General features: G+C 56.8%; 108 protein-coding genes and 4 pseudogenes (2 of these 112 only partly in view). 69 read left to right on the top strand and 43 right to left on the bottom strand.

Annotated elements, in window-relative coordinates; all coding sequences use genetic code 11:
• The 6 genes from hemC to MME58_RS26705 all read left to right on the top strand — a co-directional run.
• A protein-coding gene (hemC, locus tag MME58_RS26730) for a hydroxymethylbilane synthase (RefSeq protein ID WP_054988206.1) crosses the window boundary here: on the top strand, positions 1–577 show its 3' portion. The gene continues 365 nt to the left of window position 1, outside the view; the window shows 577 of its 942 coding nt (coding positions 366–942); its start codon lies beyond the left edge, outside the window; the stop codon is at positions 575–577.
• Positions 574–1347, top strand: a complete 774-nt coding sequence (locus tag MME58_RS26725) for a uroporphyrinogen-III synthase (protein ID WP_055006058.1) — start codon at positions 574–576, stop codon at positions 1345–1347. Before hemC ends, MME58_RS26725 begins: the two co-directional genes overlap by 4 nt.
• 53 nt (positions 1348–1400) lie before the next feature.
• A complete protein-coding gene (locus MME58_RS26720; protein WP_241409113.1) occupies positions 1401–2522 on the top strand; it encodes a uroporphyrinogen-III C-methyltransferase in 1122 nt (373 codons plus the stop codon).
• Positions 2519–3763, top strand: a complete 1245-nt coding sequence (locus tag MME58_RS26715) for a heme biosynthesis protein HemY (RefSeq protein WP_054988208.1) — start codon at positions 2519–2521, stop codon at positions 3761–3763. Before MME58_RS26720 ends, MME58_RS26715 begins: the two co-directional genes overlap by 4 nt.
• Before the next feature lie 215 nt (positions 3764–3978).
• Positions 3979–4506 (top strand): disulfide bond formation protein B, encoded by a 528-nt coding sequence (locus tag MME58_RS26710; RefSeq protein ID WP_054988209.1) that lies wholly within the window; start codon positions 3979–3981, stop codon positions 4504–4506.
• A gap of 173 nt (positions 4507–4679) precedes the next feature.
• Positions 4680–5153: an Rsd/AlgQ family anti-sigma factor gene (locus tag MME58_RS26705; protein ID WP_054988210.1), complete on the top strand. Its 474-nt coding sequence runs from the start codon at positions 4680–4682 to the stop codon at positions 5151–5153.
• 79 nt (positions 5154–5232) lie between these two features.
• Here the strand turns inward: MME58_RS26705 and MME58_RS26700 are convergent, their stop codons facing one another.
• On the bottom strand, positions 5233–5910 hold the full coding sequence (locus MME58_RS26700; RefSeq protein WP_054988211.1) for an FKBP-type peptidyl-prolyl cis-trans isomerase: 678 nt from the start codon (positions 5908–5910) through the stop codon (positions 5233–5235).
• A 216-nt stretch (positions 5911–6126) separates the two neighbouring features.
• Here MME58_RS26700 and MME58_RS26695 point away from each other — a divergent pair, with 216 nt between their 5' ends.
• Positions 6127–7122 (top strand): AlgP family protein, encoded by a 996-nt coding sequence (locus MME58_RS26695; protein WP_055006059.1) that lies wholly within the window; start codon positions 6127–6129, stop codon positions 7120–7122.
• Here MME58_RS26695 and MME58_RS26690 read toward each other — a convergent pair.
• Positions 7119–7595 carry a TIGR02444 family protein gene (locus tag MME58_RS26690; RefSeq protein WP_055006065.1) on the bottom strand — a complete coding sequence of 159 codons (477 nt, stop codon included), beginning with the start codon at positions 7593–7595 and terminating at the stop codon, positions 7119–7121. The two genes, MME58_RS26695 and MME58_RS26690, sit on opposite strands and share 4 nt — an antisense overlap.
• 46 nt (positions 7596–7641) lie before the next feature.
• Between MME58_RS26690 and MME58_RS26685 the strand changes: the two genes are divergently transcribed.
• The 6 genes from MME58_RS26685 (at position 7642) to MME58_RS26660 (ending at position 13729) form a co-directional block, all read left to right on the top strand.
• Positions 7642–9552: an ATP-binding cassette domain-containing protein gene (locus MME58_RS26685; RefSeq protein ID WP_055006060.1), complete on the top strand. Its 1911-nt coding sequence runs from the start codon at positions 7642–7644 to the stop codon at positions 9550–9552.
• Positions 9553–9568: 16 nt separating this feature from the next.
• Positions 9569–10162, top strand: coding sequence for a mechanosensitive ion channel family protein (locus MME58_RS26680; protein ID WP_055006061.1), 594 nt, complete (start codon positions 9569–9571; stop codon positions 10160–10162).
• Between the two features lie 67 nt (positions 10163–10229).
• On the top strand, positions 10230–10862 hold the full coding sequence (locus MME58_RS26675) for a LysE family transporter (protein WP_054988215.1): 633 nt from the start codon (positions 10230–10232) through the stop codon (positions 10860–10862).
• 159 nt (positions 10863–11021) lie between these two features.
• Complete coding sequence (locus MME58_RS26670) at positions 11022–12920, top strand: cytochrome c/FTR1 family iron permease (RefSeq protein WP_054988216.1); 1899 nt, start codon at positions 11022–11024, stop codon at positions 12918–12920.
• 214 nt (positions 12921–13134) lie between these two features.
• Positions 13135–13362, top strand: a complete 228-nt coding sequence (locus MME58_RS26665) for a hypothetical protein (RefSeq protein ID WP_054988217.1) — start codon at positions 13135–13137, stop codon at positions 13360–13362.
• A 94-nt stretch (positions 13363–13456) separates the two neighbouring features.
• Complete coding sequence (locus tag MME58_RS26660; RefSeq protein ID WP_233591008.1) at positions 13457–13729, top strand: hypothetical protein; 273 nt, start codon at positions 13457–13459, stop codon at positions 13727–13729.
• 68 nt (positions 13730–13797) lie between these two features.
• Here the strand turns inward: MME58_RS26660 and MME58_RS26655 are convergent, their stop codons facing one another.
• Both MME58_RS26655 and prlC read right to left on the bottom strand, forming a co-directional pair.
• Positions 13798–14085, bottom strand: a complete 288-nt coding sequence (locus MME58_RS26655; RefSeq protein ID WP_054988218.1) for a YheV family putative zinc ribbon protein — start codon at positions 14083–14085, stop codon at positions 13798–13800.
• On the bottom strand, positions 14082–16169 hold the full coding sequence (gene prlC / locus MME58_RS26650) for an oligopeptidase A (RefSeq protein WP_162491456.1): 2088 nt from the start codon (positions 16167–16169) through the stop codon (positions 14082–14084). Before prlC ends, MME58_RS26655 begins: the two co-directional genes overlap by 4 nt.
• Before the next feature lie 82 nt (positions 16170–16251).
• On the opposite strand from prlC, the gene MME58_RS26645 reads away from it, so the two are divergent.
• On the top strand, positions 16252–16791 hold the full coding sequence (locus MME58_RS26645) for a gamma carbonic anhydrase family protein (protein WP_371913006.1): 540 nt from the start codon (positions 16252–16254) through the stop codon (positions 16789–16791).
• Between the two features lie 144 nt (positions 16792–16935).
• On the opposite strand, the gene MME58_RS26640 is transcribed toward MME58_RS26645, so the two are convergent.
• On the bottom strand, positions 16936–17991 hold the full coding sequence (locus MME58_RS26640; protein ID WP_054988221.1) for an aminopeptidase: 1056 nt from the start codon (positions 17989–17991) through the stop codon (positions 16936–16938).
• 281 nt (positions 17992–18272) lie between these two features.
• Positions 18273–19751, bottom strand: coding sequence for a hypothetical protein (locus MME58_RS26635; RefSeq protein ID WP_054988222.1), 1479 nt, complete (start codon positions 19749–19751; stop codon positions 18273–18275).
• A gap of 398 nt (positions 19752–20149) precedes the next feature.
• On the opposite strand from MME58_RS26635, the gene MME58_RS26630 reads away from it, so the two are divergent.
• Complete coding sequence (locus MME58_RS26630) at positions 20150–20578, top strand: PA0061/PA0062 family lipoprotein (protein ID WP_082427423.1); 429 nt, start codon at positions 20150–20152, stop codon at positions 20576–20578.
• Here the strand turns inward: MME58_RS26630 and MME58_RS26625 are convergent, their stop codons facing one another.
• Together MME58_RS26625 and MME58_RS26620 are read right to left on the bottom strand one after the other, a co-directional pair.
• Complete coding sequence (locus MME58_RS26625; RefSeq protein WP_054988223.1) at positions 20579–20812, bottom strand: DUF1161 domain-containing protein; 234 nt, start codon at positions 20810–20812, stop codon at positions 20579–20581. It lies immediately after the preceding gene.
• Positions 20813–20929: 117 nt separating this feature from the next.
• Positions 20930–21361: an OsmC family protein gene (locus tag MME58_RS26620; RefSeq protein WP_003421563.1), complete on the bottom strand. Its 432-nt coding sequence runs from the start codon at positions 21359–21361 to the stop codon at positions 20930–20932.
• Between the two features lie 211 nt (positions 21362–21572).
• On the opposite strand from MME58_RS26620, the gene MME58_RS26615 reads away from it, so the two are divergent.
• The gene (locus MME58_RS26615) at positions 21573–22574 is read left to right on the top strand and encodes an LLM class flavin-dependent oxidoreductase (RefSeq protein WP_055006063.1); all 1002 of its coding nucleotides are present in this window, start codon (positions 21573–21575) and stop codon (positions 22572–22574) included.
• A 138-nt stretch (positions 22575–22712) separates the two neighbouring features.
• On the opposite strand, the gene MME58_RS26610 is transcribed toward MME58_RS26615, so the two are convergent.
• Entirely contained in the window at positions 22713–22937 is a 225-nt protein-coding gene (locus MME58_RS26610; RefSeq protein ID WP_054988225.1) for a DUF1161 domain-containing protein, read from the bottom strand.
• Between the two features lie 151 nt (positions 22938–23088).
• The gene (locus MME58_RS26605; RefSeq protein ID WP_002551350.1) at positions 23089–23304 is read right to left on the bottom strand and encodes a dodecin; all 216 of its coding nucleotides are present in this window, start codon (positions 23302–23304) and stop codon (positions 23089–23091) included.
• Positions 23305–23470: 166 nt separating this feature from the next.
• On the opposite strand from MME58_RS26605, the gene MME58_RS26600 reads away from it, so the two are divergent.
• The gene (locus MME58_RS26600) at positions 23471–23797 is read left to right on the top strand and encodes an ElaB/YgaM/YqjD family protein (protein ID WP_003318456.1); all 327 of its coding nucleotides are present in this window, start codon (positions 23471–23473) and stop codon (positions 23795–23797) included.
• On the opposite strand, the gene MME58_RS26595 is transcribed toward MME58_RS26600, so the two are convergent.
• A complete protein-coding gene (locus MME58_RS26595; protein WP_054988226.1) occupies positions 23798–24754 on the bottom strand; it encodes a LysR family transcriptional regulator in 957 nt (318 codons plus the stop codon).
• Positions 24755–24833: 79 nt separating this feature from the next.
• On the opposite strand from MME58_RS26595, the gene trpB reads away from it, so the two are divergent.
• The 3 genes from trpB to MME58_RS26580 all read left to right on the top strand — a co-directional run bounded on the left by trpB (position 24834) and on the right by MME58_RS26580 (position 27501).
• On the top strand, positions 24834–26063 hold the full coding sequence (gene trpB, locus MME58_RS26590) for a tryptophan synthase subunit beta (RefSeq protein WP_055006064.1): 1230 nt from the start codon (positions 24834–24836) through the stop codon (positions 26061–26063).
• Positions 26060–26872 (top strand): tryptophan synthase subunit alpha, encoded by an 813-nt coding sequence (gene trpA / locus MME58_RS26585; protein ID WP_122239378.1) that lies wholly within the window; start codon positions 26060–26062, stop codon positions 26870–26872. Before trpB ends, trpA begins: the two co-directional genes overlap by 4 nt.
• Positions 26873–26997: 125 nt before the next feature.
• On the top strand, positions 26998–27501 hold the full coding sequence (locus tag MME58_RS26580; protein ID WP_054988229.1) for an anti-virulence regulator CigR family protein: 504 nt from the start codon (positions 26998–27000) through the stop codon (positions 27499–27501).
• Between the two features lie 284 nt (positions 27502–27785).
• On the opposite strand, the gene MME58_RS26575 is transcribed toward MME58_RS26580, so the two are convergent.
• From MME58_RS26575 to MME58_RS26550, 6 genes and pseudogenes are all read right to left on the bottom strand, one after another.
• Positions 27786–28610 (bottom strand): alpha/beta fold hydrolase, encoded by an 825-nt coding sequence (locus tag MME58_RS26575; RefSeq protein ID WP_054985566.1) that lies wholly within the window; start codon positions 28608–28610, stop codon positions 27786–27788.
• 215 nt (positions 28611–28825) lie between these two features.
• Positions 28826–29158, bottom strand: coding sequence for a DOPA 4,5-dioxygenase family protein (locus MME58_RS26570; RefSeq protein WP_055006608.1), 333 nt, complete (start codon positions 29156–29158; stop codon positions 28826–28828).
• Positions 29159–29284: 126 nt separating this feature from the next.
• Positions 29285–29712: pseudogene (locus tag MME58_RS26565) on the bottom strand (hypothetical protein).
• Between the two features lie 82 nt (positions 29713–29794).
• A pseudogene (locus MME58_RS26560) lies at positions 29795–30387 on the bottom strand (immunity protein Imm33 domain-containing protein).
• A gap of 140 nt (positions 30388–30527) precedes the next feature.
• A pseudogene (locus MME58_RS26555) lies at positions 30528–30832 on the bottom strand (hypothetical protein).
• Between the two features lie 186 nt (positions 30833–31018).
• Positions 31019–31969, bottom strand: coding sequence for a choline sulfate utilization transcriptional regulator (locus tag MME58_RS26550; RefSeq protein ID WP_055006606.1), 951 nt, complete (start codon positions 31967–31969; stop codon positions 31019–31021).
• A 114-nt stretch (positions 31970–32083) separates the two neighbouring features.
• Between MME58_RS26550 and betC the strand changes: the two genes are divergently transcribed.
• The 3 genes from betC (at position 32084) to MME58_RS26535 (ending at position 36298) form a co-directional block, all read left to right on the top strand.
• Entirely contained in the window at positions 32084–33589 is a 1506-nt protein-coding gene (gene betC / locus MME58_RS26545) for a choline-sulfatase (protein WP_055006605.1), read from the top strand.
• Between the two features lie 37 nt (positions 33590–33626).
• Positions 33627–34553 carry a choline ABC transporter substrate-binding protein gene (locus MME58_RS26540; RefSeq protein WP_055006604.1) on the top strand — a complete coding sequence of 309 codons (927 nt, stop codon included), beginning with the start codon at positions 33627–33629 and terminating at the stop codon, positions 34551–34553.
• 176 nt (positions 34554–34729) lie between these two features.
• Positions 34730–36298: a SulP family inorganic anion transporter gene (locus MME58_RS26535; RefSeq protein ID WP_055006603.1), complete on the top strand. Its 1569-nt coding sequence runs from the start codon at positions 34730–34732 to the stop codon at positions 36296–36298.
• A gap of 214 nt (positions 36299–36512) precedes the next feature.
• On the opposite strand, the gene aroE is transcribed toward MME58_RS26535, so the two are convergent.
• Together aroE and hemF are read right to left on the bottom strand one after the other, a co-directional pair.
• Positions 36513–37337, bottom strand: a complete 825-nt coding sequence (aroE, locus tag MME58_RS26530) for a shikimate dehydrogenase (RefSeq protein WP_055006602.1) — start codon at positions 37335–37337, stop codon at positions 36513–36515.
• The gene (hemF, locus tag MME58_RS26525; RefSeq protein WP_054985572.1) at positions 37337–38251 is read right to left on the bottom strand and encodes an oxygen-dependent coproporphyrinogen oxidase; all 915 of its coding nucleotides are present in this window, start codon (positions 38249–38251) and stop codon (positions 37337–37339) included. Before hemF ends, aroE begins: the two co-directional genes overlap by 1 nt.
• 171 nt (positions 38252–38422) lie before the next feature.
• Between hemF and MME58_RS26520 the strand changes: the two genes are divergently transcribed.
• A complete protein-coding gene (locus MME58_RS26520; RefSeq protein ID WP_054985573.1) occupies positions 38423–39400 on the top strand; it encodes a quinone oxidoreductase family protein in 978 nt (325 codons plus the stop codon).
• A 13-nt stretch (positions 39401–39413) separates the two neighbouring features.
• Here MME58_RS26520 and tsaC read toward each other — a convergent pair whose 3' ends face one another.
• From tsaC to MME58_RS26505, 3 genes are all read right to left on the bottom strand, one after another.
• Positions 39414–39971 (bottom strand): L-threonylcarbamoyladenylate synthase type 1 TsaC, encoded by a 558-nt coding sequence (gene tsaC / locus MME58_RS26515; protein WP_003340101.1) that lies wholly within the window; start codon positions 39969–39971, stop codon positions 39414–39416.
• Positions 39972–40009: 38 nt separating this feature from the next.
• Positions 40010–41128, bottom strand: a complete 1119-nt coding sequence (dprA, locus tag MME58_RS26510) for a DNA-processing protein DprA (RefSeq protein ID WP_054985574.1) — start codon at positions 41126–41128, stop codon at positions 40010–40012.
• Between the two features lie 123 nt (positions 41129–41251).
• Positions 41252–42277, bottom strand: coding sequence for a LysM peptidoglycan-binding domain-containing protein (locus MME58_RS26505; protein ID WP_055006601.1), 1026 nt, complete (start codon positions 42275–42277; stop codon positions 41252–41254).
• Between the two features lie 125 nt (positions 42278–42402).
• Between MME58_RS26505 and def the strand changes: the two genes are divergently transcribed.
• The 5 genes from def (at position 42403) to MME58_RS26480 (ending at position 49126) form a co-directional block, all read left to right on the top strand.
• The gene (gene def, locus MME58_RS26500) at positions 42403–42909 is read left to right on the top strand and encodes a peptide deformylase (protein WP_054985576.1); all 507 of its coding nucleotides are present in this window, start codon (positions 42403–42405) and stop codon (positions 42907–42909) included.
• A gap of 53 nt (positions 42910–42962) precedes the next feature.
• Positions 42963–43907: a methionyl-tRNA formyltransferase gene (gene fmt / locus MME58_RS26495; protein WP_054985577.1), complete on the top strand. Its 945-nt coding sequence runs from the start codon at positions 42963–42965 to the stop codon at positions 43905–43907.
• Positions 43904–45229 (top strand): 16S rRNA (cytosine(967)-C(5))-methyltransferase RsmB, encoded by a 1326-nt coding sequence (gene rsmB / locus MME58_RS26490; RefSeq protein ID WP_054985578.1) that lies wholly within the window; start codon positions 43904–43906, stop codon positions 45227–45229. The genes fmt and rsmB overlap by 4 nt, the downstream gene beginning before the upstream one ends.
• A 4-nt stretch (positions 45230–45233) precedes the next feature.
• Entirely contained in the window at positions 45234–46607 is a 1374-nt protein-coding gene (trkA, locus tag MME58_RS26485; RefSeq protein ID WP_054985579.1) for a Trk system potassium transporter TrkA, read from the top strand.
• Positions 46608–46762: 155 nt separating this feature from the next.
• Entirely contained in the window at positions 46763–49126 is a 2364-nt protein-coding gene (locus MME58_RS26480; RefSeq protein ID WP_055006600.1) for an FdhF/YdeP family oxidoreductase, read from the top strand.
• A 337-nt stretch (positions 49127–49463) separates the two neighbouring features.
• On the opposite strand, the gene MME58_RS26475 is transcribed toward MME58_RS26480, so the two are convergent.
• A complete protein-coding gene (locus MME58_RS26475) occupies positions 49464–50351 on the bottom strand; it encodes a lysophospholipid acyltransferase (RefSeq protein ID WP_054985581.1) in 888 nt (295 codons plus the stop codon).
• 38 nt (positions 50352–50389) lie between these two features.
• Complete coding sequence (locus MME58_RS26470; protein ID WP_055006599.1) at positions 50390–50941, bottom strand: DNA-3-methyladenine glycosylase I; 552 nt, start codon at positions 50939–50941, stop codon at positions 50390–50392.
• Positions 50942–51021: 80 nt separating this feature from the next.
• Here MME58_RS26470 and glyQ point away from each other — a divergent pair, with 80 nt between their 5' ends.
• The 4 genes from glyQ to MME58_RS26450 are packed head-to-tail and all read left to right on the top strand — an operon-like array spanning position 51022 to position 55414.
• Positions 51022–51969: a glycine--tRNA ligase subunit alpha gene (gene glyQ / locus MME58_RS26465; protein WP_002551326.1), complete on the top strand. Its 948-nt coding sequence runs from the start codon at positions 51022–51024 to the stop codon at positions 51967–51969.
• The gene (glyS, locus tag MME58_RS26460; RefSeq protein ID WP_055006598.1) at positions 51966–54020 is read left to right on the top strand and encodes a glycine--tRNA ligase subunit beta; all 2055 of its coding nucleotides are present in this window, start codon (positions 51966–51968) and stop codon (positions 54018–54020) included. The genes glyQ and glyS overlap by 4 nt, the downstream gene beginning before the upstream one ends.
• A 14-nt stretch (positions 54021–54034) precedes the next feature.
• Positions 54035–54586, top strand: a complete 552-nt coding sequence (gmhB, locus tag MME58_RS26455) for a D-glycero-beta-D-manno-heptose 1,7-bisphosphate 7-phosphatase (RefSeq protein ID WP_054985584.1) — start codon at positions 54035–54037, stop codon at positions 54584–54586.
• 57 nt (positions 54587–54643) lie between these two features.
• On the top strand, positions 54644–55414 hold the full coding sequence (locus MME58_RS26450) for a lysophospholipid acyltransferase family protein (protein ID WP_054985585.1): 771 nt from the start codon (positions 54644–54646) through the stop codon (positions 55412–55414).
• A 156-nt stretch (positions 55415–55570) separates the two neighbouring features.
• On the opposite strand, the gene MME58_RS26445 is transcribed toward MME58_RS26450, so the two are convergent.
• Positions 55571–56530: an AraC-like ligand-binding domain-containing protein gene (locus MME58_RS26445; protein ID WP_055006607.1), complete on the bottom strand. Its 960-nt coding sequence runs from the start codon at positions 56528–56530 to the stop codon at positions 55571–55573.
• A gap of 168 nt (positions 56531–56698) precedes the next feature.
• Between MME58_RS26445 and MME58_RS26440 the strand changes: the two genes are divergently transcribed.
• The 3 genes from MME58_RS26440 to MME58_RS26430 are packed head-to-tail and all read left to right on the top strand — an operon-like array spanning position 56699 to position 59662.
• Complete coding sequence (locus MME58_RS26440) at positions 56699–57709, top strand: nitrilase (RefSeq protein WP_055006597.1); 1011 nt, start codon at positions 56699–56701, stop codon at positions 57707–57709.
• Between the two features lie 2 nt (positions 57710–57711).
• Positions 57712–58746, top strand: coding sequence for a phenylacetaldoxime dehydratase family protein (locus tag MME58_RS26435; protein WP_055006596.1), 1035 nt, complete (start codon positions 57712–57714; stop codon positions 58744–58746).
• 28 nt (positions 58747–58774) lie between these two features.
• Entirely contained in the window at positions 58775–59662 is an 888-nt protein-coding gene (locus tag MME58_RS26430; protein ID WP_055006595.1) for a transporter, read from the top strand.
• A gap of 52 nt (positions 59663–59714) precedes the next feature.
• On the opposite strand, the gene gyrB is transcribed toward MME58_RS26430, so the two are convergent.
• The 4 genes from gyrB to dnaA are packed head-to-tail and all read right to left on the bottom strand — an operon-like array spanning position 59715 to position 65943.
• Positions 59715–62132 (bottom strand): DNA topoisomerase (ATP-hydrolyzing) subunit B, encoded by a 2418-nt coding sequence (gene gyrB / locus MME58_RS26425; protein ID WP_054985589.1) that lies wholly within the window; start codon positions 62130–62132, stop codon positions 59715–59717.
• Positions 62133–62136: 4 nt separating this feature from the next.
• Positions 62137–63240 carry a DNA replication/repair protein RecF gene (recF, locus tag MME58_RS26420; protein WP_054985590.1) on the bottom strand — a complete coding sequence of 368 codons (1104 nt, stop codon included), beginning with the start codon at positions 63238–63240 and terminating at the stop codon, positions 62137–62139.
• A gap of 22 nt (positions 63241–63262) precedes the next feature.
• Complete coding sequence (gene dnaN / locus MME58_RS26415) at positions 63263–64366, bottom strand: DNA polymerase III subunit beta (protein WP_054985591.1); 1104 nt, start codon at positions 64364–64366, stop codon at positions 63263–63265.
• A gap of 38 nt (positions 64367–64404) precedes the next feature.
• Positions 64405–65943 carry a chromosomal replication initiator protein DnaA gene (gene dnaA, locus MME58_RS26410; protein WP_054985592.1) on the bottom strand — a complete coding sequence of 513 codons (1539 nt, stop codon included), beginning with the start codon at positions 65941–65943 and terminating at the stop codon, positions 64405–64407.
• Positions 65944–66527: 584 nt separating this feature from the next.
• On the opposite strand from dnaA, the gene rpmH reads away from it, so the two are divergent.
• The 25 genes from rpmH (at position 66528) to MME58_RS26285 (ending at position 93256) form a co-directional block, all read left to right on the top strand.
• Positions 66528–66662: a 50S ribosomal protein L34 gene (gene rpmH, locus MME58_RS26405; RefSeq protein WP_002551315.1), complete on the top strand. Its 135-nt coding sequence runs from the start codon at positions 66528–66530 to the stop codon at positions 66660–66662.
• Between the two features lie 16 nt (positions 66663–66678).
• Positions 66679–67080: a ribonuclease P protein component gene (gene rnpA / locus MME58_RS26400; RefSeq protein ID WP_054985593.1), complete on the top strand. Its 402-nt coding sequence runs from the start codon at positions 66679–66681 to the stop codon at positions 67078–67080.
• Positions 67073–67318 (top strand): membrane protein insertion efficiency factor YidD, encoded by a 246-nt coding sequence (gene yidD / locus MME58_RS26395; protein WP_002551313.1) that lies wholly within the window; start codon positions 67073–67075, stop codon positions 67316–67318. The genes rnpA and yidD overlap by 8 nt, the downstream gene beginning before the upstream one ends.
• Before the next feature lie 2 nt (positions 67319–67320).
• The gene (gene yidC, locus MME58_RS26390) at positions 67321–69006 is read left to right on the top strand and encodes a membrane protein insertase YidC (protein WP_054985594.1); all 1686 of its coding nucleotides are present in this window, start codon (positions 67321–67323) and stop codon (positions 69004–69006) included.
• A 78-nt stretch (positions 69007–69084) separates the two neighbouring features.
• Positions 69085–70455 carry a tRNA uridine-5-carboxymethylaminomethyl(34) synthesis GTPase MnmE gene (gene mnmE / locus MME58_RS26385; RefSeq protein ID WP_055006594.1) on the top strand — a complete coding sequence of 457 codons (1371 nt, stop codon included), beginning with the start codon at positions 69085–69087 and terminating at the stop codon, positions 70453–70455.
• A 575-nt stretch (positions 70456–71030) separates the two neighbouring features.
• Complete coding sequence (mnmG, locus tag MME58_RS26380) at positions 71031–72923, top strand: tRNA uridine-5-carboxymethylaminomethyl(34) synthesis enzyme MnmG (RefSeq protein ID WP_054985604.1); 1893 nt, start codon at positions 71031–71033, stop codon at positions 72921–72923.
• Positions 72920–73564 (top strand): 16S rRNA (guanine(527)-N(7))-methyltransferase RsmG, encoded by a 645-nt coding sequence (gene rsmG / locus MME58_RS26375; protein WP_055006593.1) that lies wholly within the window; start codon positions 72920–72922, stop codon positions 73562–73564. Before mnmG ends, rsmG begins: the two co-directional genes overlap by 4 nt.
• A gap of 18 nt (positions 73565–73582) precedes the next feature.
• Entirely contained in the window at positions 73583–74374 is a 792-nt protein-coding gene (locus MME58_RS26370; protein WP_054985597.1) for a ParA family protein, read from the top strand.
• A 9-nt stretch (positions 74375–74383) separates the two neighbouring features.
• Positions 74384–75256, top strand: a complete 873-nt coding sequence (locus tag MME58_RS26365) for a ParB/RepB/Spo0J family partition protein (RefSeq protein ID WP_054985598.1) — start codon at positions 74384–74386, stop codon at positions 75254–75256.
• Positions 75257–75402: 146 nt separating this feature from the next.
• On the top strand, positions 75403–75810 hold the full coding sequence (locus MME58_RS26360; protein ID WP_002555989.1) for a F0F1 ATP synthase subunit I: 408 nt from the start codon (positions 75403–75405) through the stop codon (positions 75808–75810).
• Between the two features lie 16 nt (positions 75811–75826).
• Positions 75827–76696, top strand: coding sequence for a F0F1 ATP synthase subunit A (gene atpB, locus MME58_RS26355; protein WP_002555988.1), 870 nt, complete (start codon positions 75827–75829; stop codon positions 76694–76696).
• A 138-nt stretch (positions 76697–76834) separates the two neighbouring features.
• Positions 76835–77092, top strand: coding sequence for a F0F1 ATP synthase subunit C (gene atpE / locus MME58_RS26350; protein ID WP_002555987.1), 258 nt, complete (start codon positions 76835–76837; stop codon positions 77090–77092).
• 57 nt (positions 77093–77149) lie between these two features.
• The gene (locus MME58_RS26345; protein ID WP_003401414.1) at positions 77150–77620 is read left to right on the top strand and encodes a F0F1 ATP synthase subunit B; all 471 of its coding nucleotides are present in this window, start codon (positions 77150–77152) and stop codon (positions 77618–77620) included.
• A gap of 12 nt (positions 77621–77632) precedes the next feature.
• Positions 77633–78169 carry a F0F1 ATP synthase subunit delta gene (locus MME58_RS26340; protein WP_003315956.1) on the top strand — a complete coding sequence of 179 codons (537 nt, stop codon included), beginning with the start codon at positions 77633–77635 and terminating at the stop codon, positions 78167–78169.
• Positions 78170–78190: 21 nt separating this feature from the next.
• Positions 78191–79735, top strand: coding sequence for a F0F1 ATP synthase subunit alpha (gene atpA / locus MME58_RS26335; protein ID WP_002555984.1), 1545 nt, complete (start codon positions 78191–78193; stop codon positions 79733–79735).
• Positions 79736–79785: 50 nt separating this feature from the next.
• Positions 79786–80646: a F0F1 ATP synthase subunit gamma gene (atpG, locus tag MME58_RS26330; protein WP_003367855.1), complete on the top strand. Its 861-nt coding sequence runs from the start codon at positions 79786–79788 to the stop codon at positions 80644–80646.
• 27 nt (positions 80647–80673) lie between these two features.
• Positions 80674–82053, top strand: coding sequence for a F0F1 ATP synthase subunit beta (gene atpD, locus MME58_RS26325; RefSeq protein ID WP_002555982.1), 1380 nt, complete (start codon positions 80674–80676; stop codon positions 82051–82053).
• 43 nt (positions 82054–82096) lie between these two features.
• Positions 82097–82522: a F0F1 ATP synthase subunit epsilon gene (locus MME58_RS26320; RefSeq protein WP_003413751.1), complete on the top strand. Its 426-nt coding sequence runs from the start codon at positions 82097–82099 to the stop codon at positions 82520–82522.
• Between the two features lie 123 nt (positions 82523–82645).
• A complete protein-coding gene (gene glmU / locus MME58_RS26315) occupies positions 82646–84013 on the top strand; it encodes a bifunctional UDP-N-acetylglucosamine diphosphorylase/glucosamine-1-phosphate N-acetyltransferase GlmU (RefSeq protein ID WP_054985599.1) in 1368 nt (455 codons plus the stop codon).
• 368 nt (positions 84014–84381) lie between these two features.
• On the top strand, positions 84382–85149 hold the full coding sequence (locus tag MME58_RS26310) for a DeoR/GlpR family DNA-binding transcription regulator (RefSeq protein WP_055004851.1): 768 nt from the start codon (positions 84382–84384) through the stop codon (positions 85147–85149).
• A 9-nt stretch (positions 85150–85158) separates the two neighbouring features.
• Positions 85159–86994 carry a glutamine--fructose-6-phosphate transaminase (isomerizing) gene (glmS, locus tag MME58_RS26305; RefSeq protein ID WP_054985601.1) on the top strand — a complete coding sequence of 612 codons (1836 nt, stop codon included), beginning with the start codon at positions 85159–85161 and terminating at the stop codon, positions 86992–86994.
• Between the two features lie 264 nt (positions 86995–87258).
• Positions 87259–88158, top strand: a complete 900-nt coding sequence (locus MME58_RS26300) for a heteromeric transposase endonuclease subunit TnsA (RefSeq protein WP_055004852.1) — start codon at positions 87259–87261, stop codon at positions 88156–88158.
• On the top strand, positions 88151–90322 hold the full coding sequence (locus MME58_RS26295; RefSeq protein ID WP_055004853.1) for a Mu transposase C-terminal domain-containing protein: 2172 nt from the start codon (positions 88151–88153) through the stop codon (positions 90320–90322). Before MME58_RS26300 ends, MME58_RS26295 begins: the two co-directional genes overlap by 8 nt.
• The gene (locus MME58_RS26290; protein WP_055004854.1) at positions 90315–91760 is read left to right on the top strand and encodes an ATP-binding protein; all 1446 of its coding nucleotides are present in this window, start codon (positions 90315–90317) and stop codon (positions 91758–91760) included. The genes MME58_RS26295 and MME58_RS26290 overlap by 8 nt, the downstream gene beginning before the upstream one ends.
• Positions 91761–91783: 23 nt before the next feature.
• Positions 91784–93256, top strand: a complete 1473-nt coding sequence (locus MME58_RS26285; RefSeq protein ID WP_055004855.1) for a TniQ family protein — start codon at positions 91784–91786, stop codon at positions 93254–93256.
• A 51-nt stretch (positions 93257–93307) separates the two neighbouring features.
• On the opposite strand, the gene MME58_RS26280 is transcribed toward MME58_RS26285, so the two are convergent.
• A complete protein-coding gene (locus MME58_RS26280) occupies positions 93308–94141 on the bottom strand; it encodes a TniQ family protein (RefSeq protein WP_082427026.1) in 834 nt (277 codons plus the stop codon).
• A 239-nt stretch (positions 94142–94380) separates the two neighbouring features.
• Between MME58_RS26280 and MME58_RS26275 the strand changes: the two genes are divergently transcribed.
• From MME58_RS26275 to tnpB, 3 genes are all read left to right on the top strand, one after another.
• On the top strand, positions 94381–94584 hold the full coding sequence (locus tag MME58_RS26275) for a hypothetical protein (protein WP_147479863.1): 204 nt from the start codon (positions 94381–94383) through the stop codon (positions 94582–94584).
• A gap of 803 nt (positions 94585–95387) precedes the next feature.
• Entirely contained in the window at positions 95388–95720 is a 333-nt protein-coding gene (tnpA, locus tag MME58_RS26270) for an IS66-like element accessory protein TnpA (protein ID WP_233590980.1), read from the top strand.
• Positions 95642–95962, top strand: a complete 321-nt coding sequence (tnpB, locus tag MME58_RS26265) for an IS66 family insertion sequence element accessory protein TnpB (RefSeq protein ID WP_233590979.1) — start codon at positions 95642–95644, stop codon at positions 95960–95962. The genes tnpA and tnpB overlap by 79 nt, the downstream gene beginning before the upstream one ends.
• A gap of 379 nt (positions 95963–96341) precedes the next feature.
• Here the strand turns inward: tnpB and tnpC are convergent.
• Positions 96342–96908, bottom strand: a pseudogene (tnpC, locus tag MME58_RS26260) (IS66 family transposase); the annotation flags it as partial.
• Positions 96909–97051: 143 nt separating this feature from the next.
• Between tnpC and MME58_RS26255 the strand changes: the two are divergent.
• Positions 97052–98068, top strand: coding sequence for a hypothetical protein (locus tag MME58_RS26255; protein ID WP_055004857.1), 1017 nt, complete (start codon positions 97052–97054; stop codon positions 98066–98068).
• Here the strand turns inward: MME58_RS26255 and MME58_RS26250 are convergent.
• On the bottom strand, positions 98065–98427 hold the full coding sequence (locus MME58_RS26250) for a hypothetical protein (protein WP_055004858.1): 363 nt from the start codon (positions 98425–98427) through the stop codon (positions 98065–98067). The two genes, MME58_RS26255 and MME58_RS26250, sit on opposite strands and share 4 nt — an antisense overlap.
• Positions 98428–98634: 207 nt before the next feature.
• Here MME58_RS26250 and MME58_RS26245 point away from each other — a divergent pair, with 207 nt between their 5' ends.
• Positions 98635–99735 carry a hypothetical protein gene (locus tag MME58_RS26245; RefSeq protein WP_055004859.1) on the top strand — a complete coding sequence of 367 codons (1101 nt, stop codon included), beginning with the start codon at positions 98635–98637 and terminating at the stop codon, positions 99733–99735.
• Positions 99736–100006: 271 nt separating this feature from the next.
• On the opposite strand, the gene MME58_RS26240 is transcribed toward MME58_RS26245, so the two are convergent.
• Together MME58_RS26240 and MME58_RS26235 are read right to left on the bottom strand one after the other, a co-directional pair.
• Complete coding sequence (locus MME58_RS26240) at positions 100007–100678, bottom strand: uracil-DNA glycosylase (RefSeq protein WP_055004860.1); 672 nt, start codon at positions 100676–100678, stop codon at positions 100007–100009.
• A gap of 5 nt (positions 100679–100683) precedes the next feature.
• Positions 100684–101889, bottom strand: a complete 1206-nt coding sequence (locus tag MME58_RS26235) for a nucleoside triphosphate pyrophosphohydrolase family protein (protein WP_055004861.1) — start codon at positions 101887–101889, stop codon at positions 100684–100686.
• Here MME58_RS26235 and MME58_RS26230 point away from each other — a divergent pair.
• Positions 101888–102676, top strand: a complete 789-nt coding sequence (locus MME58_RS26230) for a hypothetical protein (protein ID WP_147479858.1) — start codon at positions 101888–101890, stop codon at positions 102674–102676. The genes MME58_RS26235 and MME58_RS26230 overlap by 2 nt on opposite strands.
• Before the next feature lie 4 nt (positions 102677–102680).
• On the opposite strand, the gene MME58_RS26225 is transcribed toward MME58_RS26230, so the two are convergent.
• The 9 genes from MME58_RS26225 to MME58_RS26190 form a co-directional block, all read right to left on the bottom strand.
• Complete coding sequence (locus MME58_RS26225; protein WP_147479311.1) at positions 102681–103451, bottom strand: hypothetical protein; 771 nt, start codon at positions 103449–103451, stop codon at positions 102681–102683.
• A gap of 312 nt (positions 103452–103763) precedes the next feature.
• On the bottom strand, positions 103764–104372 hold the full coding sequence (locus MME58_RS26220; RefSeq protein WP_055004863.1) for an Nmad2 family putative nucleotide modification protein: 609 nt from the start codon (positions 104370–104372) through the stop codon (positions 103764–103766).
• Complete coding sequence (locus MME58_RS26215) at positions 104369–104821, bottom strand: hypothetical protein (RefSeq protein ID WP_055004864.1); 453 nt, start codon at positions 104819–104821, stop codon at positions 104369–104371. Before MME58_RS26215 ends, MME58_RS26220 begins: the two co-directional genes overlap by 4 nt.
• Positions 104822–105086: 265 nt before the next feature.
• Entirely contained in the window at positions 105087–105539 is a 453-nt protein-coding gene (locus MME58_RS27955; protein ID WP_082427028.1) for a ubiquitination-like system serine protease family protein, read from the bottom strand.
• Positions 105536–106717, bottom strand: a complete 1182-nt coding sequence (locus MME58_RS26210) for a ThiF family adenylyltransferase (protein WP_055004865.1) — start codon at positions 106715–106717, stop codon at positions 105536–105538. The genes MME58_RS27955 and MME58_RS26210 overlap by 4 nt, the downstream gene beginning before the upstream one ends.
• A complete protein-coding gene (locus MME58_RS26205; protein ID WP_055004866.1) occupies positions 106692–107441 on the bottom strand; it encodes a multiubiquitin domain-containing protein in 750 nt (249 codons plus the stop codon). The genes MME58_RS26210 and MME58_RS26205 overlap by 26 nt, the downstream gene beginning before the upstream one ends.
• 82 nt (positions 107442–107523) lie before the next feature.
• Complete coding sequence (locus MME58_RS26200; protein ID WP_055004867.1) at positions 107524–110910, bottom strand: UvrD-helicase domain-containing protein; 3387 nt, start codon at positions 110908–110910, stop codon at positions 107524–107526.
• Positions 110911–110912: 2 nt separating this feature from the next.
• Entirely contained in the window at positions 110913–111482 is a 570-nt protein-coding gene (locus MME58_RS26195; protein ID WP_055004868.1) for a hypothetical protein, read from the bottom strand.
• Complete coding sequence (locus MME58_RS26190) at positions 111482–112240, bottom strand: RNA polymerase sigma factor (RefSeq protein ID WP_055004869.1); 759 nt, start codon at positions 112238–112240, stop codon at positions 111482–111484. Before MME58_RS26190 ends, MME58_RS26195 begins: the two co-directional genes overlap by 1 nt.
• 371 nt (positions 112241–112611) lie before the next feature.
• Between MME58_RS26190 and MME58_RS26185 the strand changes: the two genes are divergently transcribed.
• Together MME58_RS26185 and MME58_RS26180 are read left to right on the top strand one after the other, a co-directional pair.
• Positions 112612–114342 carry a VPA1262 family N-terminal domain-containing protein gene (locus tag MME58_RS26185; protein ID WP_055004870.1) on the top strand — a complete coding sequence of 577 codons (1731 nt, stop codon included), beginning with the start codon at positions 112612–112614 and terminating at the stop codon, positions 114340–114342.
• Positions 114335–115343 carry the 5' portion of a hypothetical protein gene (locus MME58_RS26180; RefSeq protein ID WP_055004871.1) on the top strand. Its footprint extends 947 nt past the window's final position, so the window shows 1009 of its 1956 coding nt (coding positions 1–1009); it begins with the start codon at positions 114335–114337; its stop codon lies off the right edge, out of view. The genes MME58_RS26185 and MME58_RS26180 overlap by 8 nt, the downstream gene beginning before the upstream one ends.

Raw genomic sequence — 115343 nt, 5'->3', positions numbered from 1 at the left:
AAGTATCGTCGGCACCTCCAGCTTGCGTCGTCAGGCACAACTGTTGGCGCGTCGTCCCGATCTGCAGATCCGCTTCCTGCGCGGTAACGTCAATACGCGTCTGGCCAAGCTGGATGCCGGTGAGTACGACGCGATCATCCTGGCCGCTGCAGGCCTGATTCGTCTGGGCTTTGAGGACCGCATCACTTCGGCAATCAGCGTCGACGACAGCCTGCCAGCAGGCGGTCAGGGTGCTGTGGGTATCGAATGCCGTAGCGTCGATGCCGAAATTCATGCACTGCTTGCGCCTTTGCATCACGAAGACACCGCTGTGCGTGTGATTGCCGAGCGTTCGCTGAACAAGCACCTCAATGGTGGCTGCCAGGTGCCTATCGCCTGCTACGCCGTGCTGGAGGGCGACGATGTCTGGCTGCGCGGGCTGGTTGGCGATCCATCTGGAAGTCTGTTGCTGCATGCCGAAGCCCGCGCACCACAGACATCCGCCCAGGCGCTGGGTGTGCAGGTAGCCGACGCATTGCTGGCTCAGGGTGCTGCCGAGATCCTCAAAGCGGTATACGGCGAGGCCAACAACGAATGAACACCTGGCGCCTGTTGCTGACCCGCCCGGCCGAGGAGTCGGCGGCGCTGGCAAACGTGCTGGCCCAGGCCGGTATCTTCAGCAGCAGCCTGCCCTTGCTTGAAACCGAGCCTCTGCCCTTGACGCCTGCACAGCGTTCGATCATTTTCGAGCTGCTCAATTATTGTGCGGTCATCGTGGTCAGCAAACCTGCCGCGCGGCTGGCCGTCGAACTGATCGATGAAGTATGGCCGCAGCCACCCATGCAGCCCTGGTTCAGTGTGGGTTCAGCAACCGGGCAGATACTCATCGATTACGGGCTCGATGCAAGCTGGCCGGAGCAGGGCGATGACAGTGAGGCGTTGCTCGGACTCCCGCGCCTGAAACAGGCGATTGCCGTACCGGGCAGCCGCGTGCTGATCATCCGGGGTGACGAAGGACGCGAATTGCTGGCCGAGCAATTGCGCACGCTGGGGGTAGGGGTTGATTACCTGCCGCTGTATCGTCGCTACCTGCCGCTGTATGCGCCTGGAACCCTGCCGCAACGTGTGGCGGTGGAACGCTTGAACGGGCTGGTGGTCAGCAGTGGGCAGGGTTTTGAACATTTGCTTCAGCTGGCTGGCGATTCATGGTCGGACCTGGCCGGTTTGCCACTGTTTGTACCGAGCCCCCGGGTTGCCAGCATTGCGCAGGCAGCCGGAGCCCGGACTGTTATTGATTGTCGTGGCGCCAGCGCCACGGCATTGCTGGCAGCGTTGCGGGATCAACCTCAGCCTGCCGTCAAGGCGTAATGATCGACACCTGTCGTTTACGCTATTACGCCAAAATGCAAAGGATGGGATACGTGAGCGAAACAGCCTTGCCTAAAGACGAAGAATCGGTGTTGAAAACGCCTGCATCCAAGCCTGAACCTGTACGCACCGAGCGGACCGGCAGCCGCAGCAGCGGCTTGGTATTCCTGGCCTTGCTGCTCGGCATCGCCGGTATCGCCGTTGCAGGCTGGGGAGTCTGGCAACTGCGCATGCTGCAGGCCGGCCACCAGCAACAGCGCGGCCAGGTCGAAGACATCGCCGAGCAGACGCTGGTGCTGGCTCAAAATGACCAGCAGTTGAGTGCACGTCTCGCACAATTCCCGCCCGCCGACCAACTGGCAGACAGTCGACGTCTTGTGGCGCAATTGCAGGGCGATCAGCAGCGCCTCAGCCAGCGACTTGAAACCGTGCTGGGCGCGAGCCGCAAGGACTGGCGTCTGGCAGAAGCCGAGCATTTGCTGCGTCTGGCCAGCCTGCGCCTTTCGGCATTGCAGGACATCAACAGTGCTCAGGCCCTGGTCCAGGGCGCCGACGAAATTCTGCGTGAGCAGGACGATCCTGGCTCCTTCGCGGCTCGCGAGCAACTGGCCAAGAGCCTTGCCGCGTTGCGCAGCGTCGAGCAGCCAGACCGCACCGGGCTGTTTCTGCAACTGGCTGCTCTGCGTGAACAGGCTGTTCAGCTCAACAAGCTGGCACCCGAATACGAAGACAAGGGCGAGTCGCTGCTGGGGCTGACCGACGACAAGACCGAGCAAAGCCGATGGTCGCAATGGTGGGACGAGATTTCCCATTACTTCCGTATCGATTTCAACGCCGACAAGGACATCCGTCCGGTATTGGCAGGTCAAAGCCTTTCGCAGGTGCGTCTGGCCCTGAGCCTGGCGCTGGAGCAGGCCCAGTGGGCGGCACTGAACGGGGAGCCGCAGGTATACACCAAGGCAATCACCGAAGCGCAGAGCGTTCTGAAGGCCAACTTCGATCAGGACGATCCTCAGAGCAAAGTGCTTGCACAAGGGCTTGAGGCCCTGGCCAGCCAGCCGGTATCGGTCAAGACCCCTGACCTGGCGCAAAGCCTGAGCTCGGTGCAGGCATACCTTGAACGCCGTCATGCCGCCGGCCAGCCAGCCGAGGCGCAACAGGGGACCAGCCGATGAAGCGCTTTTATGTGCTGTTGTTCATCGCTATCGCCGCTGCGGCGCTGATCGGTGTCGCCGTTGCCGAGCACTCCGGTTACGTACTGATCGCCTATCAGAACTTCCGCTATGAATCGAGCCTGTGGGCGACACTGGCGCTGCTGGTCGCGGTTCTGCTGGTAATCGCCCTGCTGAGGCTGGTGGTCACGTTACTGACGACGTCAGGCCGCGTGGTCAACCCCTGGTCGCGTCGCAACCGCCGTCGCCGTGTGCAACTGGCTATCGAGCATGGCCAGATGGACCTTGCCGAGGGCCGCTGGGCCAGCGCACAACGCCATCTGCAACGGGCGGCCGAAGCCGATGCCCATCCATTGCTTTACTACCTGGGTGCCGCACGCGCAGCCAATGAGCAGGGGCGTTACGAAGACTGCGATGCGCTGCTGGAGCGGGCGCTGGAACGCCAGCCGCAGGCCGAACTGGCAATTGCTTTGAATCACGCTCAATTGCAGCAGGATCGCGGCGATACCGAAGGTGCGCTCACCACGTTGCTGGCGATGAAAGAGCGTCACCCGCACAACCCTCAGGTGCTTCGCCAGTTGCAGCGTCTTTATCAGCAACGCGGCGACTGGTCCGACGTTGTCCGCCTGATGCCGGAGCTGCGCAAGGACAAGGTGTTGCCAGCCAAGGAGCTGGCCGAACTGGAGCGTCGCGCCTGGGGTGAGAACCTGACGCTGGCGGCTTACCGTGACGGCATTGAAGGTACACCCACCGGGCTGCCTTCACTGGAGAGCGCCTGGCAGGGACTTGCTTCGGCGCAACGTCAGGAGCCGCAACTGGTGCTGGCGTATGCCGATCAATTGCGCCGCCTGGGTGCCGAAGCGCAGGCTGAAGAGGTGCTTCGCACCGCCCTGAAGCGTGAGTACAACAGCCACCTGGCGCGTCTGTATGGCCTGGTGCGCGGCAGCGATCCGTTGAAACAGCTGCAGACGGCCGAGGGCTGGCTCAAGCATCACCCGGCAGACCCAAGCCTGTTGCTGACCTTGGGGCGTATCTGCCTGCAAAGCCGATTGTGGGGTAAAGCACGGGACTACCTGGAAAGCAGCCTGCGTCTTGAACGCAATCCCGAGACCTGCGCAGAGCTGGCTCGTCTGCTGGCCCAGCTGGGCGAGACAGATCGCAGCAATAAACTGTTTCAGGAAGGTCTGGGGCTACTCGACGAGCGTTTTCTGTCACGGCCTGTACCGACGCTGACCAAGGCATGAATCTGCCGGAGAGCCCCGTGCGAGGGCTCTCCGTGCTGCCTCGGCGGCCAGCAGACGAGCTGCGAGCGAATCGTCCTACGTCGATGTGTAAAGGAACCACGCAGCGGTGTGTTTGTTTTCCTCGGTAAACAGCGAAGTATCCGTACGCCGCCACCTTGAATGCGTCACGCCCTTTCCTCTACCGTAATCGCCTCGTCCTTTGTTACGGATTTGCCATGTATCTGGCTCGCACACGCTTCCTGTTCTTTCTGGCATCGCTGGCCTGTGCATTAATCATTGGCACCGCCTTCTACCTGCAGCAAACCTTCGGCCTAGACCCCTGCGTTCTCTGTCTGGTACAGCGAGCCGGATTCATCGTCTGCGGTGTGCTGGCGCTGTGCGCTGCCTGCCATGCGCCTGGCCCGACAGGCATGCGTCGCTACAGCCTGGGTTTTCTGCTGATCGCACTGGCCGGGCTTGTCACTGCGGCCGCCCAGGTATGGCTGCAAACCGCCTCGGCCGATCAATTGATACCTTTCATTACCAGACTGGAGCACGTGCTGAGCCTGCTTTCTCTGGACATGTGCATTGACCGGCTGCGAAGCGATGCAATGTTTTGCGCCGAAATCACCTGGACGCTATTCGGCATCAGCCTGCCAGAGTGGAGCCTGCTGGCATTTACAGGTCTTGCGCTGTTACCGCTGTATCCTCTTTTCAGCGAATTCAGTCACTGGCTTGCTACCAGGGATCGGGGCGAGTATTAAACGCTTGTATGAACTTTATCTCCTGCGTACCTTGATGGCCTTGTCGAGCGGGCATAATCTGGGCCGCACGCGTCACTGGAAATGCTGTCCTGACGCATCTATTCAGGCCAGGTCCGGGTTAACTCCCGCGACCGGCCCAGGACCGCATGCCCCTGAAGGGAAGAGAGAAGACCATGCTGGAAAGTTGTCAGAATGCTCAGGAACGCTGGGGCGGAGTCAATAAGCTGATTGATCGCTGGCTTCAAAGTCGTCTCGAACTGATCGAGGCCTATGATGCGCTGGGCGATACGCCCCAGGCGCTGGCGGCTGATCGCGAAGGCCTGCAAAACTTCTGCGGAGTTCTGGTCGATTACGTTTCGGCCGGGCACTTTGAGGTGTACGAACAACTGGGTAATGAAGCCCGTGCGTTCAACGACGAGCGTGGCCTTGAGCTGGCGGACACGATCTATCCGCGTCTGGACGTGATCACCAAGTTTGCGCTGGCGTTCAATGATCGCTGCGACAAAGGCGACTGCTCGGACGCCACGGTGGTGGCCAAGGAGTTCAACCAGCTGGGGCAGTTGCTGCACGAGCGTTTCGAGCTGGAAGACTGCCTGATTGAAGTACTGCACAATTCCCACAAGGAAGAGATTGCCGCTCAGGCGTGAGCAATCCGGTGCAAAAGCTACGAACGCCAAGGGTGCTTCTGCACCCTTTCGCATGTCTGGGTTCCGGTGCTACACCCGCTTACTGAGAAACGGCTATCAGCTCGATTTCAAATACCAGCGGTGTGAACGGATCAATCAGGTCGCCAGCCCCCTCGGCACCGTAGGCTTGATCCGACGGAATCACCAGCCTCCACTTCGCACCCGTCGGCATGTTCTGCAGTGCGCTGGTCCAGCCGCTGATCACGCTGTCGAGCCGGAACCACTGTGGCTGAGTGCTCTGATCGAAGATCGTACCGTCCGGCAAACGCCCCACATAACGCACTTCAACCCTTCCGTTGGCATCAGGTTTGGGGCCCGTGCCAGGCGTCAGCTCGGTCATGAGAATGCCGTCAGCCAATACCTTCACGCCCGGCTTGGCCTTCTCGCTGTCCATGAAGGTGCGCTCCGCTTTGAGCGCTGCTTCGGTAGGCGCGTCCGTGCCTGCGGTCTCGGCCTGCGCAATCGCTGCGTCATGCTCGCGCAGGATCTGGTCAATACGCTCCTGCTTGAGCGCCAGCGGCTTGCCCTGATAGGCCTGTTTCAAACCTTCGACAAGGGCCTTGAGATCAAGGTCAGGGACTTCCTGATGCAAGCGCTCACCGAGGCTTGCGCCCAGGCTGTAGGCGAGATCGTGACCGTCATTGGCCGCAGGTGGCGCTTCGGCGGCCTGAGCCAGGGGTAGCAAGAGGAACAACGACGTTAACAGGTAGCGCGACATTAATGCTCTCCGGCCTGGGAAGGCAGCGATTATGCCAGCGCCAGCGCGTGTAGTGACGAGTCTTGCGAAGTGAATTTCACAATGCCTGCGCATCGTGTCGGACAATCATTTTTTGCACTATGCAACAGCGCCCCCTGGATGCTGTCAAGATGCCCTAGCGGCGATGCGCGCAGAAGCCTAGTATGAGCCGCAATTTCGTCACCCAGGAGGTAAGTCATGTCGGCCAAAAAGAAGCCAGTAAATACTCCGTTGCATTTGCTCCAACAATTATCGGGCAGCTTGCTTGAACATCTGGAAGACGCCTGTTCCCAAGCCTTGGCTGATGCCGAGAAACTGCTCGCCAAGCTTGAGAAACAACGCGGCAAGGCGCAGGAAAAACTGCACAACTCCCGCATCAAACTGCAGGACGCTGCCACCGCCGGGAAATCCAAGGCGCAGGCCAAGGCCAAAGCCGCCGTGTCCGAGCTGGAAGAACTGCTCGATGCCCTCAAGGATCGTCAGACCGAAACCCGCACCTACATTCTGCACCTCAAGCGCGATGCCCAAGAGAGCCTGAAGCTGGCCCAGGGTATTGGCCGTGTGAAAGAGGCGGTCGGCAAGATCCTGACCACTCGCAATGCCAAGCCAGCGGCCCCCAAAGCCGTAGCCAAGGCGCCTGGCGCTGCTACGGCAAAAACGCCGGCAAAAACCGCAGCGAAAGCACCTGTGAAAGTGGCCGCTGCCAAAGCGGTCGCCAAACCCGCAGCCAAGCCTGCAGCAACCAAGGCCCCGGTCAAAGCGGCTGCCAAGCCTGCCGCACGGGCAACTGCAGCAGCCAAGCCCGCCACTGCAAAAACAGCGGCTGCCAAACCCGCTGCTGCGGCCAAGCCTGCCGCCACCAGGCCAGCTGCCAAAGCTGCTGTCACCAAAGCACCTGCGGCCAAAACGACCGCAAGCAGCGCTGCCAAACCTGCCGCTACAAAAACACCGGTTGCCAAACCTGCGGCGAAAGCCCCGGTGAAAGCACCCGCGAAAGCACCTGCAAAGGCCCCGGCCAAAGCACCCGCCAAGGCCCCCGTGAAAGCAGCAACCAAGCCTGCAGCGAAGCCAGCTGCCGCCAAACCGGCCACACCAGCACCTGCTGCAGCCAAGCCAACGACGTCTGCACCTGCTGCGCCAACCGCGGCACCGGCAACACCTGCCAACGGCGCAACGCCAACCAGCGCTTCCTAAGTCTGGTCGACCGCAAGATCAACCGCGATGCGCAGCACCTGCAGCGCATCGCGGTTTTTTTCCGGGTCCCCGTCAGCAAGCTCGACCAGCCAGTCTTCTGCGTTTCTCGCCTCACCCGCGGGCCAGTCTCCGGCCTGTGCCTCAAGCCTTATCATCAGGCTCTGTTCGGCCTCCAGTTCCAGCGCCTTGACCTTCATTCGCAACGCCTTCAGCACCGCGTCCTCATGTGCCTCGACACGCCATTGATTGCGTAAATCCCTCAGTGGACGCACGACATCATCGTGCCAGGGTGTCGCTATTTGTCTTATTTGCGCCACCCGCTGTGCATTGCAAGCCACTTCGCGTGTACCGAGCCAGACCCCGCAAAGCACCATGCACACGTTGGCCCCGTTGGCTTGCAGCGTCAAACAAGCCTGTTCCACGCCTGGCCGGGCGTAGAAATCGAGGGTGAAACTCCAGAGCGCTGAAGGCATAGTGATCCACCTGTTCAGGACGAAGCTGGTAGACTCCGCCGCCATTATGATTCGACTTCAAAGCCTTACCTTACAGCGTGGTCCGCAACGTCTGCTAGAAGACGCCGAGCTGACCCTGCACGCCGGCCATAAAGCCGGTCTGATCGGTGCCAATGGTGCCGGTAAATCCAGCCTGTTCGCCTTGCTGCGCGGAGAGCTGACGCCCGATGCCGGTGACTGCCTGCTGCCCGCCGACTGGCGTATCGCGCACATGCGCCAGGAGGTCGACACGCTCGAACGCCTGGGCGTGGACTACGTACTCGATGGCGATGAGCGTCTGCGTGAGGTTCAGCGTCTGCTGGCCGACGCAGAAGCCGCGCAGGACGGTGCCGCTCAGGCGCGTCTGCATGCGGAGCTGGACAGCGCCGACGGTTACACCGCTGACGCGCGGGCACGCAAGCTGTTGGCCGGGCTGGGCTTCACCAACGAACAGATGGAGCGTCAAGTCGGCAGTTTCTCAGGTGGATGGCGTATGCGCCTGAACCTGGCGCAAGCGCTGATGTGCCCTTCGGACCTGCTGCTGCTCGACGAACCGACCAACCACCTGGACCTCGACGCCATTCTGTGGCTTGAAGACTGGCTCAAGGGCTACCCCGGCACATTGCTGCTGATTTCCCACGATCGGGACTTTCTGGATGCTGTGGTCGATCACATCGCCCATGTCGAGCAGCGCAAGATCACACTCTATCGCGGTGGCTACAGCGCATTCGAGCGTGCCCGCGCCGAGCGTCTGGCACAGCAGCAACAGGCCTACGAAAAGCAGCAGGCGCAACGCGCGCACATGGAAAAATACATCGCGCGGTTCAAGGCTCAAGCCACCAAGGCACGCCAGGCACAGAGCCGGATCAAGGCACTGGAGCGCATGGAAGAGCTGTCTGCCGCGCACGTCGATTCGCCGTTCAACTTTGTTTTCCGTGAGTCCGACAAGATTTCCAGCCCATTGCTGGACCTGTCCGACGCGCGTCTCGGTTACGGCGACAAGACCATCCTTGAGAAGGTCAAGCTGCAACTTACGCCAGGCGCACGCATCGGTCTGCTTGGCCCCAACGGCGCGGGCAAATCGACGCTGATCAAAAATCTGGCTGGCGAGCTTGAGCCGCAGAGTGGTCGGTTGGTCAGGGGTGAAAACCTCACCGTCGGCTATTTCGCCCAGCATCAGCTCGACTCGCTGGATGCCAAAGCCACGCCCTTGCTGCACTTGCAGCGCCTGGCACCGACTGAACGCGAACAGACGCTGCGCGACTTCCTCGGCGGTTTCGATTTCCGTGGCGCGCGCCTGGATGAGCCGGTGCTGAATTTCTCCGGTGGCGAGAAGGCCCGTCTGGCGCTGGCGCTGATTGCCTGGGAAAAACCCAACCTGTTGCTGCTCGATGAACCGACCAACCACCTGGATCTGGAGATGCGCCTGGCACTGACCATGGCCCTGCAGGAATTCGGCGGCGCGGTACTGGTGGTGTCTCACGATCGGCACTTGCTCAAAAGCACGACCGATGACTTCCTGCTGGTAGCCGATGGCCGCGTGCAGGAATTCGACGGCGATCTGGATGATTACACGCGCTGGCTGGCCGATTACCGACTGCGCAACGCGCCGGTCAGCACCACGCCCGTCAATGCCGACAAGACTGACAAGAAAGCCCAGCGTCAGCAGGCAGCAGCCTTGCGCCAGCAACTGGCCCCGCACAAGCGTGAAGCCGACAAGCTGGAGCGTGATCTGGGTGTGGTGAATGAACACCTCGCCAAGGTCGAAGAGGCGCTGGCGGATAGCACCAACTACGAGGCGGCCAACAAGGACAAGCTGCGCGATCTGCTGGCCGAGCAGGCAAAGCTGAAAGTACGTGAGTCCGAGCTGGAAGATGCCTGGATGCAGGCGCTGGAACTGCTGGAATCAATGCAGGCCGAACTGGAAGCATTGTCGTGAGTGAGGCAAAAGAGTGATGGAGATGTTGGGCCTGCCGGTATCCGCGTACTGGCTTGAACCGCTGCTGATCGGTGTACAGATTCTGCTGATCCTGCTGGCCGGTTACGTATTGCAACGCATCGTGGGTGGTTTTCTGACCGGTCTGGGCGAGCGTTACCCTTTGCCTCCGGAGCTGCTGGTACCGGTTCGCGGTGGCTTGCGCTGGCTGATCATGGGCAGCGCTTTCGTTTTCGTCCTGGGCCGGCTCGGGGTTTCGGCCACCGTGTTGTGGACGGCGCTGTCCGGTTTTGTCGCGGTCGCGGCGGTGGCGTTCTTCGCCATGTGGAGCGTGCTGTCGAACCTGCTTTGCGCCATTCTGATCTTTACCATCGGCCCGTTCCGTATCGGAGACATGGTCGAGCTGGTCGAGACGCTGGACAAGCCCGGTGTAAAGGGCCGGGTGGTCGCTATCAATCTGATGTTCACCACCCTGATCGAAACCCAGGAAGCCGGTGGAGCGCTGGTTCAGGTGCCCAATAGCCAGTTCTTTCAGAAGGCGGTACGCCGCTGGCGCGGCAGTGACCTGTTCCAGCAGATGGTGGTTGCGAAGCAGCCGGATGAGCAGGATTAAAAATAGTTAGCCTTCCAACGCGCTAACCACTAATTTATCGGGCATTCGACTCTGCTTGAGGTGCGTGATGGCGCTTGAAACGTGGCTGGGCTTTTTTGCGGCCTGCTGGATTATCAGTCTTTCACCAGGCGCAGGTGCTATTGCGTCGATGTCCTGTGGTCTGCAATACGGTTTCTGGCGTGGCTACTGGAATGCCCTCGGCTTGCAGATCGCGCTGGTGGCACAGATTGCGATTGTCGCTGCGGGTCTTGGTGCAGTGCTGGCGGCTTCCGAGATGGCGTTCACGCTGATCAAGTGGTTCGGTGTGGCGTATCTGGTCTACCTCGGCATCAAACAGTGGCGCGCGCTGCCCACCGACCTGAGTGACGAATCGGCCGTTCGCCCTGTCGGCAAACCGGCGACGCTGGTCATGCGCGGCTTTCTGGTCAATATCAGTAACCCCAAGGCGCTGATTTTCATCCTGGCAATTTTGCCGCAGTTCATTGACCCGGCCGCTCCGCTGTTTATCCAGTACGTCATCATCGCGGCGACCATGGTGGTGGTCGACCTGATCGTGATGGCGGGTTACACCGGCCTGGCATCGAAGGTCCTGCGCCTGCTGAAAACGCCTCGCCAGCAACGTCGTCTGAACCGCACGTTCGCCAGCCTGTTCGTCGGGGCAGCAGGGTTTCTCGCAACGCTGAATCGCGGCACGGCCTGAGCCACCTCGCCCCCTTCAAGTCCCGAACAGAGCCATGCCCTGTTCGGGCCTTAGTAAGGCTGAATGTAAGATTCTGTAACAAAAACGGACCTCGACTATTGAGTAGTGATCGTGCGGCGTTAACAATGCACCGCATCGCATTCCTGTCGAGATTCTGCAATGCCCGTCCGCTCTCGTTATTTTGCCTGGCTGCTGGTGCCGCTACTGGCGCTGTGCAGCTGCATCGCACTGGCCGAACCTGTCGAGGGCGCAGCCCAGGCGTTGCATCTGCTGGATTATCTGGGTGCCGACTACCCGGCCACCGTGGCGGATGGCAAGGTCGTGAATACCGTCAAGTATCAGCAGCAGATCGACAACCTCGCAGCGCTGCAAGGCCTCGTGCTTGCCCTGCCACGACGTGCAGAGCGTGCTGATCTGGAGCAGGCCGTATCGCAGCTGAAAAGCGCTGTAACGTATCGGCTGGACGGTGTGCAGGTCGCTCGTCAGGCGCGGCAGTTGAGTGCCCGGCTCGCGCTTGCCTATGAGGTCAGTCAGGCCCCGGCCATCACCCCGGACCCGGCCCGTGGCGCGCCCTTGTACGCTCAGCATTGCTCGGTCTGTCATGGCGATAGCGGGGCAGGTGACGGTCCGGCAGGTATCGGTCTGGAGCCGCCGCCTTCGAACCTGCGTGACACGGCGCGGCTGGATCGCCTGAGCCTTTACGACCTCTACAACGCAACCGGGCTGGGAATTTCCGGCACCGACATGCCCGCGTTCGCCGACCAGCTGGACGACCGCCAGCGCTGGGATATCGCGACCTACATCGCCAGTTTCAGTGCACAGCCGGTCGCCAATCCAGGCAAAACCTTCAACATCGCCGATCTGGCTCGCCAGACACCCGCCGAAGTTCAGGCGGCAGAGGGGCCGGATGCCAGCGCGACCTTCCGCGCCCAGCGTGCACGCCCGCCACAGGTGCAGCGCGGCCCGGCGCAACTGCTCGATTACACCAGCGTGACGCTCGACAAGAGTCTGGCGGCCTACAAAGCGGGTGATCGCGAGCAGGCCTATGATTTGTCGGTGGCGGCCTATCTGGAAGGTTTCGAGCTGGTCGAAAGTTCTCTGGATAACGTCGACGCCAACGTGCGCAAGGACACTGAAAAGAGCCTGATGGCTTACCGGCAGTCATTGCAGGATGGCATGCCGCTACCGCAGGTTGCGCAAAAGCTGGAGGCCGCCAAAGCCAGGCTCAAGGAGTCGGCAGGGCTGTTGGGCAGCGACGGCCTCAGCCAGTCGCTGAGCTACATTTCGGGCCTGCTGATACTGCTGCGGGAAGGGCTCGAAGCCATTCTGGTGCTGGCAGCGATTCTGGCGTTTCTGCGCAACACCGAGCAGCAGTCTGCGGTGCGCAGCGTCAACATCGGCTGGGCGCTCGCCTTGCTGGCAGGACTGGGCACTTGGGCCCTCGCTGCCTATGTGATCGATGTCAGCGGCGCGCAGCGTGAGTTGCTGGAAGGTGCCACCGCGCTGTTCGCCAGTGTAATGGTGCTCTGGCTTGGCGTGTGGATGCACGACCGTCGCCATGCCGCCGCGTGGCAGGACTATGTCAAAAGCAGCCTGGTCGGCGGCGGTGGCCGATTCGGCTTCGCGGTACTGGCTTTCTTCTCGGTGTACCGCGAGCTGTTCGAAGTCATCCTGTTCTACGAAACCCTGTGGTTGCAGGCAGGACCCGCCGGACACGATGCCGTGCTGGCGGGTGGCGCCACAGCACTGGTGCTGTTGGTCGGCCTGGCGTGGGTCATCCTGCGCGGCTCGGCGAAGCTGCCGCTGTCAATGTTCTTCGGTATCAACGCTGCGCTGCTGTGTGCGCTGTCGGTGGTGTTCGCCGGGCATGGCGTCAAGGCCCTGCAAGAAGCTGGCATCTTCGGCACCCGGCCAGTGCCGTTTTTCGAATTCGACTGGCTGGGCATTCATGCCGACCTGTACTCGCTCGGTGCACAGGCCATCGCCCTGACAGCCATTGCCGTGCTCTACGGGCGCAGCGTGCTGGCAGAGAAACGCAGGCGTCAGGCATCAGCCTGACGCTTTACACCTGCTCAAGGACAAGCGGCATCCGCCGCTTGTCCAGACTGTACTAATCAGCGCTATTTCCCCCATCGTTAGACGCTTTTCCTTCCTGTACAAAAAACCACCTGTTAGTTCTGTCAGTAGACGCCATTTTTATTCAGGCCTAGTGTAGCGAAACGCCAACTCGGCTATCGGGTACTGGCGCATTTACCTGAGAACGAGGTGGGTGATGGCTAAGTATGAGATTCGGTTGTGGGCTGAAGATATTGAGGAACATGACCATCCTGAAATAGCCATTGAATTTTATGAAAACGATGATTTGCAAGAGCATGCCTGGGTCAGGCTGCACCCTCATGGCAAGCACAAGATTCGCGGCGAACTGGGAAGGGACGAGGAAGTTCTGACCGACCTGGCACTGGCCTTCAGGAAGAAGGTGGCTGAGTTGTTGGATTGGTAAAGCCAGGTTACGTTTGTAACAAAACCTGACTTACACAGGTGCCGGAGAGGCTGGCGGTACTGGCATCTCAATCCAATAAAAGAGGATTGAGAACATGGCTAATTATGAAGTAAGACTCTCGACTGCCGAATTTGAAGGTGATGCGACGCCTGAAGTACTCGTGGAGTTCTGGGACGCTAACCTTTTAAATGAAAGAACAGGCCGCAAGGGAGATTACGCATTCACGGCGTTTGTAACGGCGACGGTTACGATACCGTCAAGAGTAAAGCAGACGTTGACGGGGGTAGAAGGAATCGACGACAAGGACGACGCTATCTTGATCGATCTAGCCAAGGCATTTGTCAAAATGAATCTCTTCATTAAATAAACGACCGCAAGATCGGCAGGCATGAGGGGCACGTTCGGTGCCCCTCGACATATGTATTCAGAAATCAATCATTCCAAATCAACCGGCTTCTTCAATTTCGGATTCGGGAAGAACTGCACACCCTGCACCTTCGGATCCGCCGGTTTGACCACTGCCTTGTTGACCCGCGTGCCCAACTCCTTCGGTATCGAAATACCTTGTTCGTTGAGCGTATCGCTGTAGCCGCAGCCCACGCACTCACGGTGCGGCACATCGTTTTCGCTCCACATCATCAGCTTGTCAGGCTCGCTGCACGCCGGGCAGACGGCCCCGGCGATAAAGCGTTTCTTGGTAATGATTACCGGTGTATCGGTCATGCTGCCGCGTCCTCACTCAAGCCACTGTGACGCAAGAGTGCGTCAATCGACGGCTCGCGTCCGCGGAAGTCGACGAACAGCACCATCGGAGCCTGTGAGCCACCGCGGGCCAGGATGGCTTCGCGGAAGGCACGGCCGGTTTCAGCGTTGAGCACACCGTCTTCCTCGAATTTCGAGAACGCATCGGCGGACAGCACTTCGGCCCACTTGTAGCTGTAATAACCGGCTGCGTAACCGCCTGCGAAGATATGCGCGAAGCTATTCGGGAAACGGTTGTAGGCGGGCGGACGCATCACCGACACTTCGTCACGAATGCCTTCCAGCACATCCAGCACGCTGCGCCCGTCACCGTGGGTGGCGTGCAATTCAAAGTCGAACAGCGAGAACTCCAACTGACGCACCATCATCAGACCGGACTGGAAGTTCTTGGCGGCGAGCATTTTCTCCAGCAGGTCCTGTGGCAGCGGCTCGCCGGTTTCGTAATGACCGGAGATCAGCGCCAGACCTTCGGGCTCCCAGCACCAGTTTTCCATGAACTGGCTCGGCAACTCGACGGCGTCCCAGGCCACGCCATTAATACCGGAAACACCGGCATGCTCGACGCGAGTCAGCAGGTGATGCAGGCCATGACCGAACTCGTGGAACAGCGTGGTGACTTCATCGTGAGTCAGCAGCGCAGGCTTGCCCGCGACTGCCGGTGTGAAGTTGCACACCAGGTTGGCCACCGGGCTTTGCAACGTGCCCTCAGCCGTACGACGACGATCACGAGCGCCGTCCATCCAGGCACCGCCACGCTTGTTGGCGCGCGCATACAGATCGAAGAAGAAACGCCCCACATGCTGGCCGTTTTCCTTGATCTCGAACAGACGAACGTCCGGATGCCATGTATCGAAACCTTTCTGCTCGGCAATCTCGATGCCGTACAGGCGCTGGACGATAGCGAACAGACCGCCCAGCACCTTATCGATGGGGAAGTAGGCGCGCAGGATTTCCTGAGAAACGCTGTAGCGCTGTTCGCGCAGCTTCTCGCCATAGAAACCGCTGTCCCAGCTTTGCAGATCCGGGCAGCCCTGTTCTGCAGCATAAGCCTTCAGTTGCTCAAGGTCCTGGGCGGCAAACGGCTTGCTGCGCTTGGCCAGGTCACGCAGGAAACTCAACACCTGATCGCTGGACTCGGCCATCTTGGTCGCCAGGCTCAGCTCGGCGAAGTTTGCATAGCCGAGCAGCTGCGCAAGCTCCTGACGCAGATCAAGGATCTGCTCCATGACCGGAGTGTTGTCGTTCTTGCCTGCGTTCGGGCCTTGATCCGACGCGCGGGTGGCGTACGCCGCATAGACTTCTTCGCGCAGTGCGCGGTCTTCGGCGTAGGTCATCACCGCGTAGTAGCTCGGGAATTCCAGCGTGATCAGGTAGCCTTCCAGATCCTTTGCCTTGGCGGCGGCGGCCATTTGCTGCTTGGCAGAATCAGTCAGACCGGCGAGGGCAGACTCATCGGCGACCAGCTTGGTCCAGGCCTGGGTGGCGTCGAGCAACTGGTTGGAAAACTGGCTGCCCAGCTCCGACAGTTTGCTTTGCACTTCGGCGTAACGCTTTTGCTGCTCTGGCGGCAGATCGATACCGGACAGGCGGAAGTCACGCAGCGATTGTTCCAGAATGGTCTTCTGGCCAACGTCGAAACCGGCGGCCTCAGGGCCGTTGGCCAGGGCTTCATAGGCCTGAAACAGCGCGCGGTTCTGGCCCATCTCGGTGGAGTAGGCGCTCAATGCCGGCAGGCAGGATTCATACGCTTCGCGCAGCTCGGAGCTGTTGCACACCGCATTGAGGTGGCTGACCGGGCTCCAGGCAGCGCCCAGGCGATCGTTCAGCTCGTCCATGGTCAGTACCAGCCCGGCCCAGGTCGGTGTCGAACCTTGTTTGGCGAGGATGTCGGCAATCGCGGCACGGTTATCCGCCAGGATCTGTTCGATAGCAGGTTTGACATGTTCGGCACGAATCGCCGAAAAGGGTGGCAGGTCGTACGATTGCAGAAGAGGGTTGTTCGCGCTCACGGTTTTGCACCTTGCCTTGAAGAAACACTCAGCCATCTTAATTACAATCGACGCCGACCGCAGCAACCAAACCCGCTCTACACGCCTATCACTGCCAAAGAAGGAGCCTATCGTGGCCATGCGCAAGTTTCAGGAGCACACCCCAGCCCTCGGCGAACGGGCCTTTGTCGATCATTCAGCGGTGGTTATCGGTGACGTGGAAATCGGTGCCGACAGCTCCGTCTGGCCACTGACGGTGGTACGCGGCGACATGCACCGCATCCGCATCGGCGCTCGCACCAGCGTGCAGGATGGCAGCGTGCTGCACATCACCCACGCCGGTCCCTTCAACCCGGACGGTTTTCCGCTGCTGATTGGCGATGAGGTGACCATCGGTCACAAAGCCATGCTGCATGGCTGCACCCTCGGCAACCGCATCCTGGTCGGCATGGGCACCACTATCATGGACGGCGCGATTGTCGAAGACGAAGTGATCATTGGCGCAGGCAGCCTGGTGCCGCCGGGCAAGGTACTGGAAAGTGGTTTCTTGTATGTCGGCCGCCCGGTCAAACAGGCGCGGGCACTGACCGAAAAGGAAATCGCCTTCTTCCCATACAGCGCCGCTAATTACGTGAAGCTCAAGGATCAGCACCTGGCTGAGGAGTTTGATAAGGGCTGAGGCTGACCATCGTTCCTATGCTCCAGCGCAGGAATGCCTTTCGTGACGCTTCGCGTCACAATTTTGCGCCGCACCACGTGCTCAAGATCGGACGCAGAGCGTCCGGAAAGGCATTACCACGCAGAGCTTAGTAACGAGAATCCATCAAGGCATTAACGCCCGCAGCGCAGTCTTGCGCGCCTCGGCAGGCATCGCGCCCAACTTTTCCACCGCCCGATAAAACGCCTGCCAGTCGCCATCCACCTGCCTGAACAAGGTCTCGAAAGCTGGCACCCATTGGTCGTAAAGACCAAAAGGCAGCAGTTTGGCGTTGTTCATCGGGCTGTTGATCCAGGCATCAAAGCGCTTGTCGCCCGCCCATTGCTCATCGCGCAATTTTCGGTAGTCACTGCGCATGCGCTCAAACTCTTCAGCCTTGCGCGCGCGCATCACTTCGGCAGACAGCGGCTGACGATACAGCGCCTTGAGTCGCTCTCGGGTATCGAGTACCAGCCGGGTAAACCGGTCACGCCGCGCAGACTGAGAAACACTCTCCGGAGGCAGCCCCCGCGCCGCACGCCACTGGCGCGTGCCTTCCTGCTCGACAAAACTGGCGTAGGACTCGTTGAACTCCGTGTCGTCCTTCACATAAAAACGCTGATGCGCCAACTCATGAAAAATCAGCGTCGCCAGACGCTCGTCGCCCCAGCCCATCATGGAGCTGAGAATCGGATCATTGAACCAGCCCAGCGTCGAATAGGCTTCCACACCACTCAGATACACATCCTTGCCAGCCTGGCGCTGCAACGCCGCCTCACCCCGCGCTCCGCCAGGGCTGTAATAACCGCGATAGGCGACACACCCGGCAATCGGAAAACAATGCGTAACCGGCTCCAGAGAGAACTCGTCGGTGGCAAACACATTCCACACCACATAAGGCCGCCCCAGATCCGCATACAGGCGGTAACTCTTGTTATCCGGCAGATGCAAATGCTCAGTGGCAAACGTCCGTGCCAACTGTGAACGGGCCAGATGCTCGCGCAACCCGGCATCCCGCTTCGGGTCAGCGACGATCTTCGCCACCGGTTCGCGAGCCTGCAGCAATTGCCACTGTCCTTGAGCCAATTGACCGTAGTAGGAAACGCTGGCGCAGCCGGCGAGCAGCGTAACGGCCATCAGTAAAATGACGCGACAAAGGCGTGGGGCGGTCAGTGTGGACATGAGCGGGAGGGCTTTGGTGATCTGGACAGGGTGATGTTATGCCGGACGGGCAGGGAGATGTGCAACTGTCGAGATTCGCCGATTAAAAAGGTAATTCGACAAGATCGAGCCTTGCGCCGATAGCAGGGCGTTGCACGCGTGGTTTATGAAGCGCTTACGACGAACGCTGGAACCGGAGGGCACAGCAGAGCGAGAGGAAAGTAAGTCAGCCCGGGCGCACGCTCACCAGGAGAGTGCGCCCGGGCTGCCAGGTTGGGGAGTGCTATCCGTGAAGGGTCGGATCAGGACGTTGTTCTGGCCAGCCACGGGAATGTGGACCGGGGTAGGTAATAAACGTGGAGACTCCAGTTGCAGCCTCGGTCATAGTTGCTTTCAACGTACAAGGACCCAGATGTTTTCCCAATCATCGCACCGTTGGACTTCCAGTCGCCGTTGGTTTCACTGTTCCAGCCGTTTTGAATGTACCAGCCGGTAATAATAGCGCCCCCTTCAGACGGGTCGAACGGGAACGAAAAGGTGTGGCTTTGGTGGCCGATTGTCCAGTCAGCGCTGTAATGCTGATTGTCCTCCTGAATTGAAACATTGGTAAGTTCGGTGGATTTGATCCCGGCCAACGTCGAATAGACACCGCTCGCTGGCTCATTCGGCGGTGAGAGCGTCAGGCTCTGATAGAAAGAGAACAACGCGAGCGAAGGTTGAAGGCTTCTGGTCAGCTCAGAGACTTGCTGACTTAACTGACTTGCCGCGTCAGGCTCGTAAAGCAAGGTGCCGATACGTGCGCTGTACTGATTCGTTAAGTATTGCTGCGTGTCCGCTACAGTATTGATGCCTTGAACGGGCGGGGTGAGGCTGTAGGGCTGGGTGGAGTAATAGCCCGGAATGGCCGACGTGAGTGACTCCAGTTCCCGCAGCTGAAACGCGATGGTCTTGACCTTGGCAAAGTTATCAGGGTTTAGCGGTAACGTATTGGGAATGCGGTTATCGATCTGTGAATAATGAATCAGCCTGGCACGACGCGGAACAGGCTGCAGGTTTTCTGTAAACCACGTCAATATAGTGGGAATGCTGTTAGCGTCAGCCCCGACAGGAGGCGCTTTTCCTGACGTCCCGTTCATGGTGACCGCCACCTTCACATGGACATCGCTTGAGCTTGCCAGCGACTCGAATTCCGCAGCCCCGGAAGCGCTTAGTATGTCTTTCTTACCGGCAACGGCTGCTTTGAAAGTCTGCAGCGCAGTAGTCGTCGTTGTGCTGCACGTATAAGTAGCCACGAAGCGCGAGCCGAATTTCGCGGTGGCAACGAAGTAATCGCCATACGTGTCCCGAAAGCCAGCCGGGTTCGAGCTTGCCAACTCACTGGCTTGAGGGGTGAAGGCTGGCGCTGGACTCAGCGAGGCATAATCCGCGTCCGTCACGTCATAGAAAGCCAATATCGTCAACGAGGTTTCAGAGAACGTGACATTGGACAAATATGACGCGGATGCCGATGCACTGGCGGCACCTACATTGTATTCGCCCTGAGCTTCCGCTTTGAAAAGTCGACTATAGTCGTCAGCGGTCGCAATCACTTCGTACTTCTGAACGGTATTTTTTGCCCTACCAGGTTCTGGTGTAATGGGGCTAACTGCTTGTACAGCAAACGCACCACTTTCGGCATTGATTCCCAAGCCGAAAGAATAGTCATTCCATGGCTGATCATTCAACGTTCCCGCCAGATTGGTAACTAGCGACTCGCTTTTTTCACCCCGTTTACTCCACATTTTTCACATCCCTAATGTTTTTTTGATTGAGACAGGTTCTGCCATCAACAAAAGCTGTCTATTCCTTGACACATGCTTTGAGGTCACAAGGCACTTAATAAAAATGTACAATCGACAATCAGGAATCAAGAAAATTTTATAGAGCCTCAATAAAATTATCCTATCAATTGACTGTAGAAATCAAAATTCGCGGCTGACTATTCAAGCGGGTTTATATAGCCGCACGCAAAGGTGCCAACGCATGAAGCCGATTCACACGCACTTTGAAATGCCCTCTTTGTGTGCGAGCTTGCTCGCGAACGCTAATTTTCAGTCGAAGTGTCTTCAGATGCCTGTCACGCTTATGGCAGGGTAAGCCTGCCGCCATACATCGACTCACACATCCCGGAACCGCCAAAATGCGCATCACAGCCCCGATTACCGCATTAGCCCTGACAGCTCTCTCCGGATGCGCCGGTCCCTTGCCTGCGGTCAACCCGGACATGGCGTGGGTCGACATGCGCACTTTCACCGGACAACTGGTCATGGCCGACAAGCTGGATGGCAAGAACACTTACGATGGACGTTATTTTCAGGTAACGCCGGGCAGCCACGAGTTGCAGGTTCGTTATGACTATGAGTACCGGTCAGGCGGGATGGGGATGATCGGTGATGAATATACCGAGATCACCTGCTACGTCAGTGTGCGTTACGACCACTTCACTGCTGGGCAACGCTATGTGCTGGAGGTACGCTCACTGGCGAACAGTGTGGATGCCTGGCTGTACGACGCACAGCGCAACGTGGTGGCCGAAGAGGAAGAAGAGGGCGGGGTGCATTGCATCTGATCAGCGATCATTACGCTGGTAGATGATTTTTTTCGTACCGTTGTCGCAGCTGCCGATAACCATGTTCGGGTCTGTGGCCTCTTCGTTGCTGACGATTTCCAGCGTATAGGATGTGACATTGTTGGCCTGGATCTTGGCTTCGATTTCATCCTTGAGCTCCTCACAGGACTTCGGTGCCGCCAGGGCGCTGGTGGCCAGCAACGTGCAGGTCACTGCCAGAATTAAACGTTTCATGCTCGACTCCTGATCAAAATCAAAACATGCGTCAATAAGCGCATGACCGATGAAGCAAGCCAGCTTTATACAGCAGAAACAGGAGCGCACAAGCGCTCCCGCAAGGCTGGCCGTGAATCAGCTCAGCAATGTAGCGTCCAGAGTGATCTTGGCGTTCAACACTTTCGAAACCGGGCAGCCTTCTTTGGCCTGCTTGGTCAGTTCGTCGAACTTCTCTTGGGTCGCGCCTGGCACTTTAGCCTTGAGGGTCAAATGCACAGCGCTGATCGCGAAACCGCCTTCTACCTGATCCAGCGACACCTCAGCCTGAGTGTCGATGCTTTCAGCAGTCAGGCCTGCACCGCCCAGAATCATGGACAATGCCATCGAGAAACAACCTGCGTGGGCTGCGCCGATCAATTCTTCAGGATTAGTGCCCTTGCCGCCTTCAAAGCGGGCTTTAAAGCCGTAAGGCGCTTCACGCAACACTCCGGTTTCCGTGGAGATGCTGCCGATACCGGTTTTCAGATCACCTTCCCAGTGGGCGGATGCTTTCTTGACGATACTCATGGTGGCTCCTTTTGGAATGAATTTGGATCAATGCTGTTACAAGGTTCTGAGGATAGTCGACTCTGGAAAGTTCAACCGTCGGAAAGACCGAGCGTTTAAGTAGGTTTTTCTGCGCACACCATTGAAAAGCCATGCTTGCGCCCGCACTGCTGTTTCATCGTGGGCAGCTCCAGCAGCCAGCCCATCACAATTCGAGGAGCTACCCCGGCCTATGAAACGTCTGGCAGATGTAAAAATTTCTACCCTTGATCTGGTGCCCGTGCGCTATGACAGAGGTCCCGCCGAATCCCTGCGCAACTCGCTCAGCCTCGCCCGGCATGTCGAGAAACTGGGCTACAAGCGCTTCTGGGTGGCTGAACATCACAACATGGACGGTATCGCCAGTTCGGCGACGTCGGTATTGCTGGCGTATCTGGCCGGGGGCACGTCGACCATTCGCGTCGGTGCAGGCGGTATCATGCTGCCCAACCATGCACCGCTGGTGGTTGCCGAGCAGTTCGGCACGCTGGCCAGTCTGTATCCCGGCCGGATCGATCTGGGCCTGGGCCGTGCGCCGGGGTCCGATCAGATGACCGCACGCGCCTTGCGTCGTGAGCGTTCCGGTAGTGCCGAGGATTTCCCGGACGATGTCACCGAGCTGATGGAATACCTGGGGCCACGCACACCTGATCAAAAAGTGATCGCTGTGCCAGGCTCGGACACTAACGTGCCTGTCTGGCTATTGGGATCGAGTCTGTTCAGCGCACAGCTGGCGGGCATGCGTGGCTTGCCGTATGCCTTCGCATCGCACTTTGCTCCGCGCTACATGCATGAGGCGATTCGCGTGTACCGCAATCACTTCCAGCCATCGGCCGTGCTCGACAAGCCGTATGTGATGCTCGGCGTCCCGCTGTCGGCGGCAGACACTGACGAGCATGCCGAATACCTGGCAACGTCTGTGTACCAGCGCATTCTGGCGCTGATGCGCGGGCACAGCCTTATGCAGCGCCCACCCGTAGAATCGATGGACGGGCTGTGGCTGCCGCACGAGCGTGAAGCAGTGGCAAGCTTTCTGGGACTGGCGATGGTGGGCGGCCCTGACAAGATCCGCGCCAAGCTGGACGTATTGCTTGAACAGACCGACGCCGATGAGTTGATCTTCACGTGCGACATGTACGAGCACGAGGATCGTCTGCGGTCTTACGAGATCCTGGCGCAGGTCGCACACGGTTAAGCGGTTTGTCGAAGCGCAAAATACCCCGCCAAAAACAGAATCGCCCCGGACTGGATGACAGTCCGGGGCGATTCTGTTCGTGAAACCTGCAAACGGGATTAACCGGGCAAACTGACCAGGGTCAGGCCCGATTGGCAATCAACCGCGCTGGTAAACGATTACCTTGGTCCCGCCTTCGCAAGTGCCGACGACTTGCTTGTCGGCCGCGCTGCCTTTCTCGACCACTTCCAGCGTGTAGGACGTTACGCCCTTCGTCTGGAGTCTGGCGTCGATTTCACTTTTCAACTCTTCACATGGCTTGCCTGCCGCGAGGGCAGTGCCTGCAACGCTGAGCAAGCCTACAGCCAACAAAAACTTCTTCATGGGTAATCCCTCTCGTCCGGCCAAATAATGAAGACGCCATCGGAACAGGCGCCCATTAAATTCCCACGCCCACACATCAACCGTGTGGCCATATCTGTGTGTATGTAGCGCAGGTTATGGCAATCGGCCAGCCAAAAGGTTCAGAGGGCCATCAGCTGTTGGTAATGCGGAAGCCGACTTTCAAGGTGACCTGGAAGTGCGCAACCTTGCCGTTTTCAATATGGCCGCGGGTTTCAGTCACTTCAAACCATTCCATAAGATCGAGGCTTTTGCTGGCTTCGGCCAGTGCGTTATTGATGGCGTCTTCGATGGTGGTGGTGGAAGAGCCTACGATTTCAACTTTTTTGTACGTGTGATGATCGGTCATGGCAGTTCTCCTGAAGGTCTGGAAAAGACGCGATATAGACCGCGCTCCCTGCTTCTGTCAGGAGAACGCGCGCAAAAGTTCAGCGCTTTGCAAAAATCCCATCGCACTTTCCAAAAAGCCCGGAGTCGGAAACAACACGCCCACTCATCATTGCAGGAGAAACACCATGGCTACTACGTCACTTCGCAAAGCCTCGTTGCAGAGTATGGAAGCTGAAATCGAGAGCCTCCTGAAGTCCCTCGAGGGCCTGAAAGCCGACGCTACCGACGAGTCGCGCAAGACATTGAAAAATCTGAAAGCCAACGCTGAAAGCGCTCTGAGCCACTCGCGCAGCCTGCTCAGCGATGTCTACGAAGACGTTAAAGAAAAAACCCGCGAAAACGCACTGGCTACCCGCGACTACGCTCAGGAACACCCTTGGACCACCGCTGGCGTTGCGGTAGGTGCCATTGGCCTGATCGCTGCGTACATGCTGTTCAAGCGCGGCAACTGATCAGACTCTGATCGGGTCCCTAGGCCGCTTCAGCTCATTTTTCAACCACTGAGCAAGCTGCCGCGCCCGTCCATCGGCCGCGCGTCTGGGCACCCAGAGCGCCAGCTGCGCCGGGGTTTCGCTGAAGCCCCATGGCGCAGCAAGGCGACCGGCTTTAAGGTCATCAATGACCAATGGCTCCGGCGCAATCGCAATGCCCAGGCCTGCTACGGCCGCCTCCAGCAAATAATACAAATGCTCGAAACCCTGCCCGTAATGCAATGATCGCGGATCAATGCCGTTTTGCTGCGCCCAGCTTGGCCAGGCTTGCGGACGAGAGGTGGTTTGCAGCAATGATTCCTCAAGCAGGGCCGCGGCCGGTGCATCGTGCAGGCGTCCGAACCCAGCGAACCGCGGACTCAATACCGGTCCGATCCGCTCGCTTGCCAGTTCGAACACCTGCATATCTGCAGGCCACGGTGGCTCGGCGAATACCAGCAATGCATCCAGGCCGGGCCGACGCGGGTCAAGATCGCCTTCGCCCGCGGACAGGTGCAGACGCAGGTCCGGCAACTCGGCATTCAGGCGACTCAAACGTGGAATAAACCAGCGCGCCAGCAGACTGCCGGAACAACCCAGCACAAACGGCGCGTCTGCGCTGCCTTTGCTCAGTTCGACACACACACCTCGCAGGCGGTCGAAGGCTTCGCTACTGACATCGCGCAATCGAATACCTGCATCTGTGAGTTTCAAGCCTCGGCCGTCCTTGCTGAACAGGCTGACGCCCAGGTGCTCTTCGAGCACTTTCAGTTGGCGACTGACAGCGCCATGTGTCACGTTCAGCTGTTCGGCGGCCTGACTGACACCGCCAAGACGAGCAGTGCTTTCGAAGGCGCGCAAGGCATTGAGGGGAGGGAGGTCGCGGCTCATGATCTGTGAGTTTTCCTGACAGGTTGCAGCGATCTTATCGGTTTTCATCCGGTCTTGCGCTGGTTAAAGTGGACCCATTGCCAATACGGCTCAACCCATTCGCCCAATACTGCAACTGGAGCACTTCATGAACCAGACCAATTTCCGCAGCGGCCCCGACGCCAATGGCCTGTTCGGCTCATTCGGCGGCCGCTACGTGGCTGAAACCCTGATGCCGCTGGTGCTAGACCTCAACCGCGAGTACGAAGCCGCCAAGGCTGACCCGGAGTTCGCCAAAGAGATGGCCTACTTCCAGCGCGACTACGTGGGCCGCCCGAACCCGCTGTACTTCGCCGAGCGTCTGACCGAGTTCTGCGGCGGCGCAAAAATCTACTTCAAGCGCGAAGAGCTCAATCACACCGGCGCGCACAAGATCAACAACTGCATCGGCCAGGTACTGCTCGCCAAGCGCATGGGCAAAAAACGTCTTATCGCGGAAACCGGCGCAGGCATGCACGGCGTTGCCACTGCAACCGTTGCAGCGCGTTTCGGCCTGCCTTGCGTGATCTACATGGGTGCTACCGATATCGAGCGCCAACAGGCCAACGTATTCCGCATGAAGTTGCTGGGCGCTGAAATCGTGCCAGTCACTTCCGGCACCGGCACTCTGAAAGATGCGATGAACGAAGCGCTGCGCGACTGGGTGACCAACGTCGAAGACACCTTCTACCTGATCGGCACCGTGGCAGGCCCGCACCCTTACCCGGCGATGGTGCGTGACTTCCAGGCCATCATCGGCAAGGAAACCAGAGAGCAGATGCAAGAGAAGGAAGGCCGCCTGCCGGACAGCCTGATTGCCTGCGTCGGTGGCGGTTCCAACGCCATGGGCCTGTTCCATCCGTTCCTGGATGACGCCAGCGTAGAGATCATCGGGGTTGAAGCGGGCGGCCACGGTGTCGATACCGACAAGCACGCGGCCAGCCTCAATGGCGGCGTGCCGGGCGTGCTGCACGGCAACCGCACGTACCTGCTGCAGGATGGCGACGGACAGATTACCGATGCGCATTCTATCTCTGCCGGTCTGGACTACCCCGGCATTGGTCCGGAACACGCATTCCTGCACGAGGTGAAGCGCGTCGAATACGTCAGCATCACCGACGACGAAGCGCTGGATGCCTTTCATCAATGCTGCCTGCTAGAAGGCATCATCCCCGCGCTGGAAACGGCTCACGCACTGGCCGAAGCCATGAAGCGGGCGACCAACCTGCGCGACGATCACCTGATGGTCGTATGCCTGTCCGGGCGTGGTGACAAAGACATGCAAACCGTCATGAACCACATGGCCGCCGCCGAAAAAACTCAGGAGAAGCTGGTATGAGCCGTCTCGAACAACGTTTCGCCCAGCTTAAAACCGACGGTCGTGCGGCGCTGGTCACCTTCATCACTGCCGGTGATCCTGGCTATGACACTTCGCTTAAAGTCCTGAAGGGCCTGCCTGCGGCGGGTGCTGACGTGATTGAGCTGGGCATGCCTTTCACCGATCCGATGGCCGACGGTGTGGCCATTCAATTGGCAACTCTGCGTGCTCTGGACGCGGGTCAGACCCTACAGAAAACCCTGCAGATGGTCAGCGAATTCCGTGTCGACGATCAGACCACGCCGATTGTGCTGATGGGTTACTACAACCCGATCCACCGTTTTGGCGTCGAAGCCTTCGTGGCGCAGGCAAAGGAAGCCGGCGTTGACGGCCTGATCATCGTTGACCTGCCTCCCGAGCACGACGCTGAACTGGCAACGCCTGCGCAGGCGTCCGGCATCGACTTCATCCGCCTGACCACGCCGACCACCGACGATGCGCGTCTGCCGCGTGTGCTGGAGCGCAGTTCCGGCTTCGTCTACTACGTGTCGGTTGCCGGTGTGACCGGTGCTGGCTCGGCAACCACCGAGCATGTCACTGAAGCCATCGCTCGCTTGCGCCGCCACACTGATCTGCCGATCAGCGTCGGTTTCGGCATTCGTACACCTGAGCAGGCAGCGGCCATTGCGCGTCTGGCAGACGGTGTTGTGGTGGGTTCGGCGTTCGTCGACAAGATCGCCACAGCCGAGTCGCCGGAGCAGGCAATCGATGGCGTGTTGACGCTGTGCGCTGCACTGGCCGAAGGCGTACGTAACGCCCGCGCCAGCTGAGGGTAAAGTTTCTGATACAGAGGAATCAAAGCGCTGGCAGCGGTTCTATGTAGCAAGACACAAGGGGTTCATGACCAGCGTCGTGAGCCCCTTTTTGCTGCATTGAGTAAAGCCGAGGAAGCACCATGAAACTGCCAAACCGTTTTATCACCGGGCTGGGTATCCTGATGATCAGCGCCAGCCCGTTGCTGCAAGCTGCACCGCCGGACCAGCGCGGTGATGGCCCGGACGACAACCGCGGCGGCCAGCAGCAGGGACCACAGAATGGCGGGCACAATGAGCGCGGGAATGACCGTGGCCCAGGGAATGACAAAGGTAACGGCCCAAGCAAACAGGCCCATCGAGACAACCGTGGCGGCAACCGTCCGCCGCAGGATTTCGGCGACGTACGCCAGACCTTCCAGCAGCACCGCGACGTGATCGGCCGAGGCCAGCCGCTGCCACCGGGCGTGCACATCGCCAAAGGCCAACCACTGCCGCGCGGCTACGGCAAACGTCTGGACAGCCGTTCACTGCAATACCTGCCCCGTTACGACGGCTACGAATGGCGCCGCCTGGGCACCGACGTCGTACTGATCGCCGTGGGTTCCGGGATTGTGTACACGATTCTGGATGGTGTGTTGAATTGATGTAGGACTCAGGTTTCGCGCCCAACATTTTGCACACGTCCGCTTTTTGATTCTGGCCGAAGGCCGTGGGAGTGACCGGGGCGGCGGTCCGCATTGTTCGCGAAAGCGCCGGTATATTCTCAAAAAATGTATCGGTTGAGCCGCCGTATTCGCGGACAAGTCCGCTCCCACGCCCTCCGGGCAGAAGCAAGTTTTCAACTATCGTGCGACGCTTCGCGTCGCATGCCGTTCTGGACGCTCCGTGTCCGATCTTGAGGGCCGCCCAGCGCGGAAAACAGCCCAGCTCAACCCTGCTTCTGGTTAACCCGCGCCAGGAACGTCATCAGCGCCCCTGACACAAAATCAGGGTTTTCCAGATTGGCGATATGACCCGCCTCGGGCACCAGCACATAAGGGCAGCCAATCAGGCCGGCCATCTCACGAGTCTCCTCAGGCGGGCGCGGGATGTCTGCATCGCCACACATCACCAGCGTGGTGTCGGCATTCAGTTGCTCGATCAACCCAAGCCGGTCATCACGACCAAAGATCATTCGCCCCAATGGCACGACGGACTGGCGCAACTGCTCGGCATTCATGCCGGCAAGCGCTGCACGAAACGACGTGTACACAGGCGACTGCGGATCAATGCCGGGACGGAAGAAGATCGGCACCACGATATCCAGCAGCGGCTCGGGAAAGTCAACAGCCTCTTCGACCTTGTCGAGCAGCGAAAAATAGTAGGCCTTCTTGGCCTCCGACTCTTTGCCCAGATAAGTGTCCATCAACACCAGCCCGGTGATGCGCTCAGGAGCCAACAGTGCGGCAATTGCGCCCCACATGCCGCCCACTGACAACCCGACGATGCTGCACTGCTCGATATTCAAATGATCCAGCAACGCCAGCGCATGCCGGGCCAGATCATCAAGATTGCGGGTGCCTTCCGGAAACCCGCTGGAATCCCCGTGCCCCCAGAGATCGGGCACGATCACCCGATACTGGCTGGCAAGGGTATCAATCTGAGCGCTCCACATGCCCTTGTCCCAGAGGTAACTGTGCCCGAGCAAAACGACCGGCCCAGTGCCTTGGTCAGAATAGTGAAGGGTCTTACCGTCAATGAGTAGATCCGGCATTTCTGATGATCCTCTTTTCTGGTCTTTCAGCATTCGAAACAAGAGGGTCTGTACAGACCTTTGCTGCCTGAGTTTCAAGCAATTGCATGACCATTTTTTTAAAATTAGCGCCTGAAAAGACCAATCGGTCATTTTTCGGCGACGCTATCTTACACCCATTTTTTGGGCGGTGATCAGCGTGGGGCAATGGAAGAAAAAGGTCGACTAGCTAGCAATCAGCCACTTAAAGCGCTCAGATTCAAGGGCCGAACCGCCCCCATCCAAATGGCATGGTCAGTATGGTCACGCAGCTCATTACCTGTCAGAGGATGCAGAAACACCACCAGCCCATCGCGATTCAACGCAAGCCATAGCGTAACGTCAGCCAACTGCTCATGCCCGAACGCCAACTGACAACTCCAGTCCGGATGCGGCCCGACCAGCTTCTGGTGAACCCGGCCCATCTGCACGGCAAATATCTCGGTCGCGGCTTCGCACAAGGCTCGGGCCTGGTCTAGGGTTTGGGCGTTGAAATAGATGTGGGCGTGGTAGCCGTGGATGTCTTGTATTGAGGTAGGGGCTCCTTTCTCGGCTGAAGGCCTGACTGATGCGAGTATGTCAGCCTTGATTATTTTTTCTCGTGTGTAGACCGATAGTAGGTCCTGCATGAGGGTTGAGAAAGTCTCATGACCGTCTCAGGTGTGAAGTCCCACAGCATTGAGCGGCTCCAAAACGACGCTCTCTGCCAATAAAATACACGCTGCACCGTAAACAGCCTCAAGCTCAAACAATACCAGTTTACCGGTGCGAACGAGGTTCAGCTTCTGCAAAAAGTTAGTGTCTTTTAAGTCGTCTGGCTGAGGATCGCGCCCTCTCATCAGGAAAAACAAACAACGTGCAGTTTCCACTTCCTGATCGTTACCGGCATCAAAAAAAATGGCGCGGTCGACAATATTCAAAACCCTCATACCATTCAGGCCAAAATCATCGACGCCCTTAGCAATTATTTGATAACGCTTTTTGCCTTCCCAAGGACTTGTCACATTTAGCCGAATTTCTTTTTCAATTGAAAATACATGAACCGAATCAATCGTCGCCTCTACCAAATATCCCATAAACTCATAACATCTCCTTTCGCCCAAAGCGGGGATTGTCAAAAAAATGCCTCCCCGCCCTTTGCTCATATTGAAAAATTATCAAAGTAGCTATATATCCGTCTGATTTTTATCTTTCCATACATCACCGCTTGCCTCATGGAACCGGTAACCAAAGGGCAAGGCTAAAAACTTCACGAGGTCAGGACGATGCTCCGCCACATGGTGTGCGTGAACCGTCTTGAGCGTTTGTGTATCGCCGTTATACCGGTCTGTAGTTATCCACCAGCCAGACATATGCTCGGGCGACGGATAGCGAACGCCCTCAACGGCGTCGCCCTCGAACACACCATCAGAAATGACTATCAGCTGATCGTGATGTGGGACGGAATGCTCGACGCCGAGTTTTGCGCATATTGCGTGCTGCTCTGACCACATTTTCAGCGTAGTCGTGATACCGAGTACATAGCCATCTGTCAAAGGGACTTGTTCAAAAAAATTAGCTCCTGACAATCATTGAGCTGCATTTTTGTTATCCAGGAGCCGTAGCCCAAGGTTTCATTTAGTGAAATTTTATGACCAGTTTCGAGATAATGAAAGACCGTCTCAACAAACTCAATTGCGTATTCTTCTAAATCCTCATCATGAGTCTGAACATTTATCTCGTGACCGTACTTTTGTAGAAGTCCATCAGTTTTCCGCATCAATCCAGATTTATTTAGGGATACATTTATCTTCACCGATTACCCCTCTAGACGCAGCGTAAATTTTTACCTCATGCACAGGTAGCAAAGCAGGACGTGTATGTACACATACAGGCTCATGCTCATTAAATCAAGCGAAGCTAGTTCCATATAACCCGAGGAAATCCTGGCCTCAAAAGCTCCATAGCCTCCGGGCCATGAAACCCATCCGGACTCATATCAACCCTAATTTTTGCCAGGCTTCCAAATATCAATTCAATCTCCTGCTCGCCTTCCAGTACGCTTATAAGTTTTTTCCTTTAAGCAAGGATATCGTCGAGCCATAAATTTCATATGAGTTATTGATATTCAAGATACAGCCGCCCGTGAAGTAAACTTGCACATAGTCATGCACAACGCACGCTTTTGTGGCACGACGTCCAATAAGCCAGTCAAGACCACTCATTCTGTGAAACTCCAGTACCGATATGTGTCCAGTCCAGGTTTTATAATCCTCATTCACATTAACACTTTGTATGCCGATGCAATAAAAAAACGAATACGCCTACTTCCGCAAACTCTGTAGGAAGTTTCCGTTAGAACTTTCGGCGCGGAAAAGGTTTGCAATTCAGCCCATGAGCACATCCCCCCTTCAAACCGCAATAGAAGGCAACGGCCTGCCCGCCAGCGAAACCCCGCTCAACGCCTGCTCGCTCGCCAGCCAGTCCATGAACTGCTGGACAATCTGCACCCGCCGTTTGCGCTGGGGCAAAACCACGTAGTAGCCGTGCCCGGAAATGGCTGCGCCGGCGATGGGGCGGCAGAGCAGGCCTTGGTCGAGGAGGTCGTCGACCAGGTGTTTCCAGCCGATGGCGATGCCTTGTCCGCCGATGGCGGCCTGGATGAGCAGGGTGTAGTTGTCGAAACGCAGTTGTCCGGGCGTAGGGGCCTGGGGGATGTCGAGGGCGCGGAATACGCCAGCCCAGTCGAACCAATTGTTGATGCTCTCGCCACGCAGGTGCAGCAGCGGAAAGTCGCGCAGCGCTTCGTTGGGCAGCGGCGTCTGGCGACCCGCGATCAGTTGCGGGCTGCACACCGGAAAGACTTCTTCGCTGAACAGCCAATGGCTTTCGCCTTGCTTGAAGCGCCCGTCGCCGAACAGTACGGCGACGTCGATATCGGCGCGTAACATGCAGTGGGTACGCTCGCTGGTGACCAGGCTGACATCCACGTCCGGGTTGACCTTGTGGAAACGGTGCAGACGCGGCATCAGCCAGTAGGCGGCGAAGGCAAAGTCGGTCGCTACCTGGAGCACTTCGTGCTGGTGCTGTTCGGTGATAGCGATCAGCCCGCTGTCAATGGACTGCAATCCAGCCTGCACATGACTGAACAATATTTCGCCGGCTTCGGTAAGCTCGATACCGCGATAGATCCGGTCAAACAGGCGGGTGGCCAGTTGTTCTTCAAGGCGCTTGATCTGCTGGCTGACGGCAGGCTGAGTAGTGCCCAGTTCGATGGCCGCTGCAGTAAAGCTGCGCAGGCGGGCCGCGACTTCAAAAGCACGCAGCAGGTCGAGGGACATATCGCCAAAAGCTTCAAACATAAGCGGTGCTTATCCTAGGCATTGCTGCGCATGGGCTTTACCATCAAACACAAGGACTTCATCCTCGTATCCAGCACTTTCGCATAACTTTTCACAATGGGATGCAGCGATTACATGAAGCGCAAAAATATTCTGTTCATCATGGCCGATCAAATGGCCGCGCCAATGTTGCCGTTCTACGCCCCGTCTCCCATCCTGATGCCCAACCTGAGCCGCCTTGCTGCCGACGGCGTGGTATTCGACTCGGCGTATTGCAACAGCCCGCTGTGCGCGCCATCGCGTTTCACACTGGTCAGCGGTCAGCTGCCAAGCAAGATCGGCGCGTATGACAATGCGGCCGACTTCCCGGCGGATATCCCGACCTACGCCCATTACCTGCGCGCGCTGGGCTACAAGACCGCGTTGGCGGGCAAGATGCATTTCTGCGGGCCGGACCAGTTGCACGGCTACGAAGAGCGCCTGACCAGTGACATCTACCCGGCCGACTATGGCTGGTCGGTCAATTGGGACGAGCCGGACGTGCGCCCGAGCTGGTATCACAACATGTCATCGGTGTTGCAAGCCGGCCCGTGCGTGCGCACCAACCAGCTGGACTTCGATGAAGAAGTGCTGTTCAAGTCCCAGCAGTACCTCTACGACCATGTGCGTCAGGACGGTGATGCGCCGTTCTGCCTGACCGTCTCCATGACTCACCCTCACGACCCGTACACCATCCCGCGGCCGTTCTGGGACCTGTACAACGACGACGAAATCCCGATGCCAACGCCGCAAGCCAATCAGGCCACGCTGGACCCGCACTCACAACGGCTGCTCAAGGTCTACGACCTGTGGGACAAGCCGATGCCAACAGACAAGATTCGTGATGCGCGCCGTGCCTATTTCGGCGCGTGCAGCTACATCGACCTGAACGTCGGCAAGCTGATGCAGACGCTGGATGAAGTCGGGCTGGCGGAAGACACCATCGTGGTGTTCTCCGGCGATCACGGCGACATGCTGGGCGAGAAGGGGCTCTGGTACAAAATGCACTGGTTCGAAATGGCCGCCCGCGTGCCGTTGGTGGTGTATTCGCCGGGCCAGTTCAAGCCAGGGCGGGTCAGTGCGTCGGTGTCGACTGCCGACTTGCTGCCGACCTTTGTCGAAATGGCTAACGGCAAACTGGACGCCGGGTTGCCACTGGACGGACGTTCGCTGATGCCGCACCTGAAACGCAAGGGCGGGCACGATGAGGTGTTCGGCGAGTACATGGCCGAAGGCACTACCAGCCCGCTGATGATGATCCGTCGCGGCGCTTACAAATTCATCTATTCGGAGCAGGACCCGTGCCTGCTCTTCGATGTGAAGAAGGACCCGAAAGAGCAGAAGGATCTGAGCCAGTCACCCGCCCATGAAAAGCTGTTCAATGACTTCCTGGCTGAAGCTCGAGCCAAGTGGGATATACCGGCGATACACCAACAGGTGGTCGCCAGCCAGCGCAGAAGGCGCTTCGTCGCCAAATCGCTGGCAACCGGCAAGCTGAAGAGTTGGGATCACCAGCCACTGGTCGACGCCAGTCAGCAGTACATGCGCAACCATATTGATCTGGACGATCTGGAGCGTAAGGCACGTTTTCCGCAACCTTGACCCTGCCCACACCAAAAAAATCAAAAGGGGTACATCAATGAAGAAGTTATCCACAGCCGTTGCGGTCGCGGTCATGACGTTCGGCAGCCTTGCGGCGCAGGCAGAGGACGCAAGTTGTAGCACCGTGAAAATGGCCGATCCGGGCTGGAGTGACATTGGGGCCACCAATGCTATCGCCAGCGTGGTGCTTGAAGGTCTGGGTTACAAGGCCAAGGTCGACACCCTGGCTGTGCCGATTGCCTATGGCGGCCTGAAGGACGCCAAGCTGGATGTTTTTCTGGGCAACTGGATGCCGGCTCAGCAGGGCTTTTACGACAAGTTCGTGGCGACCGGCGATGTGACGCAATTGGCCAGGAACCTTGAAGGCACCGAGTTCACCCTGGCGGTGCCGGATTACGTCTGGGATGCGGGTGTGCATGATTTTGCCGACCTGAATAAATTCGCTGACAAGTTCGACCAGAAGATCTACGGCATTGGCTCTGGCGCACCTGCCAATCTGTCGCTGCAGGAGATCATCAAGAAGAACGAATTCGATCTGGGCAAATGGAAGCTGGTCGAGTCGAGCGAGACCGCGATGCTCGCCGAGGTCAATCGTAATGTGAAGAAGAAGGCGTTTGTGGTCTTCCTCGGCTGGACCCCGCATCCGATGAACGTGCAGATCAAAGGTATGCACTACCTCAAGGGCGGCGAGAAATACTTTGGCGATACCGGCTCGGTCTTCACCCTGACTCGCAAGGGTTATGCGCAAGCCTGTCCGAACGTCGGCAAGCTGCTGACCAACCTGAGCTTCACCCTGGACATGGAAAACAGCATCATGGCTGAAGTGGCGAACAAGAAGGTCAGCAACAGCGCAGCGGCAAAAGCATGGATCAAAGCCAATCCGGCGGTGCTGGACAAGTGGCTGGAGGGCGTGAAGACGCTTGATGGCAAGGATGGGCTGGCGGCGGTGAAGGCCAAGTTGTAGGCGTAAGGGCTTGAGTGCGCAGCGTAGCGCAGATTTGTGACGCGGAGCGTCACCCAACGCATTCCCACGCTGGAGCGTGAGGAACGATAGGTGTCCGACTATCGTGCCCATGCTCCGCGTGGGCATGCAGTTCCGGACGCTCTGCGTCCTCTACGTTCAATTCATCTGAGGGACCGATGCGCTGGCTCAATCGCCATAAAATCCTACCGTTTCTAGCCTGGCTGCCGCAGCAGAGCCGCGCCAGTGTCGGGCGTGATGCGCTGGTGGGTTTGAGCGGTGCGATTCTGGCGTTGCCGCAATCAATCGCTTACGCGCTGATCGCCGGGCTGCCTCCCGAGTACGGCCTGTATGCGGCCATTGTTCCCGTTCTGATCGCCTGTCTGTGGGGCTCGTCCTGGCACCTCATCTGCGGGCCGACTGCGGCTATTTCCATCGTGCTGTATGCCAGTGTCAGTCCGCTCGCCGTGCCGGCCAGTCAGGACTACATCATGTTGATCCTGCTGCTGACGTTCATCGCCGGTGTATTCCAGCTCTTGCTGGGGATGATGCGCTTCGGCGCGCTGGTGAATTTCGTTTCGCACTCGGTGGTGCTCGGTTTCACACTGGGCGCTGCAATAGTCATTGCACTCGGGCAGATGCCCAATCTGCTGGGCATTGACCTGCCGAGTCAGACCACCGCCCTTAGAAGCCTGACCGCCGTGTTAGAACATCGTGGAGAGGTCGATCTACCTTCACTGACACTGGGCCTGTTGACCCTGGCGCTGGGCATCGGGCTCAAACTTCTGGTGCCTCGCTGGCCAACCTTATTGATTGCATTGGTATCGAGCAGCCTGTTGGTGTGGCTGTGGCCGGCGATGTTCGGCCATGTCAGTGTGGTCAGGGCCTTCGTTGGCCATCTACCGCCTTTCAGCCCGCTACCACTGGACCTTGAGCTGATTCTCAAGCTGCTGCCGACAGCAGTGGCGGTGGGCATGCTCGGGCTGGTCAACAGCCTGTCGATTGCCCGCTCGCTGTCGGCGCGTTCGCAGCAGATGCTCAATGCCAATCAGGAAGTGCGCGCCCAGGGGCTATCGAACATGGTCGGTTCGCTGTTTTCCGGCTATCTGTCAGCGGGGTCCTTCACCCGGGCAGCGCTGAGTTATGAGGCGGGTGCCCGCTCGCCGTTGGCCGGAGTATTTTCGGCATTATGGGTGGCGTTGTTCGCGGTCGCCGGAGCCTCGCTGATCTCGCACATTCCAATCCCGGCCATGGCCGCCTCGATCCTGCTGATCTGCTGGGGGCTGGTGGATCGTCGTGGCATCCGCGCACTGTTCCGCGTCAGCCGCGCCGAGTTCTTAGTGATGGCGCTGACCTGCCTGGCCACGCTGCTGCTGGAGCTGCAGACCGCGATTTATGCGGGCGTGCTCGCCTCGCTGTTCTTCTACCTCAAGCGCACCTCGCAACCGCGCGTGCAGCAATGGCGCGAAGGCGATGAGGATGTGCTGAGGGTCGGCGGCTCGATCTTCTTCGGTGCCAGCCACTACCTGCAAACCCGCCTGCAACGCACCGAAGGGCTGCGTGTGGTGATCGATGCGCAGCAGATCAACTTCATCGATTACTCAGGCGTGGAAATGCTTCATCAGGAAGCCAGGCGCCTGGGTCGGCAGGGGCGAATGCTGGTAATGCGAAATGCCAGACCACAAGTAATCGAGGAGTTGCACAAGCTGGAAGGGGCGGAGAAGTGCCCGATTTTGTTTGAGGATTGAGTTATAAATCATAGCCACAATGCTCAGCATTCAGCGTTATACACAAGTCCTGATAAGTCCGTAGATTTGGCTTCTGCCCGGAGGGCATGGGAGCGGACCGGGCGACGCTTCGCTTGTTCGCGAAGGCGGTATTTCAGACGATGTATTTTCGGCGACTATACCGGCCCTTTCGCGAACAAGCGAAGCGTCGCCCGGTCCGCTCCCACAAGGTCCTTCAGCCAACCGCCAGCTGTCTGCGCAACTCGGCCAGTACCGGCGCTGAATCAGGGCGTACACCACGCCACAGCAGAAAGGCTTCTGCCGCCTGCTCAACCAACATGCCCAAGCCATCAACCGACTGTGCCGCGCCATGTTCGGTGGCCCAGCGGCAGAAGGCAGTGGGCTCTTTGCTGTACATCATGTCGTAGCAAAAGGTCGCACCGCGCTGGATCAGGCTCGGGGAAATAGGCGGCAGCTCCCCGGCCAGGCTGGCGGAGGTAGCGTTGATGATCAAATCCACCGGCTCTTCAAGCCAGTCGAAGCTGCTGGCGAATACCGGGCCGAGATCAGCGAATTCCTGAGCCAGTCGTTCGGCTTTTTCGACGGTACGATTGGCAATCACCAACACAGCAGGCTGTTCTGCAAGCAACGGCTCCAGCGCGCCACGCACAGCGCCACCCGCGCCCAGCAACAGAATGCGCTGACCACGCAGGCTGCGTCCGCAATTGACTGTCAGGTCGCGCACCAGCCCGGCACCGTCGGTGTTGTCACCGAGCAGCGTACCGTCATCGAGCTTGCTCAAGGTGTTCACGGCTCCCGCACGCTGCCCGCGCTCGGTCAGGCTATAAGCGAGGCGATAGGCTTCTTCCTTGAACGGCACGGTCACGTTGGCACCACGTCCGGTCTGGAAAAACGCCTGGGCAAACGCGGTGAAATCATCCAGCGGTGCCAGCGACGTCTGGTAATCCAGCGCCTGCCCGGTTTGCTCGGCGAACAGGCGATGAATCAACGGCGACTTGCTGTGACCAATGGGGTTACCGAAAACAACGTACCGGTCCATCAGTTGTCCGCCAGCCAGTCGCGATCAGTCAGGAAGTAATCGGTCAGACGCGCCTCTTCACTGCCCGGCGCGGCTTTCCAGTCATAGCCCCAACGTACTTGCGGGGGTAACGACATCAGGATCGACTCGGTACGGCCACCCGACTGCAGGCCAAACAGCGTGCCGCGGTCGTACACCAGATTGAACTCGACGTAGCGACCACGACGGAATTCCTGAAATTCGCGCTGCTGCACGGTATAGGCCGCAGCCTTGCGCCGGCGCACGATCGGCAGGTAGGCATTGATAAACGCATCACCGATGGCGCGGATGAAGGCGAAGCTGGTGTCGAAATCCCACTGGTTCACATCGTCGAAAAACAGACCGCCGATGCCGCGTGGCTCATCGCGATGCTTGAGGTGGAAATAACTGTCGCACCACGCCTTGTAACGCGGGTAGACATCGTCGCCGAAGGGCGCACAGGCACGCTCGGCAACCCGGTGCCAGTGCACGCAGTCTTCCTCGACGCCATAGTAGGGCGTCAGGTCAAAGCCGCCACCGAACCACCAGACCGGCTCTTCACCTTCTTTCTCGGCAATGAAGAAGCGCACGTTGGCGTGGGAGGTCGGCACATGCGGGTTGTGCGGATGGATGACCAACGACACGCCCAAGGCTTCGAAACCACGTCCGGCCAGCTCGGGCCGATGGGCACTGGCCGACGGAGGCAGGTTGCTGCCGAAAACATGAGAAAAATTGACACCACCTTTCTCGATGACCGCGCCATTCTCGATCACCCGCGTACGACCACCGCCGCCCGCCGGACGCGTCCAGGCGTCTTCCACGAAGTGTGCATTGCCATCTTCCTGCTCGAGCGCAGTACAGATCCGGTCTTGCAGATCGAGCAGGTAGGCTTTTACGGCCTCGGTACGGGTACTCATGAGGATCCCTTACGGCTGACGTCAAACGGCTGAGCCCCCGCAGCAAAAGAGGCGCAGGCAAATTGGCGCGTAGCATACCATCGGCAGCGCGGGCTGGCAGTTGACGAAGGCCGGGGGAAGGAGTCCGATAGGTGCTTTCGCAGTTTGTTTTAAACATCAAGGAGAGAGCACATGGCAAAGCGTATCCAGTTCAGCGCTGTCGGAGGACCCGAGGTTCTTGAATATGTCGATTTCGAGCCAGAGGCTCCGGGGCCGCAGGCGGTGGTTGTGCGTAACAAGGCCATTGGCCTGAATTTCATCGATACCTATTACCGCAGCGGGCTGTATCCGCCGCCATCACTGCCTTCCGGGCTCGGTGCCGAAGGGGCGGGGGTGGTCGAGGCGGTGGGTGCCGAGGTGACACGCTTCAGGGTCGGTGATCGTGTTGCCTATGGCACCGGGCCGCTGGGTGCTTACAGTCAAGTGCACGTGCTGCCTGAGGCGAATCTGGTCAAGCTGCCGGACTCGGTCAGTTTCGAGCAGGCCGCTGCGCTGATGCTCAAAGGCCTGACGGTGCAGTATCTGCTGCGTCAGACCTATCAGGTGAAGCCGGGCGAAATCATTTTGTTTCATGCCGCCGCTGGCGGTGTTGGCTCGCTGGCCTGCCAATGGGTCAAAGCGCTGGGTGCCAAGCTGATCGGCACGGTGAGTTCGCCGGAGAAGGCGGCGCATGCCAAGGCGCTCGGTGCGTGGGAAACCATTGATTACAGCCATGAAGATGTCGCCAAACGTGTGCTGGAGCTCACCGACGGTAAAAAATGCCCGGTGGTCTATGACGGCGTTGGACAGGACACTTGGCTGACATCGCTCGACAGCGTGGCTCCGAGGGGTCTGGTGGTGAGCTTCGGCAATGCTTCAGGGCCGGTCTCGGGTGTGAACCTCGGCATTCTGGCGCAAAAGGGCTCGGTCTATGTCACCCGCCCGACGCTTGCCACCTACGCCAACAATGCGCACAGCCTGCAAGCCATGGCGGATGAACTGTTCGACATGCTCGCCAGCGGCAAACTCAAGGTCGACGGTATCAAGACATATCCCCTTGAGGACGCCGCCAAAGCGCAGACCGATCTGTCAGCGCGGCGCACTGTCGGCTCGACCATCCTGATTCCCTGAGCCGACGCCAGCATCAGCCAGCGCGTACGATCTGAGCTGTCGCAATGTCACGGATCACGCTGGGGTTTCGGCGGCCGCCCAGGCTTCCGCCGAGTACCCCGTCGATCTGGCCACGGAAGTATTGCTCGACGCGCAATCGCGAACGGGCAGCCGGACGGCCCGCAGGGTTGGCCGACGTGGAAATCAACGGCCCGACCAGCGCGCACAGTTCACGTACCGTAGGGTGATCGGTGACACGTAGCGCCACGGTTTCGTGAATACCGGTGATCCACTCGGGCAGCAGGTTCTGATGCGGCACAAGCCAGGTATTGGGCCCCGGCCAGGTGCTGGCCATGCGGTCGAGCCACAGTTCAGGGAAGTCTTCGAACAGAAAGTCGAACTGGCGAATGTTGTCGGCAATCAGGATCAGGCCTTTTTCCACGGGCCGTGACTTGATCGCCAGCAGACGATAGACCGCCTCTTCATCCCATGGATCGCACCCCAGCCCCCAGACGGCCTCGGTCGGGTAAGCAATCACCGCACCGGCTCGAATATCCTGAGCGGCTTGCTGCACACGCCAACTGCTGACCATTATTTGTCTCTCCGATAAATCCTGGCGGCAGTTTAACCTCAGGGCGCTCTGGCGAACCACCGTCCCGCTTCACAGCTTACGTGTCCTTCCAGTTCAAGTTCGGTCAGGCCCGCCAATACCTTGGGTAGTGGCCAGCCACTGGAAACCGAGAGCCCTTCGCTGGTATGCGGTGCAGCGTGCAGCAGCGCCAACAGTGGATGGTCGCAAGGCTCCGGCTTTGCGGGCATATCGGGTTCAGTGCCGGGCGCAACACGTTTCCAGTGCTGCAAGCCTTCAAGAATGTGATCGACGGTCTCGACCAGCGTTGCGCCGTCGCGTATCAACTGGTGGCAACCCTTGGCACCTGGATGATGAATCGAGCCCGGTATCGCATACACCTCTCGTCCATGCTCGGCGGCCAGCCGCGCGGTGATCAATGAGCCGCTGGCGACACTGGCCTCGACCACCAGCACGCCAAGTGACAGGCCGCTGATGATTCGGTTGCGCCGCGGGAAGTTGCTGGCCTGCGGCCCGGCGTCCAGCGGGAACTCGGAAATCACCGCGCCACCCTGCGCCGCCATCTGCGCAGCGAGTGCCTGGTGCTGCTGTGGATAAAGTTTTTCAAGGCCGGTGCCCAGTACGCCGATTGTAAGTCCACCGACATCCAATGCGCCCTGATGCGCCGCACCGTCGATGCCCCGTGCCAGACCGCTGGTGATCACAAAACCGGCACCTGCGAGGCTGCGTGCAAAAGCTCTGGCGGTGTCCAGCCCCGGTCGGGAGGCGCGACGGCTACCGACCATTCCCAACTGCGGGCGCTCAAGGATCGAAGGGTCGCCAGCAATGAAGATCAGCGGCGGCGGATCGGCAATCTGAGCTAGCAACGCGGGGTAGCAAGGGTCGTCCCACATCAGCAAACGTTGGGCCGGACACTCCAGCCAGGCCAATGCCGCGCTGGCGCCATCACGTACCGAAGGGTCACGACGCGCCTCCGCACAGGCAGCGGGAATGCCCAGTGCACGCCATGCGCTGGCCGGTGCGCTCAGCGCCGATGACGCGCAACCGAAGGCTTCGATCAGCCTGGAAAAGCGTTTTGGTCCTATTTCGGGCAAGCGATGCACACGCAAACGGGCTTCCAGCTCTGCTGGCGAAGAGAGAGCATTTTCGAACAACGGCATGAGATCGTCCCTGATCCATTGTGCACCTCAGACGATGCACAAACCTGTGGATAACTCTGTTGACAACAATTTGATAAGTGTCTGGTTCGTCGCACAAATCCGTATCAGAACCGAAACAGGCCGTCAGGGATTTCGAACCTTGTCCATGATGGACAAAGATCGGCTGGCTTGCAGGACCAAGGCGTAACTAAGCTTGTCGTAAGTACGGAACACCATCAGCAGGCCGGCCCGTTCGTCGGGGATTTTTACCTGTTCGCCAGTGATTCGGTCACGCACCGTTTCGCTGGTCTTGTAGATCGCCAGCACGTTACCCTCGGTCAGGCCGTCGCGTTTGCCCTTGTCGAGCGTGACCACATCCAGCACGCTGACCTGAGTGACGCCGCGTGGCACATCCAGAATCAAACCTTCTATCGGACCCTGGGGAGCGCTGGGCAGGAACGTCGAGTTGATCGCTCGCTCTTCACTGCTGAACAGGCGATCACCCAGACGCACTTCCTGTGTGGAGCGCTGCAGCATCATGGTCGAGACGTCACCTTCGGTGGCAACCACCTCGGCGCTGCCGACATCATCAGCGTTGATCCCCAGCACTTCCTTGGTCTGCGGGTCGCTGTAGGTCTTGCCCTGACGGAAGATCCCATAGACGGTGTGCGCCGGGTCCAGCGCGCCCCGTGCATAGACACGATCACCGCTGCCGCTGAGCACCCGCTCGGCATTGCCCGCGACGATATATGGTGCCTTCTCGAACTGCTCGGCAGTGTCGATGATGCGATTGCTGATCAGGAATGCGTTTATCGCACCCAGCGGAATGCTCGGTATGGCCTGCACAACCGGCGTACTGCGCACACGCGGTGACAATTTGATGGTGCCGCGCGACTCGCCGCGATTGAGCGTCACACGCGGTTGACCATCGACCCAGGTCAGCGCGAGGGTGTCACCGGGGTAGATCAGGTCGGGATCGTGGACCTGCGGATTGGCCCGCCATATCTCGCGCCATTTCCACGGTTCACGCAAAAACTTGCCGGAAATGTCCCAGAGTGTGTCCCCGGCGACAACGGTGTAGCTCTGCGGATAGCCTTCCCTGAGTTGCACTTGCGCCTGAGCAAGACCGCTGGCGGTCAATAGCAGCAGGGCGAGTAGTGATTTCCTCATGCAGTGAATCCCTTTATCATGTTGCCTCACGCGAACCCTAGAGTCCTGTCCTGGGCTGCCTGCCTTGAACTCCCGAGCCTGGCACCCGACATTGACTTTACCTTAACAGTGCAGCTCTTACGTATATGGCCATTCTAAACATCCTCGAATTTCCCGATTCGCGCCTGCGCACCATCGCCAAACCTGTGACGATAGTAGACGAAGGCATTCGCCAGTTGGTCGACGACATGTTTGAAACCATGTACGAAGCGCCAGGCATCGGGCTGGCCGCGACTCAGGTCAACGTCCACAAGCGCGTGGTCGTCATGGACCTGAGCGAAGACCGCAGCGAACCGATGGTCTTCATCAACCCTGAGATCGAAAAACTGACCGATGAAATGGATCAGTATCAGGAAGGCTGCCTGTCGGTTCCCGGTTTCTACGAAAACGTCGACCGTCCGCAAAAGGTCCGCGTCAAGGCGCTGGACCGTGACGGCAAGCCTTACGAACTGGTTGCCGAAGGTCTGCTCGCCATTTGCATCCAGCATGAGTGCGATCACCTGAACGGCAAGCTGTTCGTCGACTATCTCTCCAACCTCAAGCGCGACCGGATCAAGAAGAAGCTCGAAAAACAGCACAAGCTCAACGCCTGATCCGTTGTGACCCCAAAAGGCCTGAACAGGCCTTTTTTTATAATGAGAACTCCATGACTGAGCCACTGCGCATCGTCTTCGCCGGCACTCCGGAATTTGCCGCCGAACACCTCAAGGCCCTGCTCGACAGCCCTTATCAGATCGTCGCCGTGTACACCCAGCCTGATCGTCCGGCGGGTCGTGGACAAAAGCTGATGCCCAGCCCGGTCAAGCAACTGGCGCTGCAACATGACATACCGGTCATGCAGCCGCCCACACTGCGCGACCCTGCCGCGCAGGCTGAACTGGCAGCGCTGCAACCGGATTTGATGGTGGTAGTCGCCTACGGCCTGATCCTGCCGCAGGTGGTGCTGGATATCCCGCGCCTGGGCTGCATCAACAGCCATGCCTCGCTGCTGCCACGCTGGCGCGGTGCGGCACCGATTCAGCGTGCGGTGCAGGCGGGCGATGCCGAAAGCGGCGTGACCGTGATGCAAATGGAAGCGGGCCTGGACACCGGGCCGATGCTGCTCAAGGCGGTCACCGCGATCACCGCGCAGGATACCGGCGGCACGCTGCACGATCGGCTCGCCGAACTGGGCCCGCCTGCGGTATTGCAGGCCATTGCCGGTCTGGCGGACGGGTCGCTGGTCGGCGAGGCTCAGGACGACAGCCTGGCCAACTATGCTCACAAATTGAACAAGGATGAGGCGCGTCTCGACTGGACACGTCCGGCCGACGAGCTGGAACGCCTGGTCCGCGCCTTCAATCCATGGCCGATCTGCCACAGCACGCTGAACGAAGAAACCCTGAAGGTGCTGGCTGCCGATCTGGCCGAGGGGCAGGGCGCGCCAGGAACTGTCCTGGGTGCCAGCAAGGACGGTCTGATCGTCGCTTGCGGTCACAACGCCCTGCGCCTGACCCGACTGCAACTGCCGGGCGGCAAGCCGCTGAATTTTGCTGATCTGTTCAACAGCCGCCGCGAGAAATTCGCCCTCGGCACGGTGCTGGGTCAATGAACCCGCGTCTGGCCGCCGCCAAGGCACTGGCTGCCGTGCTCAGCGGCAAAGCATCGCTGAACAGCTCGCTGCCGACTCAACTGGACAAGGTCGAAGTACGTGATCGCGGACTGACTCAGGACCTCGCGTTCGGCACTGCGCGCTGGCAGCCACGCCTGTCGGCACTGGCAGCCAGACTGCTGCAAAAGCCTTTCAAGGCTGCTGACGCCGACGTCGAAGCCTTGTTGCTGGTCGGCCTTTACCAACTGTTCTACAGCCGCATTCCGGCCCATGCGGCCATCGGCGAAACCGTGGGCTGCGCCGACAAATTGAAAAAGCCGTGGGCCAAAGGCTTGCTCAACGCCGTGCTGCGCAATGCGCAACGTGACGGCGAGGCGCTGTTGATCGAGCTGGAACACGACCCGGTGGTACGTACGGCCCACCCGCGCTGGCTGCAGAAAGCCCTGAAAGCGGCATGGCCGGAGCAGTGGGAAGCGATCTGCGCGGCCAACAACGCACACCCGCCGATGATTTTGCGGGTCAACCGTCGCCATAACCGTCGCGATCAATACCTTGAGCGGCTGAACGCTGCGGGGCTGGAAGCGAGCGCATGCACGTTCAGCCAGGACGGTATCGTGCTGGCCGAGCCCTGCGACGTACGCTCGCTGCCAGGCTTTGCCGAAGGCTGGATCAGCGTGCAGGACGAAGCCGCGCAACTGGCCGCCGACCTGCTGGAGCTGGCCCCCGGCCAACGCATACTGGACGCCTGCTGCGCGCCAGGCGGCAAGACCTGCCATTTGCTGGAAGTACAGCCGCACTTGAGCGGCGTGGTGGCAGTTGATCTGGAAGCCAAGCGTCTGGTGCGCGTGCGCGAAAACCTCGATCGCCTGGGGCTGGACGCCGAGCTGATCGCTGCCGACGCCCGCGCAACAGCGCAGTGGTGGGACGGCCAGCCGTTCCAGCGCATCCTGCTCGACGCTCCCTGCTCGGCGACCGGCGTTATCCGTCGCCACCCGGACATCAAGCTGACCCGTCAACCGGACGACATCACCGCGCTCGCGACCCTGCAAGGCGAACTGCTCGACGCATTGTGGCCTACTCTGCAGGTAGGCGGCATGCTGGTGTACGCGACCTGTTCGACACTGCCGACTGAAAACACCGAGGTCATCGAGGCGTTTCTGGCGCGCACCTCGGGTGCCAGAGAGCTGGATATCGCCGGGCAGGCCGGACAATCACCGGCGGGTATCAAGCAGCCCCACGGTCGCCAGCTGCTGGCCCAGCAAGGCGGCCACGATGGTTTCTACTACGCCAAACTGATCAAGATCGCGGCGGCTCGGGAGTAAACGGTTGAAAATCATCATTCTGGGTGCAGGACAGGTGGGCGGGACGCTGGCCGAGCACCTGGCAGGCGAAGCCAACGACATTACGGTGGTCGACACCGACGGCGACCGGTTGCGCGACCTGGGCGACCGCCTGGACATCCGTACCGTGCAGGGCAAGGGTTCCTACCCGGCCGTACTGCGCCAGGCCGGCGCAGACGACGCCGACATGCTGGTCGCAGTGACCAGCAGCGACGAAGCCAACATGATTGCCTGCCAGGTAGCGCATACGCTGTTTCACACGCCAACCAAGATTGCGCGCATCCGCGAGGCGGCGTACCTGACGCGCGCAGGCCTGTTCGAGAAAAACGCAATCCCGGTCGACGTACTGATCAGCCCGGAGCAGGTGGTCACCCATTACATCAAGCGCCTGATCGAGTACCCCGGCGCGCTGCAGGTCATCGACTTCGCTGAAGGCAAAGCGCAACTGGTGGCGCTCAAAGCCTATTACGGCGGCGCATTGGTGGGCCAGCAGTTGCGCCAGTTGCGAGCGCACATGCCGAATGTCGACACCCGTATCGCAGCGATCTATCGGCGTGACCGGGCGATACTGCCCCATGGCGATACGGTCATCGAAGCCGATGACGAGGTGTTCTTCATCGCCGCCAAGGCTGATATTCGCGCCGTAATGGGTGAGCTGAGGCGTCTGGACGAGAACTACAAGCGCATTGTCATTGCAGGCGGCGGCAATATCGGCGAGCGTCTGGCAGAAGCCATCGAAAGCCGCTATCAGGTGAAGATCATCGAAGTGAGCCCCGCACGCTGCCGCTATCTGTCCGAGCATCTGGACAGCACGGTAGTGCTTCAGGGCAGCTCATCGGACCGCGATTTGCTGCTGGAAGAAAACATCGGCAACACCGACCTGTTCCTGGCGCTGACCAATGACGATGAAGCCAACATCATGTCGTCGCTGCTGGCCAAACGGCTGGGCGCACGCAAGGTGATGACGCTCATCAACAACCCTGCCTACGTCGATCTGGTGCAAGGCGGGGAGATTGACGTTGCGGTCAGCCCGCAGTTGGCTACCATCGGCACGCTGCTGGCTCACGTGCGCCGGGGCGACATTGTCAGCGTGCACTCGTTACGGCGCGGTGCAGCCGAGGCCATCGAAATCGTTGCTCACGGCGACTCTAAATCCAGCAAGGTCGTCGGCCGTGCCATCAGGGACATCAACCTGCCGACCGGTACGGCCATCGGTGCAGTCATCCGCGACGAACAGGTGCTTATCGCCCACGACGTCACGGTGATCGAATCCGGTGACCATGTGATCATGTTTCTTGTGGATAAAAAGTGCATCCGCGACGTGGAGCGACTGTTTCAGGTAGGCCTGAGCTTTTTCTGAACAGGTCCTGAACAAGGCACCACCCTGACTGAACCTCTTGCCGGGCCGCCCTGTCGACGACGCTCGTCGACCCGGCCGAATTCTCTCCGAGCCTGTGTATCTCACACACACACAGGCATCATGCCTCCAAGGCTTTGTGAGAGAGAACGCACCCAATGGCTGAATCGGAAAATTCCCGGGCCCCGCTGCAAGGATCACAGACCGACGGCTCACCTGCGGGTGGTTGGCCCGCACTCGGCGCAGTCAACAAACACCTGTTGCGCCAGCACGTACTGATCGAGGGCAATCGCACACTGCTGTCAATGAACAAACCGGGCGGCTTTGATTGCCCCAGTTGCTCCTGGCCGGACCCGAAGAAACCGCACGCGTTCGAATACTGCGAGAACGGTGCCAAGGCACTGGCCTGGGAGTCGACCAAAAAACGCGTAACGCCTGAGTTCTTCGCCCGCCATACGGTCAGCGAGCTGGCCACCTGGAGCGATCACGACCTTGAAGAGCAAGGCCGCATCACTCAGCCAATGCGATATGACGCCGCCAGTGACAAATACCTGCCCGTCACCTGGGATCAGGCGTTCGCCGAGATTGGTGAAGAGCTGCGCCACTTGAGCGATCCGTCGAAACTGGAGCTGTACACGTCAGGACGTACGTCGAACGAAGCGGCCTTTCTGTATCAACTGTTTGGCCGCCTGTACGGCATGACCAATTTCCCTGACTGTTCGAACATGTGCCATGAGACCACCACTGTGGCGCTGCCCGAGTCGATCGGGGTAGGCAAGGGCACTACGACGCTGGAAGATTTCGAGAAGGCCGACGCGATTTTCATCATCGGCCAGAACCCCGGCAGCAATAGCCCGCGCATGATGTCCGAGCTGCACGCCGCCGCACGGCGAGGTGCCAGCATCATCTCGTTCAATCCGTTGCGGGAAAGGGCGCTGGTACGTTTTGCGGCACCGCAAGACCCGCGTGACATGCTCAGCCTGCATGGGGTGAAGATCAGTTCTCAGTACCATCAGGTCCGGATCGGCGGTGACCTTATCGCTCTGCAGGGCATTTGCAAGGCGGTGATCGAAGCCGATGACGTGGCCCAACATGCAAACCTGCCGCGCATTCTTGATGTGGCCTTCATTGACGAACACACCCATGGCTTTGAGCAATACGCTGCTTACTGCCGACAGTTGTCCTGGGACATCATCGAGCGCCATTCGGGCCTGACGCGTCGAGCCATCGAGGATGTGGCGGCAGTCTATATGCGCTCGGAGGGAGTCATCTGCTGCTGGGGCATGGGCGTCACTCAGCACAAGCGGGGCGGCGATGCCGTGCAGCAGATCATTAATCTGCTGCTGCTACGCGGCAACATCGGCAAACCCGGGGCCGGTGCCTGCCCGGTACGCGGGCATTCCAATGTACAAGGCGACAGAACGATGGGCATCTATGAAAAAGCCGGAGAACCGTTTCTCGCCAGTATGAGCAAGGTATTCGGCTTCGAGGCGTCCAGAAAAAAAGGGCATGCCGTGGCCGATACGTGCGAGGCACTGTTGCGCGGCGAGGTGGAAGCGCTCATTTCGATGGGTGGCAATTTTTTCCGCGCCATTCCGGATACCGATGTGATTTGCCCCACCGTCAGCCGTCTGAAAATGACGGTGCTGGTCAACACCAAGCTCAACCGTAGCGCGACCGTACACGGGCAGAAAGCCTTTCTTCTGCCGTGCGTGGCGCGTTCGGAACTGGACATGCAGAACGGCGTGGCGCAAACCATTACGGTCGAGGACTCGATGTCGATGGTGCATGGCTCGACCGGCATGCTGGAACCTGCGTCGAATCATCTTATTTCCGAAATTGCCATCATCGCCGGTATGGCCAAAGCGGCGCTTGAGCCCAATCCCAAGGTGAACTGGGACGGCTATGTGGGCGATTACGCCAGAATTCGCGACAAGATCGAGGAAGTGCTGCCCGAGCAGTTTTACGACTTCAACCAGCGCATCCTGGAGCCGGGCGGTTTCCGCCTGCCCAATGCCGCCAGTGAGCGTAAATGGGATACCGAGTCCGGCAAGGCCAACTTTCTCTTTCCTGAGGGCATCTACGACGAGGACGACACGCCGCCGGGTGCCGAACACCTGCAGTTGATGACGATCCGCAGTCATGACCAGTTCAACACCACGGTGTATTCCAACGACGACCGTTATCGAGACATCTATGGTGACCGCATGGTGGTGATGCTCAACCCGCAGGACATCGAACGCCTAGGGCTGAAGGCCGGAGACTACATCGAGTTTCAGACCGCGCTCGACCCGACTACGGCGCGGCGTGCAGCGGGTTTCAAGGTCGTACCGTATGACGTGCCACAAGGATGCTGCGCAGCGTATTACCCGGAAACCAACGGCCTGCTGCCACTGGCCAACCGGGATAAACACGGCAATACCCCGGCAGCCAAGTCCATTCCAGTGAACCTGGTGCGGATGACCCCGGAGGGGGCTCAAGTAGCATTGGAGCGGCGCGGGTTGATAGCGGCGGCGAGTTAGCGCTCATCATCATTCGCGTGTCCGCCAACTGCCGCTCCCACGGCCTTCGGCCACAATCAAAAGCGGACTTGCGCAGTTCGCGGATAGGTCCGCTCCCACGGCTTTCGGCCAGAATCGAAAGCGGACTTGCGCAGTTCGTGGATAAGTCTGCTCCCACGGCCTTCGGCCAGAATCAAAAGCTGACTTGCGCAGTTCGTGGATAAGTCTGCTCCCACGGCCTTCGGCCAGAATCGAAAGCGGACTTGCGCAGTTCGTGGACAAGTCCGCTCCCACGGCTTTTGGCCAGAATCAAAAGCGGACTTGCAGATAACGCTGAGTGCTCCGCGTCTGCTCTTTCCTAGTACCAGCGCGCTTCGCCTGGCGGGCGTTTCTTGAAGCGTTTCATGGTCCACATGTACTGGCTCGGGTAGGCCCGCACATACTTTTCGACCACTTTGCTCATCGCCGCTGCCGAGGTTTCAGTGTCGGTGCTGTACATGGCTTCGGGGGCGGCTTCCAGTACCACTTTGTAGCCCGAACCATCCGGCAGGCGCATGGCGTGCAGGAAGACACCTATGGCCTTGCCTCCGGCCAGCATGTTCGGAACAAACTTGCTGGTCAACGCCTGAGTGCCGCAGAAAGGTACGAAGATGCCCGCTGATTCAGCCGGCTCCGGATCGGCCGGAATGCCTACCGACCCGCCTTTGCGGACCTCCTTGATGACACTGAGAATGCCTTCCTTGGTCGATGCCGCAACCCGGTTGCCCAACTGCACACGTTGTTTGCGCAACAGGTCATCCACGGCCTTCAATTTGGGCGGACGGTAGAAGATGATCGGCTTGCACTGGCTGCAATAGAAGTGATTGAGCACTTCCCAGTTGCCCAGGTGACTGGTGATGCCGACCACGCCCTTGCCCGACGCCAGCGCGTCCTTGAGCACGTCGAGCCCTTCGACTTCGCGCACCAGGTTGATCGATTTCTGTGCCGGCCAGATCCACGCACAGGCGCTTTCGGTCAATGTCTTGCCGATGTCCATGAGGCTGCGGCCAACGAGCTTTTCCAGCTCGGGCTCGCTCAGCTCGGGGAAACACTTGGACAGGTTGATCCGCGCCACTTCGCGCGAGCGGTTGGGCAGCTTCCACATCAGCCAGCCAATGGCGGTACCCACCCACTGCACGGCGCGCCACGGCAACAGTGCAAACAATCGCAATGCCCCGACCATTACGGCGCCTTTGAACTTATCCACAGATGACTCCCAGATTCTCGAGGCGGGTAGTGTAACCGTCAGCGGCTCAGGATCGCATACCGATCGCAATCGACGGTGTGGTCCATGACCATGCCACTGGCCTGCATATAGGCGTAACAGATGGTCGGGCCGACAAAGGTAAATCCGGCCTTTTTCAGAGCCTTGCTCATCGCTTCGGCCTCGGCGGTAATCGCCGGGACTTCGCTGCGGTCCTTGAAATGATTGATCTTCGGTATATCGCCCACAAACGACCAGAGCAATCCGACCGGATCTTCCAGCGCCAGCCAGGCCCGTGCATTGGTGCGCACAGCCTTGAGCTTGAGACGGTTGCGGATAATGGTCGGATCAAGCATCAGCGCGTCTATCTCGGCGTCGCTCAATTGCGCCAGGCGCTCGACATCGAAGCCGAACAGCACCTCGCGGTAACGCGCCCGGCGCTTGAGAATCGTTATCCACGACAGCCCGGCCTGGAACCCTTCGAGCAAAAGCAACTCGAAGAGCTTCTGCGCATCGCGCAGCGGCACTCCCCACTCCTGATCGTGATAAGCGATGTACAGGGGGTCTTCGTTGCACCAAAAGCAGCGTGTCATAGGGCTCCCAAGGAGTGGACGTGCGGCCGAATCGGGTATACTCCCGCTCTTTGAATCGCAGCCCAGCACAGGTGAAATTTGTGAGCCAGCCTACGCCAGCCGTGCGTACCTTCCAAGACTTGATCCTCGCCCTCCAGCAATACTGGGCGGAACAAGGTTGCGTGGTACTTCAGCCCTACGATATGGAAGTAGGCGCCGGCACGTTCCACACTGCCACGTTTCTGCGCGCCGTAGGCCCGGAAACCTGGAACGCCGCTTACGTACAGCCAAGCCGTCGCCCGACTGACGGCCGTTACGGCGAAAACCCGAACCGCCTGCAGCATTACTATCAGTTTCAGGTAATTCTCAAACCGAACCCGGATAACTTCCAGGAACTGTACCTGGGCTCGCTCAAGCACATCGGTCTCGATCCGCTGGTGCATGACGTGCGCTTCGTCGAAGACAACTGGGAATCGCCGACGCTGGGTGCCTGGGGTCTGGGCTGGGAGATCTGGCTCAACGGTATGGAAGTCTCGCAGTTCACCTACTTCCAGCAAGTCGGCGGTCTGGAGTGCTATCCGGTTACCGGAGAAATCACTTACGGTCTCGAGCGTCTGGCGATGTACCAGCAGGGCGTGGACTCGGTCTACGATCTGGTCTGGGCTGACGGCCCGTTCGGCAAAGTGACTTACGGCGATGTGTTCCACCAGAACGAGGTGGAGCAATCGACCTACAACTTCGAACACGCCAACGTCGACAAACTGTTCGAACTGTTCGATTTCTATGAAAGCGAAGCTGCGCGTCTGATCGAGCTGGAGCTGCCGTTGCCGGGCTATGAAATGGTCCTCAAGGCCTCGCACACGTTCAACCTGCTGGACGCCCGTCGCGCCATTTCCGTGACCGCGCGTCAGCAATATATCCTGCGCGTGCGCACGCTGGCCCGCTCGGTGGCTCAGGCTTACCTGCAGGCACGGGCTCGTCTCGGCTTCCCGATGGCACCGCCCGATCTACGCGATGAAGTGTTGGCCAAGCTGGAGGCAGCGCAATGAGTGCTCAAGATTTTCTGGTCGAGCTGGGCACCGAAGAACTGCCACCCAAGACCCTCGGTTTTCTGGCAGACGCTTTCCTCGCCGGTATTGAAAAAGGCCTGTCGGGCGCAGGTCTGACCTACAGCGCCAAACAGGTCTACGCCGCGCCACGTCGTCTGGCAGTGTTGATCACCGCACTGGCTACGCAACAGCCGGATCGCAGCGTCAATCTGGACGGCCCGCCCCGTCAGGCGGCATTCGACGCCGATGGCAATCCGACCCAGGCAGCCTTGGGCTTTGCCAAGAAGTGCGGTGTCGACCTGAGCGAAATCGATCAGAGCGGCCCGAAACTGCGCTACAGCCAGACCATTCTCGGCAAGCCGACCACGTCCCTGTTGCCGACCATCGTCGAGGACTCGCTGAACGACCTGCCAATTGCCAAGCGCATGCGCTGGGGTGCCCGCAAGGAAGAATTCGTGCGGCCGACCCAATGGCTGGTGATGCTGTTCGGTGATCAGGTGGTCGACTGCACGATTCTCGCTCAGAGCGCGGGTCGTCATTCTCGCGGTCATCGCTTCCATCACCCGGAAGACGTGCGTATTACTTCACCCGCCGGCTACCTCAGCGATCTGCGCGCGGCTTATGTACTGGCCGATTTCAATGAGCGTCGCCAGATCATCAGCAAACGCGTCGACGAGCTGGCCACCCAACAGGAAGGCACCGCCATCGTGCCGCCGGCCTTGCTGGATGAGGTGTCCTGCCTGGTCGAGTGGCCGGTTCCGCTGGTGTGCTCTTTTGAGGAGCGCTTTCTGGAAGTACCTCAGGAAGCACTGATCACTACCATGCAGGACAACCAGAAGTATTTCTGCCTGCTGGATGCCGAAGGCAAGTTGCTGCCGCGTTTCATTACCGTGGCCAACATCGAGAGCAAGGACCCGGCGCAAATCATTGCCGGTAACGAGAAAGTGGTTCGTCCTCGCCTGACCGACGCCGAATTTTTCTTCAAGCAGGACAAGAAACAGAAACTGGAAACCTTCAACGACCGTTTGAAGAACGTCGTGTTCCAGGCTCAGTTGGGTAGCGTGTTCGACAAGGCCGAGCGCGTGTCGAAACTTGCCGCCTACATCGCTCCGCGCATTGGCGGCGATGCCCAGCGCGCGGCGCGCGCCGGCTTGCTGTCCAAGTGCGACCTGTCCAGCGAGATGGTCGGCGAGTTCCCGGAAATGCAGGGCATTGCCGGTTACTACTATGCCAAGGCCGACGGCGAGCCTGAAGATGTCGCGCTGGCGCTCAACGAGCAGTACATGCCAAGAGGTGCGGGTGCCGAGCTGCCGACAACACTGACCGGCGCTGCCGTGGCCATTGCCGATAAGCTTGATACGCTGGTCGGCATCTTCGGTATCGGCATGCTGCCCACCGGCAGCAAAGACCCCTATGCACTGCGTCGTGCTGCGCTGGGCATCCTGCGTATCCTGATCGAGAAGAAGCTGGATCTGAATCTGGTCGAGACGGTGAAATTCGCCGTTACGCAGTTCGGCGCGAAGATCAAACCCGCCGGTCTGGCCGAGCAGGTACTCGACTTCATCTTCGACCGCCTGCGTGCGCGTTATGAAGACGAAGGCGTCGATGTAGCGGTGTACCTCTCGGTACGTGCCCTGCAACCTGCCTCGGCGCTGGATTTCGATCAGCGTGTTCAGGCAGTCCAGGCCTTCCGCAAACTGCCGCAAGCTGCCGCACTGGCTGCGGTGAACAAGCGCGTATCGAACCTGTTGAGCAAGGCCGAGGGCAGTATCGCCCAGACTGTCGAGCCCAAGTACTTCGACAACGCCAACGAGTTCTCCCTGTACTCGGCCATTCAGCAGGCCGACCATGCCATCCAGCCAATGGCTGCCGAGCGTCAGTACAGCGAATCGCTGGCGCGTCTGGCGATGCTGCGTGAACCGGTCGATGCGTTCTTCGAAGCAGTCATGGTCAACGCGGAAGACGCCAATGTGCGCGCTAACCGCTATGCCTTGCTGTCGCGACTACGCGGCCTGTTCCTCGGCGTTGCCGATATCTCGCTGCTGGGCTGACAGGGGAGTCGAGGGTGAAACTGCTGATACTTGATCGGGACGGAGTGATCAATCATGACTCCGACGCTTACATAAAGTCGGTGGATGAATGGGTGCCCATTCCCGGTTCGATCGAGGCTATCGCAGATCTGAGCAAGGCCGGCTGGACGGTGGCTGTCGCCACCAACCAGTCGGGCATTGCCCGAGGTTATTATGATCTGGCCACTCTGGACGCCATGCATGCGCGCTTGCGCAAGCTGGTGGCGGAGCAGGGTGGCGAGGTCGGTTTGATCGTCTATTGCCCGCATGGGCCAGACGATGACTGCCACTGCCGCAAGCCCAGACCCGGGATGCTGCAGGCCATCGCCCGTCATTACGCAGCAGACCCCAAAGGTCTCTGGTTCGTGGGCGACAGTAAAGGTGACCTGCAGGCCGCAGTGGCCGTCGATTCTCAGCCTGTACTGGTGATGACCGGCAAAGGCCGTAAAACGATGGACGGCGGAGTGCCGGCAGGCACGTTGATTTTTGACGATCTGGCGGCGGTTGCCGCAGAACTTATCCACAACAGCGCTTCACTGAACAGGTAGCTCGTCAGGTTCAGGACGCTCAAGGAGCGGGCACCTGCCCGTACGGTAAACGTAACTATGTCGATCATGCAGGCAATCAGGACCTTCTTCTTTTACCTGTTGCTGGGCACCAGCTCGTTGCTGTGGTGCACATTGAGCTTTTTCATTGCACCTTTCCTGCCGTTCAAAGCCCGCTATCGCTTCATCAACGTCTACTGGTGTCGCTGCGCCATCTGGCTGACCAAAGTGTTCCTGAACATTCACGTTGAAGTGAAGGGCGCAGAAAACGTACCGAAAACACCCTGCGTGATCATCTCCAACCACCAGAGCACCTGGGAGACCTTCTTTCTATCGGCGTATTTCGAGCCCATGAGCCAGGTTCTCAAGCGTGAGTTGCTCTACGTGCCGTTCTTTGGTTGGGCGATGGCAATGCTGCGTCCGATCGCCATTGACCGCGATAACCCGAAAGCCGCGCTCAGGGAAATTGCCAAGAAGGGCGACGAGCTGCTCAAGGATGGAGTCTGGGTGCTGATATTCCCGGAGGGCACGCGCGTGCCTTACGGCCAGGTCGGTAAATTCTCTCGTGGCGGCACTGCCTTGGCGGTAAACGCCGATCTACCGGTTCTGCCCATCGCACATAACGCTGGCAAATACTGGCCTCGAGATGGCTGGGCAAAGAAGCCCGGCACTATCCAGGTGGTAATAGGCGAACCGATGTATGCAGAGGGCACAGGTCCGCGTGCCATTGCCGCGCTGAATGACCGCGTTCAAGCCTGGAATGAAGACGCGCAGCGAGCGATGGGCTCGCCTGTTGCACCCGCAGTAAACCCCGAGAAAGTACCGGCGTGATTTTGTGGATAACCTGTGTACGGTTTTTCTGAAAGCAGTCAAAAAATCAGATTAACCCTCTAATTTATATACATATTTTTTCAGGCTATAAAAAACTGAAAAACGTGCATAAGTTTTAGTGATGTAGTTGAAACCGACCTGCATAGGTCGGTTTTTTTATGCTTGATGGATTGGCGAAACGACAGCCCGATAGGCTCGAGCAGGCATGCCGTACTGCTGGCGGAATACCCTGCTGAAATGCGCCACATCACTGAACCCCCAACGCCAGGCGATCTCGCCGATTTGCCGGTTGACGAGCAACGGTTCGCGCAGGTCAGTGGCGCAACGCTGAAGCCTGGATGCCAGCAGATACCGGCCAAACGAAGTCTCTTCATCCTGAAAAAGACTGCTGATGTAGCGCGTACTCACCCCGAATCGAGCGCTGACGCTATCCAGAGAGAGGGCTGTATCTGAAAGATTGGCCTGAATGTGGTCCTTGATGCGCAGCAGTAAACCACTGCGCCTCGAACCCTGTATCTGCCCTTTGACACGCTCGGACAACGCCATGGCTAACAGATCCAGACCTTGCTCTGTAATCCGCATTTGCTGCGTTGCGTCGACTCGATTTTCCAGAGCAGCCAGACCAGTAAAAAAGTCGAAGACCAGGCCGTTGAGCGGGTTGTCACGAGACATTGATAACGCGGTCAGATATTCCAGATTGCACAAGCGCTGTTGCAGGCTGTTACGCGGAATTTGCACTACGGTCTGCCTGAATGCACTGTCGAAGTGCAGCCGATAGGGGCGACGAGTGTCGTAAATAGCAAAATCACCGACCTTCAATACGGCGTCGCGCCCCTCCTGAGATACCTGAGCTTGCCCCTCGAGCGCCAGACTCACCAACACGAACTCATCGTCACTGCGCGCGATCCTTGTGGCATCTCGAACAACCGTTTGCTCACAGGACTGTACGTCCACCAAGGCCAGCGTTGCCACGCTATGCGAGCGCAAGCGCCCATGAAAGCTCTGCCGATCCGAGAACGCGCAGTCCAGCGGGACGAACGTATTGCACACCACTTCTTGCCAGAAATCTGCGCGCTCCCGTGGGGCAATACTGTGGGTATCGAAATAGATGCTCATCGCGTTCAACCTGCACTTTGAATGCTTCGAGCCGATCTTCATGCAAGTCTGAAACCACTCCTGCGGGTCCATCGCGACCAGTCAAAAAGCCGTTCCTTTTCGTCCTAATCCGATCGCCAATAAAGCCAATAGCCTGTGTTCAGCCAACCACCATTAAAGGTTATGACGATGAAAGCGCCACTGAAAGTTGCCTGTGTACAGGCTGCGCCCGTGTTTCTCGATCTGGACGCTACGGTAGACAAGACAATAATGCTGATCGAGCAGGCAGCGGCGGCTGGAGCCGGTCTGATCGCCTTCCCGGAAACGTGGATTCCAGGCTATCCGTGGTTTTTGTGGCTCGATGCACCCGTCTGGAACATGCCGTTGGTACATCGCTACCACCAGCAGTCTCTGGTCCTGGACAGCGCTCAGGCCCGGCGTATCAGCGACGCGGCTCGCCAGTACGGTATCTATGTAGTGCTGGGTTACAGCGAGCGCAGCAGGGCGTCACTGTACATCGGTCAGTGGATCATTAATGACCAGGGAGAGACCGTTGGGGTGCGCCGTAAGCTCAAGGCAACTCACGTGGAGCGTACCTTGTTCGGCGAGGGCGACGGCGCGTCGCTGCGTACCTTTGAAACCCCCATAGGCGTACTGGGTGCCCTATGCTGCTGGGAGCACCTGCAGCCGCTTTCCAAGTACGCCATGTATGCGCAGAACGAACAGATTCACGTGGCGGCCTGGCCCAGCTTCAGCCTTTACCGGAATGCCACAAGCGCTCTCGGGCCCGAAGTCAACACCGCCGCTTCACGGATTTATGCCGCAGAAGGGCAGTGCTTCGTCATTGCCCCTTGTGCAATCGTCTCGCCCGAGATGATCGAGATGCTTTGCGACAATGACGCCAAGCTTGGCCTGCTGCAGGCCGGTGGCGGACATGCGCGGATCTTTGGCCCGGACGGAAGCGATCTGGCGGCCTCGCTGGGCGAACATGAAGAAGGCTTGCTTTACGCAACACTTGATCCTGCCGCCTTGACCTTTGCCAAGGTCGCAGCGGACCCGGCTGGGCATTACTCACGTCCCGACGTCACACGCCTGATGTTCAACCCCAATGCCAACCCCTGCGTCGTGGATCTGCCGGGCTTGCCGGTCAGCGGCGAAGTTGTCGAGCTGTTTCAGCCAGCCGTAGCGCTGGAGGTGTGACCATGCAATCAGCGATTCCTGAGCATCTGCGCAAGCCACGCGAGCTGAACAGCAATGTGCCCGAGGGCTATCAACCGCCGTTCCCCGCATGGTCTGCGCGTTTCGATCCCTTGGCAGGGCAGGTAGTAATGGCCTGCTTCGGCGTTCAGGCCGTGCACCTGACAGGCTTGGCGGAACTGGCCCCTATAACCAATTATTTCGCCGCCAGTTCAGGTCCGCAGTATTGGGACAGTGCACGCTGCGTGGATATAGATGGCTTCCATACCTGCATTGCCATCGCTTATTGGCGCGACGTGGACACGTTTCATCAGTGGCGCAATAGCTCGGGTTTCATGCAATGGTGGCAAGACCCGGCTCGTGAAACCGGACCGCTTGGTTGGTTTCAAGAGGTTGTCTGTCCAACCGTCGAGCGTTTCGAAACACTTTTTTCTGCCCCTGACATGCCCGAAGGCGTTACGCACCTTGCCACTCACATGAGTGAGCCGATTCTGGAGCATGCTTACTGGGGCAGTTCCCGCGACCGCATTCCTCTGGGGCAGACCGACGCATTGATCGGCAGCAGACGTTCTTTCACCACGAACGTTGTGCGTCCCGGTCGTGTGCGCCTTTTGGGTCGCGACAACCTGTGCCTGATTCGCTCTGGCCAGGACTGGAGCAGTACCACCGCGCAGGAACGCGACCTGTACGTGAACGATATACAACCCGTACTGAACACCGGAATGACGTTTCTGCGTGACCAGGGCGCCGCCGTTGGCTGCCTGAGCTGTCGCTTCATGCAGGCGTTGGACAACAAGACCGGCGAGCCTTTGGAAAAGAGTTTCGGACTGGCCTGGTTCGATGATCTGGCCAACCTGGAGCGCTGGGCGAAGACCCACCCGACCCATGTGGCGATCTTCGGCGGCTTCATGCAGTACGTGCAGACCCTCAACTTTCAGGTCCAGTTGCGCCTCTACCATGAGATCGCAGTCATTCCGAGTGAAGCCCAGTATTTCGAATACCTCAACTGCCACCCTGGTAGTGGTTTGCTCAGCCGCTGATACGCACTTGTCCTTGAGGAAACAGAACATGCAACGACTCCCTTTGAGGGCCCGCTCAGCGCTGGCAGGGTCTACCTGGCTATGTTGTTCGACAGTCACCTGTGCGCTGGAGATCACCGCGGGTGATTACGAGCCGCTACCGGTGGGCATGAGTGCGTTACTTGTATATGCACAACATGCTGAAAGCTCGGACTTCTACAGCCAAGGTCATAAAGTCTCGGATGACTTCAGGCTCAAGACCGATGTCGGCCTGTTGCGCTATATCCATTCGTTTACGCCAGGCAACAACACAGTGATAGAACCGCAGTTCATTCTGCCCTACGGGCATCTGAAGGGCGGTGGTGATGCAAGCTCGCTCGGCCAGACCACCGACACCGGAGACCTGATTATTGGCGCACCTGTAAAGTGGACCCTGGACACCGCTAACAAGGATGTCTTTTCCTTGGCACCGTACGTGTATATGCCGACCGGGAGTTACGAAAATGACGACGCACTCAACCTCGGTGAAAACCGCTGGCGTCTCTTGTTACAAGCGGCTTATATCCACCACTTCAATGCCAACTGGGCAGTGGACACCGCCGCAGATGTCTCATGGTTCAGTCATAACGATGATTACGGCACCGCCAGCAGTACGCTCAAGCAAAAAGCTCGCTACGAATATCAGGCCTATCTGCGCTACAACCTTTCGCCGAAAACCCATTTTGCTGTAGGTGGCGGCCACATCGATGGCGGAGAAAACCGCGTAGCGGGGCTCAATCAAAACGATCAAATGAGCACGACGTACATACGCTTGAGTGCCACCCACATGCTTGCGCCGTCGATTCAGGTACAGGCAGTGCTCGGCAGGGATCTGGAAGTGGAAGAGGGCTTCAAGGAAAAGTTACGCTTGAACCTGCGCCTGGCAAAGCTGTTTTAAAGCACAAACAAAAACCCCGGCTTTCGCCGGGGTTGGTGTTTTCATGTGCTCATCAGAAGTCTAGGTTGGACACTGCCAGCGCATTGCTCTCGATGAAGTCACGACGTGGCTCGACCGCATCACCCATGAGGGTGTTGAAGATCTGGTCAGCGCCGATGGCGTCTTCGATGGTGACTTTCAGCATGCGACGCACGCTCGGGTCCATTGTGGTTTCCCACAGCTGATCCGGGTTCATCTCACCAAGACCCTTGTAGCGCTGGATGGTGTGGCGCTTGGTGCTTTCGGCCATCAACCAGGCAAGGGCTTCCTTGAACTCGGTGACGGGCTTTTTTCGCTCGCCACGTTGTACGTAGGCACCGTCTTCCAGAAGCGTGCTGATCTGCGCGCCCAGAGCGGTAACGGTCTTGTAGTCGTTGCTGCCGAAGAAGTCGCGGTTGAAGGTCACATAGTTCGACAGGCCATGAGAGATCAGTTCGACCTCTGGCAGCCAGACGTTACGCTCACGGTCTTCACGCAGGCTGGCCTTGTACACCAGACCCGACTTCTCACCGGTGCGCAAACGCGCATCGAACAGTGCCAACCAGGCTTGCATGCCCTCATGGTCGGAAAGCTGCTCCAGCGTGATCGGCGGCAAGTAGACGAAGTGCTCGGTCAGTTCCTGTGGGTACAGACGCGACAGACGCTTGAGCGTCTTCATGACCATGCGGAAGTCGTTGACCAGTTTTTCCAGTGCAGTACCGGAAATGCCCGGCGCCGATTCGCTGAGGTGCAGGCTGGCGTCTTCAAGGGCCGATTGGGTCATGTATTCTTCCATGGCCTCGTCGTCCTTGATGTACTGCTCTTGCTTGCCTTTCTTGACCTTGTACAACGGTGGCTGAGCGATGTAGATATAGCCACGCTCTATCAGCTCAGGCAACTGGCGGAAGAAGAAGGTCAGCAGCAGGGTGCGGATGTGTGAACCGTCAACGTCAGCATCGGTCATGATGATGATGTTGTGATAGCGCAACTTGTCGATGTTGTACTCTTCGCGGCCGATGCCACAGCCCAGCGCAGTGATCAAGGTGCCCACTTCCTGAGAAGAGATCATCTTGTCGAATCGCGCTTTTTCAACGTTCAGGATCTTGCCCTTTAGAGGCAGGATGGCCTGGGTTCTACGGTTACGCCCCTGCTTGGCTGATCCGCCAGCAGAGTCCCCTTCCACCAGGTACAGTTCGGAGAGGGCAGGGTCTTTCTCCTGGCAATCAGCCAATTTGCCTGGCAAACCAGCGATATCAAGAGCGCCCTTACGGCGAGTCATTTCACGAGCCTTGCGTGCAGCTTCACGGGCACGGGCTGCGTCGATCATCTTGCCGACGACAGCTTTGGCTTCGTTCGGATTTTCCAGGAGGAAGTCGGAGAAGTACTTGCCCATCTCCTGTTCCACCGCTGTTTTGACTTCGGACGAAACCAGCTTGTCCTTGGTCTGCGAGCTGAACTTCGGATCAGGCACCTTGACCGAAATGATCGCAGTCAGGCCTTCACGCGCATCGTCACCGGTGGTCGCGACCTTGTGCTTCTTAGCCAGACCTTCCTGCTCGATGTAGTTGTTCAGGTTACGCGTCAACGCAGAGCGGAAACCCACCAGGTGAGTGCCTCCATCACGCTGCGGAATGTTGTTGGTGAAGCACAGCAGGTTCTCGTTGAAGCTGTCGTTCCACTGCAGCGCAATCTCGACACCAATACCGTCGTCACGCTGAATATTGAAGTGGAACACCTGATTGACCGGCGTTTTGTTGGTGTTCAGGTATTCAACGAATGCGCGCAGACCGCCTTCATATTTGAATAGCTCTTCCTTACCGCTACGTTCGTCCTTGAGGACGATGCCGACACCGGAGTTCAGGAAGGACAGCTCACGAATCCGCTTGGCCAGGATGTCCCAGCTGAAGTGGATATTCTTGAAGGTTTCAGCGGAAGGCTTGAAGTGGATCTGGGTACCCGTGGTGTCACTTTCACCGACGATTTTCATCGGTTCCTGTGGAACACCGTGCACATAAGTCTGCTCCCAGATCTTGCCGCTGCGACGAACCGTCAGCAACAGAATTTCTGAAAGGGCGTTAACAACAGAGACACCTACACCATGCAAACCGCCGGATACTTTGTAGGAGTTGTCATCGAACTTACCGCCAGCGTGAAGCACGGTCATGATGACCTCGGCTGCCGATACGCCTTCTTCTTTATGCACGTCTACCGGAATGCCGCGGCCATTGTCGCGCACGGTAATAGATTCGTCTGGATGGATGATGATGCTGATGTCGTCGCAGTGGCCTGCCAATGCTTCGTCGATCGAGTTATCAACCACCTCGAACACCATGTGGTGCAGACCGCTGCCATCGTCTGTATCACCGATGTACATTCCGGGACGCTTGCGTACGGCATCGAGTCCTTTCAGCACCTTGATGCTGGACGAGTCGTACGTTTGGTTTTCGCTCATGCAATCACTCCCGATGGTCGTGGGTCTGGGTGATACGGCCTTGTTCCACGTGGAACAAAGCGACTGGCGTTTCCGTCTGCCAGCCTTCCCTCAAAAATTCTTGATCTACACAGGTGATAAACACCTGGCAGCGTAATTCTTCCAGCAAGCGGCAAAGTGCGCGTCGATGGTTGTCATCCAGTTCGGAGGGCAAATCATCCACCAGGTAAATACACTGGCCGCGACGGACCTGACTGACCAGGTGTCCCTGAGCAATACGCAGTGCGCAGACCACCAGCTTTTGCTGACCGCGGGACAATATATCTGCCGCATTATGAGCGCCTAATCTAAGGCGCAGGTCAGCTCTTTGTGGTCCGGCCTGGGTGTGTCCCATCTGCTGATCACGATGCAGGGAGGAGGAGAGCACTGTACTCAGCTCTTTTTCCTTGTCCCAGCCTCGGTAGTAGCTCAGGGTCAAACCTTCGAGCTCGACAAGTTCGCTCAAAGTCTGTTCGAAGACTGGCTTCAATGCCTTGATGTAGGCGCGACGAAACTCATCGATCTCTTCACTCGCCGAGCACAACTCACGGTCCCATGCCGCCTGTGAAGCGGCGTCAAGTGTACCATGCCGAAGCCACGAGTTTCGCTGCTTGAGGGCCTTCTGCAGGCGCTGCCAAGTGGTCATAAACCGAGGTTCCACGTGGAACACTCCCCAATCCAGAAACTGCCTGCGTATCTTCGGCGCGCCTTCAAGCAACCTGAAGCTGTCAGGGTTGATGAGCTGCAGCGGCAAAATCTCTGCCAGCTGGGCAGCGCTTCGCGCATTCTGCCCATCGATACGAATCTGAAACTCACCTTGGCGGTCGCGCGAAACGCCGAGATTGCTATGGCCACCCTGCGCAAGATCGACCTGCCCGAAGACAGTGCAGGATGGCTGCTCATACTGGATAACGGGAAGCAGGCGACTGCTGCGAAAGGAACGAGCGATCCCCAGTAGATGAATGGCCTCCAGAACACTGGTTTTGCCACTGCCGTTTGCGCCGTAGAGAATATTGATACGCGGGGAGGGGGAGAGGGTCACCGGGTGCAGATTGCGCACCCCGGTGACCGAGACGCGACTAAGAGACATCTAGATTGCGCTGGACATTGAATTACAGACGCATCGGCATGACAACGTAGGCGGAATCGTCGTTATCCGACTCTTGCACCAGGGCGCTGCTATTGGAATCGGACAGGATCAGGCGAACCTGCTCGGTCGTCATGACGCCCAGTACGTCGAGCAGATAGCTCACGTTGAAACCAATCTCCAGAGAATCACCGTTGTACTCAACGCTGATTTCCTCTTCTGCTTCTTCCTGCTCGGGGTTGTTGGCCTGAATTTTCAACTGACCATTGGCCAACTGCAGACGGATGCCACGGTACTTCTCGTTGGACAGAATCGCGGTACGACTGAATGCCTCGCGCAATGCTTGGCGATCGCCCAGCACCAGCTTGTCACCGCCTTTAGGCAGAACGCGTTCATAGTCCGGGAATTTGCCATCGACCAGTTTTGAGGTGAAGGTGAATTCGCCGGTAGTAGCACGGATATGATGCTGACCCAGAACGATGCTGACCGTACCGTCTTGCTCGGTCAGCAGACGCGCCATTTCGAGAATACCTTTGCGCGGAACGATCACCTGATGGCGATCAGCGTGTTCGATATCGGCAGACATCGAGCACATCGCCAGACGGTGACCATCAGTGGCGACCGCACGCAGGATACCGGCACTCACTTCCAGCAGCATGCCGTTAAGGTAGTAGCGAACGTCCTGCTGAGCCATGGCAAAGCTGGTGCGCTCGATCAGACGGCGCAGTTTGCTCTGTACCAGATTGAACGTCAGCGAACCTGGACCTTCTTCAACCGTAGGGAAGTCATTGGCTGGCAATGTCGACAGAGTAAAACGGCTACGACCTGCCTTGACGATCAGTTTCGAGTCATCGAGTTTTATATCGATCAGCGCGTCATTGGACAGGCTCTTGCAAATATCCATGAGCTTACGCGCGGGAACCGTGATTTCTCCGGGTTCGGCAGGCTCTTCCAACTGAACGCGGCCAACCAGTTCGACTTCAAGATCAGTACCGGTCAGCGAAAGCTGCTGACCCTCCACGACCAGAAGCACATTGGACAGAACCGGCAAGGTCTGGCGGCGTTCTACCACGCCGGCGACCAATTGCAGGGGTTTCAACAGGGCTTCGCGTTGAATAGTGAAATGCATGGTCTAGTCCCTTGCCTTAATAAGCTGCACTGGCGTTATCACGTAGTCAGAGTGCGCAGCAGGTTCTTGTAGTCCTCGCGGATATCCGCATCGGATTCCTTGAGCTCGTTGATCTTTCTGCAGGCGTGCAAGACTGTCGTATGGTCCCGGCCACCGAACACGTCTCCAATTTCCGGGAGACTGTGGTTGGTGAGTTCCTTGGAAAGTGCCATGGCCACCTGACGCGGTCGGGCAACAGAACGGGAACGACGCTTGGACAACAGATCGGAGATCTTGATCTTGTAATACTCGGCGACGGTGCGCTGAATGTTATCCACACTGACCAACTTGTCCTGCAACGCGAGCAGGTCTTTCAGCGATTCGCGAATAAGCTCGATGGTGATGTCGCGGCCCATGAAGTGCGAGTGAGCGATGACGCGCTTGAGCGCACCCTCCAGCTCACGCACGTTGGAGCGAATTCGCTGGGCAATGAAAAAAGCCGCATCATGAGGCAGATCGACCTTGGCCTGATCCGCTTTCTTCATGAGGATCGCTACGCGGGTTTCCAGCTCGGGTGGCTCGACAGCCACTGTCAGCCCCCAGCCGAAACGCGATTTGAGTCGTTCCTCCAGGCCTTCGATTTCCTTCGGATATCGATCGCTGGTCAGAATGACCTGCTGGCCACCTTCCAGAAGCGCATTGAACGTGTGGAAAAACTCTTCCTGTGAACGTTCCTTGCGAGCAAAAAACTGGATGTCATCGATCAACAAAGCGTCGACTGAACGGTAGAAGCGCTTGAACTCATTAATTGCGTTGAGCTGCAAGGCCTTGACCATGTCTGCGACGAAACGCTCCGAATGCAGATAGACAACCTTTGCGTTCGGATTCTTCTTGAGCAGATGGTTACCCACAGCATGCATCAAGTGCGTTTTACCAAGACCTACGCCGCCGTAAAGAAACAGCGGGTTGTAGCCATGCTTGGGGTTGTCGGCGACTTGCCAGGCGGCAGCACGTGCCAGCTGGTTGGATTTACCCTCGACAAAGTTCTCGAACGTGAACGTGCGGTTCAGGTAACTGGTGTGCTTGAGCGCGCCTTCGACCTGTACGGTACGTTGCTCCGCACGCGCGGGGGCCTGCTGAGAGCTGGCACCGGCCATCGGGTCGAAGCTGTCACGTGAAGGCTCGTCATGTGCTGCAACGTTCTGAACCGGTGCAGACACGGCAACCGTAGCGGGTGGCGCTGCAGATATCGCTGGAGCAGGAGCAGAAACGCTGCTGACCGAATTGGCAGACAACGCCTGGGACGCTGCAGCTGCCAGTGGCGCGTTGGGGGCGGCACGTGGTGCAGAGCTGCGCTTGCTTCCTATTAATAAGGAAAGAGCAGGGGCCATGCCCTGGCCATGCTCGCCCAGAAGCTCAAGCAAACGGCCAAGGTATTTTTCGTTGACCCAGTCGAGAACAAAACGATTGGGTGCATACACGCGCAACTCGTCGCCTTCGGCTTCGACCTGTAGCGGACGGATCCAAGTGTTGAATTGCTGGGCAGGCAGCTCATCGCGCAAAAGCTCCACGCACTGCTGCCAAAGTTCCACTGACACGGATATCCCCTGAGTTGAAAGCCGGTGAGGCAAAAACAGCCGCTATTGTAACGATCCGCAGAGGACTTATCCACATGTAGGTTGCTCACAGATAGCTATAAATCAACGATTTATGATGTGCTCACGCGACAAGCGGTCAAATCCTGAGATCTGTGGATAACCACTCTTCAGCCCATTGCATAACTCGGGCGTGAACTCTGTGCATAACTCGGCTGTGGATAAAACGGCATTCCATGCACAGCTTTTCCGACAGCGCGGCACAGGCAAGGCACGGCTTCTGGACAACCTTTTGAAACGCTGTACATTTTGATTTTAAAGGACTTCAGGATGTTATCCACAGAAAATGGCTGCCTAAGAGTTATAAGCTTTATAAAGAAGCTTTAAATACTCTCTTCTTTTTATTTCTATAACTGACAGGAGGCCGGGTGTATCGAAACGGCTACCCGACAGGAGAATGTCTATAAAAGGCGTATATGAAGAAAAGCTGGTTGGAAATTGACCTGCGGGCCTGCTTTCTCTAGAATCCCCGGTCTCTTAAAACGGGGGCCATTCCGGCCCGTAGTGGACGACCCAGGTAACACGCCATGAAACGTACTTTCCAACCCAGCACTATCAAGCGCGCCCGCACCCACGGTTTCCGTGCACGCATGGCCACCAAGAACGGCCGCGCAGTCCTTTCGCGTCGTCGTGCCAAAGGCCGTAAGCGTCTGGCAGTTTGATAAATCGGCACAGGAGGTGAGTCGAGACTTCAGTCGGGAGAAGCGTTTGCTGACCCCCCGGCATTTCAAGGCAGTCTTTGACTCCCCTACCGGCAAGGTTCCGGGGAAAAATCTCCTGCTCCTTGCGCGCAACAACGACCTTGATCATCCCCGGCTGGGGCTGGTGATAGGTAAAAAGAGCGTGAAGCTCTCCGTCGAGCGCAATCGTTTGAAACGCCTGATGCGCGAATCATTTCGCCAACACCAAGACAGTTTGGTCGGTTGGGATATCGTTATCGTCGCGCGTAAAGGTTTGGGTGACGTAGAAAACCCTGAACTGATTCAGCATTTCGGCAAGCTCTGGAAACGTCTGGCGCGTAGCCGACCCATTCCGGAAAAAAAATCCGAAACTGCAGGGGTAGACAGTCCAGATGCGTAAACTGGCACTCGTTCCGATCCAGTTTTATCGCTATGCCATTAGCCCGCTGATGGCCAGTCACTGTCGTTTCTACCCCAGCTGCTCCTGCTACGCGTATGAAGCCATCGAGAATCATGGCCTTTTGCGCGGTGGCTGGCTGTCAATTCGTCGCCTGGGTCGCTGTCACCCGTGGAATCCCGGTGGTTATGACCCGGTTCCAGCTGTCCCCACCTCCCGTTCTTCTTCGATGGCCGAGTAATCATGGATATTAAACGCACGATCCTGATCGTCGCCCTGGCAATCGTGACCTACGTCGGGGTTCTGAAATGGAACCAAGACTATGGCCAGGCTGCCATGCCGACCCAGAATGTTGCAGCCAGCACCACCGCGCCGGGTATTCCGGATACGGCCGCTGGTACTAATGGTTCTGCAAGTGCCGACGTTCCAAGCGCTACTGCCAACACTGCCGCAGCACCTCTTGAAACTCCGGCCGTAGCCAGCAAAGACCTTATCCACGTCAAGACCGATGTGCTCGATCTGGCGATCGATCCGGTGGGGGGCGACGTCGTTCAGCTTCGCCTGCCTCTGTATCCGCGTCGTCAGGATCGTCCTGATGTTCCGTTTCAGCTGTTCGACAATGGCGGCGAACGTACTTTTCTGGCGCAAAGCGGCCTGACTGGAACGAACGGTCCTGATGCACGCGCCGCCGGTCGTCCGGTTTATTCCTCCACGCAAAAGACTTATCAACTGGCTGACGGCCAGGACACGATGGTCGTGGAGCTGAAATTCTCGGAAAACGGCGTCAATTACATCAAGCGCTTCACTTTCAAGCGCGGCCTGTACGATCTGGTCATGACCTATGTTGTGGATAACCAGAGCGCGCAACCCTGGTCCGGTAATCTGTTCGCGCAACTGAAGCGTGACGCCAGCTCCGATCCTTCGTCGACCACTGCCACCGGTACAGCCACCTATCTGGGTGCAGCACTGTGGACTGCGGCCGAGCCGTACAAAAAAGTGTCGATGAAAGATATCGACAAGGGTCAGGTCAAGGAAACCGTTCAGGGCGGCTGGGTTGCATGGCTGCAACACTACTTCGTGACCGCGTGGATTCCTGATCACAATGCCACCAATGCCGTTCAGACCCGCAAAGACAGCCAGGGCAATTACATCATCGGTTTCACCAGCCCGACGCTGTCGGTTGCACCTGGTGCACAGGGCGAAACCAGCGCCACGCTGTACGCAGGTCCGAAAAGCCAGGCGGTACTCAAAGAGTTATCCCCAGGTCTGGAACTGACAGTCGACTACGGTTTCCTGTGGTTCATTGCCCAGCCTATCTTCTGGTTGCTGCAGCATATCCACGCCATTCTCGGTAACTGGGGCTGGTCGATCATCGTGCTGACCATGCTGATCAAAGGTCTGTTCTTCCCGCTGTCCGCAGCCAGCTACAAGTCGATGGCACGCATGCGCGCCGTGGCTCCGAAGCTTGCATTGCTGAAGGAGCAGCATGGCGACGACCGTCAGAAGATGTCCCAGGCCATGATGGAGCTGTACAAGAAAGAGAAGATCAACCCACTGGGTGGATGCTTGCCGATTCTTGTACAGATGCCGGTTTTCCTTTCACTGTACTGGGTACTCCTGGAAAGTGTGGAAATGCGTCAGGCACCGTGGATCCTGTGGATAACTGACCTGTCGATCAAGGACCCGTTCTTTATCCTGCCGATCATCATGGGCGCAACCATGTTCATCCAGCAGCGTCTGAACCCGACTCCGCCGGACCCGATGCAGGCCAAGGTCATGAAAATGATGCCGATCATTTTCACGTTCTTCTTCCTGTGGTTCCCTGCCGGTCTGGTTCTGTACTGGGTTGTGAACAACACCCTGTCGATTGCACAGCAGGCTTACATCACTCGCAAGATCGAAGCGGCTACCAAGAAAGCAGCTGCCTGATCTAACCTGTGAACAGGTTGTACAAGACGCCCCCTAGTGGGGCGTTTTGCTATCCGTCATTTGTCCTGGAGCCGGACCATGAACGTTCCTCGTGAAACCATCGTCGCCATCGCTACAGCCCAAGGGCGAGGCGGTGTCGGTATCGTCCGTGTATCAGGTCCTCTGGCCGGCAAGACGGCTGAAGCCATCATCGGCCACACGCCGAAGCCACGATTCGCCCAATACGGGCCTTTTGTCGACGAAGCCGGACATGTACTCGATGAGGGGATCGCGCTGTATTTTCCCGGACCCAACTCGTTCACCGGCGAGGACGTGCTGGAACTTCAGGGCCACGGCGGCCCAATCGTTCTGGATATGCTGTTGCAGCGCTGCCTGCAACTGGGCAGCCGTCTCGCTCGCCCGGGGGAATTCAGCGAGCGCGCGTTTCTCAATGACAAGCTCGATCTTGCTCAGGCTGAAGCCATTGCCGACTTGATCGAGGCGAGTTCTGCACAGGCGGCGCGCAATGCACTGCGCTCATTGCAGGGCGCTTTCTCCCGGCGTGTGGATAACTTGACCGAGAAATTGATCAGCCTGCGCATCTACGTAGAGGCTGCAATCGACTTTCCCGAAGAGGAAATCGACTTCCTTGCCGATGGCCATGTCCTGAGCATGCTCGATGACGTGCGTATGGAGTTATCCACAGTAATGCGTGAGGCAGGTCAGGGGGCGTTATTGCGCGATGGGATGACCGTCGTGATCGCCGGACGTCCGAATGCCGGCAAATCAAGCTTGTTGAACGCACTGGCAGGCAGAGAGGCAGCAATTGTCACCGAGATCGCCGGCACAACCCGTGATGTACTGCGTGAACACATCCATATAGACGGAATGCCCTTGCACGTCGTCGACACCGCTGGGCTGCGGGATACTCAAGACCAGGTGGAAATGATCGGCGTGCAGCGCGCACTCAAGGCCATCGGTGAAGCAGACCGGATTCTGCTGGTGGTGGATGCGACCGCGCCGGAGGCAGCAGACCCGTTTGCATTGTGGCCCGAATTCCTCGAGCAGCGCCCGGCCCCGTCGAAAGTCACGCTGATACGCAACAAGGCAGATCTGAGTGGAGACCCTGTCGATCTGCAAACCAGCGTTGATGGCCACGTCACCATCAGCCTGAGCGCCAGGTCGGGTGGCGAAGGGCTTGAACTGCTGCGCGAGCATCTCAAAGCCTGCATGGGCTATGAGCAAACATCGGAAAGCAGCTTCAGCGCACGTCGACGCCACCTTGAGGCGCTGCGCCATGCCAGTGACTCGCTGGAGCACGGCAGGGCTCAACTCACCCTGGCGGGCGCAGGGGAGCTGCTGGCCGAAGATCTGCGCCAGGCTCAACAGGCGCTTGGCGAAATTACCGGCGCATTCAGCTCCGATGATCTGCTTGGCAGAATCTTCTCCAGCTTCTGCATCGGCAAATAAACCTCCCGGCATGGCCCGTCCTGGGTCATGCCTTCAAGCAGCACAAGACGCCGCTTTCTGCTGCAGCGTTATCCACATACTCCGGCATGTCCTCCTTTACTTTGCCTCAACACCTGAATCTGACGAGTAGAAATACCCGAGATAGGGATTTTCCGCGCCCGATTTTTTCTGAAGAGCCGTTTTTTTGTGGATTAAGCCCTGTGAATAACCGCCCCTTAGCTCGGTGGGTAAGCAGGGTGCGAACCTGAAGATAAATCGCCCTGTGGACAAGTGGCTATCTTATCAACAGGCTCAGGAAGGTTATCCAAACCCCTCGTGCCCACATGAACACAGGCTTTTGAATCTCTGTACACATCGAATATAAAGGCCTGTAGAGATCTATCCACAGAAAGATGGCTCAGTAAGAATAAACATAAAAACAAGGCTTTATAAACTTTCTTTCCTTTTTATTTTCTTTATTCGTGAGTTTTCCACAGCTGGTTAAATTTTGTCCAACGGGTTTCATTCAGGTGGGGTAAGTCCCTATACTTGTCAGCTATCCCAATTTCTCATCGACAACAGGCACGAGGTGCGTGGTGGATTTCCCTTCCCGTTTTGAAGTGATCGTCATCGGTGGCGGTCATGCCGGTACCGAGGCCGCACTGGCGTCGGCACGCATGGGTGTCAAAACCCTGTTGCTGACCCATAACGTGGAAACACTCGGCCAGATGAGTTGCAACCCGGCCATCGGTGGTATCGGTAAAAGCCACCTGGTCAAGGAAATCGACGCCTTGGGCGGTGCCATGGCCATGGCTACCGATAAGGGCGGTATCCAGTTCCGCGTGCTGAACAGCCGCAAGGGGCCGGCCGTACGTGCAACCCGTGCGCAAGCCGATCGCGTGCTGTACAAGGCAGCTATCCGCGAGACTCTCGAAAATCAGCCCAACCTGTGGATATTTCAACAGGCCTGCGACGACCTGATCGTCGAACAGGATCAGGTCCGCGGCGTGGTGACCCAGATGGGTATGCGCATATTTGCCGATTCCGTGGTGTTGACCACAGGTACGTTCCTTGGCGGACTTATCCACATTGGTATGCAGAACTATTCAGGTGGCCGTGCAGGTGATCCTCCCTCGATCGCACTTGCTCACCGGTTACGTGAACTGCCACTGCGCGTAGGCCGATTGAAAACCGGTACCCCGCCGCGCATCGACGGGCGTTCTGTCGATTTCTCGGTGATGACCGAGCAGCCGGGCGACACGCCGATTCCGGTCATGTCGTTCCTGGGCTCCAAGGAACAACATCCGCCGCAGGTGAGCTGCTGGATTACCCACACCAATGCCCGGACTCACGAAATCATTGCCTCCAACCTTGATCGGTCGCCGATGTATTCAGGCGTGATCGAAGGCATTGGTCCGCGCTATTGCCCATCGATCGAAGACAAGATTCACCGGTTTGCCGACAAGGAAAGCCACCAGGTCTTCATCGAGCCTGAAGGACTGACTACCCACGAGCTGTACCCGAACGGGATCTCCACCTCGTTGCCATTCGATGTGCAACTGCAGATCGTCCGGTCGATTCGCGGTATGGAAAACGCACACATCGTTCGGCCTGGTTACGCCATCGAATACGACTATTTCGATCCGCGTGATTTGAAATACAGCCTGGAAACCAAAGTCATCGGCGGTTTGTTCTTTGCTGGTCAGATCAACGGTACAACCGGCTACGAAGAGGCCGGTGCCCAGGGTTTGCTGGCCGGGACCAACGCCGCACTGCGTGCACAAGGTCGAGAAAGCTGGTGCCCGCGTCGCGATGAAGCGTACATCGGTGTTCTGGTCGATGACCTGATCACGCTCGGTACGCAAGAGCCTTACCGGATGTTCACGTCCAGGGCCGAATACCGTTTGATACTGCGTGAAGACAACGCGGACCTGCGACTTACCGAAAAAGGCCGTGAACTGGGCCTGATCGACGACGCCCGCTGGGCTGCGTTCTGTACCAAACGCGAAAGCATCGCGCTGGAAGAACAACGCTTGAAAAGTACCTGGGTGCGTCCCGGTACCGAACAGGGCGATGCAATTGCCGCACACTTCGGCACGCCACTGACCCATGAATACAACCTGCTCAACCTGCTGACCCGCCCGGAAATCGACTATGCCAGCCTGATTGCCGTTACCGGTCAGGGCTGCACCGATCCACAGGTGGCCGAGCAGGTCGAGATCAAGACAAAATACGCCGGCTACATCGACCGTCAGCAAGATGAAATTGCCCGGCTTCGGGCCAGCGAAGACACGCGTTTGCCAGAAGATATCGATTACGCCGGCATTTCCGGTCTGTCCAAGGAAATCCAGAGCAAACTGGGGATAACTCGTCCGGAAACACTTGGGCAGGCGTCGCGCATACCCGGCGTCACACCCGCAGCGATTTCCCTGTTGATGATTCATTTGAAAAAACGCGGCGCGGGCCGTCAGTTGGAGCAAAGCGCTTGAGTTCTATGGTCACCCCGCAACACGCCCAAGAGTTATCCACCGGTGCCCGGGAGTTGGGAATTGACCTCACCCCGGTCCAGCACGAGCAACTGCTGGCGTATCTGGCGCTGTTGATCAAGTGGAACAAGGCCTACAACCTGACCGCGGTGCGCAATCCGGACGAAATGGTATCGAGGCACCTGCTCGACAGTCTCAGCGTAGTGCCGTTCATCGACGGGACACGCTGGATCGACGTCGGCAGCGGCGGTGGGATGCCCGGCATTCCCATGGCCATCCTGTTTCCGCAGCGCAAAGTGGCGCTGCTGGACAGCAACGGCAAGAAGACCCGCTTTCAGACCCAGGTCAAACTGGAGCTGAAACTGGATAATCTTGAAGTTATCCACAGCCGTGCAGAAAATTATCAGCCCGATGCGCCGTTCGACGGGATCATCTCCCGTGCGTTCAGCAGCCTGGAAGACTTCACGGGCTGGACCCGTCACATGGGCGACGTGAATACACGCTGGCTGGCAATGAAAGGGCTGCATCCTGACGATGAGCTGGTAGCATTGCCCTCGGATTTTCACCTCGATAGCGCACACGCCTTGACCGTTCCGGGTTGCCAAGGCCAACGCCATCTGCTGATACTGCGCCGCACGGCATGACGGGGAACACAAGCAAGAATGGCTAAGGTATTCGCGATAGCGAACCAAAAAGGTGGGGTAGGCAAGACCACCACATGTATCAACCTCGCCGCGTCACTGGTCGCAACCAAGCGCCGTGTGCTGTTGATCGACCTTGATCCCCAGGGCAATGCGACCATGGGCAGCGGTGTCGATAAACACAATCTGGAAAACTCGGTCTACGACCTGTTGATCGGTGAATGCGATCTGGGCCAGGCCATGCAGTTTTCCGAGCACGGTGGTTACCAACTGCTTCCGGCCAACCGTGATCTGACGGCGGGCGAGGTGGTTCTGCTGGAAATGCAGATGAAAGAGAGTCGTCTGCGCAATGCGCTGGCGCCTATCCGCGAGAATTACGATTACATTCTGATCGACTGCCCACCCTCTTTGTCGATGCTGACCCTGAACGCACTGGTTGCGGCAGACGGTGTAATTATCCCCATGCAGTGTGAATACTTTGCGCTCGAAGGTCTTAGCGACCTTGTGGATAACATCAAGCGCATCGGTGAATTGCTCAATCCGCAGTTGAAGATCGAAGGTCTGCTGCGCACGATGTATGATCCGCGGCTGAGCCTGATCAATGATGTTTCCGCGCAGCTCAAGGAACACTTTGGCGAGCAGCTGTACGACACCGTGATCCCGAGAAACATTCGCCTTGCCGAAGCACCGAGTTTCGGCATGCCTGTGCTGGCGTATGACAAGTCATCTCGCGGTGCACTGGCCTACCTGGCCCTGGCAAGTGAACTGGTCCGTCGTCAACGTCGCGGCGCAAAAACCGCTCAGCCAACCTAAGGAATTCCCATGGCCGTCAAGAAACGAGGTCTCGGACGTGGGTTGGACGCACTTCTGAGCAGTCCAACCGTCAGTTCGCTGGAAGAGCAGGCCGTGAAGGCCCCGCCAAGTGAGTTGCAGCATGTGCCGCTGGACCTGATCCAGCGCGGCAAGTATCAGCCGCGCCGTGATATGGACCCGCAGGCACTGGAAGAGCTGGCCCAGTCGATCAAATCGCAAGGCGTGATGCAGCCGATCGTGGTGCGTCCGATCGGTGACAACCGGTTTGAAATCATCGCCGGCGAGCGTCGCTGGCGCGCGAGCCAGCAGGCCGGTGTCGAGACGATCCCGGCGATGGTTCGTGATGTGCCGGACGAAACCGCGATTGCGATGGCGCTGATCGAAAACATCCAGCGCGAAGACCTCAATCCCATCGAAGAAGCCATGGCGCTGCAGCGCTTGCAGCAGGAGTTTCAACTGACCCAGCAGCAGGTGGCGGATGCCGTCGGCAAGTCTCGGGTCAGTGTGGCAAACCTGTTGCGCCTGATTGCCTTGCCTGAGGCCATCAAGACCATGCTGTCGCATGGCGACCTGGAAATGGGCCACGCGCGCGCGTTGCTCGGTCTCAGTGAGGACCGGCAGGTCGAAGGTGCGCGACATGTTGTCGCACGCGGGCTTACCGTGCGCCAGACTGAGGCACTGGTCAGGCAATGGCTGAGCGGCAAGCCGGAGGCTGCCGAACCGGTCAGGACTGACCCCGATATCAGTCGCCTCGAACAGCGTCTGGCTGAGCGTTTAGGCTCTGCGGTGCAGATTCGTCACGGGCAGAAGGGCAAAGGGCAATTGGTCATCCGTTACAACTCCCTTGACGAGCTGCAGGGAGTGCTTGCCCACATCCGCTGAAACAATTGCTCTGTAGCGTATAGTCGGAAATCACTACCCGACTGTTGAATAGGGGCTGAACCGCCCCTATACTCTGCGCGCATTTTGTCGGCACAAATTATGCCAAGTTATTGATTATGGCGACCGACATCAAAGGAGCAGTTGCGATGGAATCCCGCATGCCAGACCGCTTGCCGTTCTATCGCCTGGCGGTTTTTCCGCTATTGCTGGCCCAATTGATCGTGTTGCTCATGGCCGCACTGGTGCTGTGGCAGTGGCAAGGAGTCGTTGCAGGATATTCGGGACTCTGTGGAGGCCTGATAGCCTGGCTACCCAATTTATACTTTGCTCACAAGGCATTCCGGTTTTCCGGGGCCAGAGCAGCGCAAGCCATCGTGCGGTCGTTCTACGCCGGCGAGGCAGGCAAACTGATTTTCACGGCAGTGCTTTTTGCATTGACGTTTGCAGGTGTGAAGCCATTGGCGCCGCTGGCTGTATTCGGCGTGTTCATGTTGATCCAGGTGGTCAACTGGTTCGCTCCCCTGCTTACGAGAACAAGACTTTCGAGACCTTAGGGCGTTTGAGGCAACCATGGCAGAGCAAACAGCTTCGGGCTATATCCAGCACCACTTGCAGAACCTTACATTCGGGCACCTGCCCAATGGCGAATGGGGCTTTGCCCACACCGCAGCAGAAGCCAAGGAAATGGGTTTCTGGGCTTTCCACGTCGATACCCTCGGCTGGTCGGTTGCGTTGGGTCTGATTTTCGTTCTGATCTTCCGCATGGCGGCCAAGAAGGCAACTTCCGGTCAGCCCGGCGCACTGCAGAACTTCGTTGAAGTTCTGGTCGATTTCGTCGACGGCAGTGTGAAAGACAGCTTCCACGGGCGCAGTGCGGTTATCGCACCACTGGCGCTGACCATCTTCGTCTGGGTTTTCCTGATGAACGCGGTCGACCTGGTGCCGGTGGACTGGATTCCACAGCTGGCCATGCTGATTTCAGGCGACGAGCACATTCCGTTCCGTGCCGTTCCGACCACTGACCCGAATGCCACATTGGGCATGGCCCTGTCCGTGTTCGCACTGATCATTTTCTACAGCATCAAGGTCAAGGGCATCGGCGGTTTCATCGGCGAACTGACCCTTCACCCGTTCGGCAGCAAGAACCTGTTCGTGCAGGCGCTGTTGATCCCGGTCAACTTCCTGCTGGAATTCGTGACGCTGATCGCCAAGCCTATTTCCCTGGCTCTGCGTCTGTTCGGCAACATGTATGCTGGCGAGCTGGTCTTCATTCTGATCGCCGTGATGTTCGGCAGCGGTCTGTTGTGGCTCAGCGGTCTGGGTGTAGTGCTGCAGTGGGCGTGGGCTGTGTTCCACATCCTGATCATCACCCTGCAAGCGTTCATCTTCATGATGCTGACCATCGTCTACCTGTCGATGGCTCACGAAGATAACCATTGAGATTCGTCTCAGGACGCGTCTGATGACCGCTTCGCCACTGGCGAGGCGGTGCCCGCAAGGGCTGATGTAGAAACGATTTTGTTTTACCGCTTCAATTAAAAAAACCTAACCAATACGACGTAAAAGTCGGGAGGAAAGATGGAAACTGTAGTTGGTCTAACCGCTATCGCTGTTGCACTGTTGATCGGCCTGGGCGCACTGGGTACTGCAATCGGTTTCGGCCTGTTGGGCGGCAAATTCCTGGAAGGCGCTGCGCGTCAGCCGGAAATGGTTCCAATGCTGCAAGTTAAAATGTTCATCGTTGCGGGCCTGCTCGACGCCGTGACCATGATCGGTGTTGGTATCGCTCTGTTCTTCACCTTTGCGAACCCCTTCGTTGGTCAACTCGCTGGCTGATCACTCGAATTTTCGAGTTGATTGGTGTGATGGACAACGAACGAGCGAGGTGTTGGCGTGAACATTAATGCAACCCTGATTGGCCAGTCCGTTGCGTTCTTCATTTTTGTGCTGTTTTGCATGAAGTTCGTGTGGCCTCCGGTCATCGCGGCTTTGCACGAACGTCAGAAGAAGATCGCGGATGGACTGGACGCTGCTTCCCGAGCAGCTCGCGACCTGGAGCTGGCCCAAGAAAAAGCGGGTCAACAACTGCGCGAAGCTAAAGCTCAAGCAGCCGAGATCATTGAGCAAGCCAAGAAACGCGGTACTCAGATTGTCGACGAAGCCCGTGAAACGGCCCGCGTTGAAGCTGACCGTGTGAAGGCTCAGGCTCAGGCCGAGATCGAGCAGGAACTTAACGGTGTCAAAGACGCCTTGCGCGCCCAGTTGGGTAGCCTGGCAGTCAATGGTGCAGAGAAGATCCTGGGTGCCACAATCGATCAAAACGCGCACGCGGAGCTGGTTAACAAACTGGCTGCTGAAATTTAAGCGAGGGCGATCATGGCAGAACTGACCACGTTGGCCCGACCTTACGCAAAGGCGGCCTTCGAGCACGCGCAGGCCCACCAGCAGCTGGCCAATTGGTCAGCCATGCTCGGCCTGGCTGCTGCGGTGTCGCAAGACGACACCATGCAGCGCATGCTCAAGGCCCCGCGACTGACGAGCGCACAAAAGGCCACCACTTTTATTGAAGTGTGTGGCGAAAAGTTCGATGCCAAGGCACAGAATTTCATCCACGTCGTTGCTGAAAACGACCGCCTCCCGCTTCTGCCGGAGATCGCCGAACTGTTCGACCTGTACAAGGCCGAGCAGGAAAAATCGGTCGATGTGGATGTCACCAGTGCTTTCGCATTGAACCAAGAACAGCAAGACAAACTCGCCAAGGTTCTCAGTGCACGGCTCGGCCGGGAAGTGCGCCTGCATGCTGCGGAGGATGCCTCTCTGATAGGGGGTGTCGTAATCCGCGCCGGCGACCTGGTTATCGATGGCTCAGTTCGTGGCAAGATCGCGAAACTAGCCGAAGCATTGAAATCTTGAGTTTGAAGGGGCAGCAGAGCAATGCAGCAACTCAATCCTTCCGAAATAAGTGAAATCATCAAGGGTCGCATCGACAAGCTCGATGTAACCTCCCAAGCCCGTAACGAAGGCACAGTCGTCAGCGTGTCTGACGGTATCGTGCGGATTCACGGTCTGGCCGACGTAATGTACGGCGAGATGATCGAGTTTCCGGGCGGCGTCTACGGTATGGCGCTGAACCTTGAGCAAGACTCTGTGGGTGCCGTTGTACTGGGCGCCTATACGACTCTGGCTGAAGGCATGAGCGCCAAGTGCACTGGCCGCATCCTCGAGGTTCCGGTAGGTAAGGAACTGCTGGGTCGCGTTGTCGATGCACTGGGTAACCCAGTTGACGGCAAAGGTCCGCTGAACAACACCGAGACCGATGCGGTCGAGAAAGTTGCTCCAGGCGTGATCTGGCGTAAGTCGGTAGACCAGCCTGTACAGACTGGCTACAAGGCTGTCGATGCCATGATTCCTGTCGGCCGTGGCCAGCGCGAGCTGATCATCGGTGACCGTCAGATCGGTAAAACCGCTCTGGCCATCGACGCAATCATCAACCAGAAGAACAGCGGCATCTTCTGCGTATACGTAGCTATCGGTCAGAAGCAATCGACCATTGCCAACGTCGTTCGCAAGCTCGAAGAAAACGGCGCACTGGCTAACACCATCGTCGTGGCTGCAAGTGCTTCCGAATCCGCTGCGCTGCAGTTCCTTGCACCGTACTCGGGTTGCACCATGGGTGAATTCTTCCGCGACCGCGGTGAAGACGCGCTGATCGTTTATGACGATCTGTCCAAGCAAGCAGTGGCCTACCGCCAGATCTCCCTGCTGCTGCGCCGTCCACCAGGCCGTGAAGCTTACCCAGGCGATGTGTTCTATCTCCACTCCCGTCTGCTGGAGCGCGCATCGCGTGTTTCCGAAGAGTACGTAGAGAAGTTCACCAACGGCGCAGTGACCGGCAAAACCGGTTCCCTGACCGCATTGCCGATCATCGAAACCCAGGCTGGCGACGTTTCCGCGTTCGTTCCGACCAACGTGATTTCCATCACCGACGGTCAGATCTTCCTGGAATCGGCCATGTTCAACTCCGGCATCCGTCCGGCTGTGAACGCCGGTGTTTCGGTATCCCGTGTGGGTGGTGCTGCTCAGACCAAGATCATCAAGAAGCTGTCCGGTGGTATCCGTACCGCTCTGGCTCAGTACCGTGAACTGGCAGCATTTGCTCAGTTCGCTTCTGACCTGGACGAGGCGACCCGCAAGCAACTTGAGCATGGTCAGCGCGTTACCGAGCTGATGAAGCAGAAGCAATACGCACCAATGTCGATCGCTGACATGGCGCTGTCGCTGTATGCCGCTGAGCGTGGGTTCCTGACTGACGTCGAAATCGCCAAGATTGGCAGCTTTGAACAAGCGCTGATTGCTTACTTCAACCGCGATCACGCCGATTTGATGGCGAAGATCAACGTGAAGGGTGACTTCAATGACGAAATCGATTCTGGCATGAAAGCCGGCATCGAGAAGTTCAAGGCCACCCAAACCTGGTAAGCCGCAGCGGGGGCCGCAAGGCTCCCGCTTGCTAACCTGATAGGTGTTACATGGCAGGCGCAAAAGAGATTCGCAGCAAGATTGCGAGCATCAAAAGCACGCAAAAGATCACCAGCGCCATGGAAAAAGTGGCGGTCAGCAAAATGCGCAAGGCTCAAATGCGCATGGCTGCTAGCCGTCCTTACGCGGAGCGTATTCGTCAGGTGATTGGTCATCTGGCAAACGCCAACCCGGAGTACCGCCACCCGTTCATGATCGAACGCCCTGTTAAGCGCGTCGGTTATGTCGTAGTGAGCAGTGACCGTGGTCTGTGTGGTGGCTTGAATACCAACCTGTTCAAGACTCTGGTCAAGGACATGGCGGTGAACCGTGAAAACGGTGTAGAGATCGATCTGTGCGTGGTCGGCAGCAAAGGTGCGGCATTTTTCCGCAACTTCGGCGGTAACGTCGTCGCTGCGATCAGCCACCTGGGCGAAGAGCCGTCGATCAACGACTTGATCGGCAGCGTCAAGGTGATGCTGGATGCCTACCTGGATGGCCGTATTGATCGCCTGTCCGTGGTATCCAACAAGTTCATCAATACCATGACCCAGCAACCCACTGTGGAGCAATTGATTCCACTGGTGGCAACCCCGGATCAAGGGCTCAAGCACCACTGGGACTATCTCTACGAACCCGATGCCAAAGAGCTGCTAGACGGCCTTATGGTTCGCTACGTGGAATCGCAGGTGTACCAGGCGGTGGTCGAGAACAACGCAGCTGAACAAGCAGCGCGGATGATCGCGATGAAGAACGCCACAGACAACGCCGGTGATTTGATCAGCGATTTGCAGCTGATCTACAACAAGGCGCGTCAGGCAGCGATCACCCAAGAGATCTCGGAAATCGTCGGCGGCGCTGCCGCGGTTTAACGGTTCAAATATTAGAGGAACCAGCTAATGAGTAGCGGACGTATCGTTCAAATCATCGGCGCCGTGATCGACGTGGAATTCCCACGCGATAGCGTACCGAGCATCTACAACGCGCTGGAAGTTCAAAGCGCGGCAGGAACCACTCTGGAAGTTCAGCAGCAGCTGGGCGACGGCGTGGTTCGTACCATTGCGATGGGCTCCACCGAGGGTCTGAAGCGTGGTCTGGAAGTAACAGACTCTGGCGCAGCCATTTCTGTACCGGTCGGTAAAGCGACGCTGGGCCGGATCATGGACGTGCTGGGCAACCCGATCGACGAAGCCGGTCCGATTGCCACCGAAGAGCGCTGGGGCATTCACCGTCCTGCACCGTCCTTCGCTGAGCAGGCAGGCGGCAACGACCTTCTGGAAACCGGCATCAAGGTTATCGACCTGGTCTGCCCGTTTGCCAAGGGCGGTAAAGTCGGTCTGTTCGGTGGTGCCGGTGTCGGCAAGACCGTAAACATGATGGAACTGATCCGTAACATCGCCATCGAGCACAGCGGTTATTCCGTGTTCGCCGGTGTGGGTGAGCGTACTCGTGAGGGTAACGACTTCTACCACGAGATGAAGGACTCCAACGTTCTGGACAAAGTGGCACTGGTTTACGGTCAGATGAACGAGCCGCCGGGTAACCGTCTGCGCGTAGCACTGACCGGCCTGACCATGGCCGAGAAGTTCCGTGACGAAGGTAACGACGTTCTGTTGTTCGTCGACAACATCTATCGTTACACCCTGGCCGGTACTGAAGTATCCGCACTGCTGGGCCGTATGCCTTCCGCAGTAGGTTACCAGCCGACCCTGGCTGAAGAGATGGGCACTCTGCAAGAGCGCATCACTTCCACCAAGAATGGTTCGATCACCTCGATCCAGGCCGTATACGTACCCGCGGACGACTTGACTGACCCGTCGCCAGCGACCACGTTTGCCCACTTGGACGCCACCGTCGTACTGTCCCGTGACATCGCATCCCTGGGTATCTACCCGGCGGTAGATCCACTGGACTCGACATCGCGCCAGCTGGACCCGAACGTCATTGGCCAAGAACACTACGACACCGCTCGCGGTGTTCAGTATGTGTTGCAGCGCTACAAAGAGCTGAAAGACATCATCGCGATTCTGGGTATGGACGAGCTGTCGGAGACCGACAAACAGTTGGTTAACCGTGCTCGTAAGATCCAGCGCTTCCTGTCCCAGCCTTTCTTCGTGGCAGAAGTCTTCACCGGTGCTTCGGGTAAATACGTTTCCCTGAAAGACACCATTGCTGGCTTCAAAGGCATCCTCAACGGTGACTACGACCACCTGCCAGAACAAGCGTTCTACATGGTCGGCGGCATCGAAGAAGCGATCGAGAAAGCCAAGAAACTGTAATCCCGGCGCCTGGCAACGGGCGCTATTAGGTTGAGGCAAGCAAATGGCTATGACAGTCCATTGCGACATCGTCAGCGCGGAAGGGGAAATCTTCTCCGGTCTGGTCGAGATGGTGATTGCGCACGGCAACCTGGGTGATATCGGTATCGCTCCAGGCCACGCGCCGCTGATCACTGATCTGAAGCCGGGCCCGATCCGCTTGATCAAGCAGGGTGGGGAAGCCGAGGTGTTCTACATCTCCGGTGGTTTCCTTGAGGTTCAGCCGAACATGGTCAAGGTGCTTGCCGATACTGTGCAACGTGCTGCCGACCTGGATGAAGCTTCTGCTCAGGCGGCCGTACTGGCTGCCGAGAAGGCCCTGAACGAGAAGGGCGCAGATTTCGACTACGGATCTGCCACTGCTCGTCTGGCCGAGGCTGCAGCTCAGCTGCGCACCGTTCAGCAAATTCGCAAGAAGTTCGGCGGCTAACCCCGCCGGATTCGATGCGATTGAGAAAAAGGGTAGCCTCGGCTACCCTTTTTCTTTTTTCAGATTTCCTCTTTCAGGTCAGCCCGTCTTCGGCCCGGTTGCCGCTCAGTTGGTAGTCCTATCATGTCTCTCGATATCGTTATTCTCGCTGCTGGCCAAGGTACCCGGATGCGCTCGGCCCTGCCCAAGGTCCTGCACCCGGTGGCGGGCAATTCCATGCTCGGTCATGTTATCCACAGCGCACGTCAGTTATCCCCAAGTGGAATACATGTGGTGATCGGCCACGGCGCGGATGCTGTACGTGAACAGCTGGCGGCAGATGATCTGAATTTCGTGATGCAGGACAAGCAACTCGGCACAGGTCATGCCGTTGCTCAGGCGCTGCCGGCGCTGACGGCCGAGACCGTGTTGATTCTTTATGGCGATGTACCGCTGATCGAAGTGGATACGCTTGCGCGCCTGCTCAAACTCGTCACCCCGCAGCAGCTGGGTCTGTTGACCGTTACGCTGGATGACCCTACAGGCTACGGCCGTATCGTTCGCGATGAGCAGAATCGTGTCTGCGCCATTGTCGAGCACAAGGACGCCAGCGATGTGCAGAAAGCTATCACCGAAGGCAATACCGGAATTCTTGCGGTGCCCGCCAGACATCTTGCTGACTGGCTGGGGCGGCTCTCCAACAATAATGCCCAGGGCGAGTATTACCTGACTGACGTCATCGCCATGGCTGTCAATGACGGACTGGTCGTCGCAACAGAGCAACCCCACGACGCTATGGAAGTACAGGGTGCAAATGATCGCAGACAGCTCTCCGAGCTGGAGCGTCATTACCAGTTGCGTGAAGCTCGTCGTCTGATGGCAGGTGGTGTGACCCTGCGCGACCCTGCGCGATTCGATGTACGCGGCGACGTCAGCGTCGGGCGGGATGTGCTGATCGACATCAACGTCATCCTCGAAGGCAAGGTAGTGATCGAAGACGATGTGGTGATCGGTCCTAACTGCGTGATCAAGGACAGCACGTTGCGCAAGGGTGTCGTTGTCAAAGCCAACAGCCACATCGAAGGCGCAATTCTGGGCGAGGGCAGCGATGCCGGTCCGTTCGCACGTTTGCGACCAGGCAGCGTTCTGGGGGCCAAGGCGCATGTGGGTAACTTTGTGGAACTCAAGAATGCGAAGCTGGGAGAGGGTGCCAAGGTTGGCCATCTGACTTACCTGGGTGACGCCGAGGTAGGCGCACGCACGAATATCGGCGCCGGTACCATCACCTGTAACTACGATGGTGCCAACAAGCACAAGACCACGTTGGGTGCAGACGTTTTCATTGGCTCGAACAACTCTCTGGTTGCGCCTGTGGATATCCTTGACGGTGCGACGACAGCAGCCGGTTCGACCATCACGCAGAACGTGCCCGCTGAACAACTCGGCGTCGCCCGCGCTCGCCAACGCAATATCGAAGGCTGGAAGCGGCCGGTGAAAATCAGGAAAGACTGAGTTATCCACAGCCCGGAAAAATGATGTCCTGTGGGAGCGGACTCGTCCGCGAAAGCCATCCTCCGTCCTGGAATCTTTGTGAATAGCTTTCGCGGACAAGTCCGCCCCCACGAAATGCATTCCGGTCTGGTCCAACTGGCCTATGCATACCTCTGAGAACGGAGCACTGAAACGAGAGTTACAAGATTCTCGTTCCTCATGCTCCAGGGGAGTGCCTTGCATGACGCTCTGCTTCACAATTGCTGCGCACACAAAGTAGCGGCGCTGAGCCCATAAAAGCGTCCTGCCAAGCCCTCGGGCATTGACCAAACCCAAAAAATAGGTTTTTATTGCCTTCGTTATCTTTCGAAACGAAACTTAAGGCCGTCATGTCGAAGCGCAATACGCCGCAACGCCGCCATAACATTCTTGCTTTGCTCAATGAGCAGGGTGAAGTCAGTGTCGATGATTTGGCCAAGCGCTTTGAAACCTCCGAAGTTACGATTCGAAAGGATCTGGCTGCCCTTGAAACCAATGGCTTGCTGCTGCGCCGTTACGGGGGCGCAGTGCCGCTCCCTCACGAGCTTATAAGTGATAACAGTCAGCCTGTTTCCCGCTACAAACAGGCCATCGCCCGCGCGGCAGTTCGCAGAATTCGCGAGCACGCCAGAATCATTGTCGACAGCGGCAGCACCACTGCTGCGCTGATCCCGGAGCTGGGCCAGCAACCCGGTCTGGTCGTCATGACCAACTCCCTGCACGTAGCGCGAGCCCTCACTGAGCTCGAGCAAGAACCGGTCCTGTTGATGACTGGCGGAACGTGGGATCCGCACTCGGAGTCTTTTCAGGGGCAGGTCGCGGAGCAAGTACTGCGCTCCTACGACTTTGATCAGCTGTTTATCGGTGCCGACGGCATCGATCTGATTCGTGGTACCACCACTTTTAACGAGCTGCTGGGCTTGAGCCGGGTCATGGCGGAAGTCGCCCGGGAAGTCGTCGTCATGGTCGAAGCCGACAAGGTAGGTCGCAAGATACCCAATCTGGAGCTGCCCTGGAGCAGTATCCATACCCTTATTACTGATGATCGCCTGTCCAGCGAGGCCCGCGATCAGATACAAGCCCGCGGCATCAATCTGATTTGTGCCGCTGTCAGCTAGGAGAGAACCATGTGTGGAATCGTCGGCGCCGTTGCTGAACGTAATATCACGGCCATTTTGCTCGAAGGTCTCAAACGCCTTGAATACCGCGGCTATGACAGCGCAGGCGTGGCCGTTTTCACCAACGAAGGCATTCTTGAGCGCCGTCGTCGCTCCGGCAAGGTCAGTGAACTGGAACAGGCACTGGCAGGCGAGCCGCTGACGGGTCGTCTGGGTATTGCCCATACGCGTTGGGCCACTCACGGTGCGCCGTGTGAACGCAACGCTCATCCACACTTCTCGGCTAACACGCTGGCAGTTGTCCACAACGGCATCATCGAGAACCATGAAGCGCTGCGTGAACAGCTCAAAGGCCTGGGGTACGTGTTCGCATCCGAGACCGACACTGAGGTCATTGTTCACCTGCTGCACCACAAGCTCAAGGACACGCCTGATCTGGCAATTGCCCTGAAGGCTGCGGTGAAAGAGCTCCACGGTGCCTATGGTCTTGCTGTGATCAATGCCGCGCAACCGGACCGCCTGTTGGCCGCCCGTAGCGGCAGCCCGCTGGTGATCGGCATGGGGCTGGGTGAAAACTTCCTGGCCTCGGACCAACTGGCACTGCGCCAGGTCACCGACCGTTTCATGTACCTGGAAGAAGGTGATATTGCCGAGATCCGTCGCGACAGCGTGCAGATCTGGAATGTCGACGGCGTGGCGGTCGAGCGTGAAGTAGTGCAATACCACGAAGGTGCCGAAGCCGCTGACAAGGGCGAATATCGTCACTTCATGCTCAAGGAAATCCACGAGCAACCCAAGGTCGTGCAGCGCACGCTTGAAGGTCGTCTGGGGCAGCAGCAGGTGCTGGTCCATGCATTTGGACCACAGGCTGCCGAACTGTTCGGCAAAGTACGCAACGTGCAGATCGTTGCCTGCGGCACCAGTTACCACGCAGGCATGGTCGCGCGTTATTGGCTTGAAGGTCTGGCCGGCATTCCTTGTCAGGTGGAAGTGGCCAGCGAGTTCCGCTATCGCAAGGTCGTGGTTCAGCCGGACACCCTGTTCGTATCGATCTCGCAATCCGGTGAAACCGCCGACACCCTTGCAGCACTGCGCAACGCCAAAGAACTGGGCTTTCTTGCCAGCCTGGCGATCTGCAACGTCGGCATCAGCTCACTGGTACGCGAATCCGATCTGACCCTGCTGACTCAGGCCGGTCCGGAAATCGGCGTGGCATCGACAAAAGCCTTCACCACTCAACTGGTTGCCTTGCTGCTGCTGACCCTGTCGCTCGGCCAGGTCAAAGGCTCATTGGAGGAGGGTGTCGAAGCGCAATTGGTCGAAGAACTTCGTCGCCTGCCCACCCGTTTGGGCGAAGCCCTGGCAATGGACGGCACCATCGAAAAAGTCGCCGAGCTGTTCGCAGAGAAGCACCACACCCTGTTTCTGGGCCGCGGTGCGCAATTCCCGGTAGCAATGGAAGGCGCACTGAAGCTCAAAGAGATCTCCTACATCCACGCCGAAGCCTACCCGGCAGGCGAACTCAAACATGGCCCGCTGGCGCTGGTGGATGCCGACATGCCGGTAGTCACTGTCGCACCGAACAACGAACTGCTGGAAAAACTCAAATCAAACCTGCAGGAAGTACGCGCACGCGGTGGCGAGCTGATCGTCTTCGCGGATGAGCTGGCCGGCCTCAAGAACGGTGAAGGCACCCACGTCATCGCCATGCCGCACATCATCGATGCCCTTGCACCAATCCTCTATACCATTCCGTTGCAGCTGCTTTCGTATTATGTGGCGGTGTTGAAAGGGACGGATGTTGATCAGCCAAGGAACTTGGCGAAGTCGGTGACGGTGGAGTGAGTTATCCATAGGGGCGGGCTATATTGTTTCCAAAGAATAAAGCTTGTCACAAAATAATAAAGGTTGTCACAAGTCGCTAAAGTGTGTCACAAGGCTCTATCCCGGCGCTTTTGCCGGGGTAGTGGCAGGTCCAGGAATAACGGCTCATTATCTACCTCGCCACTGTCACTTCTGTCCTGGCTAAACCCGCTCATGAATTCCCCACGCCACATGCCCTGTGCCGTTCTGATCGAGTGGGTCGCCTAACAATGAGCGACTCTTGAAATGACATCTGCGCCCGTTGCACCAAGAAAACCTGCTGCCTCCAGACTGATGACTCAGCGGAAGATTGATAGGAAAATCAAATCAGGTCGTGGCTCCGGCGTAAGAGAGTCCTATGAGCCCTGGATCAAGATTTGGGATATACAGTCGAGGGGTGTGTCTCACCTTGTGCCGGGAGTGAAATTCCATCGCAGCCATCACCTGCTATCCAACGCTGAGCGTGACTATCACCTGATCCTTGAGCAGGATCCCTCTATCATCGACGTGCGCGAGCAATTTCCGCTTTTAACACAAGCTGAAACTCAAGCGATCGCTTCGAGTCTGAACTTCCGTCACCCTGTGTACCCGGGTACTCAGGTCCCTGTCGTTATGACTACAGACTTCCTTATCACTTTCATAGATTCAGAGGGCGAAGAAAGGCTGGCCGCGCGTTCTGTAAAGTATCGAAAGGAGTTTGAGGAAGCCGGTATCAGGGAGCGGAATCGGATGGCAGAAAAGCTTGAAATCGAAGCAAAGTACTGGGCTATCAGGAAGGTAGAATGGAAACTTGTTTTCCATGAAAATCTTTCGCAAATAAAAATAAAAAACTTAACTATTCTTAGAAGTTATGCACATATACATCCTTCTTTGCCTACGGATAATAATGTCAATAAACTGCTAGAATATATAGCTGAATGTGCGACTGATCAATTGCCCTTAAAAGCACTGTTAGAAAAAGCTTCAAGGTCAATTTTTATCGAATATATGGGTGTTAAGCGGCTGTTCCATCATCTTTTATGGACGGGTAGACTTAAGACGGACCTAACTACTAGGTTGATAAGCTTATCCGAGCCTTTGCGCTTCTGGGTTAGTGAGTCGTCCTTTTCCGTTGCACCAAAAATTGAGGTGCCCCGCCATGCTTAGTCTGGGCGTTAACAGTATCGTTTCTCCAGGTGAGAGCTCTGGGCTTCTGAAGAAACCAGTTAGGGTTTTAGGCATAAGGGATGATTTTGTCTTAGTTATTGAACTGGGAACGAATCCATCTAAGCCTTGGCGCGTTGACAGGTCGCTTTTAGTTGAAGAGATAAATAATGGTGCGGCGGTGCTCAATCTTGAAATGGTGCCCATGCATCTGCTTCGAAGCGATGATGAGATTGGAGAGAATGAAAAAATAAGCAGGGAAAAGAATTGGGGACTGGTACGTGGTTTAGTGGAGGGTCAGGTTCCACTCGATATTTTAACGTCTAACTTTGGAGCTCTCGTTGCTAATCATGCGCTGGTTATGGGGGTAGACCGAAAACAAATTTATCGCTTGCTATATCGGTATTGGAGCATGGGGCAGACACGTAACGCTTTTTTATGGAATACAAGTGCGTGTGGAGGTCCTGGGAAATCAAAAAACCGTACCTCCGGTATAGTTCCTGGCCGACCGCTTAAATATCGTGGCGTAGTAGTGGATGATGGTGGCGCAATTTTGCTCGAAGCGCGACACATGGGTCATATCCGTCTAGCTTATGGTCGCGTTGCCAGCGGCAGATGTGGCAGCCTAAAGAGAGCGCATGAATGGATGCTCGATAAATTTTATAGGTCGATCAAGTCCGATGGTTCGAAAGGAAACCTGATACGCGGCATCTATCCCTCCATCCACCAACTGAATCATCATGGAAAACTGTTTTTTGATGAACTCTATAGGTTGAAGACTCGTGGCGGTGCAATCCGTTACAACAAAGACCATCGTCCGCTAGTCGGGTCTGCCTCGGAGGGTTTGGTCGGTGCCGGCCATCGGTACGAAATCGACTCGACCATTGCTGATGTATATCTGGTCCATCGAGTCAATCGGCTGTGGCTTATTGGCAGGCCAGTGTTGTATGTAGTGGTCGATACGTTCACTAGGATGATTGTAGGCGTTCATGTCGGTCTTGAGGGACCCAGTTGGAATGGCGCTAGGCATGCCATCTACAACGCCTGCACTGCCAAGAAAGATTTTTGCAAACGCTACAACATTGAGATTGATGAAGGTGACTGGCCGTGCGCCCACCTGCCAGTTGAAATTGTCGCAGATCGAGCCGAGCTGCTCAGTGAAGCTGGGGAGACGATGACAAAGACTTTAGGTACGGTCCTCAAGATTTTGCCACCGTTTCGGCCGGACTGGAAAAGTATCATTGAGAGCCGGTTTCGCCTGATCAACGAAAAGCTGGATTTGAAATTTTCCCCGGGCGGCGTAGATGCTCGGAAAATGGAGCGTGGTGATCGTGACTACCAGTTGGACGCCATCTTCGATATCGATGAGTTTACTGAAATGGTCATCGTCGGTGTTCTGGCTCACAACAAGAGCCTTCGCGTCCCTCATCTGCTGAGCCGGGAGATGATCGCTGCGGAAGTAGAGCCCACTCCGATAGCTATGTGGAATTGGTCTATGGCAAACAGTCTTCTGAATTCGAAAGTCGTGTCGCCCGCGGAGCTGAAGATTGCGTTGTTGCCCTCGCAGGAGTGTCGCATCGGCCGTGGCGGTATCAGTTTTCAAGGCGTGCAGTACACGTGTGAAACGGCTATCCGTTCAGAGTGGTTGGAACGCTCTCACAATTTCAAAACCAGGTACGTCAGGGTTTTTTATGATCCAAACTCGATCGAGAATTGCTGGATCAAATCTGAGGCCGGTTTCGAGCCGTTGACCATCGTACCGCAGCACCGTGCTAAGTATGCTGGGCTTCGTATGGAGGAGGTCCTCGATATGATCAAGATTTTGAACCAGGTCTCGCCTGACGCCCGATATGAAGATGCTGCCACTGGAGCACTCCTCCAGAGTCGTCAGGAGGAAATCCTTGACCGGGCGAAAGCTAAACGGAGGGCCCAAGGCAACCCAGAATCAGACGCTGAGTTTAAGCGTGACAAACGTTCGAAGCGTGCAACAGAAACTCAGAATGAGCGTGACTTGCATACCGCTGATCTAAATCAACTCCGACTTGTAAATAACTCGCCAGACGCAGTTGAAATTTCAAATCCAGTAGTCGAGAAACCTGTTTCGGGCAGGAGCGCTGCTTTTCTGAAACTGGTGATCAACGCGGATAACGAGGCCAATCATGAGTGACTTCAGTTTTGCGCCTGCTGAGTACGTCTCGACTGGCATGCCTCAATACGATGGTAATCCCCTGATTGAGTGCCTCCCCAAGATTCTGTCGGATGTTGATGTCGTCAGACGCATCGGAAACACCCCTGCACGGCCTAATGAGACGGAAAGGGCGATGGACCCGAAACTTCGTGGTCATGGGATTAACAGGCTGAAGGACGTCATCGTACCATTTGAAATCCACCTGCGACTGGAGGATTTGTTCAGTCAGTTGATTCGGTACGGGTACACCGGACGCAATCCTTTGCATGCGTCCACCGTAAAGCACCGATTGCCTTCTTCTGCGGAAATCAAGGGGCACGGATTTATGTCCACCGCAGAAACAATGACCCTGATCGGGTTGAGCGGAATGGGCAAAACGACCGCACTCAACGCCATTGCCAAACTTTATCCACAGGTGATCAGCCACAGTAAATACAAGGAGCAGATATTCATTGAGACGCAGGTGGTGTGGCTCAAGATCGAATGTCCGCACGATGGCTCGTTACGGGGGTTTTGTGCGGCTTTCTTCTCTTCGTTGGATGCGGCATTAGGCATCGAGAAATATTCCAGCAGAGGCTCTACTGGTCGCAGCATCAGTGTCATGCTTCAAAACATCAGTCAACTGTGCAAAACCTTTTCTATTGGCGCGCTTATCATTGATGAAATGCAGCACCTTTGCTCGTCTCGAGGCGGCCAGGATCGTGAAAAGCTGCTCAATTTCTTCGTGACACTATCGAATGACGCGGGCGTGCCACTGGTCTATGTCGGCACAAATGCAATGCTTCCGCTGTTTTCAGGTGTATTACGAAATGCTCGCCGTGCGGCGGGAATGGGGCCGATCGCTTTTGACAGATTCTCCGAGGATGATCCATTTTGGGCGCACTTGGTGTCCCAACTCTGGGCTTACGACTGGACCAAAACTCCCGCCCCGTTGACGGGGCGACTGCTTTCCAAAATCTACGATCTCACCCAAGGAAACACTGACTTTTTAGCCAAACTCCTAATGCTTTCTCAGCGTCACGCAATCTGGGAGGGCATCGACTCTATCTCACCAGCGTTACTTCAGCAGGTGTACGACAATCAGATGAGGCTCCTCCATAAGCCCGTTGAGGCACTCCGGAGCGGCGACCCATTGCAGATCGCTGACTTCGAGGACATGATGCCTACAAAGGACCAGATCGCGCAGATGATGAATTACGATCTGGCGCGCCGTGCCGATAGAACTCACCTTTCTCTCATTGCCCAAGCAGCGATTGCACCCGTCGGGCATATTGAAACAGAGGCTGTGAAGTCGGTCCGCAAGCCAGTAGTTCCGGTTGCCAACGAGACACTACAGAGCGCCCATTTTTCTAAAGGCGATGATGTTGAGGCGCAACTTAAACAGCGTGGGTGGGTGGATCCGGACTCTGCCTGGTGACATGAATCGCGGGAGCCAAGTCAATGGAGCGCTTGCATTGGTTTCCTCAGCCGTTTCCCGATGAGTTGCTCTACAGCCTAGCGGTGCGCTATCACAGACTATCGGCAAACCACAGTTATCGCCGGACAAGCCAGGATTTATTTGGCGTGTATTCTCGGACTTGCGGCTCAATCCTGCCATGCTGCTTGGGGACCTTATCTCAGGAGTTAGCCCGGGCCTATTCGGTGAACGAGCTAATTAACCGTTTTACGCTTTTACCTCTCTATGAGCCTTTTTTGAGTGAAGCGAAGCGCAGTGCCGCGCGAGCCGCGATGGCTGGTAACTCCGGAACTGGTCTTAAGATGAGCTTAGGCCTCACAGCGTCAGGTTTCCTCAAGCATGCGTCCTTTCGATATTGCGAAAGCTGCGTTGCTGAAGACAGTCGCAATTGCGGCTCGGCCTACTGGCACCGTATTCACCAAGCGATGGGCGTTTGTGTTTGCCCCCTGCATGGGAAGGCACTCCGCGCAATTACATTTCCGGATGGAGCCGATTGGCGCTGCATGCTGCTCCCGGGAGAGGCAGTAGGTTCCCAGATCATGGAGACTCCTGCCGAATCTGCATTTGATATCGTAAGTCAGATGCAGTTATGGGCTCTCAATCATCCTACGGATGTGCAGAGGCTCCTAGCTGGTAACTTCCTGGGATACCGGTTGGAGACGATGGGATTTCTCAAGTCCGGCAGGATTAAGGAGCAGGCGTTACGGGCTTTCTTGACGCCGAGTATTTTACTTAGCTCTCTCGCTAATGAGTTTCAGGAGATCTGCCACTCCTGTGACTGGGTATTTACAGTCTTGCGCCCCCGCGAGAGGGTCATACAGCCTTTGAAATTTTATTTTCTTTGCTGGCTCCTTGAGACAGACCTCGAACAGCTAAGGGCTTTCGATCCTCAAGCTGATACTTGCAACGAAGAAGCACATAAAGGCAATGACCCTGGTACCACTATCGATCACGGCGAAGTCCAGGCGCGTCGGGCAGTGTTTTCAAGCAGCCTCAATATGAAATGTCATGAAAAGCCTGGCTATCAGTGGCTGTACCGCCATGATAGGGAGTGGCTAGCAGATTACGTGTCTGCACATCCCTTTATCCGATTAAGGCCGGAGTTAGTCGATTGGGACGCACGAGATCTAGCGCTAGCTCGAGATCTGCTAGTGGCGAGGGATCAGATCCTATCTACACAGAGCAGGCCTCAAAAGATCACCCGCGCGGCACTGGGCAGGAAAGTCGCCCATAGCTACGATTTTTTGAGGAGGCCAGGTAAATTTCCAATAAGCTTTTTACTGATGAAGGACATGCTGGAATCTGATCATGACTATCAAATTCGTAAAATCTACTGGGCAGTGAGGCATTATCTTCCGCCTGAGCAAAGCGCTGTGAGTGTTGTATACCGATTTGCCGGAATCAGGGTGCCTCATGTCACTGTGGAGGAAGTATTACATATACTTTCAACCGCATAATTTACTATCAATAAATTCTACGCTTTAGAGTCAATAACTTATATGTGTTAACTATTTTACTTGTCGAGAAGATGCTTCGCTCCTGAGCAATAAATTAAAATATATTTCGGCAGTCTCGCACCCAAGAAACGCGAATATAGTGTAATTGTTGTCTGAGTAAGTATGGGAAATAGGGGTTCTTACGTCTACGCCGAATTTGGTTTTTATAAGATTTTTTATGAAGTTTTCATTTTGTTTTATTTCATTTTCATATCTCAAGCGAATACTATTAATAATCACCCAATCAGTTCTATATGACATAGGCGTGGCACCATTGTACGTCAATAAGTCGGCAACAAATTTTGAATAGGCGAAGCTGAATGAGTCTGGCTCTTCGACTTGAGATTTGTATTTTTGGCTGCATATGCTCAGTTTAGAAATCTGATGGTTTTTTATTAGCGTTAAGCATGTTGTGCATCTATCCATGAGTCTTGAGCCATGCACGCTACAGACTTGTACCGACGTAGGGACATGTCTCCGGTGGACATATGCCGTGCCATAGTTTTCAAAATCCTCTAATGCACAAATAGGACAAATTTTCCTCCAAACCGCTGGGGTTACAGCAATATCTTTTCTAGTTCGCGCAAGTGCCGCAGTCAGCGGGTACAAGGTATGGTTTTTTAGAACTTCTTCAGATACGTTTCTTTCTGTAAAGAAATCAGGGAATTGAAATACGGCGTGTGCTCTAGATTCATATTTATCACCAAGTGCGTTTCCGTAGCCTTTTCTGGGCAATGGTTTTATGTGAAAGTCTTTCAACGCTACTGTTTTGAGGCCCATCATCTCGTTCCCTCTCTGTAGCACAGACGCAACATACTCCCCGGGCAAGGGCGTAAAAATTTTCATCAGTTATTCCGTAATCGGCCTTTCCTGGCAGCGCTGCAAGCGCACAAGCCGGCTATTCTACTTGATAGTTATCCGTTTGATGATTTACCTGATTTTTACTAGGCTATTGCCCGGTCAGCGGTCGCGTTTTGAGATGATGCCGCCGTGGCTAATGTTTTAGATGACGGCCTGCTCAGGCGGATCTTGAGGTATCAGCTTGGATAAGCGCGCATCAGTGAACCTGGCTTGCGAGGATGCAAATGAAGGGACGTCGTAAGGTTAAAACTGACAAATGGCATATGCGCGATCAGTTCATTCGCGAAGCCCGGGCCATACTCGCTTCAAAGCCGGACGCCGGCCAGCGTTTTCTGCGTGTCGCGGCGCAGACGGAGCTTGAGGAGCCTGTCGGACTACTTGCTGGTAGCCTTGAGGCACCGGAAGGAATTTCAACAAAAAAGCACTAGCTCGTTAACTGAGATGTAGCAGTTACCCGAGCCAAAAACCTATTCTGGTTAGCGGTCCTCAGTTCCTATCTCAAAGGGATGCGCAAGCAGCTGATTGCAGCTTATTTTACCGAGCGTCCAGTTCTGAAATAGTTGTCCTCAGGTTTCAGGTCTTCATGCTATGACGAGATACGGGGCATGTCGGAGCTACCCGATGACCACAAACTCGCTCGCGGCATCTACCTGAGTAGCGCTCTGAGTAGCGCTACCTGACTTGCTGCCTTTCATCTCTGGATTAAACGCTGGCCGCTAAACTGCTCTGCCATTACCACCAGAGTTGATTGCACGAGCGCACTATGACGGTGTGGCGCGATCCTTGGCTCGTGAACGCGAGCGTAGCGTTGCAGTGCTGATGCTTAGCTACCAGCGCAAATATCCAAATATATCCTGTTGACTATACTTTATAGTCGACAGGATATATTTGGATATGCGTAGGCGTTACGGGAACACACCTTCCGGACTCCTGCATTAGGGAAGATGATGTCCGCGTATTTCTACGCGGACGCGATCGCCCTTATCGCCTGGATTTTCATGCGCCAAAGACGCTCTTAGCCGAAACCGTTCAAAGCGCAGGTCGTTCAGAAATGCATGCAACCCTGTGCGACCCTATCCAGCGTTGCCATCGCCCATGACATCAATGCTAATGTCATCTGCAAATGGATGTATCCGTCCGGCCAACACACCTTCCTGACGCAACCGCCGAAGGCCATGGTGTCCACCTAATTTGAGTGGACACCATTTCCAGCCTTTTAAGCGGGTCTTTCATGCAGTCACAACGCCGTTCCTATTCCAAATCCTTCAAGGCCCAGGTCATTCAAGAGTGCGCCCAGCCTCGGGCCTCGATTGCCAGCGTTGCGCTGCGCCACAGCCTTAACGCAAACCTCGTCCATAAATGGATTCGAGTCCAAGCGCAGAAAACCATGGCTCTGCAGCCTGCGTTCATTCAGCTGCCCTTGCAGCTAGCCGGATTAAATTCGCAAGCCGCGTCGTCGACTATTTGTCTCGAAATCCCGCACCCATGCGGCACCGTCAAAGTGAGCTGGCCAACCGAAAACGCCGCAGCCTGTGCCACCTTTCTGCGAAATCTGCTGCGATGATCCGCATCGATACCATCTGGTTCGCCACTGAGCCGATGGACATGCGCGCCGGCACCGACACCGCCATGGCCCGCGTGATTTCAGTGTTCGGTGCGGCGCAGCCGCACTGCGCTTATCTGTTCGCCAACCGCCGCGCCACCCGCATGAAAGTCTTGGTGCACGACGGGTTGGGTAAACGGCGGACTGAGGCACTGGCGATCTTTGAGATACTCGTTGGCGAACTATCAATCACGGTCAAATGACAAGTTTCCCATCCTGAGTGATGCGCACACTTTGTCCGTGAGCTTGCCAAATGATCCGCATCGACGTCATCTGGTTCGCCATCGAGCCCATGGATAAGCTCGCCGGCACAGAGACCGGCTTGGCTAGGGTGGACACCCGAGGCAGGAGCCGTATGCGGTAGTTCCGCACGTACGGATCTATGCGGGGGTGGCAGGTAACTGCCATACCTACCGCAACCTGCCGATAAGCGGAAAGCCCCAAAATAGTGGTTGCGCGGCCATTTTCGGTTAATATTTTCTGAGTGTTCGGCGCACATTTTAAGAAAATCTTGGCGCGGTTAAGAAAATTTAGCCAACGACAGGGAAAAAATGGGAAATCTAGTGGGTCACGCCCATTTGATCAGTGCGATGGAGCTACCCACTGGTGCGGCAGCAACTGTCCAATTTCACTGGCCCTCTGTGTCGGCAACCGCGTAAGCACATCCTTGAGATAGCCATACGGGTCATGCCCGTTCATGCGTGCCGACTGAATCAGGCTCATGATTTGCCGCAGCCGTTTTCCGCTGCGCAACGACCCTGCGAAGAGCCAGTTTTTGCGTCCAAGCGGCCATGGCCTAATTTGGTTTTCCGCCCAATTGTTGTCTATGGGTGCGGCCCCGTCTTTGTGGTAGCGCGACAGCGCTGCCCAGCGTTTCAGGCTGTAATCGAGTGCTCTGCTGATGGCCGAGCCTTCGGGCACCAGATCACGCTGGGCGAGCATCCAGGCATGCAGCATATCCATTACCGGCGCGGCTTTTTCTTGTCGTATTCGGCGGCGTAAATCCGGTTCCAGGTCACGGACTTCACTTTCGATTTCGTACAGCAGCTGGATATAGCGCAGGGCTTGCTCGGCGAGCGTGCTTTTATTGGTAGCGTGCAGCTCGAAGAATTTGCATCGGGCATGAGCCATGCAGCCGATCTCGGTTACGGTCCATCAGCAGAACTGACGGACGGTTACCACTGGCTCGAAGGGGGCTGTCCCGTTAGACAGAGCCTAGTATAGTGGTCTGTGATATCAGTAGGCCATCTAGTAAGCTCTAGGGCGATCTCAACCGACCTCGGAGAAATAGAATGGAACTCACCTTTGAAGAAGGATCACTTGAAGCCGGATTGGAGGAGACATTTCGTCAAATCCAAGTACTGCAGAACAAGGTGAATGGCACGGATGTCATCCGGCTGCAGAGGGAGGAAATTGCCAACCTCTTTCAAATTGTGCACGAGGTCGTTCTGCCGGCCTATGCGGGTAAACAGTTGCTGTTGCATGAAGGCCGGCCTGCGCGCTCCTTTGATACTGAGCTACAGCGTTTATGGGCTCTGGCACTATCCGAATTCATCAATCACTTCCGACCTCGTCTTCCAGCGTTTCTGAATCAAATCATGGCTGCTCAGGAGGATGGAGGTGAAGCACAGCTGCAGAGCTTCATGAAAATGGTGCTTGAACGCATCACCATTCCCTTATTGAACGGCTACGAGCTACCAGGTGACGATCTTTTTCTGCTGATCTTGGACTCGGTGGTGCATCTTGAAGGTAAGAGCTTGTCGGATCACATCGCTGAGACCCTCGAAACTCCTCAGCAAACCCAGGCATCGGTCTATGCCATTTGCGGCCTGCTAATACAGGCGCAGAAAGCTGCAGAGGCCGAGAAAACTGATATCGCGTATTCCTACTTAATTGACGCGAACTTTTTGCTAGGGATGCGTAAGGCGTCAGATTTCATCATGCATCGGTTCGACACAATTGCAGACACAAGGAAAGCCAAAGCGAATGCCCGGAAAAAGCATTTGAACGCAGCCCAAGTGAATCTGGGCAAAAGGAGGGTCGCTGAGCTCTACTACAGTTTGCGCGGTACAGGGTCTCTTTTGACGCTAAAGCCTTGGAAGAGCGCCAATATCGCGACAGACAAGATCATGGAGGTGATTGATCGGGAAGGTGATCCCAAGATCACAATCTCCGAACTAACGACTCGCAAGATCTGCAGGGAGATGATGAAACAGGAGGAAAAGGAGCGTAAGCGCCAGGGGGTTGTCGTCACGGCAAGCTATCGCCTGCCGGACGGCTCGACCCTGACGGTTACCCCCGAGGATTAATAGTCGTCGTCAGCGTTGTTGGATCCAGGGTCGGAGATAATAAGGCACCAGTTTTCGGTCTCCGCGGTTCCAACCAGGCGGTATACATCGTTCTGGTCCGGCCCCAAATAGGTTGAGTAGCCACGGTGGGTCAGTGCGTTGACGGCTCTCGTGTTCGCCTCCATCCCGCCAGACTTACGGGTGTATGCACACACTACGGTGTATGCCTGATCCACGATCTGCTGGTGATGGGGCTCAAGTGCGTAATAGACGCTGTCACTGTTGATGGCATCGCCTTCGTTATCGCCATACGGGCGTGGGATGCTGTCCAGTTGCTGGAGTACAAAGCAGGCGTCGTCGAGGGTTGGTGGTGGGTACATTTTGGATCTCCATCGTTGTTTTGGTGTGGCTATCCTGCACTCCTGTTTCACCAGTATCGATCTGTCTGCTAGCAGAGGTACCACCCGAGATGAGAGCATTTGATGAGGTTTCGATGTTCCGCTCCGCCCCTATACTCTTGGCCCTGAAGTCCAGTAGGCCGTTCGGCCGGCTGCAGTAGAACAAAGTAAGATTTCTGGAGGTCTGGTATGGATAACGATCATCGTTGGAGGCTTTTCAACTTGGATTCGCTACTGGATGAGGTGGACGGGCCTCTTCCGGAGGCATCAACAATAGACCTCTTCATTGCAGCTATTTCATTCAAGAACTTCGACTTCGTAGGCCGGCGTTTATCTTTTGTATGTGAAAGCGTGACCTACAGGCTAGAGGTCTGGCAAAGGCTGATTGACGCCGCACCTCTGAAATACTGGATTAAAAACAAACAGGAGGGCGTACTGATTTACCCTCAGTCCGACTTTTGTGGTGCTCTGAGGAGCTATCGATATAGGGGGCCGCTTCTCGATGTCAACGTAATGTCTTCCGATTGGGTAACTGTCGCGGATACTCAAACACTTTACAGCGCTCTCGACACCCCTGCTGCTCGCTCTGTCTACGATGCTTGGCATCGGTGGATGACGTCGACCACTAAAGAGGCTGCCGATCTGGCTGAGGGGCGTTTCGCCAACACTACTGTGACCAGATCCTTGATTCTTTCAAGCCTGGGTGCCTGCCTCGCCTGCAAGGAGCCTGCAATCAGCAGCGCCAGGACCACAATCGCCAGCGTGCCTGGTAGCGGGACACTCATCCAGCTGCCGCTCTGTGGGCCGCACCTAGAACAGGCCAAACAACAGCCTAATGTACTGAAGTTCTTGGGCACGCTGTTTTCCCTGTCGATAGATATTCCGGAGTTTGGTCGAAGCGAATTCATCCCTGACGAATTGATCCCCCACGTTCATGCGATGGTCGCTGAAGAGCTTGGAGGCAGTGCTGCGAGTGTGGAGAAGCGTGAAAAGGGGTGGCACCTCAGGATTGACCTGCCGCACGGCTGGTGGTGGCTGCTGCGGCTGAAGTCGCTGATGAATTACTCCTACATGCTTTTCAGTCCTTCGGAGAAAAAGCAGGTATATCGGGCGGATTCTGCTCCTGACCATCACGACCTCCCGTTTTTTCCTGACCACGAGCATGCTCGTCCTGACAGGAATTCGGATGTTCGCTCGCCGAGTTTTTTGTACGGCAATCCGTTTTTTGATTTCAAGCGACTACGACAGGTCAGTGACGAGCGAATGAGGCCGACTGAGCAGGCTCGCTAGGCCTTTCTCTTGCTACTGGGTCTGGAGAGAAGGGGGCGATTCACCCGTTGGTTGTGGTACGTCTTGCAAAAGAAATACCTTATTGGCTGGTGTAATAGGAATCGTGAAGGCGACGTCGCCTAGTCCTGTTGTCGTTTTTTCCTTTTTCCTAAGGAAGCGCGATGGCATGCTTGCAAGGACAGTTCAGGTAGAACCTACCCCTGCATACTTGGATGTGGAATCGCTGGGCGGTGCTAATGCCGCTAAGCAGATGTTCGCGGCGTTTCCCTGATTAGAACAGCGAGCCTTGGCGTTTCGAGCTGAAAGTCTCAACTGGGATGTTGTACAGGGCGCTCATGCCGTTCCTAAAGTCTTTGATGCCTCCGTAGCTAGGATGCCGGATGGCAACGACTTCAACATCGAACCGGCTCGCGTAGTTAAAGGCATCCCCGCCAATGGCGACTACTCGGCGCACGCCCAGCCACCTGATCAGTGTCTCGTTTAGCAGGTCGACCTTTTGCAACTCGCGCGCGGTGAATTTTCGATTGGTAAACGGATTGCCTGGCTCGTGTGGATGAAATGGGAACACGTTCCACAATAGCGGTGGGAGCGCGAGCACCCTGAGCACTGACCATATTTCGGACGCCGTGCGTTCAACTAACGCTGGGCCGACCGTTGCCTGTTTGAAGTCGGAGCCAGGGTAACGCTGCATCATTTCTGGAAGATGGTATTCGTCGGTTAGAGCAAGCCCGGTCCGCCGTCCGCCACGATAACCCAAATCTCGTCCCATCCAGATGGTATCGACACCGATATCGGTCGCGGCCTTGAGATAGCCACGCAGATTACGCCGACGTGCAGCGACAGCATCGCTGCGATCATGTATGGGGCACTTGTCGGCGTAAGGATTGAACACGTTGTCCAGCTTTAGCTCAGACAGGGCGTTCACAAAGGCTGTGGGATTCATGGAGGTCAATTCTTCGTAGGGGGAAAAAATTCCATGGTGTGATTCAGTACGTCGACAACGACCGTGCCTCCGCGGTGGTGGCGTATCTTCAGGAAAATCTCAAAGCCGGCCATTATCGCTCTTTCCCACTGCCAGAGTTGGCATTTGTCCACTTCATATCCTTCCACCATGCCCCGGATCTGCTTAAGAACACCATAATCGAGGCTTCGGCGCCGTTCGTCGGCATAAAAATTCTGTCCTTCGGCATGGTTGAATATCCAGGTCGCGATTCCTTCCTCAATAATCATGGCGCGCGCACCATCTTCATTTTCATCGGTCTTGGAAACTGACTTGCGTTTGCGTTTGAGCAAACCTCGCAGCACAGGAGACCAGCCCAGAAACGCCACATACGCTAAGTGGAACACGTCGTGGAAGCGATAGTCGTCGGGCTCGTTGCTGTTGTCGGTCAACGGGTCCCCGATGAAAACGCCGTTTAGACTCTGAACCACATGTCCGTTTTCTCGCGTACCTCGCTCGAAGAACTCTATTTCAAACAAGGGGGGAAATTGCTCATGCGGTGGGTGCCCGGCATCGAACTGTTTTGGGTAAACCCCTTCTTCGCCTGGCCAGCGACTGTGGATCTTTTCCAGGTTGGCTTTTGCGACTTCCTCAAGCTTCAGATCAAAGCTTGCGCATACAATGGCCAGCTCAGCGAGATGAGTGCCCATATGCTCGGCACGAGGTCCTTGGCCCATCGACTGGTATTCAGCATACGTGGTTTTGGTCAAAATCCCCGCGTGGTAGGCCAAACTGCCCAATTGAGTGGAGCGGTCAATGGAGCCCGGCGCCCTACGAACCTCCATCAAGCTGTCGATATGCCGGAAGGTTACAGGAGTGACAGGAGCTTGATCGCACTCCTCAAATCGGCTGCGTAGCAGCTTGATGCATTGATCGCCGAGTTGATCGGGGTCTACCGTCAAAGCACTGGCAATGTTGATCAGATACCAGAGCGCGTCGCCTAACTCCTCTGCAGCCAGATCATGCTCCGAAACTGCGAGGTTGTCGCGACCGGATTTCTTGACAGCTGACAGCAACCCCCCGACCTCGCCGAAATACCCGAACTTGATGTTCTGAAAACCATCCGCGTTCTGCTCGAACTGATTGGTCTTGAATGCCTTTAGCCTGTATTCAGGAAGTGAGAGCGACGCTGGCTGGGGCATAGGCTTGGCCATGGAAATTCCTTTTATCCATTTATTCAGCACCGGCGGTGGTGCTTTGGTAGAGCTGATCATCTCGGATCGTATACGCTTTGCGCAACCGACAATTCTCTCGCGCTCCGCGCTCTACGCGCCCAAGGCGAGAGCCCGATTTCGGACAGCAGTTTTGATGCAGCCCCTTTGTGCGCTTCGAGTCTATCCGTACCGTCTTATAGAAGTGACGATATTAATGAATGATCCTGTGCAATTCACCGCCACCTACAAGCATTATCAGATGACAGCGCAAAGGTTCACGTCTGAGCTAGACCGACTCACGGATCAGGGGGATCTGATCCAAGGGGAGTCTGAAAAAACAAGCAAAAGCGCGCAAGACCTCTTGGCAATTGCTGCCCGCATTGAAGGAGAAGTTGAGCGGGCACTTGCTGCTTGGAGCGACGGGTCCTCGCTGATAGAAGACACTGCAGAAGCTGCTAGGAATGCAGCGACGTCCGGTGTTATTCGTGCTAGCGATACTCTGATTGCGAAAATCAGCGAGGCGACGGATGAGGCTAGAAATGCCGTTATCGAGCTGCGCGAAGCTCGGGTCAGTGCGAGATGGCGCTATGCGATGCTGGCGTTGGCGTTCCTGGCTGGATCTGCAGCCACTTATGCTGTCGCGCGTTTTGGATTCGACATCGGCGTGGAGTCAGAAACGCGCAAGGCTGAGAGGCAGCAGAGCCAATACTTCAGCAGATTCTGGGGCCGCGCCTCTGATAGTGAAAAACAGCGCTTTGAAAAGGTAATGGCACGCAAGCTTCCATAATCACCTACATGCCCAAGGTATTGGGCTTTCGGGAACGGTCAGGCTTTTGAGGGCTTAGGGCCTGATTTGGAGAGTTGAGAAATTCAAGGAGTTGCTCAAGGCCTTTGAAACGGTACGATTTGAACTTGCGTATGGCCTCGATGTAGATGCAGACGGCACCTTCGATAGTGCCCTCGCCCTGCTTGGTATCGGCAGCGAGCTCGCTCAGATCTCTTACGTATCGTTTGAACCTTTTCAAGTCACTTCCGAATTGCTGGCTTTCAAAAAAGTGCTCGGCGAAGGACTCCGGAGGGTACTCCTCGGACTTTTCTAGTTTAGGTTTGGCCTTCATGTAAGGGGCCACGCAGGGAGCGTACTGTCCTAGCATCTCGCTTTCTTCCTGAACCTGCGTACTCATACCAGGCAAGCAGTCGGATTCAAAGGTTCCCCAGCACATATAATGTACATCTAGACTGCGGCGCAGCACCGCCTTGCGATTAGCCAGCACTTTGAACAGTTCAACGCGCAGCGCCTTCTGGTTTTCGGAGCTAAAATTGTCTTTGGTAGCTTTGAATTCAATCAAACAGAAGCGCGTGGTGCTGGCTAGCAGATAGTCGGCAAACACAGTGTCCTGGGCGCCCAAAGGGCTGCCTGCGTAAGCGGTAATGTTCCGCTCGAGCGCCAGATTGTTCAGTTTGATCGAAAACCGTTTGATGACATCCTGTTCGATGTCTCGAAGGTCGTCATCGGATTGAGGTCGCGGAGTGCTCGAAATTGTCACTGGGCTTTGGCTCATGAGGTGAAATTTTTTGATCTGCTAGTCGATGGAGTCGTCTGGCAGGTACCAGGGAATTGGGGCTTTTTCATCCGATATTGGCTCCATCCGATGTTGGCACTTTGGCGCTCAGAGCGTAGTTATGCCGACGCGCAAGCTAAGAGGTGTGCTCCCAATCGCTTACCTAAGGCAGAACCGAAAGGCAGGCTATCGGCTTGGAGAAATCCAACGCCAATGCGCCCACAACGTGGGCGCATTCATCGTCGCGCTGAGTGTCGCCCAAGCGACGTGGGATGCGCCTACAGACTGGCAGCATGCGGTGACACACGTGAATCACCAAGAACTGGGACTTCCTTGATAACCTCGAGTTGGGAATGCCCTAAGCCAGGCATCTACCCCGTAACGGAACGCGTCAGAGTACACGGATCTATAGTTGCGGGTGTCTGGGTAAAGATCATCGAAGTCCAGATCACGTAAATCCTGCGGCATGTCGATGGCATTTGAACCCCAGTAAACAAAATCCTGCCCTATCAGAACGTTATCCGAACCGAGATCGCGCTGTAGATTGGCAGGGTTCTCCACGCCATCCTCGCCACTGTGGTGGGAATCTTCCTGAATCCATTGTTGGTTATCTATGTGATAGATGTTATCGCCATAGGCTGCTGCCTTGCTTGCATGCAGATTAGCTTTTTTGATGGAGAACCTTGGGTCGTCCCAGTATTGCTGAAAAGTCATTTTCTCGGATACCCGCATCATGAAGATGAGCTTTCCGACCATATTCAATTCGGCGCTGCCGCAGCCCACGACGATATCGCCAACCTGAGCCCCGCGCCGGATTTGCGGCTTGCACGTCGCCAGCGTGCAGATGCCATGGAAAGGATTCGGTGCAAATCCGTAGTCTCTGGTCAGCTTGTACGAGTAAATCCGAGGAAGCCCGTTCATTGGCATTTGATTCGCGTAATGCTGCGCTTGGCGCCCGCCGACCCGTTTGGGGCTTCCCACACAGTATCGCCTTGGATTGCTTCTGGTAGTTTCGGGCTGTTCACTTGCACAACCGAGGTGGCAAGTTCGTCGAATACTTTAGGCAGTGCCGTAACGTCTTCACAGACCGCAACAATTCTGTTCCCTGAGCTGCCAGCATAGCCGGCAGCGGCTATCAATGATTCGGGAACAGTTTCAGGAATGAGGAATACGCAAACAACTGCATTGTCTATGCAGCCTTTTATCGCATCCGGCAGGCCAGTGCTTCCGGCTTGAGCCGCCTCAACAGTCTCCTGATCTGCCGAAGCGGTACAGATGTCAAAGCCTTGGCTGGCAAGTTGATCAACAACCGGTGGAACCTCGTCTTCAAGCCCGACGGTGAACACAACACACGCTTTCGCATTGGACATAATAAAACTCCTTTTTATAACTGAATTTGTGAAGGTAAATTCCCCGCATCGCACAAGCCAACGTTGATTGTATTGCGAGCTGAAATCAATAGTGAGTTAGGGTGATATGCGCCAATACCTTCTAAAATTGACTATTAAAAGAAGCGTTTATAATTGCACGAAGTCATGCCAAGGCCCGAAGGCCTAGGTGGCGCGATAACGCTGCCTACCAGTTCATGCTTGTGATCCGTTTCCGCGGACCGAGCACTGTCGGTGCTGCCAGTGATCAAAGGCCAAGCCACGATTTAAGCCAAGACCAAATACGGTGCATTGGAGTTGCACTCGGATTACTCTCACTGGAGAAATGCTCAGGATCGGGGCAAACCTTTGTTTCCGAACCATAATGTGCAGCTTTGGCCGCCTTGTCGCGCAGACGCTCCGCCTCAATCCTTGACTGCGACCAGGGGTCTGCCTCCAAGACGCGGCCGCGTTGCACTACGTAATGCGATTGGCACTTCTGATTCCAGTTGCCTACCGATGGGTGAAGCGAGACGGATTCCCCATCAAACGTCATCCTCCAGTCGGTCGGAGTGAAAGGAGTTACAACTCGCTCGCCACACCCGCAGCAGCACGAGTGCACTGCGGTTGCGTAGTCCATCGAGATGTACAAGATTCCGGACTCCAGCTCGCGAGGAACATTTCGCACGAAACGGTGCTCAAGGCTGATATGCCGAATCATGATTGGTCTCCGTTGAGCAACATGCCCCCATCAGTCGTATAAGTGCTGTGATGCTCGCGCTCGAGATCTCTATAGAACCCCCGCAGCTTTTTCCACTTTACAACCGCAAGGCACGCATTCAGGGCGTTGAGGTCGGCCACCTGGATATTTGACGCGTACAAATCTTCGCCTCCGCCTCCAGCGAACGAAATACGTCCCTCATGGACATGCTCGCGTTGTGCTGGTGTACTCGTCGTCACGCGCAAGATGCCACCCAAACTACCGTTGTTAAGTTCGAGACCCATCCCGACATCAATGAACGCGACGCCAAGTGCTTCAAGCTTCGCAACCACCGCTCTCTTTTCCTCACCCGAATCCATGCTGATGAAAGCGAACGTAATGCCGTCAAGTAGCCCCAAGGTCTCCGGTGTCATCTTCACTGGGTGAGCCACTATCCCGCGATGCATCCGTTCATAGATGTTCTTCAGGTAGAACACCTTTTTTGGGGCATCACGCAACTCTTCGAGCGATGGAGCCCCAGGGGCGCGAAACGCGTTGTGGGACAGAAAGTCATCATCATCGAAAAGCCGGATTTCCTTAACTGGCGTTTTCGCAACCAGATCGAGGATGTATCCACCAGTTCCTCCCACCCCCAGAATCCCCACCACCTCGCCTTCAAGCTTACTGGCGAGCGCACCCAAGCCTACACGGCTAGATGCGGTATCGAGATAGTTGAAGACGCTGACCTCATCTTCGTCATCCGTTCCACGGATCAATCGCGGGCTGATACCCGGCTGAAGAACCGCCGCCGGCCCCGCCAAAATGGTCGCGTATGTAGCCATCTTAGTGTAGTAATCCGGGTATCCGTCGGGGTTGGGCTTACTGGAAAAACTGTGCTTCGCAGTAAGTCCGTACCCGAGATCCGTGTTGGGCGCCGCATGCGAGATACCTGGCAATGGCGTCCCAACTGCACTGCAAGGGAAGTCACCATCCCACTGGATTACATGGGTCTCCGGCTTACGGGTCCGGTCTCCAGCCAAATCCAGGTTAGAAACCAACGTACCGGTACGTACGCGACGTTGAGAGTCGACATAAGGTACTTCCCGCATAACAAGGAAGTTTCCTTGTATGCGTACGAAATACCCTTCAGCCCGCAACCGAGCCAAATCCGCATTAAGACTGAACAGTGCGTGTGACATTGAAGATTGTCCCTTGTTTTTTGACTTCAACGGAACCGCCTTCAGCGAGCTCACCAGCGTGTGGCTGCGACGCAGCATTGCGGTAGGTCATCGAAAACTTTACGTTGGCTTCTGCTGGCGCGTTCGGATGCGACAACTTAACTACCTGCTCAAAGGTGACGTGCTTGTCCGGTACGACCTCTTCGACAGCGTTGACCACGATGACGTAGCCTTTTTGCGGACGCGGCGCAGTGACGAACCGCTCGATGCCCTGAGCGTCCAAGTTGATCTGGTCTTCGGGTTCAATGAGACGGTCTTCACCACCCCGCACTTCCAGAAAGATCGCTTCTTCAGGCAGAACGTTCGCCAAGTCATACAGAACGCTGGCTTCCAACTTTGGGTGCCCCCAAGCCATTTGCCGATCGTTCAGAACGAACTTGAAGTCACGATCGGATTTGAACGCGATGAAGCGTTCTGCGCCCTTGCTGCGCAAATCAACTGTTTCGTCAAGACGTACGTCCTCGAAGTCGCCTGAAACAAGCAGGGCGTAGAGGACGTAATCGCTGCGACGGTCAAGGCCGGCGCTGTCCAGAATTTGCCGACCAGTTGGAACGGGATCGGGTACGTCAATGTCGCGGAAGTTGAGCCCTTCCAAGCCAAAACGAATGCGATAGGCGGAAGCTTCTCGCAATGGACGACCCTCACGGATTGCGTCGCCAACGTCTTCAAAATGTGTGTTTTTCATACAGTCCTCTAGCGTGATGTGGCGAATCATTTCGCCTACATCCCTCTAATCGGACCGATTGGCTATCGCCGGTAAACTATTTTCAAAAATGTTTGGAGAGCGTCCCTGCAGGGACTTCGCCGCATACAAAGAAGGCCGGACAGTTCGGGCAGGTAGCATCCGACGCGTTAGTCCGGAACCGGCCATCTCGGATTTCGCGAAAAATCTCGGCCATTTTTAGCTGTCGGTTACTCAGTTCTTTTGGCGTGAGTTTCAATGGTTTGATCTCAGCATCCGCGAGGTAAACTAGTTCCAGCTCGGCATTGGGGAAACCCGACTGGACAGCTAGTACGAATGCAGCGGAGCCCACATCTTTACCGTAGCTGCTAGGCGCATGGCCAGTTCTGACTCGGCGTACTATTCGCTTTCCATTTTTCATCAGTATGTCGTCTGGCGTTACCTCAACCTCATGGCCGTCCAGCACAATTTGGAGCGCAGTCGACGCTTCAACTTGCGCCCCTGCCCTCGATGCCATGAAAAATTGGAGCATTGTGGAGGCCATCGCACGGTAGTCATCCACATAGCCATGCCCGTCAAGTCCCTGAGTTACAAATGCTTGAGAAAGCAGATCCTCCCAATCGATCATTGGAAGGTTTCCATGAGCGACAAGCTTCCGGTAGACGTCGCGGATCGCCTCATGCATTTGCATGAATGAGCTCATCTTACGTCTGCCGCCTATTTGAAGCAGATGCGTGTAGAAGAAACGCCGCGCACAAGAATCGTAAAGCGAGACCGAGTCGGAACTAAAACGTGGAGTTCCTGAAAACACGATGGGTATTGGCACGGAGTCTGGGGCGGGAGGCAACACGGTCGTGGGCGTAACTGCACATCGCTTAATGGGACCAATCCGATCTAAAAACGGCGACAGCGCTCGCAAGCGCCCATTCGATGCTGCGGTCGCTCCATAGAACGATAGAGAGGTTTTCGCGCGGGACATGGCGACGTAAAACAAACACTCTTGTTCCTCGTTGTGGGCCGCACGTGTAATGTCATCCGCGCTTCCTTGGGCACCTGCGACCATGCTCGGAGGTGGGGGGCATTTTGATGTCCGATACGCTCCAGGAATGGAATCTTTGTTAACGCCTGCGATGTGAACCGCCGGAAACTCCAGTCCTTTAGAGCCATGGATTGTCATCAAGCGGACGGCATCAATCCCCTGAGCTGCAGCGGGGAGCTGCCTCAAGTCCCTGTCATCCCGCAGTCGTAGCAGCCTCCTTATTCGATCAGAAAGCCGCTGGATAGGGAGACCCTGGCCATTGGGTTGCGCACGAACGAAGTTCATGAATTGCCAAATCGCGATACCTTGCGCCTGGTCGGAAACCCCTGACGAAGAAGCAATACGAGCTGCAAATCTCGTACGGTCGAGCAAAATGGTTGTCAGCACCTTCCAAGGTTGAGAGCCAGCGTCAAAGCCTGCCAAGGCGGAATTGAGCTCAGAAAGTGCTGCTTGGCCAGCAGACGTCAGTTCCGTTGGAGAACTAACGCGCCAGGCTCCGACTTCCGAACCTGTCTCTCTCAGATTCTCAAAAACTCGAACGGCATCCTCTAAACACATAGCAAATTCGGGCCAGCAAGCGGTCCGGATCAACCCCATCGCGCGTCGATCGACAAGTAGCGAGAGTATCGAAACTAGATCCTTAACTTCTGGACGTTCGAAGAGGCTCCCAAGGAACAGCACTGGGATGCCAGCGCGCTCCAGCTCACGCCCAACGTCCGAAAGTCGATCATTGCCGCGGCAGAGGACTGCTTGGTCCCGATAACTGTAACCTGACCTAAGAAGCTCTTGAATGCGGTCAGCGATGGCTGGCGTCAGGAGAGAACCATTATCCACCGTGATGACTTCGGGCAGATTTCCGGACTGCCCGCAATCGGCGTCAAGACTTTCATCTCCGTCGGCCGTCGACATTCCTGCGGAAAAAGCAGAGCAGGCATTGACTATCTCAGCGGCAGACCGGTAATTGATCTTCAGTCGGTCGCGCACCGCCCCCGGAAAATCTTCGCGGCCAAACCGGGCCATGTTGAAGGATGAGGCACCGCGGAACCGATAGATAGACTGCTTGGCGTCCCCTACCACCCACAGGTTTGTACCTGACGGCTTGAGGGCTTTGATAAGTCGAACGCTGCTGTGGTTCACGTCTTGGTATTCGTCTACCAGGATGTGATCGTAGTCACTCTGCAACTGCATCCGTACAGATTCATCTCCCTCCAGCAACTGGACTGGGCGCATAACCAAATCGCCAAAGTCGACACAACGTGCTTGTGATTTGAGCTCCTCGTAGCGAGCGTAAACCTTCGCAACTTCCGTTGCTTTGTCCGCAGCTTCTACCTCGCCTGCATCACTTGCCGCGTCTGCCATTGCATTGGCCAAATCAAGGTAAGCTGCCGGATCGACAACTTCATCCTTGGCACGCGAAACCGCGGTCAGGATGTCAGCAGCAGTCTGGGATGGATCGTAAAGGTTGCGATATTGAGTCAGGCCTAGCCTAGGAAATTCATTTTCAAGTAGCTCAACGGCTTCGGTTCGATCCATCAGACGAGGATCAGCCGGTAGATCACAACGGTCGTTGAATCGCCTGAGAATGTCGAGGCCAAAACTATGGAAGGTCCCAATGCAAAGAGCCGCTGCTTCCTTGGGCCGCTTTAACGCAATCCGCTCGGACATTTCGGCAGCGGCTTTGTTCGAGAAGGTAAGGAGAAGTATGCGCCTTGGATCAACCCCATCGTCCAGTAAGCTCTCAACCCGCGCCACGAGCGTACGGGTCTTCCCAGTACCTGGCCCAGCTTGGAGAAGAAATGCACCTCCACGATGAGAGGCCGCAGTTCGTTGTTCATCATTGAGAGGTATTTCAGATGGCGTTTTCGGAGCAACTGTTGGCACAGAGGGCAGCAGAAGCGCATCGAGCATTTGCTGCGCGATCACCTCGAAGGGAGCCCCCAACCGGTTTGCTATCTCCGAACACGTTTGGTGTTGAGTGAGGTGCAGATCGACGACGCGAGACCTTGGCAGCAACAGTTCTCTTGCGAAGAGATCCATCTGGACCTCTCGACGCTGCCGCCGGCTGTAATCGACAACCCGCTCTATGCCAACTGGGGATATCTCAGAGGTTCGCGCTGGATCGATTTGAAATACAAATCCTGTCTCATCTTCACCGTCGCCTAGAACGGCGTGTCCAATCTCATGGGCTATCAGGAAGGCCTGTTCGAACGGTGGTCCTGAGTTTTCATGAACGATTAGTGGTAACTCAGCGTCGAAAGTCGCTCGTGCTCCGTCAAGAATCGACGCGCCGGGGACACACGTCTCAACCGTGATGCCACGCCTCTCCGCAATCTCTCTCGCGAACTGATAGGGAGACCAAGGATCGCTGCCTTGCTCGACAGCTTCATAATGCAGACGTTCTGCGTACTGTCGAGCGAGTTCTATTTGATCCATGGTCAGTCATCGTCCTGGAGGATCCGTGAAATGCTGTCCTCATCCAATCCTGATTCTTTGAGAAGAAGTTCAAGCGGTACTTTTTCGGCTGGGAGTGGCTTGTCATCAGACTTGTTCGCACGAAGCGCCGATGCTTGCGCAGGCAAAACGAGAAACGACTGAACGACAGAAACTGATGCATTCAAGGCTTTAGCTAATCGTGCAAGGAATCGCTCCGGCAGCGCCAATGAATCTATTCGTCGCTCGCGAATGGCTACGCCAACTTGGATAGGCAATCCGAGCTCCCCTGCTGCTTTAGCAAAAATCTTTGAGGGAGCGGACTGCAAGAACTCCACGGTCACAATGGAGTCGCGAAGCCGACCCATCTTAGCGTTCACAGCAGCGAGCTCGTCGGCACTGAGAGGAAGATCCTCGTCGACCTGCCGTGAGAGTTCCCTTGCCAGATCGACAAGGTCGGTAGCGTATTGAGGATAATCTGCCAAATATCGTCTAAGCACGTCAGTACTTGGCTCGTAATCCATTGCGAAAGCGTTCATAACGTCTTCGCTAGCAATTGGCGAACGAATAGTCATTACAGTTTCCCCTTGCGTTCAAGGCGCAACCGGAGAGTCGCAAAAGCCTTGTCGCGGTACGTACGGATTGTCTTTTCACTCTTTCCCAGCGTTTTACTGATGGTGACGACAGAGGGATCTTTCGAGTCGATAGGAATGTCATGGCGGAGCATCTCGATAATTCTTCTTTGGATTTCAGGCAGACCATCAATCGCATCGTCGAGCTGAAGCCGGTAAGATTTTTGATCGAGCTCGGTCGGATCAAAGGGATCGTAGCCCCCGATAGCGGCTATAGGGAGAGAGGCTTCGTCCTCGTCACCCTCGAGTTCGTCATATCGATTCTCATGCTTCCAATGGCGATCACAGGCATCCTTACGATCCTTGGCGATGGCCGAGTTGAAATTGATCTCGTAGTAGTCTAGACGGTTGTCATACGTCGCCCGGTCGTTGAGCAGTAGATCAATAAAATGATCTACGACATCATCCCGGATGTTTGTGTTCGTAAGCGACTTATCTTCGGTGCGAGGAAGAAGAAGGTAGATGCGCTTGAGTAGACACTCGGTGAGCGTGTCGCGAAGAATACCGGGCTCCACGTTCCGCACAAAATGCGTCAATGCTTCCGGTGAAACAAGATCGGGAGAGGCCCGAGAACCATCGAGCGCTCTACGCTCCAGCTCAGAGGCGCCTAAGGCAGCCAGCTCTTGAATTTCAGCTTCGACCGCCGAACGGCGGGAATACAGCGTTCCATCAAGTTTGATTTTGCGAAGGGGACGTGCCACGGCTACTCCTTTTTCTCGTGCCCAAAAACCTTCAGCGCACCCCGTGAATGTAGCATCGGATCGCTGTTCGATCCCAGCTAGATGTTGCATCGCTCGTCACCGTCCGGCGGCTCTTGGCAGCGCAGTTGGCGCTGCCAGGTGTAGCACCTATTCCAAGCTGAATAAGCGCGGCCTGATCAACAATGCCAGGTGTAAGGCCGAATCCCCGTGGACTTCCAGGATGCAGCAACGGTAATGAACATCGGACAAGGCCTAGAGACCGATCTGAACAGGCCCACTCCGCTTTAGATTAAAGATTATTGGTTTACGGCGAAGGGCCTGTCGTTTGAAGATATTGATGAAGATCCCGAATCTGTCCGGAGAACGTGTGGATGACTACCTCCTCACATAATGTTACACACGATGATGCCTTCATTGTTCAGTGTGAGGCTGATTACAGCGTCGCGGAAATAACTGCTCTCGCCCACATGGCTCCTGGGGAAGGCATGCCTACCCATTTGCTCGCAGTCGTCGAGCTGCTCCATGCTCACCTCGAGCCAAATCCGATCATTGGCCTTGACCCGAAAAGTGGCGGATATCCCCGGCGTGTCGATCTAGGAGCTCGAGCAGGTAAGCTTTTTATTCAGCGTTGGCATTTGCCAGTGCGCGAAGGCATCCAATGGTACCGCTCCTGCGCTAATGGCTCGATGACGGTACCTGGTAGCAATCCATCGAAGCCAAGCTTGGTGCAGCTTGGGAGGCTAGGGGACGACCCGCCTTGGCCTAACCTCGTGGTCGAGATTGAGAGGTTCTGGCCGAAATCAGAATTTTGGGGGAATCGACCGGGTGGCTCGCGTTGGCATCGACTTATTCCACTTACAGTCATTGACATTACCAGAGGGTGGATTGCTAATGATTTCGAGAGGGCCCGTGACTTCTTCATGTCGGAAGTCCACGTGGATCTGCTATCTCGATCGGTCCTGTTAGGCTCCTGCCACCTTCGCCTGCCTAATCCAGTATTTCGCGAGCTCCATCAACACGTAGGAGATGACTGGCGAAGCGTGACGTTCGATTTAGAGCTACATGCTGGGCAGACGATAGATGAGCTTGAACTGATCTTCTGGAATCAACGTTCATGGGGAGCATCATCTGTTCGACAAATGACACTGAAGCCGGGCACGAACGTTATCCATCTGCCGGAAAGCGTCGAACAGGTCGGGCATGCCGTCTTTTGCAGGAAGCGCGGGCTCCTCAAACAGTCAGAACTGGCGGGATTCATCGGTTCAATCGGGATGACGATGAACTTCGTTTCAGAAGAACGGCGGGTCGAAACACCGAAGGGCAGCTACACCGTCGGCGTGAGCGAGCAATCAGAGCCGGTGCTAGTGGGAACGCCCCGAAGCAAAGGCGCGTTGGTTCGACTCGCAGAAGACGAAGTGTCGCAACGAACGCATAAAGCTTGGGCGGAAATAGCGTTTCGATGGTTCGATAATGACAGCGTCGCCGGCACCCAGGCCATCCGAGACATCATCCAGTCTGCGTCCAGGAGCGTCGATCTGCTCGATCCATACTTTGGACGAGGCGATCTTCTAGAATTTGCCCTTTCAACGACGAAGCATGGCCTTCCATTTCGAGTACTCACCTCACACGATTTCTGCACCAGCGGACACGACCCGGAGCTAAAGCTTGAGAACGGAGACGCTTTGGCCGAGACCCTTGAGTCGGTTCGTGCACAAGATCCACGGCTGAATATCGAGATCAAGGTCATGCCTGGTCAAAAGTCTCCGGTACATGATCGATTTCTCATCGTGGACGGTACCGTTTGGGTCCTCGGCGCTTCGCTTAACGAGTTCGGAAGTAGAGGCTCATTGCTAATGAAGCTTCCTCCTCCTCCAGCCCTCGGCCCCCATGAGCCGTGGACATTTTCTGTGTCCAGCAGCGTTTTTGAAGCCCACTGGCAGACCTCTTCCTCAATGCATGAGTGGAGGAAGAAGCGGGCAGAGGTGCGTAAAGACCCAGGGAAATTGCACCCCGCAGCCCACACGTTTGGGGAGCGAATGGTGGCAACGACAAAGCTGCTAAAAGACACTGCTCAGCGTGTTCGGGAGATTTGGCATGCGTGATTTACGCTTTCAACAGCCAAGGGAGATTGCACGCATCAATGAACGGCGCGTGGCTGCGGATCAGTCGCTCATGGGGCTTACATCGATCGAGCGGAACTCCATCAACGAACTATTGGCCGCGTGGTGGGCTGACGTCCTGGTTCAAGACGCTCCGACACAGGAGTGGGAGGCCGCACAGGTCGAACAACTTCGAGGTGAGTGCCTCGCGCTACCCGTCGCATGCCAAGCAGTCGGGCTTGCGGTGTGCGATACGTTGACATTCGCCAGTACGAACAAAACTCAGGCAGTCGGTGAGCGACTTATTGGTGAGTCGGCGGCCGCCGCTGTTCGAAATAGCACCTCGGCCATCGCGCTTGATCGGATAGTTGGATTTCTTTCCGAATGCTGGAGCGCAGTCGAGGTGATGATCGAGCGTCTGTTGGAGGACCCAGCCTGGCCGGCGCAAGTGGAGCTATTAACTCCCACAACAGCGGAGCTCTCTGGGCTGCTCGGCCATCGATCTAAGCGGACACCAGCCGACAACATTTTATTAGCAGAGGAGAAAAACTCACGTGAGCTGGGTGTACTGACCTTCTTTTGGGAGCGACAGCGCGAGACAGTCTTCCTCAATGAGCCAACGCTCGTTCGTCTAACCTTATTGGCCGCTCGCGACTGGCGAAGCCTGGCCCATCAGGCGGAAGCGCTTCCTCTGCGCCAACTGAGATCCCACCTTTGGGGTGGCTTGCATCTCACCGAAGACCGTGACGCAATTCTTGCGTTGCTTCGTGCTGCTCCGCCGGTTTTCGCTGCCGACGAGTGGACCGGTTGCACCGGTGCATTGGCTGCACTCGTCGCCGCAATTGCTCATGTTGAATTACTTCATGAACAGTTAGCACAGGTATATGTAGTATCACCGGATGTTGACGCAAAGCTGGAAATTTTCGTGAGCAACGAGGTTCCAGAGTGGTTCACGCAGGTAGTTGAAGCAGCCCTCACGCGCTCGGACGGGAGGTTGCTTCTTC

This window comes from Pseudomonas syringae pv. tagetis (genome assembly GCF_022557255.1).
In the GTDB taxonomy this organism is placed as follows: domain Bacteria; phylum Pseudomonadota; class Gammaproteobacteria; order Pseudomonadales; family Pseudomonadaceae; genus Aquipseudomonas; species Aquipseudomonas caricapapayae.
Note: the sequence above shows the minus strand (reverse complement) of the source record. Positions and strands in the feature narration are given on the sequence as shown.

Bases quoted from the DNA above. Each gene is read 5' to 3' on its own strand.
- MME58_RS26445 (WP_055006607.1), bottom strand. From the start codon at position 56,530: ATGAGCATCTATTTCGATACCCACAGTATTGCCCCACGGGAGCGCGCA.
- MME58_RS26625 (WP_054988223.1), bottom strand. From the start codon at position 20,812: ATGAAACGTTTAATTCTGGCAGTGACCTGCACGTTGCTGGCCACCAGC.
- glmS (WP_054985601.1), top strand. From the start codon at position 85,159: ATGTGTGGAATCGTCGGCGCCGTTGCTGAACGTAATATCACGGCCATT.
- MME58_RS26675 (WP_054988215.1), top strand. From the start codon at position 10,230: ATGGCGCTTGAAACGTGGCTGGGCTTTTTTGCGGCCTGCTGGATTATC.
- recF (WP_054985590.1), bottom strand. From the start codon at position 63,240: ATGTCTCTTAGTCGCGTCTCGGTCACCGGGGTGCGCAATCTGCACCCG.
- MME58_RS26195 (WP_055004868.1), bottom strand. From the start codon at position 111,482: ATGACTATTCGTTCGCCAATTGCTAGCGAAGACGTTATGAACGCTTTC.
- MME58_RS26285 (WP_055004855.1), top strand. From the start codon at position 91,784: ATGGAGCGCTTGCATTGGTTTCCTCAGCCGTTTCCCGATGAGTTGCTC.
- atpB (WP_002555988.1), top strand. From the start codon at position 75,827: ATGGCAGAGCAAACAGCTTCGGGCTATATCCAGCACCACTTGCAGAAC.
- tnpA (WP_233590980.1), top strand. From the start codon at position 95,388: ATGCAGTCACAACGCCGTTCCTATTCCAAATCCTTCAAGGCCCAGGTC.
- def (WP_054985576.1), top strand. From the start codon at position 42,403: ATGGCCATTCTAAACATCCTCGAATTTCCCGATTCGCGCCTGCGCACC.
- MME58_RS26280 (WP_082427026.1), bottom strand. From the start codon at position 94,141: ATGAAAATTTTTACGCCCTTGCCCGGGGAGTATGTTGCGTCTGTGCTA.
- MME58_RS26230 (WP_147479858.1), top strand. From the start codon at position 101,888: ATGGAAATTCCTTTTATCCATTTATTCAGCACCGGCGGTGGTGCTTTG.
- MME58_RS26255 (WP_055004857.1), top strand. From the start codon at position 97,052: ATGGAACTCACCTTTGAAGAAGGATCACTTGAAGCCGGATTGGAGGAG.
- MME58_RS26240 (WP_055004860.1), bottom strand. From the start codon at position 100,678: ATGAATCCCACAGCCTTTGTGAACGCCCTGTCTGAGCTAAAGCTGGAC.
- MME58_RS26290 (WP_055004854.1), top strand. From the start codon at position 90,315: ATGAGTGACTTCAGTTTTGCGCCTGCTGAGTACGTCTCGACTGGCATG.
- MME58_RS26600 (WP_003318456.1), top strand. From the start codon at position 23,471: ATGGCTACTACGTCACTTCGCAAAGCCTCGTTGCAGAGTATGGAAGCT.
- MME58_RS26450 (WP_054985585.1), top strand. From the start codon at position 54,644: ATGTCGATCATGCAGGCAATCAGGACCTTCTTCTTTTACCTGTTGCTG.
- MME58_RS26700 (WP_054988211.1), bottom strand. From the start codon at position 5,910: ATGTCGCGCTACCTGTTAACGTCGTTGTTCCTCTTGCTACCCCTGGCT.
- betC (WP_055006605.1), top strand. From the start codon at position 32,084: ATGAAGCGCAAAAATATTCTGTTCATCATGGCCGATCAAATGGCCGCG.
- MME58_RS26205 (WP_055004866.1), bottom strand. From the start codon at position 107,441: ATGAAAAACACACATTTTGAAGACGTTGGCGACGCAATCCGTGAGGGT.
- MME58_RS26210 (WP_055004865.1), bottom strand. From the start codon at position 106,717: ATGTCACACGCACTGTTCAGTCTTAATGCGGATTTGGCTCGGTTGCGG.
- MME58_RS26660 (WP_233591008.1), top strand. From the start codon at position 13,457: ATGGCTAATTATGAAGTAAGACTCTCGACTGCCGAATTTGAAGGTGAT.
- MME58_RS26635 (WP_054988222.1), bottom strand. From the start codon at position 19,751: ATGTGGAGTAAACGGGGTGAAAAAAGCGAGTCGCTAGTTACCAATCTG.
- MME58_RS26695 (WP_055006059.1), top strand. From the start codon at position 6,127: ATGTCGGCCAAAAAGAAGCCAGTAAATACTCCGTTGCATTTGCTCCAA.
- glyS (WP_055006598.1), top strand. From the start codon at position 51,966: ATGAGTGCTCAAGATTTTCTGGTCGAGCTGGGCACCGAAGAACTGCCA.
- MME58_RS26610 (WP_054988225.1), bottom strand. From the start codon at position 22,937: ATGAAGAAGTTTTTGTTGGCTGTAGGCTTGCTCAGCGTTGCAGGCACT.
- MME58_RS26685 (WP_055006060.1), top strand. From the start codon at position 7,642: ATGATTCGACTTCAAAGCCTTACCTTACAGCGTGGTCCGCAACGTCTG.
- MME58_RS26360 (WP_002555989.1), top strand. From the start codon at position 75,403: ATGGAATCCCGCATGCCAGACCGCTTGCCGTTCTATCGCCTGGCGGTT.
- MME58_RS26725 (WP_055006058.1), top strand. From the start codon at position 574: ATGAACACCTGGCGCCTGTTGCTGACCCGCCCGGCCGAGGAGTCGGCG.
- yidC (WP_054985594.1), top strand. From the start codon at position 67,321: ATGGATATTAAACGCACGATCCTGATCGTCGCCCTGGCAATCGTGACC.
- MME58_RS26715 (WP_054988208.1), top strand. From the start codon at position 2,519: ATGAAGCGCTTTTATGTGCTGTTGTTCATCGCTATCGCCGCTGCGGCG.
- MME58_RS26480 (WP_055006600.1), top strand. From the start codon at position 46,763: ATGGCTGAATCGGAAAATTCCCGGGCCCCGCTGCAAGGATCACAGACC.
- MME58_RS26670 (WP_054988216.1), top strand. From the start codon at position 11,022: ATGCCCGTCCGCTCTCGTTATTTTGCCTGGCTGCTGGTGCCGCTACTG.
- MME58_RS26550 (WP_055006606.1), bottom strand. From the start codon at position 31,969: ATGTTTGAAGCTTTTGGCGATATGTCCCTCGACCTGCTGCGTGCTTTT.
- MME58_RS26520 (WP_054985573.1), top strand. From the start codon at position 38,423: ATGGCAAAGCGTATCCAGTTCAGCGCTGTCGGAGGACCCGAGGTTCTT.
- atpD (WP_002555982.1), top strand. From the start codon at position 80,674: ATGAGTAGCGGACGTATCGTTCAAATCATCGGCGCCGTGATCGACGTG.
- MME58_RS26595 (WP_054988226.1), bottom strand. From the start codon at position 24,754: ATGAAAACCGATAAGATCGCTGCAACCTGTCAGGAAAACTCACAGATC.
- MME58_RS26605 (WP_002551350.1), bottom strand. From the start codon at position 23,304: ATGACCGATCATCACACGTACAAAAAAGTTGAAATCGTAGGCTCTTCC.
- prlC (WP_162491456.1), bottom strand. From the start codon at position 16,169: ATGGCTGAGTGTTTCTTCAAGGCAAGGTGCAAAACCGTGAGCGCGAAC.
- mnmE (WP_055006594.1), top strand. From the start codon at position 69,085: ATGAACGTTCCTCGTGAAACCATCGTCGCCATCGCTACAGCCCAAGGG.
- MME58_RS26275 (WP_147479863.1), top strand. From the start codon at position 94,381: ATGAAGGGACGTCGTAAGGTTAAAACTGACAAATGGCATATGCGCGAT.
- MME58_RS26575 (WP_054985566.1), bottom strand. From the start codon at position 28,610: ATGCCGGATCTACTCATTGACGGTAAGACCCTTCACTATTCTGACCAA.
- MME58_RS26235 (WP_055004861.1), bottom strand. From the start codon at position 101,889: ATGGCCAAGCCTATGCCCCAGCCAGCGTCGCTCTCACTTCCTGAATAC.
- yidD (WP_002551313.1), top strand. From the start codon at position 67,073: ATGCGTAAACTGGCACTCGTTCCGATCCAGTTTTATCGCTATGCCATT.
- MME58_RS26535 (WP_055006603.1), top strand. From the start codon at position 34,730: ATGCGCTGGCTCAATCGCCATAAAATCCTACCGTTTCTAGCCTGGCTG.
- MME58_RS26665 (WP_054988217.1), top strand. From the start codon at position 13,135: ATGGCTAAGTATGAGATTCGGTTGTGGGCTGAAGATATTGAGGAACAT.
- MME58_RS26690 (WP_055006065.1), bottom strand. From the start codon at position 7,595: ATGCCTTCAGCGCTCTGGAGTTTCACCCTCGATTTCTACGCCCGGCCA.
- atpE (WP_002555987.1), top strand. From the start codon at position 76,835: ATGGAAACTGTAGTTGGTCTAACCGCTATCGCTGTTGCACTGTTGATC.
- MME58_RS26340 (WP_003315956.1), top strand. From the start codon at position 77,633: ATGGCAGAACTGACCACGTTGGCCCGACCTTACGCAAAGGCGGCCTTC.
- MME58_RS26580 (WP_054988229.1), top strand. From the start codon at position 26,998: ATGAAACTGCCAAACCGTTTTATCACCGGGCTGGGTATCCTGATGATC.
- MME58_RS27955 (WP_082427028.1), bottom strand. From the start codon at position 105,539: ATGATTCGGCATATCAGCCTTGAGCACCGTTTCGTGCGAAATGTTCCT.
- gyrB (WP_054985589.1), bottom strand. From the start codon at position 62,132: ATGAGCGAAAACCAAACGTACGACTCGTCCAGCATCAAGGTGCTGAAA.
- MME58_RS26310 (WP_055004851.1), top strand. From the start codon at position 84,382: ATGTCGAAGCGCAATACGCCGCAACGCCGCCATAACATTCTTGCTTTG.
- MME58_RS26370 (WP_054985597.1), top strand. From the start codon at position 73,583: ATGGCTAAGGTATTCGCGATAGCGAACCAAAAAGGTGGGGTAGGCAAG.
- rsmB (WP_054985578.1), top strand. From the start codon at position 43,904: ATGAACCCGCGTCTGGCCGCCGCCAAGGCACTGGCTGCCGTGCTCAGC.
- MME58_RS26645 (WP_371913006.1), top strand. From the start codon at position 16,252: ATGCGCAAGTTTCAGGAGCACACCCCAGCCCTCGGCGAACGGGCCTTT.
- atpG (WP_003367855.1), top strand. From the start codon at position 79,786: ATGGCAGGCGCAAAAGAGATTCGCAGCAAGATTGCGAGCATCAAAAGC.
- MME58_RS26615 (WP_055006063.1), top strand. From the start codon at position 21,573: ATGAAACGTCTGGCAGATGTAAAAATTTCTACCCTTGATCTGGTGCCC.
- MME58_RS26300 (WP_055004852.1), top strand. From the start codon at position 87,259: ATGACATCTGCGCCCGTTGCACCAAGAAAACCTGCTGCCTCCAGACTG.
- MME58_RS26440 (WP_055006597.1), top strand. From the start codon at position 56,699: ATGAAAGCGCCACTGAAAGTTGCCTGTGTACAGGCTGCGCCCGTGTTT.
- MME58_RS26435 (WP_055006596.1), top strand. From the start codon at position 57,712: ATGCAATCAGCGATTCCTGAGCATCTGCGCAAGCCACGCGAGCTGAAC.
- MME58_RS26200 (WP_055004867.1), bottom strand. From the start codon at position 110,910: ATGGATCAAATAGAACTCGCTCGACAGTACGCAGAACGTCTGCATTAT.
- MME58_RS26320 (WP_003413751.1), top strand. From the start codon at position 82,097: ATGGCTATGACAGTCCATTGCGACATCGTCAGCGCGGAAGGGGAAATC.
- MME58_RS26470 (WP_055006599.1), bottom strand. From the start codon at position 50,941: ATGACACGCTGCTTTTGGTGCAACGAAGACCCCCTGTACATCGCTTAT.
- dprA (WP_054985574.1), bottom strand. From the start codon at position 41,128: ATGCCGTTGTTCGAAAATGCTCTCTCTTCGCCAGCAGAGCTGGAAGCC.
- MME58_RS26185 (WP_055004870.1), top strand. From the start codon at position 112,612: ATGACTACCTCCTCACATAATGTTACACACGATGATGCCTTCATTGTT.
- MME58_RS26250 (WP_055004858.1), bottom strand. From the start codon at position 98,427: ATGTACCCACCACCAACCCTCGACGACGCCTGCTTTGTACTCCAGCAA.
- trpA (WP_122239378.1), top strand. From the start codon at position 26,060: ATGAGCCGTCTCGAACAACGTTTCGCCCAGCTTAAAACCGACGGTCGT.
- MME58_RS26505 (WP_055006601.1), bottom strand. From the start codon at position 42,277: ATGAGGAAATCACTACTCGCCCTGCTGCTATTGACCGCCAGCGGTCTT.
- MME58_RS26295 (WP_055004853.1), top strand. From the start codon at position 88,151: ATGCTTAGTCTGGGCGTTAACAGTATCGTTTCTCCAGGTGAGAGCTCT.
- MME58_RS26245 (WP_055004859.1), top strand. From the start codon at position 98,635: ATGGATAACGATCATCGTTGGAGGCTTTTCAACTTGGATTCGCTACTG.
- MME58_RS26620 (WP_003421563.1), bottom strand. From the start codon at position 21,361: ATGAGTATCGTCAAGAAAGCATCCGCCCACTGGGAAGGTGATCTGAAA.
- MME58_RS26680 (WP_055006061.1), top strand. From the start codon at position 9,569: ATGGAGATGTTGGGCCTGCCGGTATCCGCGTACTGGCTTGAACCGCTG.
- MME58_RS26215 (WP_055004864.1), bottom strand. From the start codon at position 104,821: ATGTCCAATGCGAAAGCGTGTGTTGTGTTCACCGTCGGGCTTGAAGAC.
- MME58_RS26655 (WP_054988218.1), bottom strand. From the start codon at position 14,085: ATGACCGATACACCGGTAATCATTACCAAGAAACGCTTTATCGCCGGG.
- rpmH (WP_002551315.1), top strand. From the start codon at position 66,528: ATGAAACGTACTTTCCAACCCAGCACTATCAAGCGCGCCCGCACCCAC.
- fmt (WP_054985577.1), top strand. From the start codon at position 42,963: ATGACTGAGCCACTGCGCATCGTCTTCGCCGGCACTCCGGAATTTGCC.
- MME58_RS26640 (WP_054988221.1), bottom strand. From the start codon at position 17,991: ATGTCCACACTGACCGCCCCACGCCTTTGTCGCGTCATTTTACTGATG.
- MME58_RS26630 (WP_082427423.1), top strand. From the start codon at position 20,150: ATGCGCATCACAGCCCCGATTACCGCATTAGCCCTGACAGCTCTCTCC.
- MME58_RS26365 (WP_054985598.1), top strand. From the start codon at position 74,384: ATGGCCGTCAAGAAACGAGGTCTCGGACGTGGGTTGGACGCACTTCTG.
- trpB (WP_055006064.1), top strand. From the start codon at position 24,834: ATGAACCAGACCAATTTCCGCAGCGGCCCCGACGCCAATGGCCTGTTC.
- MME58_RS26705 (WP_054988210.1), top strand. From the start codon at position 4,680: ATGCTGGAAAGTTGTCAGAATGCTCAGGAACGCTGGGGCGGAGTCAAT.
- MME58_RS26710 (WP_054988209.1), top strand. From the start codon at position 3,979: ATGTATCTGGCTCGCACACGCTTCCTGTTCTTTCTGGCATCGCTGGCC.
- dnaN (WP_054985591.1), bottom strand. From the start codon at position 64,366: ATGCATTTCACTATTCAACGCGAAGCCCTGTTGAAACCCCTGCAATTG.
- aroE (WP_055006602.1), bottom strand. From the start codon at position 37,337: ATGGACCGGTACGTTGTTTTCGGTAACCCCATTGGTCACAGCAAGTCG.
- tnpB (WP_233590979.1), top strand. From the start codon at position 95,642: ATGCGGCACCGTCAAAGTGAGCTGGCCAACCGAAAACGCCGCAGCCTG.
- atpA (WP_002555984.1), top strand. From the start codon at position 78,191: ATGCAGCAACTCAATCCTTCCGAAATAAGTGAAATCATCAAGGGTCGC.
- MME58_RS26225 (WP_147479311.1), bottom strand. From the start codon at position 103,451: ATGAGCCAAAGCCCAGTGACAATTTCGAGCACTCCGCGACCTCAATCC.
- MME58_RS26430 (WP_055006595.1), top strand. From the start codon at position 58,775: ATGCAACGACTCCCTTTGAGGGCCCGCTCAGCGCTGGCAGGGTCTACC.
- tsaC (WP_003340101.1), bottom strand. From the start codon at position 39,971: ATGGTCAGCAGTTGGCGTGTGCAGCAAGCCGCTCAGGATATTCGAGCC.
- glmU (WP_054985599.1), top strand. From the start codon at position 82,646: ATGTCTCTCGATATCGTTATTCTCGCTGCTGGCCAAGGTACCCGGATG.
- hemF (WP_054985572.1), bottom strand. From the start codon at position 38,251: ATGAGTACCCGTACCGAGGCCGTAAAAGCCTACCTGCTCGATCTGCAA.
- MME58_RS26220 (WP_055004863.1), bottom strand. From the start codon at position 104,372: ATGAACGGGCTTCCTCGGATTTACTCGTACAAGCTGACCAGAGACTAC.
- MME58_RS26540 (WP_055006604.1), top strand. From the start codon at position 33,627: ATGAAGAAGTTATCCACAGCCGTTGCGGTCGCGGTCATGACGTTCGGC.